The organism is Planctopirus sp. SH287, assembly GCF_056500625.1.
The window spans coordinates 5,264,495-5,379,837 of record NZ_CM151403.1 but is presented as its reverse complement, the minus strand read 5'-3'; the positions used below and the strand labels follow the sequence as shown (position 1 = coordinate 5,379,837).

Annotated in this window: 83 protein-coding genes and 1 pseudogene (2 of these 84 running past the window's edge); 41 read left to right on the top strand and 43 right to left on the bottom strand. The window is 54.4% G+C overall.

Features of this window, described 5'->3' with window-relative positions:
* Positions 1-594: the 3' portion of an NAD(P)H:quinone oxidoreductase gene (gene wrbA / locus SH287x_RS20020; protein WP_479516177.1), read on the top strand. Its footprint begins 6 nt before the window's first position; only the last 594 of its 600 coding nucleotides appear in the window; the start codon falls outside the window, past its left edge; the stop codon is at positions 592-594.
* Positions 595-902: 308 nt separating this feature from the next.
* On the opposite strand, the gene SH287x_RS20015 is transcribed toward wrbA, so the two are convergent.
* The 7 genes from SH287x_RS20015 to rpmF all read right to left on the bottom strand — a co-directional run bounded on the left by SH287x_RS20015 (position 903) and on the right by rpmF (position 7,796).
* Positions 903-2,225 carry a beta-ketoacyl-[acyl-carrier-protein] synthase family protein gene (locus SH287x_RS20015; protein ID WP_479516176.1) on the bottom strand — a complete coding sequence of 441 codons (1,323 nt, stop codon included), beginning with the start codon at positions 2,223-2,225 and terminating at the stop codon, positions 903-905.
* A gap of 173 nt (positions 2,226-2,398) precedes the next feature.
* The gene (locus tag SH287x_RS20010) at positions 2,399-2,965 is read right to left on the bottom strand and encodes a YMGG-like glycine zipper-containing protein (RefSeq protein WP_479516175.1); all 567 of its coding nucleotides are present in this window, start codon (positions 2,963-2,965) and stop codon (positions 2,399-2,401) included.
* A 388-nt stretch (positions 2,966-3,353) separates the two neighbouring features.
* A complete protein-coding gene (gene fabF / locus SH287x_RS20005) occupies positions 3,354-4,592 on the bottom strand; it encodes a beta-ketoacyl-ACP synthase II (protein WP_479516174.1) in 1,239 nt (412 codons plus the stop codon).
* A 3-nt stretch (positions 4,593-4,595) separates the two neighbouring features.
* Positions 4,596-4,832, bottom strand: a complete 237-nt coding sequence (gene acpP / locus SH287x_RS20000; protein ID WP_479516173.1) for an acyl carrier protein — start codon at positions 4,830-4,832, stop codon at positions 4,596-4,598.
* 318 nt (positions 4,833-5,150) lie between these two features.
* Positions 5,151-6,062: an ACP S-malonyltransferase gene (gene fabD / locus SH287x_RS19995; protein WP_479516172.1), complete on the bottom strand. Its 912-nt coding sequence runs from the start codon at positions 6,060-6,062 to the stop codon at positions 5,151-5,153.
* Between the two features lie 343 nt (positions 6,063-6,405).
* On the bottom strand, positions 6,406-7,428 hold the full coding sequence (plsX, locus tag SH287x_RS19990) for a phosphate acyltransferase PlsX (RefSeq protein WP_479516171.1): 1,023 nt from the start codon (positions 7,426-7,428) through the stop codon (positions 6,406-6,408).
* 179 nt (positions 7,429-7,607) lie between these two features.
* Positions 7,608-7,796, bottom strand: coding sequence for a 50S ribosomal protein L32 (rpmF, locus tag SH287x_RS19985; RefSeq protein ID WP_479516170.1), 189 nt, complete (start codon positions 7,794-7,796; stop codon positions 7,608-7,610).
* A gap of 363 nt (positions 7,797-8,159) precedes the next feature.
* Between rpmF and SH287x_RS19980 the strand changes: the two genes are divergently transcribed.
* The 4 genes from SH287x_RS19980 (at position 8,160) to SH287x_RS19965 (ending at position 14,330) form a co-directional block, all read left to right on the top strand.
* Entirely contained in the window at positions 8,160-12,425 is a 4,266-nt protein-coding gene (locus SH287x_RS19980) for a hydantoinase B/oxoprolinase family protein (protein WP_479516169.1), read from the top strand.
* A gap of 815 nt (positions 12,426-13,240) precedes the next feature.
* Complete coding sequence (locus tag SH287x_RS19975; RefSeq protein WP_479516168.1) at positions 13,241-13,651, top strand: reverse transcriptase domain-containing protein; 411 nt, start codon at positions 13,241-13,243, stop codon at positions 13,649-13,651.
* The gene (locus tag SH287x_RS19970; protein WP_479516167.1) at positions 13,639-14,019 is read left to right on the top strand and encodes a reverse transcriptase domain-containing protein; all 381 of its coding nucleotides are present in this window, start codon (positions 13,639-13,641) and stop codon (positions 14,017-14,019) included. The genes SH287x_RS19975 and SH287x_RS19970 overlap by 13 nt, the downstream gene beginning before the upstream one ends.
* Complete coding sequence (locus SH287x_RS19965; protein WP_479518745.1) at positions 13,959-14,330, top strand: group II intron maturase-specific domain-containing protein; 372 nt, start codon at positions 13,959-13,961, stop codon at positions 14,328-14,330. Before SH287x_RS19970 ends, SH287x_RS19965 begins: the two co-directional genes overlap by 61 nt.
* A gap of 274 nt (positions 14,331-14,604) precedes the next feature.
* Here SH287x_RS19965 and dxs read toward each other — a convergent pair whose 3' ends face one another.
* Both dxs and SH287x_RS19955 read right to left on the bottom strand, forming a co-directional pair.
* Positions 14,605-16,497 (bottom strand): 1-deoxy-D-xylulose-5-phosphate synthase, encoded by a 1,893-nt coding sequence (gene dxs, locus SH287x_RS19960; protein ID WP_479516166.1) that lies wholly within the window; start codon positions 16,495-16,497, stop codon positions 14,605-14,607.
* A 334-nt stretch (positions 16,498-16,831) separates the two neighbouring features.
* Positions 16,832-17,794 carry a polyprenyl synthetase family protein gene (locus SH287x_RS19955; RefSeq protein WP_479516165.1) on the bottom strand — a complete coding sequence of 321 codons (963 nt, stop codon included), beginning with the start codon at positions 17,792-17,794 and terminating at the stop codon, positions 16,832-16,834.
* Between the two features lie 306 nt (positions 17,795-18,100).
* On the opposite strand from SH287x_RS19955, the gene cysS reads away from it, so the two are divergent.
* The 6 genes from cysS to ppdK all read left to right on the top strand — a co-directional run bounded on the left by cysS (position 18,101) and on the right by ppdK (position 26,122).
* Entirely contained in the window at positions 18,101-19,654 is a 1,554-nt protein-coding gene (gene cysS, locus SH287x_RS19950; protein ID WP_479516164.1) for a cysteine--tRNA ligase, read from the top strand.
* Positions 19,655-19,678: 24 nt separating this feature from the next.
* The gene (locus SH287x_RS19945; protein ID WP_479516163.1) at positions 19,679-20,524 is read left to right on the top strand and encodes a DUF4058 family protein; all 846 of its coding nucleotides are present in this window, start codon (positions 19,679-19,681) and stop codon (positions 20,522-20,524) included.
* Between the two features lie 7 nt (positions 20,525-20,531).
* Entirely contained in the window at positions 20,532-21,038 is a 507-nt protein-coding gene (ruvC, locus tag SH287x_RS19940) for a crossover junction endodeoxyribonuclease RuvC (protein WP_479516162.1), read from the top strand.
* A gap of 59 nt (positions 21,039-21,097) precedes the next feature.
* Positions 21,098-21,721, top strand: a complete 624-nt coding sequence (gene ruvA, locus SH287x_RS19935; RefSeq protein WP_479516161.1) for a Holliday junction branch migration protein RuvA — start codon at positions 21,098-21,100, stop codon at positions 21,719-21,721.
* A gap of 202 nt (positions 21,722-21,923) precedes the next feature.
* Positions 21,924-23,171: an NAD(P)/FAD-dependent oxidoreductase gene (locus tag SH287x_RS19930; protein WP_479516160.1), complete on the top strand. Its 1,248-nt coding sequence runs from the start codon at positions 21,924-21,926 to the stop codon at positions 23,169-23,171.
* Between the two features lie 227 nt (positions 23,172-23,398).
* Entirely contained in the window at positions 23,399-26,122 is a 2,724-nt protein-coding gene (ppdK, locus tag SH287x_RS19925) for a pyruvate, phosphate dikinase (protein ID WP_479516159.1), read from the top strand.
* A gap of 188 nt (positions 26,123-26,310) precedes the next feature.
* On the opposite strand, the gene SH287x_RS19920 is transcribed toward ppdK, so the two are convergent.
* The 4 genes from SH287x_RS19920 to rfbD all read right to left on the bottom strand — a co-directional run bounded on the left by SH287x_RS19920 (position 26,311) and on the right by rfbD (position 31,969).
* Positions 26,311-26,604, bottom strand: coding sequence for a hypothetical protein (locus SH287x_RS19920; protein ID WP_479516158.1), 294 nt, complete (start codon positions 26,602-26,604; stop codon positions 26,311-26,313).
* A gap of 244 nt (positions 26,605-26,848) precedes the next feature.
* On the bottom strand, positions 26,849-29,449 hold the full coding sequence (locus SH287x_RS19915) for a hypothetical protein (protein ID WP_479516157.1): 2,601 nt from the start codon (positions 29,447-29,449) through the stop codon (positions 26,849-26,851).
* Between the two features lie 71 nt (positions 29,450-29,520).
* A complete protein-coding gene (locus SH287x_RS19910) occupies positions 29,521-30,771 on the bottom strand; it encodes a 3-keto-disaccharide hydrolase (protein ID WP_479516156.1) in 1,251 nt (416 codons plus the stop codon).
* Between the two features lie 304 nt (positions 30,772-31,075).
* Positions 31,076-31,969 (bottom strand): dTDP-4-dehydrorhamnose reductase, encoded by an 894-nt coding sequence (gene rfbD / locus SH287x_RS19905; RefSeq protein ID WP_479516155.1) that lies wholly within the window; start codon positions 31,967-31,969, stop codon positions 31,076-31,078.
* 276 nt (positions 31,970-32,245) lie between these two features.
* Here rfbD and SH287x_RS19900 point away from each other — a divergent pair, with 276 nt between their 5' ends.
* The gene (locus SH287x_RS19900) at positions 32,246-32,911 is read left to right on the top strand and encodes a Uma2 family endonuclease (RefSeq protein WP_479516154.1); all 666 of its coding nucleotides are present in this window, start codon (positions 32,246-32,248) and stop codon (positions 32,909-32,911) included.
* 181 nt (positions 32,912-33,092) lie between these two features.
* Here the strand turns inward: SH287x_RS19900 and rfbA are convergent, their stop codons facing one another.
* Positions 33,093-34,028, bottom strand: coding sequence for a glucose-1-phosphate thymidylyltransferase RfbA (gene rfbA, locus SH287x_RS19895; protein ID WP_479516152.1), 936 nt, complete (start codon positions 34,026-34,028; stop codon positions 33,093-33,095).
* 378 nt (positions 34,029-34,406) lie between these two features.
* Between rfbA and SH287x_RS19890 the strand changes: the two genes are divergently transcribed.
* The 6 genes and pseudogenes from SH287x_RS19890 to SH287x_RS19865 all read left to right on the top strand — a co-directional run bounded on the left by SH287x_RS19890 (position 34,407) and on the right by SH287x_RS19865 (position 40,063).
* Positions 34,407-36,143, top strand: a complete 1,737-nt coding sequence (locus SH287x_RS19890; protein ID WP_479516150.1) for an ABC transporter permease — start codon at positions 34,407-34,409, stop codon at positions 36,141-36,143.
* 158 nt (positions 36,144-36,301) lie between these two features.
* Positions 36,302-36,496, top strand: coding sequence for a transposase DNA-binding-containing protein (locus tag SH287x_RS19885; RefSeq protein WP_479516149.1), 195 nt, complete (start codon positions 36,302-36,304; stop codon positions 36,494-36,496).
* A gap of 136 nt (positions 36,497-36,632) precedes the next feature.
* Positions 36,633-37,694: an IS4 family transposase gene (locus tag SH287x_RS19880; RefSeq protein WP_479516148.1), complete on the top strand. Its 1,062-nt coding sequence runs from the start codon at positions 36,633-36,635 to the stop codon at positions 37,692-37,694.
* 158 nt (positions 37,695-37,852) lie between these two features.
* A complete protein-coding gene (locus SH287x_RS19875; RefSeq protein WP_479516147.1) occupies positions 37,853-38,194 on the top strand; it encodes a YciI family protein in 342 nt (113 codons plus the stop codon).
* Positions 38,195-38,369: 175 nt separating this feature from the next.
* Complete coding sequence (locus SH287x_RS19870) at positions 38,370-39,188, top strand: type IV toxin-antitoxin system AbiEi family antitoxin domain-containing protein (RefSeq protein ID WP_479516145.1); 819 nt, start codon at positions 38,370-38,372, stop codon at positions 39,186-39,188.
* Positions 39,185-40,063: pseudogene (locus SH287x_RS19865) on the top strand (nucleotidyl transferase AbiEii/AbiGii toxin family protein). The gene SH287x_RS19870 and the pseudogene SH287x_RS19865 overlap by 4 nt, the downstream one beginning before the upstream one ends.
* 221 nt (positions 40,064-40,284) lie before the next feature.
* Here SH287x_RS19865 and SH287x_RS19860 read toward each other — a convergent pair.
* The 4 genes from SH287x_RS19860 to SH287x_RS19845 form a co-directional block, all read right to left on the bottom strand.
* Positions 40,285-40,680 carry a VOC family protein gene (locus tag SH287x_RS19860; protein ID WP_479516144.1) on the bottom strand — a complete coding sequence of 132 codons (396 nt, stop codon included), beginning with the start codon at positions 40,678-40,680 and terminating at the stop codon, positions 40,285-40,287.
* On the bottom strand, positions 40,655-41,170 hold the full coding sequence (locus tag SH287x_RS19855; protein ID WP_479516142.1) for a helix-turn-helix domain-containing protein: 516 nt from the start codon (positions 41,168-41,170) through the stop codon (positions 40,655-40,657). The genes SH287x_RS19860 and SH287x_RS19855 overlap by 26 nt, the downstream gene beginning before the upstream one ends.
* 40 nt (positions 41,171-41,210) lie before the next feature.
* Entirely contained in the window at positions 41,211-41,612 is a 402-nt protein-coding gene (locus tag SH287x_RS19850) for a hypothetical protein (protein ID WP_479516141.1), read from the bottom strand.
* Between the two features lie 262 nt (positions 41,613-41,874).
* Positions 41,875-42,039 (bottom strand): hypothetical protein, encoded by a 165-nt coding sequence (locus tag SH287x_RS19845; protein WP_479516140.1) that lies wholly within the window; start codon positions 42,037-42,039, stop codon positions 41,875-41,877.
* 34 nt (positions 42,040-42,073) lie between these two features.
* Here SH287x_RS19845 and SH287x_RS19840 point away from each other — a divergent pair, with 34 nt between their 5' ends.
* The 3 genes from SH287x_RS19840 to SH287x_RS19830 all read left to right on the top strand — a co-directional run bounded on the left by SH287x_RS19840 (position 42,074) and on the right by SH287x_RS19830 (position 46,304).
* Positions 42,074-42,403: a hypothetical protein gene (locus tag SH287x_RS19840; protein ID WP_479516139.1), complete on the top strand. Its 330-nt coding sequence runs from the start codon at positions 42,074-42,076 to the stop codon at positions 42,401-42,403.
* Positions 42,404-43,221: 818 nt separating this feature from the next.
* Positions 43,222-44,415 carry a FliM/FliN family flagellar motor switch protein gene (locus SH287x_RS19835; protein ID WP_479516138.1) on the top strand — a complete coding sequence of 398 codons (1,194 nt, stop codon included), beginning with the start codon at positions 43,222-43,224 and terminating at the stop codon, positions 44,413-44,415.
* A gap of 269 nt (positions 44,416-44,684) precedes the next feature.
* On the top strand, positions 44,685-46,304 hold the full coding sequence (locus SH287x_RS19830; protein WP_479516137.1) for a serine/threonine-protein kinase: 1,620 nt from the start codon (positions 44,685-44,687) through the stop codon (positions 46,302-46,304).
* A 20-nt stretch (positions 46,305-46,324) separates the two neighbouring features.
* On the opposite strand, the gene SH287x_RS19825 is transcribed toward SH287x_RS19830, so the two are convergent.
* Positions 46,325-55,075: a hypothetical protein gene (locus SH287x_RS19825; protein ID WP_479516136.1), complete on the bottom strand. Its 8,751-nt coding sequence runs from the start codon at positions 55,073-55,075 to the stop codon at positions 46,325-46,327.
* A gap of 195 nt (positions 55,076-55,270) precedes the next feature.
* Positions 55,271-58,882, bottom strand: a complete 3,612-nt coding sequence (locus SH287x_RS19820) for a hypothetical protein (RefSeq protein ID WP_479516135.1) — start codon at positions 58,880-58,882, stop codon at positions 55,271-55,273.
* Positions 58,883-59,462: 580 nt separating this feature from the next.
* Here SH287x_RS19820 and SH287x_RS19815 point away from each other — a divergent pair.
* The 3 genes from SH287x_RS19815 to SH287x_RS19805 all read left to right on the top strand — a co-directional run bounded on the left by SH287x_RS19815 (position 59,463) and on the right by SH287x_RS19805 (position 63,327).
* Entirely contained in the window at positions 59,463-60,470 is a 1,008-nt protein-coding gene (locus SH287x_RS19815) for a DUF1559 domain-containing protein (protein ID WP_479516134.1), read from the top strand.
* Between the two features lie 385 nt (positions 60,471-60,855).
* A complete protein-coding gene (locus tag SH287x_RS19810; RefSeq protein WP_479516133.1) occupies positions 60,856-61,911 on the top strand; it encodes a DUF1559 domain-containing protein in 1,056 nt (351 codons plus the stop codon).
* Between the two features lie 300 nt (positions 61,912-62,211).
* Positions 62,212-63,327, top strand: coding sequence for a prenyltransferase/squalene oxidase repeat-containing protein (locus SH287x_RS19805; RefSeq protein WP_479516132.1), 1,116 nt, complete (start codon positions 62,212-62,214; stop codon positions 63,325-63,327).
* Positions 63,328-63,566: 239 nt separating this feature from the next.
* Here SH287x_RS19805 and SH287x_RS19800 read toward each other — a convergent pair whose 3' ends face one another.
* On the bottom strand, positions 63,567-64,226 hold the full coding sequence (locus tag SH287x_RS19800; protein ID WP_479516130.1) for an FHA domain-containing protein: 660 nt from the start codon (positions 64,224-64,226) through the stop codon (positions 63,567-63,569).
* A gap of 220 nt (positions 64,227-64,446) precedes the next feature.
* On the opposite strand from SH287x_RS19800, the gene SH287x_RS19795 reads away from it, so the two are divergent.
* The gene (locus tag SH287x_RS19795; protein ID WP_479516129.1) at positions 64,447-67,044 is read left to right on the top strand and encodes an FG-GAP repeat domain-containing protein; all 2,598 of its coding nucleotides are present in this window, start codon (positions 64,447-64,449) and stop codon (positions 67,042-67,044) included.
* A gap of 94 nt (positions 67,045-67,138) precedes the next feature.
* On the opposite strand, the gene SH287x_RS19790 is transcribed toward SH287x_RS19795, so the two are convergent.
* Together SH287x_RS19790 and SH287x_RS19785 are read right to left on the bottom strand one after the other, a co-directional pair.
* Entirely contained in the window at positions 67,139-70,219 is a 3,081-nt protein-coding gene (locus tag SH287x_RS19790) for a HEAT repeat domain-containing protein (protein WP_479516128.1), read from the bottom strand.
* A 287-nt stretch (positions 70,220-70,506) separates the two neighbouring features.
* Positions 70,507-71,298, bottom strand: coding sequence for an MBL fold metallo-hydrolase (locus SH287x_RS19785; protein WP_479516127.1), 792 nt, complete (start codon positions 71,296-71,298; stop codon positions 70,507-70,509).
* 528 nt (positions 71,299-71,826) lie between these two features.
* On the opposite strand from SH287x_RS19785, the gene SH287x_RS19780 reads away from it, so the two are divergent.
* From SH287x_RS19780 to SH287x_RS19755, 6 genes are all read left to right on the top strand, one after another.
* Positions 71,827-72,648, top strand: a complete 822-nt coding sequence (locus tag SH287x_RS19780; RefSeq protein ID WP_479516126.1) for an FHA domain-containing protein — start codon at positions 71,827-71,829, stop codon at positions 72,646-72,648.
* Between the two features lie 702 nt (positions 72,649-73,350).
* Entirely contained in the window at positions 73,351-75,966 is a 2,616-nt protein-coding gene (locus tag SH287x_RS19775) for an outer membrane protein assembly factor BamB family protein (protein WP_479516125.1), read from the top strand.
* A 170-nt stretch (positions 75,967-76,136) separates the two neighbouring features.
* Entirely contained in the window at positions 76,137-77,927 is a 1,791-nt protein-coding gene (locus SH287x_RS19770) for an outer membrane protein assembly factor BamB family protein (protein ID WP_479516123.1), read from the top strand.
* 172 nt (positions 77,928-78,099) lie between these two features.
* The gene (locus SH287x_RS19765) at positions 78,100-79,308 is read left to right on the top strand and encodes an iron-containing alcohol dehydrogenase (RefSeq protein WP_479516122.1); all 1,209 of its coding nucleotides are present in this window, start codon (positions 78,100-78,102) and stop codon (positions 79,306-79,308) included.
* On the top strand, positions 79,287-80,489 hold the full coding sequence (locus SH287x_RS19760; RefSeq protein ID WP_479516121.1) for an outer membrane protein assembly factor BamB family protein: 1,203 nt from the start codon (positions 79,287-79,289) through the stop codon (positions 80,487-80,489). Before SH287x_RS19765 ends, SH287x_RS19760 begins: the two co-directional genes overlap by 22 nt.
* Positions 80,490-80,635: 146 nt before the next feature.
* On the top strand, positions 80,636-81,973 hold the full coding sequence (locus SH287x_RS19755; protein WP_479516119.1) for a hypothetical protein: 1,338 nt from the start codon (positions 80,636-80,638) through the stop codon (positions 81,971-81,973).
* 50 nt (positions 81,974-82,023) lie between these two features.
* Here SH287x_RS19755 and SH287x_RS19750 read toward each other — a convergent pair whose 3' ends face one another.
* Together SH287x_RS19750 and SH287x_RS19745 are read right to left on the bottom strand one after the other, a co-directional pair.
* A complete protein-coding gene (locus SH287x_RS19750; RefSeq protein ID WP_479516118.1) occupies positions 82,024-83,505 on the bottom strand; it encodes a sulfatase family protein in 1,482 nt (493 codons plus the stop codon).
* A gap of 516 nt (positions 83,506-84,021) precedes the next feature.
* Positions 84,022-85,428 (bottom strand): Gfo/Idh/MocA family protein, encoded by a 1,407-nt coding sequence (locus tag SH287x_RS19745; protein ID WP_479516117.1) that lies wholly within the window; start codon positions 85,426-85,428, stop codon positions 84,022-84,024.
* A 275-nt stretch (positions 85,429-85,703) separates the two neighbouring features.
* On the opposite strand from SH287x_RS19745, the gene SH287x_RS19740 reads away from it, so the two are divergent.
* The 3 genes from SH287x_RS19740 (at position 85,704) to SH287x_RS19730 (ending at position 90,459) form a co-directional block, all read left to right on the top strand.
* Positions 85,704-86,126: a YybH family protein gene (locus SH287x_RS19740; RefSeq protein ID WP_479516116.1), complete on the top strand. Its 423-nt coding sequence runs from the start codon at positions 85,704-85,706 to the stop codon at positions 86,124-86,126.
* A 420-nt stretch (positions 86,127-86,546) separates the two neighbouring features.
* Positions 86,547-87,590, top strand: a complete 1,044-nt coding sequence (locus SH287x_RS19735) for a hypothetical protein (RefSeq protein ID WP_479516115.1) — start codon at positions 86,547-86,549, stop codon at positions 87,588-87,590.
* Positions 87,591-89,433: 1,843 nt separating this feature from the next.
* The gene (locus SH287x_RS19730) at positions 89,434-90,459 is read left to right on the top strand and encodes a sugar phosphate isomerase/epimerase family protein (RefSeq protein WP_479516114.1); all 1,026 of its coding nucleotides are present in this window, start codon (positions 89,434-89,436) and stop codon (positions 90,457-90,459) included.
* Between the two features lie 292 nt (positions 90,460-90,751).
* Here the strand turns inward: SH287x_RS19730 and SH287x_RS19725 are convergent, their stop codons facing one another.
* The 3 genes from SH287x_RS19725 to SH287x_RS19715 all read right to left on the bottom strand — a co-directional run bounded on the left by SH287x_RS19725 (position 90,752) and on the right by SH287x_RS19715 (position 94,669).
* On the bottom strand, positions 90,752-91,708 hold the full coding sequence (locus SH287x_RS19725) for an SDR family oxidoreductase (RefSeq protein WP_479518744.1): 957 nt from the start codon (positions 91,706-91,708) through the stop codon (positions 90,752-90,754).
* Between the two features lie 304 nt (positions 91,709-92,012).
* On the bottom strand, positions 92,013-93,818 hold the full coding sequence (locus SH287x_RS19720; protein WP_479516113.1) for an outer membrane protein assembly factor BamB family protein: 1,806 nt from the start codon (positions 93,816-93,818) through the stop codon (positions 92,013-92,015).
* Positions 93,819-93,943: 125 nt separating this feature from the next.
* Positions 93,944-94,669: a hypothetical protein gene (locus SH287x_RS19715; protein WP_479516112.1), complete on the bottom strand. Its 726-nt coding sequence runs from the start codon at positions 94,667-94,669 to the stop codon at positions 93,944-93,946.
* A 501-nt stretch (positions 94,670-95,170) separates the two neighbouring features.
* Here SH287x_RS19715 and SH287x_RS19710 point away from each other — a divergent pair.
* Both SH287x_RS19710 and SH287x_RS19705 read left to right on the top strand, forming a co-directional pair.
* Positions 95,171-95,986 (top strand): enoyl-ACP reductase FabI, encoded by an 816-nt coding sequence (locus tag SH287x_RS19710; RefSeq protein WP_479516111.1) that lies wholly within the window; start codon positions 95,171-95,173, stop codon positions 95,984-95,986.
* Between the two features lie 170 nt (positions 95,987-96,156).
* Positions 96,157-96,663 carry an NUDIX domain-containing protein gene (locus tag SH287x_RS19705; protein WP_479516110.1) on the top strand — a complete coding sequence of 169 codons (507 nt, stop codon included), beginning with the start codon at positions 96,157-96,159 and terminating at the stop codon, positions 96,661-96,663.
* A 16-nt stretch (positions 96,664-96,679) separates the two neighbouring features.
* Here the strand turns inward: SH287x_RS19705 and SH287x_RS19700 are convergent, their stop codons facing one another.
* The 6 genes from SH287x_RS19700 to fliN all read right to left on the bottom strand — a co-directional run bounded on the left by SH287x_RS19700 (position 96,680) and on the right by fliN (position 103,396).
* Positions 96,680-99,052, bottom strand: coding sequence for a peptidoglycan D,D-transpeptidase FtsI family protein (locus tag SH287x_RS19700; protein WP_479516109.1), 2,373 nt, complete (start codon positions 99,050-99,052; stop codon positions 96,680-96,682).
* 137 nt (positions 99,053-99,189) lie between these two features.
* The gene (locus tag SH287x_RS19695) at positions 99,190-100,182 is read right to left on the bottom strand and encodes a flagellar biosynthetic protein FliR (RefSeq protein WP_479516108.1); all 993 of its coding nucleotides are present in this window, start codon (positions 100,180-100,182) and stop codon (positions 99,190-99,192) included.
* Positions 100,183-100,242: 60 nt separating this feature from the next.
* Positions 100,243-100,518 carry a flagellar biosynthesis protein FliQ gene (gene fliQ / locus SH287x_RS19690; RefSeq protein ID WP_479516106.1) on the bottom strand — a complete coding sequence of 92 codons (276 nt, stop codon included), beginning with the start codon at positions 100,516-100,518 and terminating at the stop codon, positions 100,243-100,245.
* A 258-nt stretch (positions 100,519-100,776) separates the two neighbouring features.
* Positions 100,777-101,856: a flagellar type III secretion system pore protein FliP gene (gene fliP, locus SH287x_RS19685; RefSeq protein WP_479516104.1), complete on the bottom strand. Its 1,080-nt coding sequence runs from the start codon at positions 101,854-101,856 to the stop codon at positions 100,777-100,779.
* Positions 101,853-102,479, bottom strand: a complete 627-nt coding sequence (locus SH287x_RS19680) for a FliO/MopB family protein (RefSeq protein WP_479516103.1) — start codon at positions 102,477-102,479, stop codon at positions 101,853-101,855. The genes fliP and SH287x_RS19680 overlap by 4 nt, the downstream gene beginning before the upstream one ends.
* Before the next feature lie 329 nt (positions 102,480-102,808).
* A complete protein-coding gene (gene fliN / locus SH287x_RS19675) occupies positions 102,809-103,396 on the bottom strand; it encodes a flagellar motor switch protein FliN (RefSeq protein WP_479516102.1) in 588 nt (195 codons plus the stop codon).
* Positions 103,397-103,554: 158 nt separating this feature from the next.
* Here fliN and SH287x_RS19670 point away from each other — a divergent pair, with 158 nt between their 5' ends.
* Positions 103,555-104,133: a DUF4269 domain-containing protein gene (locus SH287x_RS19670; protein WP_479516101.1), complete on the top strand. Its 579-nt coding sequence runs from the start codon at positions 103,555-103,557 to the stop codon at positions 104,131-104,133.
* Positions 104,134-104,278: 145 nt separating this feature from the next.
* On the opposite strand, the gene nrdR is transcribed toward SH287x_RS19670, so the two are convergent.
* The 3 genes from nrdR to SH287x_RS19655 form a co-directional block, all read right to left on the bottom strand.
* Entirely contained in the window at positions 104,279-104,740 is a 462-nt protein-coding gene (gene nrdR / locus SH287x_RS19665) for a transcriptional regulator NrdR (protein WP_479518743.1), read from the bottom strand.
* 234 nt (positions 104,741-104,974) lie between these two features.
* Entirely contained in the window at positions 104,975-106,864 is a 1,890-nt protein-coding gene (locus tag SH287x_RS19660; RefSeq protein WP_479516100.1) for a polysaccharide biosynthesis protein, read from the bottom strand.
* A 323-nt stretch (positions 106,865-107,187) separates the two neighbouring features.
* Entirely contained in the window at positions 107,188-107,421 is a 234-nt protein-coding gene (locus tag SH287x_RS19655; protein WP_479516099.1) for a hypothetical protein, read from the bottom strand.
* Between the two features lie 403 nt (positions 107,422-107,824).
* Here SH287x_RS19655 and SH287x_RS19650 point away from each other — a divergent pair, with 403 nt between their 5' ends.
* Positions 107,825-108,163 carry a hypothetical protein gene (locus SH287x_RS19650; protein WP_479516098.1) on the top strand — a complete coding sequence of 113 codons (339 nt, stop codon included), beginning with the start codon at positions 107,825-107,827 and terminating at the stop codon, positions 108,161-108,163.
* Between the two features lie 237 nt (positions 108,164-108,400).
* On the opposite strand, the gene SH287x_RS19645 is transcribed toward SH287x_RS19650, so the two are convergent.
* On the bottom strand, positions 108,401-109,327 hold the full coding sequence (locus tag SH287x_RS19645) for an SHOCT domain-containing protein (protein ID WP_479516097.1): 927 nt from the start codon (positions 109,325-109,327) through the stop codon (positions 108,401-108,403).
* A gap of 437 nt (positions 109,328-109,764) precedes the next feature.
* Here SH287x_RS19645 and def point away from each other — a divergent pair, with 437 nt between their 5' ends.
* Entirely contained in the window at positions 109,765-110,355 is a 591-nt protein-coding gene (gene def / locus SH287x_RS19640) for a peptide deformylase (protein ID WP_479516096.1), read from the top strand.
* The gene (thiS, locus tag SH287x_RS19635; protein WP_479516095.1) at positions 110,343-110,642 is read left to right on the top strand and encodes a sulfur carrier protein ThiS; all 300 of its coding nucleotides are present in this window, start codon (positions 110,343-110,345) and stop codon (positions 110,640-110,642) included. The genes def and thiS overlap by 13 nt, the downstream gene beginning before the upstream one ends.
* A 359-nt stretch (positions 110,643-111,001) precedes the next feature.
* Here thiS and SH287x_RS19630 read toward each other — a convergent pair whose 3' ends face one another.
* From SH287x_RS19630 to SH287x_RS19620, 3 genes are all read right to left on the bottom strand, one after another.
* Positions 111,002-112,027 carry a DUF1559 domain-containing protein gene (locus SH287x_RS19630; protein WP_479516094.1) on the bottom strand — a complete coding sequence of 342 codons (1,026 nt, stop codon included), beginning with the start codon at positions 112,025-112,027 and terminating at the stop codon, positions 111,002-111,004.
* Positions 112,028-112,153: 126 nt separating this feature from the next.
* Entirely contained in the window at positions 112,154-112,591 is a 438-nt protein-coding gene (locus SH287x_RS19625; RefSeq protein WP_479516093.1) for a hypothetical protein, read from the bottom strand.
* 183 nt (positions 112,592-112,774) lie between these two features.
* Complete coding sequence (locus SH287x_RS19620) at positions 112,775-112,963, bottom strand: hypothetical protein (protein ID WP_479516092.1); 189 nt, start codon at positions 112,961-112,963, stop codon at positions 112,775-112,777.
* Here SH287x_RS19620 and ispH point away from each other — a divergent pair.
* Positions 112,962-113,903: a 4-hydroxy-3-methylbut-2-enyl diphosphate reductase gene (gene ispH, locus SH287x_RS19615; protein WP_479516091.1), complete on the top strand. Its 942-nt coding sequence runs from the start codon at positions 112,962-112,964 to the stop codon at positions 113,901-113,903. The two genes, SH287x_RS19620 and ispH, sit on opposite strands and share 2 nt — an antisense overlap.
* Positions 113,904-114,131: 228 nt before the next feature.
* Here ispH and SH287x_RS19610 read toward each other — a convergent pair whose 3' ends face one another.
* A complete protein-coding gene (locus SH287x_RS19610; RefSeq protein WP_479516090.1) occupies positions 114,132-114,830 on the bottom strand; it encodes an ankyrin repeat domain-containing protein in 699 nt (232 codons plus the stop codon).
* A gap of 128 nt (positions 114,831-114,958) precedes the next feature.
* Positions 114,959-115,343: the 3' end of a catalase gene (locus SH287x_RS19605; protein WP_479516089.1), read on the bottom strand. It continues 1,208 nt past the right edge of the window; the window shows 385 of its 1,593 coding nt (coding positions 1,209-1,593); its start codon lies beyond the right edge, outside the window; the stop codon is at positions 114,959-114,961.

Below are 115,343 nucleotides of genomic sequence, written 5' to 3'. Positions count from 1 at the left end.
AAGCTTCTGGTGCTTTATTACTCTTCTTACGGCCACATCGAAACCATGGCGGGTGCCATCGCTGAAGGTGCCTCAAAGGTTTCTGGCGTGGAAGTGATCGTCAAGCGTGTTCCCGAACTCATGCCCCCTGAGGCAGCAGCCCGCGCTGGTGTTAAGCTGGATCAGGCAGCCCCGATTGCTGATCCTAAAGAACTTGGCAATTACGACGGCATCATTTTTGGAACACCCACCCGATTTGGAAATATGGCCGCTCAGATGCGGAACTTTCTCGATCAGACCGGCGGCCTCTGGGTCAAAGGAGCTTTGGTCGGTAAGGTGGCCAGCGTCTTTGCCAGCACGGGAACTGGCGGTGGAAATGAATCGACCATTCTGACGTTCATCCCCACCTTGCTGCATCATGGCATGGTCTATGTCGGCCTTCCCTATGCCTGTCCTGAATTGACGGATATCAGCGAACTGAAAGGTGGCTCACCTTATGGGGCTGCCACCATCGCCGGTGCCGATGGCTCACGCCAGCCCAGCGCCAAAGAACTGGCCATGGCCCGCTATCAAGGCGAACATGTCGCCAGGATCACCGCCAAAATGACGGCATAAGTTGGCCCGAGAGCCTCTTTCTCTGGCGTTCACGCCCTTACGAGGCCCTTACGGGCTTCGTGGCGGCGTATGAGGCCAGTCGTTCAGCCACGAAGGGTCTTACGCCGCCAGAGCGCGGTGATTCTCGTTAGGTTGCAGGCAGGCGAAGCCGAGTCAATGTGTAGTGTCGGTAGATAATACGGATCCCAGGATTTAACGGCGCCTTGCGTGCCATGCTTGCGGCTCTGAGACAAGCATGCTCTTTGGTCTACTTCGGGATCAACGTCAAACGCAAATCCGGCATGCTCACTCAAAGCCGTGACAAAGCACTATTCGACTTCAACGATCACCACGGCTGCCTGTCCTTTTCGCGTCACATTCATTGACGCAAAGGTCTGGTTGGCGGGAACCACGCCAGCGGTCGTGACTACATTGACAGGGCATGCGGGATCGGGGGTTTCATAGTTCAGGGTTTGCGGAACAAATCCGCTACGAACTGCCGCCAGAGAGGTAATCAGTTCCACCATCCCCGAACCGGCTGAGGAATTCCCCAGGAAGCTCTTGGGAGCAGTGACCGGGATTTGCCTGTCGCCAAACACCGAGTTGATAGCACGGGCTTCCGCCGCATCGACATCCCCCACACCAGCGGCATGAGCGTTGTAATGACCGATGTCAGAAGCTTCCAGCTGTCCGTTACGGAAAGCGGCTTTCAAGGCGCCTTCAAAGGCATCCTGGTATCGGGGAAGACCGGCAACATCGACGCATGTGGCCGCCCCTGTCGCCAGAATTCTTCCTTGAATGACGGCACCCCGCGCTTCTGCATGCGCCCGGGTTTCCAGAATCAGCGTGCCAGCCCCTTCAGCGACCACAAAACCACTGCGATGAAGGTCGAACGGGCGGGATCGTTTTTCTGGCTCATCGGGCGAACTGGCCAGAATGGTTTTCAGTAACGCCAGATGCAGCGTCCGCATCGGATGCGAATAGGAACCGGTCGCACCGGTGATCATGATGTCGGCCGCTCCGCGCTGAAGAATGCGGACGGCTTCACCAATGACGACATTCCCCGAGGCTTCATCGAGAGTCAGCGAGTTGCTGGGGCCACGAGCATCAGCCGCAATGCTGATATGGCAGGCGGGCATATTGGGAAGGTAACGGAGCAGCCAGAGCGGCTCCATGCTGGCGATTCCCGCTTTCCCCCAGCCTTCGTAATCCAGATCTCCCGTTGCCGCCTGAGTCGCGACCGCCGATGGCCCGAGGATATCTGGTTCACTCAACATGAGATTCGCGCCAAACTCGACGCCCATGCGCTCATGATCGATCTGATTCAGATCCAGCTTGGAATTATTGAGCGCCATCAAAGCACTGGCGACCCCTAATTGAATATCACGGCACATCAGCTTGATGCTGCGGCGGACTTCTTTCAGGTAAATTTTCTTGGCAGAGTCATCATCAAAATCGTGGATTTCCCCAGTCGCGGAACCCGGGCTGGCAAAGCCGGGAAAGAGCCTTGTCTTGCTCACTCCCGAAGTGCCGGCTCTCAGTTGTTCCGTGAAGCGTTCCATCCCAATGCCAATGGGACTGAGAACACCCACGCCGGTAATGACAATGTCTTCTGCACTTTTACTTCTTAAGCCCATGGCGTGTTGTCTCATCTCCGTCTGTCAATTCCAGAGGCAATCCTTGTTACCCGTAAAAACGAGCCATCGCCCCTTCCGAGAAGCATTGCTGGCTTTTTCGGACAATTGAATCAGGAAAGAGAGTCGATTTGGATCACTTTTGCAAGCCAATCTCCCAATCAGCACTGACTCATCCGTCACCTTGCCAGTTATCGCCATAAGTTGTATCGCTGCATGGCTTGAATCACACGGTCAGAAACGCCCCGATTTCTCAGTTCAATGACACCTTCCGGGGGGAGCCGAAAACGGCCTCCACGATCGGCCAGGGTGCTGATGATCAGATCGTCGCTGATTCCGGAGTGAATCATTCGCAAAACATCCTGTTCAGTCATGGCACGCCCGTACATCATGCCAACGGCATGTTGATTGGCGGCGGCCTCCAACTGGACTTCACGAGCAAAGGCCACATCATCAGCATGGCCCATGGCGGCCCCCGCCGTTGTTCCAAGTGCAGTTCCGACCACCAAACCTGTCTTAGGGTTGCCAGTCGCAGCACCGACCAAAGTCCCGGCAATCGCACCAAAAGTGCCGCCAGCAACCGCTCCGTGCCGCGTCCCATTCATATGGGTACAGCCAGAAAACAGCACCATCAGCCCCAGGCCGAGAACCGTGAAGCAGAGCCTTAGGGAAATTGTGGAAAGATCGATTGTGGAGCAACAGGTTGAGGCCGAGGTCAACGCCGCACCAGACCAATAAGACGTCCGCGGAAAGTTCATCCATGAACCTTTCACAATGACGAGAGGAGAGCCGGATCGGACAGCGATCAACTCAGAAAGTGCTCTATATCTAATGTGCTCTGAATCTAACGAACCAATGGCCCGAAGGGTGGAGGTGGCAAGATGGCTGTGATTGAACTTAATCACTGACCAGTCAAGTCATTCCCACGAATTCTGTGTATCACGAATTCTGTGTCTTCAGTCTTGGCAAGACCGGAGACGAATCCATTCCTCGGGCAGACTTATTGAGCCATGTCAGATTCGAGATGTCGCCATCCCTGATCGCCCGGAAAATCTTGCCTAAAACGCCTGACAAAACCGGTTGCGCCTGTTGAAAAAGCCGAAGCTTCGCCAATTCTCACGGCATCAGAGGTTTTATCAGAGTTTTTTAGAGACGACCAAGAACCAGACAAGCGTTGTGGCCACCAAATCCGAAGCTGTTGGAAAGCATCTTGTCGACGCGCACATTCCGAGCAATATTCGGAACATAATCCAGTTTGCAGTCGGGATCCTGATTGTCCAGATTGATTGTCGGCGGAACAACACCGTGAATACAGCTCAGGACACCCACCACAAATTCGACACCACCGCTGGCTCCCAGAAGGTGCCCCAGTTGGCTCTTTGTGCTGGAAACGCAGACCGATTTCGCCTCTTCGCCGAAGACCGTCATGATGGCGTTGGACTCAGCTTTATCCCCCAGAGGAGTGCTTGTCCCGTGAGCGTTAATGTACTGAACCTGCCCGGGGTTGATCTTGGCATCTCGCAATGAGTTTGCCATCGCCCTGGCAGCGCCGGCCCCTTCAGGATCGGGGGCCGTCATATGGTTTCCATCGGAAGACATCCCGTAACCGAGGACTTCCGCCAGGATTTCAGCGCCACGAGCCTTCGCGTGTTCATACTCTTCCAGAACCGCAACACCGGCTCCTTCCGAGAGGACAAATCCATCGCGATCGCGATCAAATGGTCGACTGGCCGTTTCAGGAGAATCAAGCCGCGTCGAGAGTGCGCCCATCCGTGCAAAGCCGGAAAGCCCCATCGGCGTGATGGCTGCTTCACTGCCCCCAGCGATCATGACATCAGCCATGTCAGACTGGATCATGCGAAAGGCGTCACCTATCGCATTTGATGCCGATGCACAGGCAGTCGCCACGGCACTACTGGGGCCTTTCAGCCCGTAATAGACCGAAAGGTTACCACTGGCAGCGTTCACCATCAGCTTGGGAATCATGAACGGCGAGACACGAGAAGGGCCGCGATCAAAGAGCCGCGCGTGCTGCTCTTCAATTTCGTTCAGCCCCCCAATGCCACTGCCGACGATGACGCCGCAGCGATAGGGATCTGTATAGGATTTGAAATCGATCCCCGACTGACGAATCGCTTTATCGGCAGCCGCCATAGCGAACTGACAAAAGCGATCCAACCGCTTCATCTCCTTGGGATCAAAGTGGTCTTCAGCGTTGAAATCTTTGATTTCCCCGCCAAAGTTCACTTTGAACTCTGAAGGATCGAAACGTTCCAGTCGAGACACACCGCTCTTACCGCTGCAAAGATTGTCCCAGAATTCACTGAGCTCGCAGCCTAAGGCGGTGACGACCGACATCCCTGTCACGACGACACGTCTAGCCATCCGTCACTGCTTCTCTGAAATGTACTTAACTGCATCACCAACCGTTTTAATCTTCTCGTAATCTTCGTCGGGAATTTGGATACCAAATTCGTCTTCGAATTCCATTACGAGTTCAACGACATCCAAGGAGTCTGCTTTTAAATCATCGATAAACGAGCTTTCCAGCTTCACATCTTCTTTGGCGATGCTGAGTTGCTCGCTGACAATTGCGATTACTTTTTCTTCTACCGACGACGACACGCCATTCTCCTAAACCGCTTGAACTGTTAGACGCCTCTCGGCCTCATCCAAAACGGGAAACTGAACTTACCGTCCCGCGTAGGTGGCGAGAGCCTAACCGCTTTTCCACATCGTGTAAACCACAACAATCACCCGTTTTGCGAGATTCGCAAAGCGGCCTGATTTACCCTGTTTTCGGCAAATTGCGCCGCTAATGCAACCCTGAGAGCGACGCGACAGCATTCCCGGTTTTCTGCCAGGTTCACTTTCCCCGACATTTCTTAACGTTTCATTCGATTTTCAAGCTGATATCAAACGACTGTCGGGTTCTCTTACACCCTAAATCGTATCGTTGACAGTTTCACACGCGACTTTGCGATCAATTCGCTTTAGCAACCCCTTGAGAACTTTTCCTGGCCCGACTTCGTAAAACGAATCAACCCCATCGGCCAATAAATTTCTGATCGACTTTTCCCAAAGCACCGGTTCAGTCACTTGTTGAACCAGGAGTTTTCGCAATTCCGCTGGATCGTGATGTGCCGTGGCATCGACGTTGGACAGCACGGGGATCCGTGGTGATTTCAATGCAACGGACTCAAGCGCACCCGACAATTGCTCACAGGCCGAGGCCATGAGCGGCGTATGAAACGCGCCCGCCACAGCCAGAGGGATCGGACGTCCGCCGGCGGCTTCAATTCGTTCGGCCGCTTTTGCACAGGCGCTTTTATCACCCGACAGAACCGTGTTCCCTGGGCAAAGATAGTTGGCAATCCAGATTTGCCCCGCCTCGCGAGACTCCTCCACAACGGCTTCAACCTGCGGAAGCTCCAGAAGCAGGGCACTGACCATTCCCGAAGGAGACGCGTCGGCTGCGGCCTGCATGGCCTGACCACGAGCCGCGACAACTTTTAATCCTTCTTCAAAGGACATGGCCCCTGCGAAAACCAGGGCGGTGTATTCTCCAAGACTCAAGCCAGCGCTGGTCGCACAGGCATCAACCAGAGCAGGGTTTTCCACCTTGAGGGATTCCAGGGCGGCCAGGCTAGTCACAAACAATGCGGGCTGGCTGATCACCGTGCTATCCAGACGCTCTTGCGGGCCGCTTTGACAAATCGCCGCCAGATCATAGCCCAGAATTTCGCTCGCCTGATCAAAGAGTGCTTGTGCCGCAGGATACTTCTGTCGTAACCCGACACCCATCCCCAGATGTTGAGCACCCTGGCCCGGAAACAAAAATGCAACTTTCGCCAACGTTGGCCTGCCTTCCGTCTTGTGCGGTTTCCCTCTTAACAGTCGCGTTCTGGCGGCGTATAAACCCGGACTTTTCAGAACAAATGACGGTCATACGCCGCCACATTCACCCGGAAACGGGTCTATCGTGGCTGTGAGCCGGCATCGCTGGCTCAAAAGATCTTCCTGCAGGTTCGCAACTCGGCAGAAAAACTGCAAGTTACACGCCTTCCAACTTGAAATCGCGCGTTGAAGATCGCAAAAACAGCTCGCTTAAAGCCGCAAGCATGGCACATAGAGCGCTATTTACAGATCGCTATTTCCAGCGGCGAACGGATGGCGCTGACCGCGTAACACTCATGGATCAGGCTAAGCCCACCAACTGGGAATCAACTTCCAGTTCGTCGCAGATCTGAGCGTTAATCCCGCGAGACTGTAACTCGTAAGCCAATTTCAAGGCGTTATACATCGAGTGGCTGTTGCTTGATCCGTGGCAGATAATGCAATTGCCATCCACACCCAGGAGAGGTGCTCCACCGGATTCGTGGTAAACGTATTTCCGCTCTAACTGCTGCAGTGCCTCAATGGCTTTCGGCCGCTCTGTATCCAGGGCCGAAATGACAGCTTTTCCCACGGTCTTGAAGAGCATGTCAACCATCCCCTCACTCGACTTCAGGATGACATTGCCGACGAAACCTTCGCAGATCACAACGTCAGTTCGACCTTCATAAAGATCGCGTCCTTCGACGTTACCGACATAGTTATACTTCTGAATCGCTTTGCTTTTGGAATAAAGCTCTTGCGCATCGCGAACCAGATCGTTTCCTTTGCCGTCTTCACTACCAATATTCATCAGACCGACGGAAGGATGCTCAACTCCCAGCATGTTGCGGGCGTAAATGGCGCCAATGACACCATACTGCAAGAGGTGCTCAGGTCGCACCGCGGGATTGGCGCCCACATCCATCAGAATGCAGCGACCACGCATGGTCGGGAGCACAACGGCAATGCCAGGGCGGCGCACATTCTTCAGGAAAAGACGTGTTCTCAGCCCGGCGGCCACCACAGCACCGGTATGCCCGGCACTCACGACGGCGTCCACACTCTTCGCAGCCATTAATTGCCAGCAGACCGATAGCGAACAATTGGGCTTTTTGCGAAGCGCCTCTGTCGGCTTTTCGTCCATGCCCACGTAGCCATCCGCCGCATGCACCGTCAGGCGACGGCCAAACTCCGGGTGTGATTCAACCTGGCCAATCAAGAGAGGTGCGTCACCCACGAGCACCACTTCGAGGTCATGAATTGCCTCGACCGCCTTGATCGCTCCATCGACGTTGGGCTGAGGAAACACATCCCCACCCATCGCGTCCAATGCGACTTTCGCCACAGATTGATCCTTACCGGTTTGACCACATACAGTCAAAAATGGGATGTTAAGCCTCTAACTCACGTGGCACGCCTCAACGAGACCGTGCCACGTTTCATTTTAGGGCCGCTACAGTGCAACATCTTCCATTGCTGGGTGTTACAAGCTGATCATCGCCGCTCTTTCACGGCGAAAGTCAATTAGTCCTGAACTTCGGTGTCAGCAACCAGCGTTCGCCCCTGGTAGTAACCGCAGGTCGGGCAAACGACGTGGGTTGGCACTTGGGTGCTGCACTGGGGGCAGCTGGCCAATTGCAGTGGAGTCAGAAAATCGTGACTACGACGGCGACGCGAACGTCCCTTGGATTGCCGTCTTTTGGGAACTGCCATGACTCATTTCCGATCAACGTAAGATACAGTGCGGAAAACAGTTGCGCCTGAAACACTCCTGCATTTGCAAGATTTCGCGTAACTGTCGGCCCCGCCGGGATTTGTTTTGGAAGAGGAAATGGTATTCCTTTCGGGAAACAACTGTCAAGCAACGCCAGAATGGGGCATCATCACTGGCCTTGCGAACAGTTCTTATTGTGGGGCTGGGGAGTGGGGAATTCCCCTCCGCAAAGGGGACGTTTCAATGGCCAATCAAATCATCTCAGTGAATTGTGACATCTTCTCACGCAAGAACTTAAAGGAGACTGGTTATTACGAGTAACGAGCTGCCGTTGCCCGTATTGTCAAACCGTATCGTCCATCATGAATCACCAGACTGACCACCAGACATCCGACATCCCGCCGTCCCACCAATCGACCACCCCGCCAACGGATTCAACAGGTCATTGGAGGTTCTGGATCGATGTGGGAGGAACATTCGCTGACATCATTGCTCAATCGCCTTCGGGTGAGTTGCAGGCAAGAAAGTGCTTAAGCTCCGGATGTGTGAAAGGTTTCTGTGATCAAACCACTCCGGCCATGCATCAATGGCATGACAGCACGCTGGGAGACTTTCCAACAGGTTTCTTCACTCAATACACCTGCCTGTTTCATGACACTCAGGGGCGACCACAACAAGTCGTCATTGCACGTCACGAGAGAATCCCTGTCCCGTCCACTGCCTCTTCGGCCATGCCCCAGAACCCTCACGATCAATCGTCTGCACCGCCAGCTTATGTGGCCCGAATGACGGCTTGTTGCCCCGCGCCAAACGGATCAGCCAAAGCTGGCCCGCTGCCTCTTTCTGGAGAGACACAGGCTGGAGAGACACAGGAAATCATCATCCCCCCTGTCGGCACACCCTACGATCTGACAGCCTACGAAGAAGCCGCCTTTCTGGGAGTGCGCCAGATCCTGAATCTTTCCCTCGATCAGCCCATTCCTGAAATCTCGCTGACGCTGGGCACCACTCGCGGCACCAACGCTCTTTTAACCCGTTCCGGAGCCAAAACCGCACTTCTGACAACTCGGGGATTCGGTGATCTTCCCTTGATCGGATCTCAGGAGCGACCGCACCTCTTTTCGCTGCAAATCCACAAGCCAGCACCTCTGTTTACCACGGTTGTTGAGATCGACGAACGACTGACGGCTAATGGCGAAGTCTTGTTGCCGCCTGATGAAGCCAAAGTCACTTTGCAATTGAAAGAACTCCGAACTCAAGGCATTGAATCCGTCGCGATTTCGTTTCTGCATGCGTGGAAGTTTCCGCAACACGAACAGCTTGTCGCCAGAATCGCCCGCGAGACAGGTTTTCAGGAAGTCTGCACATCCCATGAAACGGCTGCCGTTCCGCGTCTGGTACCGCGAACGGAAACTACCGTTCTTGATGCATTTCTCACGCCCATTCTGCGGACATATCTGGACAGCCTGACGCAGCGCATCAACCGGGATCAGGTGCGGTTGATGACCAGTTCCGGAAAGCTGGTCAAAGCCAGCGAATTTCGAGGCAGCGACAGCGTTTTGAGTGGGCCAGCCGGTGGCGTGATCGGATTTGCCCGTGCGGCGGAAGCAGCGGGTTTTACAAAATCCATTGGCCTGGATATGGGCGGCACCAGCACCGACGTCGCCCACTATTCCGGGGAGTTCATGCACGAATTTGAAGGGATGAAAGCCGGGGTCAAGCTGGTGGGCGACCGACTGGCGATTGAAACTGTGGCGGCGGGAGGCGGAAGCCTTTGTGATGTCGCGGGACGCCAGTTGATCGTTGGCCCGCGCAGTGCCGGTGCTTCGCCTGGCCCGGCCTGTTATGGACAAGGTGGCCCGCTCACGATCACTGATTGCAATGTCTGGTTGGGGCGGATTGACGAAAGCCGCTTCCCGTTTCCGCTTGATCGAGCAGCGACCGAACGGCGTTTGAACGAAGTCTTCCAAAGGCTGCAAGAAGGATTGAATCTTTCAACAAACGACGTCTTGCCGATTCGTACCATGGAAGAACTCGCCGCAGGATTCCTCGAAATTGCCAATGCCACCATGGCACGGGCCATCCGCAAAATCTCCATCCAGAAGGGGCTGGTTCCTGAAGAGTATCTGCTGGTCGCTTTTGGCGGCGCCGCTGCTCAACATGCCTGTGGGATTGCACGCCTGCTGGAAATCCCGCGAATTCTCATCCACCCGCTGGCGGCTCTGCTTTGCGCCTACGGGTTGCGGCAAGCCGACCTCACCAAACGGGATGAGCGGCCCATTTATCGCAGCCTTGAGATCAAACCCACAACATCGATTGCCTCAAATGCTCTCAATAAAAACACCCACAATAAAAGAGTGGGAACAGGCTCCATATCGGCCAACGAGCTGGCCGATATGGTCTCCTCGCTCACGGAAGAACTGCGTCAACAGGTGGAAATGGAGCGGCGGCCCGAGCAAATCATGCAGCCCCCACGAACAACGATTGTGATTCGATATGCCGGTTCAGAATCATCACTGGAAGTCGACTGGCCCGCAGCCCCCTCGCAGGCTTCGAACGAACAGCTTTCGCACGCCTTCCGCCAATTGCACCAGCAGCGCTATGGATATGACCGAGCCGGGGCGACACTGGAAGTTGTAGCCGTTCGAGGCGAGGTTTCCGCTGGCGAACCTCGTCCTCCTGTTCCTGCCATGCCTCGATCAAAGAAGGCGGCGGCCTCTTCGGGAACATTGAAAATCTGGTTGAAAGGAAGCTGGCAAGACGCTCCCCGATACCTCCGCAGTGAACTCTCCCCAGGAGAGACGGTCACTGGCCCCGCGCTCATCTCGGATCCGACGACCACAACAGTCGTTGAGCCGGATTACACCGCGCAGCTTCTCCCAGGGGGAGAACTTTTGCTCTCTCGCTGCCCATTGGTTCCCTCAACAAATCACCATCATCATCCAGCAAACAACGGGAAGTTGTCTCCTGTGGAGATCGAAGTCTTCCATCAGCGACTGGCATCCATCGCTGATGAAATGGGAGTCAAACTCCAGCAGACTGCCCTTTCGGTCAACGTGAAAGAACGGCTCGATTACAGCTGTGCCATCTTCTCAAGCCAGGGGGAACTGGTGGTCAATGCCCCTCACGTTCCGGTGCATCTGGGAGCCATGAGTGAGTCGATCAAGTCGGTGTTAGCCGCTTATCCCGAGATGGAACCAGGTGATGTTTTCCTGACGAACGATCCCTTTGGCGGCGGTTCCCATCTGCCTGACCTCACCGTGATAACGCCGGTTTTCATCGACGAAACGCCACACAATCCACTCTCTCAAGAGGAAACAGAGTCGCGAAAACCCCGGCTGTGCGCCTTCACCGCCAATCGTGCTCATCATGCCGAGATTGGCGGAATCGTTCCGGGAAGTATGCCACCCTTTTCAAAGAGGCTGGCTGATGAAGGAGTCCTGCTCAAAAACCTGCGAATTGTCCATCGGGGCGCATTTGATGAAGCGGGCTTGCGTGAGAAACTGACCGCCCCGCCCTTCCCTTCACGGATGCCCAACCAGAATATCGCCGACCTTGTGGCACAGATGGCTTCAAACGCCCGTGGCATGGAACTGGTCAGCGAGTTTGTCCGCGAACAGTCGCTGGCCCGGTTCGAGAACTGTCTTGACCAGTTGAAGCAGATTGCCGCGACCAAGATCCGGCAAATGCTGGCCACCTTCCCTCCAGAGCCGCGCGAATTTATCGATCATCTCGATGATGGCTCCGTCATTCGCGTGACGTCTCGCATGATCAATGGTAGGGAAGATTCAGCCACCACTTCGACCCTCCGTTGCCAGCTCGATTTCACAGGAACATCACCTGTCCTTTCCAGCAACCTCAATGCCAACCGGGCGATTGTCACGTCTTGCGTAATGTATGTCATGCGGTCATTGCTCGAATGGCATGATGCGGAGCATTCCCACAATCAATTCCCGCTGAACAGTGGTGTGTTGGAACCTCTGGAATTGATCCTGCCCGAGTGTCTGTTGAACCCGCCCGCTCATTCTGATCCTCAAAACTGTGCGGCTGTCGTAGGCGGAAATGTCGAAACCTCTCAGCGGATTGTCGATGTCCTGCTGGGGTTGTTCGGAGTTGCAGCCGCCAGCCAGGGAACCATGAACAACCTGACGTTTGGCAATGCTCAGTTCGGTTATTACGAGACGATTTGCGGCGGTGTCGGCGCCACTTCGCGCGGCCCAGGCGCTGATGCCATCCATTCCCACATGACCAATACCCGACTCACCGATCCCGAGATTCTTGAACAGCGCTATCCGCTGAGAGTCCGACACTTCGGCATTCGTCAGAATTCCGGGGGCAAGGGACAGCATCGCGGAGGGCACGGCGTCATCCGCGAGATCGAGTTTTTGGAACCGCTATCACTCTCGATCCTTTCCGAGCGACGCGGCCCCTATCCACCGTATGGCCTTGCGGGAGGTGAAGCCGGAGCATGTGGAAAAAACCTCCTGACACGAGCAGAGACGGGCGAAACCATCGATCTGGGAGGCAAGGCTTCGGTCACCGTTCAACCGGGCGACACCATCACCATCCAAACCCCCGGCGGCGGCAGCTGGAATCCTCTTCCAGACAAGCATTCCCAAGAGAAATAGCACTCACCGGGTGGCACAGGTTGGTCGTCTTCGGGCTACCTGTGTGCTGTAGGCACAGGAGGGTGCGTTTGTGAGTGAGTTTGAACAGAAAGGTGCAAGTCCTTTTCAGGGAGACGTTCTCCGGCCTGTAGCCGACCGTAACTGCGTCATCGTGAGATGGGGTGGGGAGCAACGGAAGGCGAACTGCCAGTCCGCAACGCAAGTGAACTCGATTCGGCCGGTGTGTCTGGCGAGCCTGCCCTCTTAAGGTGAAGCCCAGACTCCAGTAATGGAGAAGCCGACGACGCTGATGGGTAACGTGTCAAAGCGATCGTCGAAGCACTCAGGTGATTGGAGACGGAATGGTGGGAAGTTCAGACTCATTAAGCAAAGAGACCTGTCCGGGTGACTGACCTGGGCAGGAGTCAGAGGAACCATAGTCGCGTTGAAGCCGGGTAATGCTGGGGGAGCGAAGGCCGGCGAGGCCGGTTTGTTTTTCCGCCAAATCTCTCGTTTGGTAATGCGTGAAAAGATCTCCCTCGCCGCTGCAACCGCCCGTGGCGGCAGGAAGATGAAAGGCGAGATGACCAGACGACAGGAAGCACCACCGGCGTCAGTGCCTCAGGCTCAACAAGCCGGAGCAGCAGTCGAACCACACCCGTTGTGGACGATTGCCAAACCTTGCGTCTGGACTACTCGCATGTTGACGACCCTCCTTGCGGGGGTGGAAGGACAGAAATGGTTCAGGCTCTATGACAAGGTGTTCGCGGAACGGAATCTGTTCGCTGCATATCAACAAGTGGCCAAGAACAAGGGCGCTCCCGGGTGTCGACCACGTGACCACAGAGGAGTTCGGACGGCAATTACCAGAAGCCATCTGGCAATTATCAGATACACTCCGGGACGGTACCTATCGACCTCAGGCAATTCGTCGCGTTCAGATACCCAAGCCAGGTACGAAAGAAACTCGCCCGTTAGGCATTCCTACGGTTCGGGATCGCATCGTACAGGCGGCAGTTGTGAATGTGATCGAACCCATCTTCGAACGTGACTTTGCGAAACACAGTTATGGATTTCGCCCGAAACGGAGCTGCAAAGACGCACTTCGACGAGTCGATCAATTGCTGAAAGCCGGATACGTCCACGTCGTGGATGCCGACCTCAAAGGCTATTTCGACTCGATTCCTCACGACAACCTGATGAAACGCCTTGAGGAGAAGGTCTCGGATGGCCGGTGCTGTCTCTGATCGCTTCCTTTCTGAAAGCGGGGATTCTGGATGCCACAACGGAATGGACACCGACCTCCGGCGCGCCGCAAGGCGCGGTCCTCAGTCCGCTGTTAAGTAATATCTATCTCGATCCGCTGGACCATCAAATGGTTCGAAACGGCTTTGAGATGGTTCGTTACGCAGATGATTTCGTGATCCTGTGCCGGACAGCCGACGAGGCGATCGTAGCACTGGAACAGGTGCAAACATGGGTCGCCAACAACGGCCTCACACTGCATCCCACCAAAACACGAACGTCGACGCGACCGCAGAAAGCTTTGCCTTTCTGGGCTATGAATTTCGGGGGGCACAACACGTCCCTCGCAAGAAAAGCCTCCAGAAACTGAAAGACACATTACGGCAGAAAACACGTCGAAACTCGGGAAAATCGCTGAAGAGCATTGTGACGGATGTGAACCGAACGCTCCATGGCTGGTTCAACTACTTCCAGCACAGCACGAGGCGATCAATCTACCGGGATCTGGACGGCTGGCTGCGAATGCGTTTGCGAACTCTGCTGCGTCGTCGCTTAGGCGGGCGGGGCCATGCGAATCACAAACGCGATAGTATCGCCTGGCCGATTAAGTTCTTCGCCAAACAAGGGCTGTTCAGTCTAACCACAGCCCATGCCTCGGCCTGTCAATCCTCACGAAGGTAAAACCATCAACCGGAGAGCCGGATGCGGGAAACCCGCTCGTCCGGTTCGGAGGGAGGGGGACTCAATCCAGTAAGATCTCCCTACCCCTATGGGTGTATCGCCCTGCCTCACTGAGTTGAACTTAAGATCCCTAATGATCCACAAGAGAGGTTTTCTGGCAACAAAACTCTTTTGCCTCCAACACACAGGTAGGTCGCTGACGACTAACCTGTGCTACCCAGCTGTAACCCGGCATGCGGCACCCTGTGCTTTGAACTTGAAGAGCCCTGGCAGATTAAGTGGTCACTTCTCTCCCGGCCATTTCCAGTGCCGTTGCGACAATTCCCGCAACATTCAAGCCACATTCGGCAAGCAATTCGTCGCGTTCGCCATGTTCGACAAAGCGGTCAGGCAGGGCGAGAATCTTCAGTCGATCACACGAGACCCCGCGTTGTGACGCCGCTTCCAACACAGCCGAACCAAAGCCACCGGCCAGCACATGCTCTTCGATGGTGATGACAAAGCCCTGCTCCAACACACCCAACAGGCATTCTTCATCAAGCGGCTTCGCAAAGCGGGCGTTGATAATCCCCACATCAAGGCCGTGTTCATTCCGGAGAATTTCAGTGGCTTTAACGCAACTGGCCAGCAGTGTGCCATAGGCGACCAGTGTTCCATCCAGCCCCTCACGAAGGATCTCCGCTTTCCCCAGTTCTACCGGAGTGATTGTGCGGGGAATGGTCTCAACATTGGCCTTGGGATAACGAATGGCGACCGGCCGATCGATCGACAAAGCCAGTTCCATCATCGGCTCGACATCGCTTTCATCGCCAGGCGCCATGCAAACCATGTGTGGAAAAATGCGGGTGTAAGAAATGTCATAGACGCCGTGATGCGTCGGCCCATCCGGCCCAGCGATCCCCGCGCGATCCATCGCAAAAACGACAGGCAGATTCTGAAGACAGACTTCCTGGAAGATATGGTCAAATGCCCGCTGCAGGAAGGTGCTATAGATATCAACGACAGGCCGCATGCCGGCCTTGGCCATGCCGCCAGCGAAGGCGACGGTATGGGCTTCACAAATGCCGGTATCAAAGAATCGTTCCGGAAAATCATGTCGGATGCGGCTGAGTTTGTTTCCTTCACACATGGCCGCTGTCAGCACGCAGACCTTGGGATTTTTCTCCATGGCCTGATAAAGCGAGTCGCTCATCGCGTTCGTATAGGCCCGACCCGATGATGACTTCATTTGCACGATCTGGCCGTAGATATCCCGCTGAAATGGCGGTGGTGCGTGGAAGGTGACGGGATCATCGCAAGCTGGACGGAAGCCGTTACCTTTGTTGGTGAAGACATGCAGGAGCACTGGCCCCTTCATCTTCTTGACCATCGCAAGATACTGCCGGAGGGTGGCCAGATCGTGGCCATCAATGGGGCCAATATACTTAAAGCCCATCTCTTCAAAGAGCATGCCCCCATGCAGCATCCCCTTGACGGCATCTTTGATCTGGGAAAGTGTCTGCTTGGCGCTTTCCCCCACCACAGGGACAGACTTCAAAAATCGTGAAATATCCCTCTTCAACCCATCATACATCGGTGCGCCGCGGGCTTTATCGAGATATTGAGCCAGGCCACCCACACGCGGACAGATCCCCATCTTGTTGTCGTTCAGAATGACCAGCATGTCTTTTTTGAGTTCAGCCGCGTTGTTCATCGCCTCGAAGACAACTCCCGAGGGAAGTGCCCCGTCGCCGATCACAGCAACCGATTTGCGGTCTTCTCCCTGAAGGTCATCGCCGGCTTTCAGACCGAGCACTGTCGATAGGCTTGAGCCGGCATGGCCCGTCATAAACAGGTCGTATTCGCTCTCCTGAGGGTTTGGAAAGCCCATCAATCCCCCACGCTGCCGGATGGTCGGGAATGACGCAAACCGCCCGGTAATCAGCTTGTGAGGATAGATCTGATGGCCCGTATCCCAGATCAGCCGATCGCGGGAAAAGTCGAACTCCAGATGAAGCGCAAGGCAAAGTTCCACCACGCCCAGATTGCTGGCGAAGTGCGCCGTCCGATCCGAAACGACGCCGCAGAGCGCCTCGCGAATCTCATCGGCAAGCTGAATCAACTGGGGAGGAGTCAGTCTCTCCAGATCTTTGGGAGAAGTGATCCGTGGAAGAAATTCCATCTGCATGATCGTTTTCCTGACCAGTCAGCTTGTGGCTCCCGAAGGAGTTTGGCTTGCTGAGAAAAAAGTCGATTCCATTCGTGATTTGCATCGAAATCCTGGTTTCATGTCAGCCACTGCCACTTTGATGATGCAGCAATCTTACCCATGAACCGCAGGAAAACTTCCTGGTTAACTCGTACATTGTCAAAGTATAAAATTCGGGTCTCTTCTGTTGCTAAGTCCGACAACGGAGGGCGTTACGGCGACATCAACTCTAAGACAAAGCCGTGACACGGCACCAGCCCGCCCGTCTCTCCCGAGGATCACCCCCGGAGTGTTGCCTGCTTTTTATTTGTCCTTAATGATCACGTTCGATGATGTACCGTGCCAGATGGCCCAGCCATTGGCCTCGCGGCCCGAACATTTCCAACTCTTCACACGCCTGTTTCACCAGATCCGCTGCCCGCTGCCGACTGGCCTCGATACCAAGAAAACCGGGATAAGTGGCCTTGCCGGCTTGGGCGTCTTTTTGTGTCTGTTTTCCCAGCTTTTCCGAAGTTCCCTCAACATCCAGCAAATCGTCGGCAATCTGAAACGCTAATCCGATCGCGAATCCATATCGGGAAAGTGCTTCCAATTGCTGCGCAGAGGCTCCTCCCAATCGGCCACCCATTGTCAAAGCACATGCCAGCAACCGCCCGGTTTTACGACGATGAATCTGTTCTAACTCTGACAACGTGGTGATGGGGATCGTTTCAGCTGCCAGATCAGCCGCCTGACCGCCAACCATGCCGCACCATCCTGCGGCAGATGCCAGATCAGCCACGCAGGCCAACGCCAGTTCTTTGTTGGGAATGTCAGTCGCCAGCACTTCAAAGGCCCGTGTCAGCAGGCCGTCACCTGCGAGAATCGCTGTGGCTTCGCCATAAACAATGTGGTTTGTGGGCCGCCCGCGACGCAAATCGTCGTCGTCCATGGCGGGCAGATCGTCGTGAATCAGCGAGTAACAGTGAATCATTTCCAGCGCCGCCGCCGCCGGCATTGCCTGATGAGGATCGGCTCCGCAGGCTTCACAAGCCAGCAGAACCAGCACGGGCCGCAAACGTTTACCACCACCTAAGGCACTGTAACGCATCGAATCAAACAGCGACTGCGGCACAGATCTGGTGACCTCTGGAGTCACTCCCAGAGCCGCATCCATCGCCACTTCAACCTGTTGACGTAAAGCATTCAGGTGCTGAGAAAAATCGACCGCCACGTCTTTCAAAGACGAATCCGTTGCAACAGACGATTGAGATGCATGAGCATGGGTCGCCGACATTTCGCATCCCTGCGGTACTGAATCATCAAATTGACATGAACAAATGGAGTGATTTGTTATGACAACGGGTTAAAATAAAACTTGCAAGTCCCTTTTCTGACAACAAGCTACAGCAAAATCACGGTGTTCGAAAGTCTCTGTTGTTCCCGTTTTTAAGCCGGCTCTGCTGAGAACCGATTTTATAAAGCCCACTTGGGAGATCGGCTGCTGTTCGCGCACAGTCCGTCGCGTGCTATTCTTCCGAAGCAGCCATGATTTCTGGCTTTACGGATTACGCCACCCCTCCATTCATCACGGATTGATGCAATGCCGCTCCGCGTCTACAGCACGCTCTCTCGTCAGAAGGAAACCTTCCAGACCGTCGAGCCAGGCAAGGTCAAAATGTACCTGTGCGGCCCCACGGTTTATAAGCCCGCCCACATCGGCCACATGGTCGGCCCCGTCATCTTTGATACGGTTAAACGTTATCTGGCTTATTCGGGCTATGATGTGACCTTCGTCGTGAACATCACTGACGTCGATGACAAGCTCATCAACAAAGCCAACGAAAAAGGGATGACGGTCGAAGCACTCGCCAAGCAGATGACCGACGACTATTTCGATAACCTCAAACTGATGGGTGTTGATTCCATCGATCATTTCCCCTACGCCACCAGCCATATCGGCGACATGCTCGACATGATCGGCAAGCTGGTTGAAAAGGGGTATGCCTATCCGCTCAATGGCGATGTCTACTTCCGCTGCACCAAAGACGAAGATTACGGCAAGCTGAGCCGCCGCAGTATCGAAGAAATGCTCACCGGCACCCGTGCTGAATCGCGGGATGGCAAGGAATCTCCCGCCGACTTCGCGCTGTGGAAGTCATCCAAGCCGGGTGAACCAGCGTGGGACAGCCCCTGGGGCCCCGGCCGTCCTGGTTGGCATATCGAATGCTCGGCCATGAGCAAGAAGATCCTCGGCGACTCCATCGATATCCACGGCGGTGGGCTTGACCTCATGTTCCCGCATCATGAGAACGAACTGGCTCAGAGTGAAAGCTGCACGGGCCATCCCTTCGCCCGGTACTGGATGCACAACGGATTGATGCAGGCCAGTGGTCAGGCCGGCAAGGTTGGCGGCCAACACGACAAGAAGGGCGATGTCGATTCTCAGATTGCCGGTAAGCTGGCGGGTTCCGCCGGGGCCGAATCGGTAAAGACCGCTGTTTTCGCTCATCATCACCCGGAAACCGTCCGCTTCTTCCTGCTCGCCACGCATTACCGCAGCCCCATTGATTTCAGCCTGGAACGCATCGCCGAAACGGGCAAGAGCCTCGAAGGATTCTTCCGGCTGTTCGACCTCTACGAGCGATTAACAAAGAACAATTTCTATTCCCTCAATGCGGCCACAAAACGCAGCGATTCCAAGCCATTAGCGGCCCATGCTCCCGATCAGGAAGCCATTACGGCTGAACTCAACGGGTTGAAAGATCGCTATCTCGATGCGATGGACGATGACTTCAATACTGGCGGGGCCGTGGGCGTTCTCTTTGAAATGCGCCGCGTGATCAATGGATTTATTTCGGAAAAGAAGCTCGAAACGGGGGCAGGTTCAGCAGCCGATCTCCAATTGCTGACCGACGCCATGACTCTCGTGAGAGAACTTGGCCTGCTGCTGGGTGTCTTCCGTGAACCACGGCAAAAGGAGACCTCCGCTGACGATGGACTGCTCGATGGACTCATGCAACTCATCATCCAGATCCGTGCCGACGCCCGGAAGTCCAAGAACTTTTCCGTCGCTGACCTGATCCGCAACAAACTGACAGAACTCAAGCTCACACTGGAGGATCGCCCCGATGGTACCCTCTGGCGCAAGGGTTAATCGACTGATCACGTGGAGTGACGCATGAAAAGCCTCTTCCCCGGCATGGATCCGCTCCTCGAATCATCGTGGAGCGACACCCATACCAGCTTATGCACCTATGCGAGGGATCAACTTCAAGCGAAGCTGCCGCACGAACTGCGCGCCCGTCTGGAAGAACGTGTTCAACTTTCACTTCCAGAGGACGAAGAGACAGGGCAAAAGCCTGTCATTCGGTTCATTCCCGATGTCTCCGTCTCAGAGTCTTCTCCTGCAAGATCGGGTGCGACAGCAGTTACAGATCCTCCTGCCCGTAAAGAAGCTGCGACCAGATCCCATGTGGTCTTCTTCGATCCTGTGACCAAGTCACGCCGCGTCTCCATCGTTGACAGGATTGCAGGCAAGCTCGTGACCACCATCGAGTTTCTCAGTCCTGCCAACAAAACCAGCACGGCCGGACGATTCCAGTTTCGTCAAAAGCAGCGGGAACTCCTTGATGCGGGTGTCAATCTAGTGGAAATCGATCTTGTTCGGGCAGGAAGTTGGGCCATGACTCCCGAAGAACAGTACCTCCCGGTGAAGCTTCGGAACCCATACCGAATTGTTGTCGTTCGGGCCGAATTACCCGACGAAGCCGAGTGCTATGAAGTCAAGCTTTCTGAACCACTCCCGATCATCGCGATCCCCCTCCGGCCCACGGATGAAGATGTCACTCTTGCCATTCAGCCACTCGTGAGTGAAGCCTTCGAGAAAGCCGCCTATACCGTGGCCGATTACGAACGGGCTTCTTTAGCCACATATACCGCCGAAGAAAACGCATGGGTACTCGGCCACTTAACAACAGCAGGGATCAATCGCTTACCTAGTAATTTTGATCCAAAAACCAGGTAGCACCTCTATGTTGGTCATTGGTGTCGATCCCGGTCTCAATACCACCGGCTACGCAGTTCTTAACTGCCATGGCCGATCAGTGACCTTGCGCGAAGCTGGTGTCATTCGTTCGACCAAAGGCTGCTCTCTTGCCACGAGAGTCGCCGAAATCGGTCGCGGCCTCCGCGAAGTCTTCATTGACTACACCTCTGCAGGACATGAACTCCACGCCATTGCTATTGAACAGGTCTTCTCACACACGTCGTTTCCCAAGACCGCCATCCTCATGGCCCATGCCCGCGGTGCTATCCTCTTTGCCGCAACGGAAGCCAACATCCCGATCGTCCATTACATGCCCCGGCAGGTGAAAAGCCTTCTCACCGGCAGCGGTAAAGCCAGCAAAGAACAAGTGCAGCGGGCCGTCCAGTTGGAATTGGGCCTGCCATCGATTTTGGAACCCAACGACGTGGCCGACGCCGCCGCCATCGCCATCTGCCACGCCTTCGCCACCCGCATCAGCAACCCGATCCCGTAGAATCCATGGAGCGATAGCGCAATGCACCACTCTTACCTACTCCCGATGAAAGGCCTCGCTTGATCACCCGCATCACAGGCAAGCTCGTCCGCCTCAGCGAAGATATCGTCCGCATAGAAATCGGCGCGTTTGAATACGAAGTTCTCGTCCCCGAATTCGTTCGTCGACAGCTCCAGCCAAAGCTGGGTGAGGTCGTGAGCCTTTGCACGCTGGACTATCTGGATGGCAATCCGCAACAGGGTCGTCTGGTTCCGCGGCTGGCTGGTTTTCTCAGTGAAACCGAAATGGAATTCTTCGAGATGATCTGCTCGGTGGATGGCATGGGGGTTAAGAAAACGCTCCGCGCCATGGTCCGCCCTGTGCGGGAAATCGCCGAAGCCATTGAAGAACAGAGCATTAAAGAACTGACACTTCTCCCGGGTGTCGGGCCTGCGATGGCCGAGCGGATTGTGGCGAAACTCCGCCGCAAAATGACCAAGTTCGCTCTTATGGTTGCCCGCGAAGTTCCGCGCGAAGCCGATGTTGATCGCAGCGTCCTGACCGAAGCTTATGAAGCTCTGATGGCTCTGGGTCATTCGTCGATCGAAGCGCGCGACAAGATTGATAAAGTCGCCAGCCAGAAGAAAAAATTCAAAGACGTCCAGGACGTCCTCACAGAAATCTACCTCCAGGGCCGCGGATAACCCGCCTTTCTGCCACTTGCGAACACGCACTAAGCTCTCTTTTTCAGGCAGAGATGGCATTGAAATCAAGTTTTCTCTTGTTGCCAACGCTGGCGGTCGACACAATAGCTGTTCAAACAAGTGTTGTGATCTAGCTCCTGGAAAGTTGATTCAGACACCACCAGCGGGCATATTTCCAAGCTCGTAACAAAGGATGCCATTCATGGTTACCGAAACAGATGTGATTGTCATGGGCGGTGGGCCTGCCGGGTCGACAGCAGCAACTCTCCTGGCGCAGGCCGGACATCGTGTGCTGTTGTTTGAGCGTGAGACTTTTCCCCGTTTTCATATTGGGGAATCTCTGATCCCCTGTACGTATGAAGTCTTTGCGCGGACGGGTCTGCTGGCTCGCTTGAAGGACAGTCAATTCGTCAAAAAATACAGCGTTCAGTTTGTCGGCAGCACAGGCAGAGTTTCTGCCCCGTTCTTCTTTACACAATACAAACCCGTCGAGTCTTCCCAGACATGGCAGGTTCGTCGCTCTGAATTTGATCTGATGTTGCTTGACCATGCCAAGGACTCGGGCGTTCAGGTTTTCGAGAATCACCGCGTTCTGGAGGCCCTCTTTGAAGGGGAACAATGCGTTGGCGTCCGGGTGAAAAACGAAGCCACCGGCGAAGAACGTACTGTCAAAGCCAGGGTCGTTGTTGATGGCACCGGGCAAAGCTCGGTGCTGATGGATCGGCTCAAATTGCGAGAGTGGGATAATGAACTCAAGAAGGCCGCCGTCTGGACATACTTCAAAAATGCCTGGCGAGATGAAGGGGAAAACGGCGGAGCCACTTCGGTCATTCAAGTGGAAGGGAAAAAGGGGTGGTTCTGGTATATCCCGCTCCACGACAACATCACCAGTGTCGGCGTGGTCGCCGATTACACCCATCTTTTCAAAAACCGCGATACCAAAGATCTGGGTGAACTCTACCAGCAGGAAGTCGATCGCTGTCCCGGCGTGAAAGTTCGTATCGAAGGGGCAGAGCGTTGCGATCAATTCCGTGCCGCCAAAGAATACTCTTACCGTGCGAAGCAAGCCGCCGGCCATGGATGGGTGCTGGTCGGTGATGCCTTCGGATTTCTTGACCCGCTTTACTCCTCGGGCGTGCTGCTGGCTGTGAAATCGGGATCATTGGCTGCTGACGCCGTGCATCAGGGACTGACTTCAGGAGACCTGACAGGCAAGACCTTAGGAGCCTGGGAAGGGGACTATGTTCTGGGGATGGAACGGATGCGCAAGCTGGTGCTGGCCTATTATAAGGGTCTAAGCTTCGGCAAGCTGATCACCAGATACCCGGAGACGAAGGACGATATCACCGACCTGCTGATGGGCGACCTCTTCCGTCCAGAGCTTGACGTGACGCTGGCCAAGGTGGAATCGATGCTCCAGGAAACCCCTGAACTTCCCGCAATGCGATAGGTCATGACTGGGGTTTTATGAGGGAATGAGGAAGGTTAAAGATTGCTGCAATTCGTCTGGAGGGTTGAAGTTCCGGCGGTTGGCTGCTAGGGTTCCGGTGTCGGAAAAGGCTCCTTTCACGGGGTTTTCGTGCGCAGAGACTGTCAAAAAGTCGTTGCGATTTGGGAATCATCGGCGGGCCGCATGGTTTGCAGCCGCTCTTTCGCTTTAGGGGTAGGGATTACGGTATGGCGACGAAGTACGTGTATTTCTTCGGTGATGGCAAGGCGGATGGTAACGCCAAGATGAAAAACGAGCTGGGTGGCAAGGGTGCCAACCTGGCTGAAATGACCAACATCGGGCTGCCCGTTCCTGCGGGTTTCACCATCAGCACCGAAGTCTGCACTTATTACTACGGCCACGAAAACACTTACCCGCCAGAACTCGAAGCCCAGGTCGATGCGGCGATGGTTCAGGTTGAAAAGGCCATGGGCAAGAAGTTCGGCGATACCACCGATCCTCTGCTCGTTTCCTGCCGTTCGGGTGCTCGGGAATCGATGCCCGGCATGATGGATACGGTCCTCAACATCGGCTTGAACGATGTAACTGTCGAAGCACTCACCAAGGCCTCTGGCAACGAGCGATTTGCCTGGGATAGCTACCGCCGCTTCGTGCAGATGTACGGCGACGTGGTCATGGGCCTCAAGCCAGAGAAGAAGACGGATATCGATCCGTTTGAAGACCTTCTCGAAAAGAAGAAGCATGCCGCTGGTGTGCATTTCGATAACGAACTGAGCGTCGCACAGTTGAAGGAACTCGTTGGCGAGTTCAAGGCAGCCATCAAGGCCAAGACCGGCCTGGATTTCCCCACCGATCCCAAGCAGCAGGTCTGGGGTGCTGTGGGCGCCGTGTTCAGCTCCTGGATGAACGACCGCGCGATTGTTTACCGCCGTACGTATGGTATTCCTCACGAATGGGGCACCGCTGTCAACGTCCAGGCAATGGTCTTCGGCAACCTGGGTGATGACTGCGCAACTGGCGTGGCTCTGACCCGCGACGGTGCCCTGGGAATTCCAGGCTACTGCGGTGATTACCTGATCAATGCTCAGGGTGAAGACGTGGTGGCTGGTATTCGTACCCCGCTGCGAATCGAAGAAACTCTGGCCAAGGATATGCCCAAGGCCTTTGAAGAACTCGATTCCATCGGCAAGATTCTGGAAGGTCACTACAAGGACGTTCAGGATATTGAGTTCACCGTTCAGAAGGGCAAGGTCTGGATGCTCCAGACTCGTAACGCCAAACGAACCGGTTTCGCCGCTGTTCGTATCGCTGTGGATCTCGTCGAAGAAGGCAAGATCACCGATAAGGAAGCTCTCTCACCAAAGCGTATTCCTGCTGACGATCTGAACCAGCTTCTCCAGCCTGTGTTCGATCTGGCCGGCAAGAAGGCGGCACAGGAAGGCGGCAAGCTCCTCACCAAGGGGATCAACGCTGGCCCCGGTGCAGCTTTCGGCCAGATCGTGTTCCACGCTGACGATGCAGAAGCCATTTACCTGAAGAATCCCAAGGCCGAACTGGTTCTGGTTCGTCGTGAAACGACTCCAGAAGACCTTCGCGGCATGAAGGTTGCTAAGGGCATTCTGACGGCTTTCGGCGGTGCCAGCTCTCACGCGGCTCTCGTCAGCCGCCAGATGGGCAAGGTCTGCGTGGTCGGTGCTTCCGAGCTGAACATCGATTACGAAAAGGCCACAATCGCCGTTGCTGGCAAGACGCTCAAAGAAGGCGATTTTATCTCGATCGATGGTTTCACCGGTGAAGTCTTTGAAGGCAAGGTTGATACCAAGCCCAGCGAAGTCATCCAGGTGCTCATCAGCAAAACGATGAAGCCGGAAGAGTCCGAAACTTATCAGCGATTTGCCAAGCTGATGACATGGGCCGATAAGTACCGCACTCTCAAGGTGCGTACCAATGCCGACGAGCCAAAGCAGGCCACGCAGGCAGTTTCGTTCGGTGCTGAAGGCATCGGCCTCTGCCGTACCGAGCACATGTTCTTCGACCATGTCGATGAATTCCGCGAAATGATCCTCGCTGGCGATCTGCCATCTCGTGAGAAGGCACTGGCCAAACTGCTGCCCTTCCAGCGAGAAGACTTCTATGGTCTGTTCAAGGCCATGAATGGTCTGCCAGTGACGATTCGTCTGCTGGATCCACCACTCCACGAGTTCCTGCCACACGATCACGCCTCACAGGCTGATCTGGCGGCGAAGATTGGCATTCCTGCTGATTACATCGCTCGTCGCGTGCATGAACTGCATGAGTCGAATCCGATGCTTGGTCACCGAGGTTGCCGCCTGGGGATTGTTTACCCGGAAATCACTGCCATGCAGGCTCGGGCCATCTTTGAAGCGGCTTGCCAGCTGAAGAAAGAAGGCCTGACTGTGATTCCTGAAGTGATGATCCCGCTTGTGGGTTACGTCGCTGAATTCAAGAATCAGGAGAAGGTCGTTCGCGAACAGGCTGAGAAGGTCTTCGCAGAAACTGGCGTCAGCGTCGAATACCTCGTCGGTACGATGGTTGAAGTGCCACGTGCCTGTGCGACAGCTGATCAGATTGCTGGCGCTGCTGAGTTCTTCAGCTTTGGTACCAACGACCTGACCCAGACCACTCTGGGCATCAGCCGCGATGATTACGGTGGTTTCATTAACCACTACAAGGAAAACGACATCGTCCCGAACGATCCGTTCCAGATGATCGATCAGGCTGGTGTTGGCACACTCATGAAGATGGGTGTTGAAAAGGGCCGCAGTGCTCGCCAGGGCCTGAAGATTGGTATCTGCGGCGAACACGGTGGCGAGCCATCGAGCGTCGTCTTCTGCCACAAGATTGGCCTGGACTACGTAAGCTGTAGCCCATACCGCGTGCCCATCGCCCGCCTCGCTGCTGCTCAGGCCGCTCTGGCCGACGCCAAGTAAACGGATCTGATTTATTGATACGACACCAAGCGACCGAGTTGCACGCATCTCGGTCGCTTGTGTGTTTTAGGGTCATTAATATTTCAAATTGAGATGCGTATCAGACATGCCTGCACTGAGCAGTAGCAGGCATGCTGCATGAATACCGGTGTTTGATGAAAAGTCTCACACCGGCCACTTCTTAACCGTTACCAGATCACCATACGTCGGTAGGCTGGCCGAACCCGGACGGAGTAACCACCAAGAATGGGCCGGCGGCGCGAATACACAACGTTCTTTGGTTGATAGACCACCATCGGCCCCTGAGAAACGCGGACTGGCCCCTGAGACACTGGCACCACGTAGCGAGGAGTCGGAGAGACTCTGACGGGATAATACCGGGGACTCACTCTGACTGGTCGATAGCTCCATTGAGCTTCTGCTGAAATCGCCATAGACGAAAACATCAGCATTGACAGAGCGAACACAGCGAAGGACTTCATCACAGACTCCATTGTTTTGATAAGGTACCCTGAGCAAATTGCATCTGGTGATACTCGCACTTATTGAATGCGTGTTCCCCAGATCTTCCCGAGGTGGACTATCTCTTGCGCGATTGCCATTGTCAATCAGTAGCGATTTGGCAAACTTTCCTGCCGCTGGTTGTCTTGTGAACAAGAGTTGGTGGGACACGACAAAAGCTGACAAAGAAGATCATCAAGATCTCTCACGCCCCGGAATTCATGCTCAACTTGCTGGCTTATCGCTTGCCAACTCTCGGACGAGTTGATGGAAACGTTCCTGAAGTTCCTGTGGTGCGGTCTTGATCTGTTGCCGATAGATAAGCTGCGTCGCGGTGAGCAGTTTTCGGGCCACTGGTCGGTCACCGCCCTGAACCAGAACACGCACGGTATCGGCTCTGAGATCGAGCCATTCCACAGAACCTTTCTCCAGTGTTTTCTCGGCGGCCTGAAGCCCCTTCACGACATTGGCCCGATCCGTTGGCGTGGAGTTGGTGCCAATGACTTCCAATAACTCCCGCCGACGTTCGGGCTGGCCGGCGACTTCTGACAATGTGGCAATCGCCCACTGAGTCGCCTTGGAGGAGTTCCCGCACAGCTTCCAGGCTTGAATCAAAACCGGCGTGGCCCGGCGTGATTCCTCGGGTGTCCATTGTGGTTGAAGTTGTTCCAGCCTGTCTGCAGTCTTCCGAATCAAGACGGATAATTGTGCCAGACGGGTCAAATCCTCTGTATCAGCCTGAAGCAGGAGTCCTTCCAGCAGATTGAGCGTTATCAGTGTGGAGGGGAGTTTCTCCGGTGTGATCAACTCTTCCGCTTTGGTCAATTGGCCTGTGCTTGCCAAAACCAAAATCCGGGTTGGTAATGCCAACTGAAGCAATCGTTGAACTGCTTCGGCGTCATCAAGCGCGTTACGGCCGGCTTCGGCCCATTGAAGATACTCTTCTGCTGCCTGAATCTGTGGGGGTTGCTGCCTGAGAGCCAGCCGGCTGGCTCGAAGTAATAATTCGATTTCGGCTTCTGGTAATGGGGAATTTTGAGGACGGCCAGCCACCAGTTGCGTGGCGTCTTTCCAGGTCTGGCTGACCTGTAAGGGATCTTTCTCTGGCTGTCTTTCCAGAATCTCCATCAGTCCCAGGCGAGCGACTGGCGCCAAAGAACTGGTTGCGGGAATTTTTTGGAACCATGCTTTTGCTTCGTTCCAGTTTTGTTTTTCAATCGCCTGATGCCCCAGTGATCGCATGGCTTCTTCACCCGCGCGCTCATTGGGAAATCGGGAGACGTTGGTCTTCAGCGCTTCCTGCCAGACTTGCTGATGCTCTGAGGTTGGCTCCTGACGGTAAATCTGTCCCAACGACCAGGCCCACATGGCGGCTGAAGGAGCCGTTTGCTTTGTCGATGGTTGGGAACTTGCCACCTCTTTGAAGATCCGGGCTGAGACATCGTATTCGGTGAGTTCGATGGCAATCGAGCCGGTAATAAATCCCAGTTCAGCCGCTGCGGAATGGCGATTTTCCGACCGAGCTTGCTGGAAGGCCTGTTGATACATCGCCAGCGCGTCGCTTTTTTTTCCTTCCAGATAGGCTGTTCGTGCTGCTTGCGAGAGTTTGGCCAGTTGCGGTCCCAGATCACGAACCAACGTGGCCTGATGCCACCAGCGATCGGCACGATCCCACCAGATGGGGCCCATTTGCTGCCGAATCCGCTCAAGTGTGATGGCGGCCTCAGCTTGAAGCTCACTGGCGAGGCCGGCATTCTTTTTCGTCGTGGCCAAGTCACTCGCTGCCACCAACGCTTCGAGTTGCATCAGCCAGAGAGGCCCGGTCAACGCCCCCGTTGTTTCACGGGATTGACGAATCAATTCCAGTGCCTGATCGTAATTTTGTGAGGCCATTGCCAACTCGACAAGGACTGTCACTCGTTGCTGTTCGGTCTGAGTTGTTGGCGCGGGCTTGAGGGCTGCCAGCATGGTTTCTGCCCGAGTGGCTTCACCACGTAACGCTGCCGCTGTTGCCAGTACCAGCCGTGACTCCCAGAGCAATTGATCAGAGATATTCTGCAATGCGAAATGACGAACCAGCCCTTCGGCTTCCAGAAGTTGATCAACACGTTCGGCAGTCTGGAGCGGGAAAAACCTGGCCGTCTCCAGATGCAAACGAGCCTGGCGAAGGGTCAGCAGCCCGTAAGTGACCTTGAGATCCGCCAGATTTGGTGGCTTGCCGAGTGTCGTCTCGGAGGTCGACCTGCCTGAAGAGGATGGGGGTGGCATTTTGATCGTAGCCTGCAATCGCTCTCGGGCTTCACGTAACGCCGCCGCCGCGAGCAGGAGTTGTCCTCTGGCATCACGAGCAACAGAAGCATCTTGCGAAACCACCTTGGCATCAGCGGCCAGCATCTCCGATTTTGTGGCCAGCAGGATGGCCTGCTGTGCCTGAATTAGTTGTTGCCACATGGGCGGGGGCGACATGCGCAACTGCTCGTCCAACAGCCGTCGGGCCTTCTCGATCAGTTCATCCCGCTCAGCCGGCATGACCCATTCGGCATGCTGTGCCAAAGTAGCCGCAAGTTCGACAGCCGTTCCCATGGAGGTGTCGATATTGCGTTGGGGGCGATTCAGTCGGCGTAAAAGAACTTCTTCTGCTGTTGAGAAAAGCCGACGTTCACGCAATCCCGCAAAATAGCGGGCGTCGGCATCTTCCCCCCTCACGGGAGAGAGCAGTCCAAAAGTCAGGCAGAGCGCGGCAACGCATGGGGAAACAAGAAGAAAACGCAATGCGCCCCCCGTCTGTGAGATCACGGGGCGTAACCACTGCTCCTTCCGATCCATACCTGACGATCCTTCCGGGGCCATCCCGACAATCCCCCATTTATTTTTTTTGGGGGGGCAACCCCTCTGACTTATTGAGCAGGCTTTGCGGCTGGCAGTTCGATCAGTTCCAGTTTGCGGATAGCGGATGTCGAGGTAAACGTACTGATCCCCAGTGGCTTTGATGGCGAAACTTCAATCCGGATAGAAAGTTTGACATCGGCCAATTCCTGCTCGATCACCTTCTCTTTATCAATCCAGGCGGTGATTTTGTCGTCCGTGACGCGCAGGCGGATGGTGTACCACTTGTTGTTGACCAGAGAATGGTGTGATCCCGTCTGGTTTTCGGAAGCATCCATTCCATCGATACTGGAAAGTCCGACCAGTCCACCACCCCATCCCCCAATGATTAAACTGCAAGGGTCGTTTTTGACGGGAAACGTCAGGCCGCAGAAGAAGTCACTTCCATCAACCCGCATGGCTTCGACGACGATCTCATAATTTGAAGTCGGTAGCTTACCGCCATCCCATGTGACTCCCGTCAGGGGTGACCCCACGCCCATCCGCAATTCGCCATTGACGACAGAGACTTCGCCTTCGCCGCCAAACTCGGTGGATTTCCAGTTCTTGAGCGTCTTGCCATCAAAAAGTTGCGTCACTTTCGGAGCGGGCTTGTCAGCCACTTTTTCGGCAGACTTCTCCGCTTCTGTCTGTTGAGGTTCATGGCAAATGCTGTCAGAAAAGTTCTGATGGAAAACGTCAAACAGTCCCAAGCTGTCTTCCAAAGGGCGATCGATGATCTCCGGCTCAATGAGTTCGGTCTCAATGGCTGTCGCACCGGTAGAAATTGACGGCGTCGTTGCTTCAATCGTGTTGGGGAAAGCGATGCTGGCAAAATCGGGAGCCACCGGAGGAGTAATCATGGTGTCGGTCGAACCGACGGACGCTGCTCGCAGTCCAGGAGCACCAGCGGTTGTGGCCAGCGAGACTGTTGCATTGGTGGAAATTTCACTGATCGTGCTGTTGTCAGCCACCCGCCTCTTGAGGGACATGCTCGGGGATGTCCGGGACAATTCTGCCGTCACACCAACATCGGCAATACTATCATCCTCGGCGACTCTGGCGGTTGAATTCCCGTTGCCGGAGAAATCTTCTGAAGAAGAATCGGTACTGGCCCCGGAATTGTTGGCTGCCGAATTATTGGCCGCAGGTAAAGGGGACAGGGGCTGGCAACCATTTCCGAAAACTGCCAAAGAGAGTCCGCCCGTCAGAAGGAGCGGTCGGACTGTCGACTGAAGCCACCATGACGGAGAAACCAGCAGCAGATTCATATCATGTGACATAGCGACCTGGCTCTTAATCAAGTGTGGGCAGGCTTCAGGGGTTTCGCAAGAAATCGCGGGCATTATACAGTATTGGCCGAGGAGATCGTCACACAAAGCATAACAATGTTCCCGTGATTTCCAGCGTCGAAAAATTGCGACCGCTTTCCATTGCCAGGATTTGCATTCGATTTCGCGTTTGACATGCAGTGAAGTCTTCTCTTCCTGGACTTTACAAATGGCTCAACACAACTGGCTCAACGCGAATTCATCACGATGGCAATTCACCAGACGATGGCAAAACCTGTTGTATGTGTCGCGGGCTTTATTCATTCAATAACACCAGGTGCTTCGCCAAGGCCGACTGCCAATCTTGCAGAGGTGCAATTCGCTTCGTGAAGCGAGAGGTGTCCAGCACACTGTAGCCAGGGCGATGAGCGGGAGCGTTGAATTCCGCTGTGGTGATCGATTCTACCCGTGTGGGCAAGCCTTTTAGGCGAAAGATCTCACGGGCAAAGCCGGCCCAGGTGGTCGCGCCGGTATTGGTCAGATGCCAGATTCGGTCGGTCGGACTTTGGTCATCAAAACTCAGAAAGTCTGGCGATGCAATGAGCGCCATGATCCCCTGAGCCACATCACGTGCGGAACTGGGCGTGCACCATTGATCATCCACCACTCTCAGGACTGGGCGCTGGCTCGCGAGCCTCAACATCGTTTGGACAAAGTTTCCTTTTCCCTGTGTGGGCTGCAACCCATATAGTCCACAAGTGCGAACAACATGGCCGCGCGGGCATTGCTTCAGCGTTGCCAATTCGCCATCACGTTTGCTTTGAGCATAGACCGATACCGGCACCGGGAGATCTGTTTCTTGCCAGGGAGTATCGCCCGGCTGCCCGAAGACATGATCAGTGCTGAGGTAAATCAATGGCCGGTTGTGCTCGCGGCACCAGTCGGCCACGTGGCCGGCTCCCTGGCTGTTAATTGCAAACGTGGAATCCACTTCTTGCTCAGCAGCATCCACGCGCGTCTGAGCCGCACAGTTGATTACGACATCAATCGGGCGGCTGCCGAGCTTCTTAAAGACATCCTCGCCCGAGGTAACATCCAGATCCTGTTTATTCAGCAGTTGCAATCGGGAACCTGACAGCGGTTCCAGTAACCGGCGGAACTCATGAGCAAGTTGCCCGCCCCCACCTAAAATGGCAATCGAAAGATCCATGAGCGGCTGCTCTTTCCTGGTTGTATCGTTCAATCAGCAAGAGAACGAGTGCATTGTCAAAGTTGAAAAGCAGGGTTGAACAGGTTGTTAAGTCCGACAACGGAGGACGTTGCGGCGACATCAACCCTAAGGCAAAGCCGTGACACGGCATGAGTTTGTCCCGATTGATTGAAGTGCAAGAAGTTTACGGCAGAATACAAGATCCAGAAAGCAGTGGCCTGCGCGACGCAAAGGCTGAACCACGATCGAAAATGCCGTCATTGTCGAAAGCGAGCCATGTCGACGCCCGATGAACCTTCTCAAGAGAGTCACCCTCGTCGCATGTCGATGCCGGGCTTTCGTCCAGTCGAAGCCCCCGCTGCCACATCTCAAGTTGTGAAAACGATGGCCGATTACCTGGCTTGCCTGCAAGAGGGGGATCGCTGGATTGAAATGGATGAAGGGACATTTCTTCGTCATGATCCGCCCGATGATGTTCATGGAAATATCGTGCGGAATCTGACTCAGGCGATTGCTCCTTTCTTGCGTCAGGGTGGGAAGTACATCCCCTGTTTCGAGTTGCCCCTCCTGCTGGATGCAGAGAAACCGACCATCCGCATCCCGGCTGTCAGTTTTTTTCCGGTCGCCAGAGGTTTCGGAATGATGGATGAACTGGTGACAGCGCAGGTTCCCACGCTGGTGGTCGAGATTGCGTCGTCGCGCTGGCGTCGGGAAGCGATGCCGTCCCGAGTCAAGGACTATCTCATGTGGGGCGTGCAGGCGGTCTGGGTGTTTGATCCCATTTCGCGGCATGTTCATCAGTTTGGAACCGGTGTCCCGCAAAAGATGATCAAAGAAACGGAAACGATGCTGGGCTATCCTTACTTTGAAGAACTCCAGGTGCTGGTCATCGATTTGTTTGCCGATCCGGATTGGCTGCACCCCGCCCGGCCAGCGCAGTGAGCAGTGAGCAGTGAGCAGTGAGCAGTGAGCAGTGAGCAGTGAGCAGTGAGCAGTGAGCAGTGAGCAGTGAGCAGTGAGCAGTGAGCAGTGAGCAGTGAGCAGTGAGCAGATTTTAGAACGTGAAGAAGAAAACTGTTGATATCGCTAAAGTTGATATCGCTAAAATAGGGTGCATCCGTCGTTACGCATCCGGCCCTTCTTCCGCCAGCCGCCTGAGGTAAGTGCCATAAGGGTGTTGCTTGCCAAATTCCTCCGCGAGATGAAGCAGTTCGTGCGTGGTGATCCACCCCATTCGCCAGACAATTTCCTCAATGCAGGCGATTTTCAAACCTTGCCGGGATTCGATGACGCTGACAAACGTGGAGGCTTCAATCAGGGATTCATGGGTGCCGGTATCGAGCCAGGCAATACCCCGCCCCAGCTTTTCAACCTGCAGGAGACCATCATTCAGATAGCTGCGGTTAAGGTCGGTGATTTCCAGTTCCCCACGAGGAGAAGGATTCAGTTGCCGTGCTCTGGCGGGTGCGGAACTGTCATAGAAATAGACGCCGGTGACAGCCCAGTGTGATGGCGGAACGGCGGGCTTTTCGACCAGATCAATGGCTTGCCCCAAGGCGTTCATTGTCACGACACCATAACGCTGAGGGTCGCTCACGTGATACGCAAAGACGGTTGCTCCTTGTGACTGCTGGCTGGCCTGCTGCAGAGATTGGCTCAATCGGTCGCCGTAAAAAATGTTGTCGCCAAGAACCAGACATGATGGCCGGCCAGCGATGAAATCTTCACCGATCAGCAATGCTTCAGCGATTCCTCGGGGAGCGGATTGAGTCGCGTATTGAATCGAAATCCCCCATTGCTCGCCGTTTCCCAGCAGTCGTTCAAAGAGGCTCAGGTCGTGCGGCGTGGTAATAATCAGAATGTCCCGAATGCCCGCCAGCAGATGGACGCTCAAGGAATAATAGATCATCGGCTTGTCATAGACAGGCAGTAGCTGCTTGCTGATCGCTTTGGTCGCGGGAGCCAGGCGGGTGCCAGCGCCTCCTGCCAGAAGCAATCCGACACGAGAGGTCGACGTGTCTTTTTGATCATTACTCAGTGAAAGAGATTGACCAGTCATCTGAAACTCTCGGGATCTGCGGAGAATTGAGTCGTTGAATTTGGCGTGATTGTCGTAGAGCGTAGGGGTGCGGACAAGAAAATAGGTCTGTTAAAAGGCCGCATTCATCGATTCCACATCGAGATGAGTTGGTGATGAGGTTCTTTTGGCCTTATAGTTTAAGAAAACTGCTTCAAAGAAAATCTGCTCAGGGAAAAACGGCGGGGAAAAGTTCCCTCGTTCCTGATCCGACCAGATTTTCACTTTTCAAAAACTCTAACAAAACCTCTGATGCCACAGGATCTGGAAAAGCATTTCACATTTCCAAACAAGCACAACCGGTTTTGTCAGGGCTTTTTATAATGTACTGACGATTGGCCTTTTCTGAGGACGATATCTGTGTTCGCTGGCCCTCTTGTCACGCGGGAATTGCTGACCTCTCCTCGTCAGTTGAAACATTTTGTCATTCGGGCCGGCTATCTCGGCGGGCTTTTTGTTTTGCTCTACACCGCGATTCAGGCCACTTTCGGTCTTCAGCAGGTGCGCAGCCTAGGCGAGCTTTCCCGCTTTGGTGTCCTGGCGTTTCAGATGATTTCGCTGGTGCAACTGACGCTGGTGATTTTCTTCAGTGTCCTCTTTTCAGCCGGCCGCGTTGCTCAGGAGAAAGATCGTCGGACGTTGCTGCTCTTGTTGATGACGGATCTGAAAAGCTTTGAACTTGTGGCGGGTAAGCTGGGAGCCAGCCTGTTATTGCTGGGGGTGCTGCTGGCGGCTTCTCTCCCTGTCCTATGCAGCCTGTTGTTACTGGGAGGAGTCTCGATTTCGCAGTTGATGCTCTCGTTAGTGCTCTGCCTGATGACGGGGCTGGCAGCCGGGGCCTGGGGAAATCTGGTCGCGTTCTGGCGGGAAAAGACTTTTCAGACACTGGCGATCAGCGTGCTGGGAATCGTGCTTTACCTGGGAACGGTGGAGTTGGGAAGTGCGTTGCTGTCGCTGGCTGGCATGTCAGGTTTGGCCGATTTCGTTTCTCTGATGAATCCCTATCGCGGACTGATCACGATTTTCCAGCCACTCACCCGTGAAGCCGCAGGCCAGAGCGCTGTGCAAGTGGCGTTAATCTCATCGGGCTTACAAGCGTTGCTGGCCAGTTTGCTGGTCATGACAACGACGCTTCGACTCCGCATCTGGAATCCCTCCCGCACCATGGGAGAAGCGGCCAAGTCGGAAGACGATCGCTCTTCGGCTCCAGCCCGTAAGCACCGGGAAATCTGGCACAATCCTGTGGTCTGGCGAGAAATCTGTACGCGGGCCTATGGTCGGAAAATTATCTTCATCAAGCTTGCCTATGTCGTGCTGGCCGCTTTGATGATCGGAGCCGCGCTCTATTCCACCGATCCCAATCGCAAACTGCTCGGAATGTTGCCACCAGCCGGTTTTGCGTTTGTCGGACTGGGTCTGGTCTCCATGCTTCTTGTGAATGCTCAAGCCGTGACGGCCTTTACGAGCGAACGGGATGCGGGAACTCTTGAACTGCTACTGGTCACGAATGTGACAGCGAAAGAGTTCATTCTGGGGAAACTGCTGGGAGTGCTTTACAACACGATGGAGTTGTTGATCATCCCCGTGGGGTTCCTGATCTGGTTATTGATTCAAGGGCAATTTGAAGTCCAGCATTTTATCTATCTGACAATCGGTCTGCTGGTGCTTTGCACCTTTTCAGCCATGCTGGGATTGCATTCCGGATTGACCTATCAGAGTTCCCGGACGGCTATCGCGAATAGCCTGGGAACCATTTTCTTCCTCTTCGTCGGCATCTTTATTTGTCTGATGCTGATCGTGCAGGCCAAGTCGTCGTTCTCACTGCAACTCCCCTGCTTCCTGGTCTTTATTCTGGGGGGAAGCATTGGTCTGTGGGTTTCTTTGACGCATCGCAATCCCTCACCCGCACTGACGCTGGCCGCGGGAATCCTTCCGTTTCTGACGTTCTATGCCATTACCAGTTTTCTGCTGGGGCAGACTCTAGGGGTGTGCCTGGCACTCTCGGCGGCGTATGGTTTCACCACGGTGGCCATGCTCATCCCTGCGATCAATAGCTTCGACATGGCTCTGGGACGCTCCACCTCTGAGCGAGGATAATACGCATTCCCTTTGAAATAACGCTCTGTGTGCCATGCTTGCGGCTTTGAGCTGTCGATTGCACACATCTTTCCTGAACTCCATCAGACGACGGCACGGGATTTGCGCCATGCCTGTTTACAGATTTTTATCTGTCAAATTGGCATGGAGTGCATATCATGAGCACGGAAGCAGTGACGATTACGGCAGAACTGGCAGGGATTCAGTTGGGAGATCAGCGAAGTCTTAAAGTTCTGGAAACGCTTGCCGCCAAGCCTCAAGCCAGTATTAACACCGCTTGTCAGGGCTGGGCGGAATCACAGGGAGCCTATCGTTTATTCAACGTCCGCAGGTTTCACCAGAAAAGATCTTAGCCCCGCATCTGGAGGCAACGCGCGAGCGGATGCGGCAGCTACCCGTTGTGCTGATTGTTCAAGATACCACTGAACTCGACTTTACGGCAGACCCTCCGCAAGACGTCCTCTCTCTCGATAGTGAACGCCGTTTTGATTGCGACGATCATACATCGCTCGCAGTGACGCCAGACCGTATCTGCCTGGGTGTCGTGGGTCAGGACTCTTCGATCGTGCACCGAAATCCCTCGGAAAACGGAAGAAACGAGCCTCTTTACCGATCGAAGAAAAGGAAGGCTATCGTTGGCTTAAGGGGTACTATTTAGCCTGTCAGTTAGCAAAAGAATGTCCCGACACGCGGATTGTGAGTGTGGCGGATAGCGAAGCGGATATCTATGAAATCTTCGTCGAAGGTCGAGAGTCAGAGCAGGTCGCCGACTTCCTGATTCGGGCCAAGGAAGATCGGGCCAGCCCTGAGCGGGATCGTGACGCCGGGCCTCGGGCCTACAAGAAAGTCTGGGATGAAGTGCGAGCTTCCCCACTCCGCCTGAAACAGACGATTGAACTGTCCCATACCCCGAAACGACAGGCTCGCGAGGCAAAACTGGAGATCCGTGCCAAGCAGGTGACTATCAAACCACCTCGTGCCAAGGCCGAGATGAAAGAAGTGGTTTACAACATTGTGATCGCCGAAGAGTTGCACCCGCCGGGTGATCAATCGGCGATCCAATGGCTACTCATCACAACCTTGCCAGTAGATACTGATGATCAGGTTCAGACGATCCTGGATTACTATTTAGCTCGCTGGACGATCGAAGTCTACTTTCGCGTGTTGAAGACGGGTTGCACTGTCGAGCAGATTCAACTGGAGACGATGCATCGGCTGAAGAACTGCCTGGCATTTTATAAGATTATCGCGTGGCGAGTTCTTTATACGACACACTATAGCAGAGAGTATCCAGAGTCGCCGTGTGATCTGCTGTTTTCCACCGATAAATGGCAATCGATCTGGCAGGTTGTCAAGAAGAAGTTGCCATCTAAAACCCCGCCCAGCCTGGGCGAGTTTGTCAGACTGCTGGCAGAGTTGGGCGGCTACAACAACCGGAAAAAAGACCCACCCCCAGGCCCGCAAGCCATCTGGGTGGGCTTAAGCCGGATGCTCGACTTCACCATCGCCTGGCAAGCCTTCCAGCAACTCCAGAAAAATAGTTGTGTGTAATAGACAGCGGCTTTTGGATAAGCATGTTTTTTCGATCGTCAACGCGCCATTTCAAGTTGCGATTCGTATAAGATGTTTCGCTTGCTAACGCTCTCCGACGCCGCTTAACGTGGGCGTGCGATACCATCAGTCTGGATCAAGATGCGCAGGAGTGAACGATGGCGAAATACTTGATCTCTTTCCCCGCATCGGCAATGGACGTCCCCGTCGAGGACATGGCCGAAGTCAGCGAGGCGTCACACGCCGTCATTCGAGAAGCGAAGGTCGCCGGTGTCTACGTGTTCGGTGGTGGGATCAATGCGGATACCGCGCCGCTGATGGTCGCGGCAGACGGCGCCGTCACGAATGAGACCTACCCGCAGACGAAGACGTTCGACGGCGGCTTCTGCGTCCTGGAACTTCCGTCGCGCGAAGCTGCCATCCACTGGGCAGCAAAGCTCGCCGCAGCCTGCCGCTGCTCGCAAGAACTCCGCGAATTCATGGACAACCCCGAGAGCTGACCGGCGAGATCGCCATTAGTCTGGAGGTCGCGAATTTGCCCACCCACTCGCTGCCCCTGATCGGCTTGTTTTCATCGGTTCCTGCGTCTTCCGGCACTAATCAGCGAGTCCCGGAATCCCCACTCATACTTGAAAAGCGTTGTGATTCACCGCTTTTCTGTTATGATTGGGGGGGATGAACAGCGTTCAAGGATTCGTCGATTCACAGCTTGCCCGGGGGCGGGGTTTCTTCACGAAACCAACCGCGATGGCTGAGCTTGGCCTATCGCCGGAGGCTCTGAAGGCGGCCATCGCCCGACTATCCCGTAAAGGCGGTCTCGTATCCCCGAGACGGGGATTTTACCTGATTCTGCGGCCTGAAGATCGGGTGCTCGGTGCTCCTGATCCCGCCCGATGGATTGATCCGTTGATGAAGTTTCTGGAAGTTGATTACCGCATCTCCCTACTTCGTGCGGCAGCGTTTCATGGAGCGTCTCATCAGGCCGCGATGGTCTTTCAGGTGATCGCATCACGACAACTTCCAGGCATTGAGATCGGACGCCAAAGAGTCGAGTTTCTGTTCCAGTCACCGAAAGCTTTCTCCCAGGCGAATCGCTCCGAGTGGCTGTCACAACTCAAGACGGATGCAGGGTTCGCCAGGGTTGCTGGCCTGGACTTGACCCTGCTCGACATTTGCCGCTATTTCCATCGGGCCGGTGGAATCAACGGAGCCGCGCAGGCTGTCAACGACCTGGGCCAGAAAGCCAACTCTCGCATTCTCGCCAAAGCCGCCAGCGTTTACGAGAACTCGGCAGTCCGGCGACTTGGCTACCTTCTGGAACGATTTGGGCATTCCCGGCAGGCCAATGCACTGCGGCCCTTTGCTAAAAAGGCCAAGTCTTTCAAGCCGCTCGATCCATCGGTCAAACCCATCGTTCCCGAACTGGCCGCGATGGAGGAACGAAACGCAGACTGGAAACTCCTCATTAATGTGCCGGTAGAGATTGACCAATGATCCCTTTGGCACATATCCAGCAATGGACTGCGCACGCTCCCTGGCCTGACCTGCGACAGGTGGAGCAGGATTTGATAATTTGCCGTGCGTTGTGTGATTTATTTAGCAGTGAGCAGCTACGGGGTAAAATTGCGTTCCGTGGTGGCACAGCGATCAACAAGCTGCTTTTTGATAAGCCGTTGCGGTATTCCGAAGACATCGATCTCGTGCAAACGCAACCAGAACCCATCAAGGAGACGGTAGGGGAGATACGCGACATTCTTTCCTGGCTTGGAAAGTGTAGCTATCAGGCCGCTACGCATTCCGTCCACCTGGCGTACAAGTTCACGCCGGAAACAGGCGACGGCAGCCCGCTCAAACTCAAGATTGAAATGAATACGCGGGAGCACCAGAGTCTTCTGGGCCTGAAAGCCTATCCGTTCGGAGTTGTGAGCGACTGGCATCAGGCGAAGGCCGAGATCATCTCGTTCGAGCCGTAGGAACTTTTCGGAACCAAACTGCGGGCGTTGCTCCAACGAAACAAAAACCGCGATCTGTTCGACCTCAACGAAGGGTTGCTCCAACTCGGGCTAGAACGCGATAAACTGCTTGCGTGCTTCCAGTACTATCTCGATCAGGAAGGCCATTCGATCAGCCGGGCGAACGCGGAAGAACGGATGCTCAAGAAACTCAATCAGAGCTTGACAGAAGACATCGCCCCCTTGCTTCCGGCTGGCGTAAGCTTCAACGACGATGCTGCCATTGCGGCATTTGGACGGGTTTGGGGCGAACTGATCGCTCGAATTCCGGGTGAATCATGGAAATCGTCGAAGGCCGTGATCGAAGCCATCCGCAAGGCAAAAATCCCAGCCTTACTCGACGGCATTTACGAATGATCCCCTTTGGCAGGTCACAGATCAGATACCGCCCTTCTGCGGAGTACGCGGACAGTAAACATCACCACAACGCAACTGCAATACCACTGCAACGTAGTTGGGGTAACAAGACGCCATTTGAACTTTTTCTGGCCGCTTGCAAAGGCTGGAATCATCTCACGACAAGCCTCGTTTTGGCGGCGTGAAGAGGCCCATTCACAGCCGTCTTTGCTGAGACCAATTCAGGTCTCTTTGTGAACGATCATCGGCTTCTCCATCAGAAGCACACAATGGCCATCAGGGTCGGTCACGGTTGCAGATCGGCCCCATTCAGCCGAATGCGGTTCTCGTTTAAGAGTGCCGCCATTCATCGTCGCTTCTTCCACGGCTTGGTCAACGCATGACACATGGAAGCCAAAAGTCATCGAGGAAGTCGCCTGCTGGCCTTTGCGATTTTGGCAGATTTCAAAAACGCAATCACCGTCGATGCTGGCGAAATGATCTCCGCAAGGCGGGTGAGAATGCCGTTCAAAGCGCAGCCCAAGCGATTTATAGAACGTGACGGACTTCTCGATATCCTTCGAGAAGATCACGAGCAGTCCCAAGCCTCGATTACTGAAATTTGATTTCTCGAACATCTCTGGTATCCGCAAAAACGGCTTGAATGAGAAGTTTGCCTCCCATTGCTTCAATGACTTGTCGCAAAGATGAGACCTTCACGTCTTTGCGACGCTCCAGCTTGGAATACGTTGCCTGCTTTACGCTGAGTTGTTCGGATAAAGCCTCTTGCGACATGCCCCGTTCATGCCGAATCTCAGAAATCTTCAATTGTCGTGGCTTTGTACTTCGTTGATCGAAGACGAGCGAAGCGACACGGTGGAAAGCTGCCTGCTCCGTTGCGTACCATTCATTTGGAGAGTCGAACAGTCCTTCACTCGCCGAGGAGTCATCATGGAAGGATGAAATCCCAAAGCCGTGTTCCTTCTTCCACTCGACGCCGACCTCGAACTCACCAACAAGCAGGTTCAAGAACTGGAAGCCATTCGGATCATCTGACTTCCGAGTTTCGATCTCGGCATCTGGGAATTGAGTTTTGAGGTCTTGGCTCAGTTGATCGACTGGTGACATTGGGGTGACTCCCATTTCGTATGCGCCCGTTACCGAAAAGCTAGAGATTGTCGTTGGCAAGTTTGGGACAGAATCCGTTGATATTTTGGCTATCCGAGCCAGCCTTTGAATAAAGAACTTCGATAGCTCCATTTCTGCGACGTTTTGACCGAATCTCGATGGCTCCATTCGCAGCGATGTACGTGATGTGCCTCAAGTTGTCGAAACGCTTCACTTCGCAGCCCTCGACGCTCGACATTCGATCCGATTGTGGAGGAAACATTCGATCCAAGGTCATCCATCGTTCTGGCTCGTTCGGTAGACCGCTCATCTCGTCCTCAACCTGATCGAGCGTCGAGCAGAGAAGCCGGTACGCCTCATCAAATGACGAAGCGGCCCCTGCTTCACCGAGTCGCCGAAAGAACTCAGCCAGCCGCTCTGCTTTCGACGGAGTTCCTTCCATTCGTTTAGTCTCCGAAGTCTTCCGTCTTGATCTTCGACCAGATGAATTATAGCCTTTAAAGAATAGTCAGTAAAGTGACTATCCTGACCTGTTTGCCTTCCCCATCAAATGGCCGTCAAATAAAACGCCAGCTTCTCAGTAATCCACAAGTGATTATCAGGATTGGCATTGCGATTTTTTCTCAACCGTTCGAAAAAGGCACCCTTCCTGTCAAAATGGCGTCAAAAATGCCCTTCGGCCAATAGAACCACGAAGCCATTGATTACTTGCGGTCAAACTCATTGAAATGTACGACCGTTTTTACCGAAGTGATCGAGATGAGGGTCTCGTTCAGCCCCGTGAAATCCTTGACCACCACAAAGCCCTGACCAATCTCCAAAACCACGTGAGATTGGGGCAGTTTTGAATCGCCGTCAATAACGGTCAACAGATACCTCTCGCCGGTCGCCAAGCTCACGAAGATGCGGCTCGACGATGAAATCGATCACCAGACCTACGCCGAGATGTTCCCCAAGCTGAAGGATGAAGCGGCTCGATTGCTGCTGCATCTGGAACGAAAGGCCCGCACCTGCCTCGAAATTTCGACCATTACAGTCAAAGCGTTTGATGTTTCGCAAGTCCTTCGGCAGAAGTGGGTTAGAGCAGATTACGCCGTGAAGCGTCGAATTCTCGAAATCCTCTGTTTGAACTGCCGCCTCGACGACATAAGTCTAGTCCCCACAATGAGAAAGCCCTTCGACGTTCTCGCCGAAGGGCTCATTTCTAAAAATAGTCGGAGTGGCGGGATTTGAACTTGTTGCCTGATGAGGGTGGCTTGGGCTTTGTTTCTTCTGAGGTTTTCTATGTCACGCTCAGAGCCTGGTCAGGTTGCCAGAAGGGTGGTTGAAGATGGGTTTGCTTGTGCTTTATCCCTGCACAGCAATCGCTTACACAAACGCGCCAGGCGTTTGTTCGCTGCCGGTTCTGGTGAACTCGGGATCCACCATCGGGGCGGGCTGTCGGTTGAGGCGGTGGAGGCGGTGGGGTTGTAATTCGTGAAAGATTGACGAGCAGCCAGTCGTGCTCACGACCAGCAAGCCTGCCATTGATAGCAAACAAAAAAATAATGATCGGCGGATCATGTTTTTCTCCATTCTGGCCGGCTCACAGACCACGCGGTGATCTCGATTGTTTCTCTGACATGAGCCGCTGACGGGAATTCATTGACGACCTGTCTCCATCGAATGACCTCATTCCCACAACCTGAAGTTGAGGTCAAGCGGTCTTCAGGTTGACAGTCAGGTCGCCATACAGAAAAAAGGGTGATGACTTCAATATTTCAAAACCAGAAACCGTATTCAGCAGATTTGGCCGATTTTTGAGCTGAAAACAGCCAAGGCGTGCTCTTTGCACGATGATTGAAACTATCGACTTTTCTGAATATGCGGATTAGTCAAAGTTAGGCAACTTCTTCGCCGATACTGAAAAGAAACGACGAGCAGTCAATTTCCAAACCGAGTCTGTGTGCACGTGTCTGTGGGGCATACAAATCACGCAATCGCAGGTTGGCTGCATATCGATCAATGGGCGGGAGATGTCTGCCTTATTGATCTCTTGAGGACGGGATGCCATGTCAGAACCTGAGGCAAATGAACCCGTCGATGAAACGCGCCCTCCTCAAGATGAAGGGGCGGCCCCTGTTGACAATGCTGATGGCACTGAGAATGTGGGTGATGAGATCGCCGCAACGTCGATTTCCAGCGAAATGGCTACGAAGGATTCACTTGTTAAGCCTTGGCTGGCCCATCTGGAAACACAACTCACCGCGATCAATCAAGCATTCCAGCGGGCCACTGGGCTGGAAACCACTTTTCGACTCAACAATCCGCCTTTGGATTGGCTGCCCCATCGCCTTTATTCAGAAGCGAATGAACCCGCCTGGCCGGTACTTGATGCTGCCGGACTTGTGGTGGAATTGGAATGGGAAGGACAACGGCTGCTGGCGCTGATTCCAGAATTGGTCGGCCTGCCCGGCTGGTATGCCACTCCTGATGCGACACAAGAAGCAAAATTGCAAACGCTGGCTCAGGAATGGGCCATTCTTCTGCTTCCTCCGACGATCGAAGTCAACACCTCGCGCACGGTGACAGTGGCTCGGCTGGGAACCTATCTCGATGCCATCCCCCAATTGCCCGAATCGTTAGCCAGTGCCGGAATCTCATTGCTGGAAGTGACTCAGCCCGTTGAAGGAAGCGACCTTGGTTCGTCAACCGCTGAACCGCCAGCGATCCTGCTGATCACCCCCTTGCCTTTGATGAAGCCAGCACCTCTCCCTGATCAGCCAGCGACTCCATTGGCTTCCGAGAGTGACCCGTCAGAGGACGACGCCTGGGAGGCGGCGGCAGCATCTCAGGCTCGCCCAATCTCTGCTGATGTGGAGTATTCGGTTCCTCAACTGGCCGATGAATCAGTGCGGACGACAAAGACCCCGACTGAAATCCCATCGCATTTCCCTGACAACCACCCGTTCACGGGAGGGGAACCAGCGATCAACAACTATTACATGTTGAAGCGACTCTCGGGAATTAAAGTCCAGCTCAGCGTTCGTCTGGCGGAAAAACGGGTTCCTCTATCGGCTCTGCTTCAACTGGGGCCGGGAGCACTTGTGACCTTTAACAAGCCCTGCGAAGACCTGCTGGATATTTACATCGGCAATCGTCAGTACGCACAGGGCGAAGCCGTCAAAATCGGCGAGCATTTCGGCGTGAAGATCAATCGCCTGGGGCCGCCACCTGAAAAACCCAGCAGCCTGATTCTCGATTGAAAAGCGGTCGCCAGAATGAGTTGTGTTGTTCTTGCCATGGCCGGCCGTTCGAGATTCCGTAAGGTGACGTGCTTCTGGTCAGTGACATCAGCCGCCTGTCTCGCGGAGATGAAAAATCTCGAAATCTGCGGTCGATCCCTCGAAGATTCTTTGGTGCCGGGTGAGAAACCTGAACATAATGCGCCCGTTTCTACTGCGGGCACTCAACGATTCGCATTAGAAAGGTCAATCCTGTCGCGTCGCTGAACTTCGTCAAGTGGGCTGATGTTATGAATGCTTTGAGCACTGGTGGTTCCGCGTCTGAAGGCACCTCTGGAGAGCCTGACAAGACATTGATCGGGACTGACGCCGGACTCCACGATCCCACAGGAACCGAGATTCCCTCCGCAACCGTGATCGATCAGGTGGCAAATTCGCCTGCTGTGACTGGTCATGCCAAGCCAAACGATCCTGCTTCAGGAAAGCCGGCTGGAAGCTCTCCCAAGCTGACTCAACTGGGCGACTTTCGATTGATCCGCAAGTTGGGCGAAGGAGGGATGGGCGAAGTCTTTCTCGCTCATCAGGATAGCCTCGACCGAAAGGCGGCTATCAAGGTTCTGTCCAGGAAGCTCTCGGGGAAAGAAGACTTCGTTAAACGCTTCTATCGTGAAGCCCGTTCGATGGCCAAAATTGACCATCCCAACGCCGTTCGGGTTTATGCCGTTGATCAGGATCATGGCGTCCATTTTGTGGCCATGGAATTCATTGACGGCAAGAGCATGCAGTCATGGATGGAAACGCTGGGCCGCCTGTCGATCGGTGATGCCATCCACGTCACCTTAAGATGTGCCGAGGCGATGCACCATGCCCATGCCATGAACATGGTGCATCGCGATATCAAGCCCGACAACATCATGCTCACCGCCAGAGGGCAGGTGAAAGTGGCTGACTTTGGCCTGGCCAAGGCCATGGATGACGAAGACAACTCTTTGACTCAAAGTGGAACGGGCTTGGGAACGCCCTATTACATGGCTCCTGAGCAAGCCCGTAACGCCAAGCATGTCGATGGTCGTTCTGATATCTATGCCCTGGGAGTCACGCTCTATCATTTCCTTACCGGAAAACTCCCCTTCGGCGGGAACACCACCATTGAACTGATCATGAATAAGGAGCAGGGAAAGTTTCCCCCCGCAAAAAAATCCAACCCTGAGATCCCGGAGAAGCTGGATCTGATCATCGATAAAATGATGGCCGCTTCGCCGGAACAACGATTCAAGAACTTTGAAGAAGTGATCCGGCACCTGTCCTCACTGGGGTTGGAGAATCGTTCGCTGAGCTTCATCGCTGGAAGTGATAAAGCGGTCAGTGCCGCGACAACCACCAGTGTGCACCAGCCAATGACCAACACCAAAGCCGTCCCAGTCGTCAGCCGCAGTTCTGCCGAAGACGCTCAGCATCAAAAGCTGGCGGCTCAGGGGGATCTGGTCTATGCCATTCAGTTTATTGATGCTCAGGGAAAGCCCAGTGCTGCCAAGATGACTGCGGCGGCGATTTTGAAGGGAATCAAAGCCGGGATCATTGATCAGAGAGCCAAGGTCAAGAAACCTGGTTCGTCATCGGTGCTTCCCATTGCCCAGCTCCCGGAATTTGAAAACGCCATTCAAGGGTTACTGGTCAAGCAGGAGGCGGATAAAAAAGGACGTGACATGCAGGCGATCTATGCCCAGATTGACCGCCAGCAGCAGTGGCGAAAATTCACCCGGAAAATACAGGCGATTTTCTCAGGCGCCCTGGGCTGGGTCAGTCTGCTGGTCTGGTTGGGACTGATTGCCGCTGCGGGCTATGGCATTTATCTCCTTTTGCCAACACTACGGGGCTATCTGCCCTTTCTCGAAAAGCTCCAGGGGTAGACATCACAAAAGCGTGATCATCAAGCTGCCGCAGTCGTATGCAGTGATTTACGGCGGAAGGCCAGCAGGACAAGTTGAACAACGCTGGCAGCAAACAACACCACTGCGATCACGGTTATCCATCCCGCAGGCAAAACGAGGATCGCTGCGGCAAAAATCACAACGAGCATCGCGGTGAGCAGAAGTTCCCACCCGTTTCCTGAAGCGGGGGAAAGCCTGGTCAGCACCCAGGCCACAACAACCAGACAAATCGCCAGCCAGCCCCAACTCCACAGCGAGGTACTGCGACCAGAAGGAACAACATCCAGAGCGAGACGGGCATCACCCCCTGCCTTTGAGAACAGGAATGTCCGGCCACCTGAAGGAAGCTCAGCTTCGACAGACAGTCCCTGTTGAGAAGTTCCGGCCGACAGCGCCTCGCGAGTTGCCACAAGCCCATTGCCCCCTGCAACCTGACGTCCAAAATGAGGATCTGCTGCACCACCACTTCTCAAGCCAACTCCCCTACCGCCGCCCAGACCACCGTTCTCACCACCTCCATTAGCGGCAACACCATCTGACGCCAATCCCAAATTCCAGGGGGATATGACACCTGGCCCAGGCCCATCAACCATGGGGCCGGGGCGCCCTGAAAGCATTTGAGCAGGAGGTTTGACCATCGCTCCCCCCACAATAAGATCTCCCTGACGAAACGACAGGTCGTTTTGTGTTGCTCGTTCCTGTGTTCCAAAGCTTTTTTGGGGAAGGTTGAGGCCTTGTGAACGTCGGTTCTGAAGCTCTGCTTCATTGAGGGACTTTGTTGCGATGAATCCCTCAACCCCATTCTGATCAGACTGCCGTTTGGATCGAGACACTTCAGAAAGTGCTTCCAGTTGTTGATCGTTAAACGCCTGATATTGCCGGCGAGCATCAAACTCCTGGGCCACCTGTTGCTTGAGCTTCCCGTTTTCCTTACGTGAGGCTCCCCCTTTGAACTCCGAGGTGGGAACGAGAGCGAATCCGAACGATTCGACGGTCTGCTGGTTTCCACTTCTCGTCGAAGATCGATTCTCGGCGATAATCTGCAGAGCATTGTTACGTGCTTCAAGAACGCCCTCACTATCCTGATCAAACCACTCCTGAGCACCATTCGCCCGGGAGAGCGGATCGGAAGGGGTGGAATACCGGGTCACTTTATCGTCGAACTTGCGTTGCAACTGTTCCAGTTGAACGCGTGTTGTATTCAACGTTGACTGGTATTCATCCACCGCGGCATCGTCTTTGCCGAGGTATCGCCCCCGATAGTTTTCACCATCGGTCAAGACCGACTTCAAAAAGGCCCCATTGGCCAGTGATTGAGCCTGAAGCTGAAGGTTGGCGGAATTGTTGGCGACAGAGATCAGATCGCTCAATTCCTGCAAACGGGCCTGTTGCAAAGTCAGTTCGGATTGAACCTCTGTGGCAGAATTGAGATTGTTCCGATTCGTATCCGCCAATCCCGTCGCCGACAGATCTTCGGGCATGTGGACAGCCCAACGGGTGCGTGCCACGGGAATTCCCAGTAACTCATCCAGTTCCGGCCCGACCACTTGCGGAGCAGGAATATCCACCTGAGTGGCCCGCCATCCGCGCAGTGCGGGTAATCGTCGGGAAAGCCTCCCTGAAATCGTGACCGTGACCGTCAGCGACAGATCGGCGGCACTCGTACGGGGGAGAGCAATCAGTTGGAATTTCTGATCACCTTGTGAAGTTTCAACAGCACGGGAAGGCATTCCATTCACCAGCACGCTCAGCAGACGTGATTCTGGAGGAAAGGTGAGTGCCAGAAACTGGCGGGAACGATTCTTGAGCAAATACGCCACTCGCGTCCGATAAGTCCCGTCTCGCGCCACGATGGTTGTCAGGTCAGCCAGATTGACACTCGCCGCCGCCAGACGGGTTTGAGACAGTAACTGAGCATTCCAGATCAACGATGTTCCCGGAGTTTTCACCCGCAGGAACTCCGCCGCTCTGGCAAGTAAATCTTCGCCAACCTTCAGGCGGACATCATCACGAGTGACCGCCTCGGCTTGCTCAGGCTCTGTCCGTGTGAGCAAACTGCGCGAAGGATTCAGTAACAAAACAAAGTGAGATTGAGAAATCGCGGCGGGTGGAGTTTTCCCAGCTTCGACAGGTTTCCCCTGGATCAAGGGTTCAAATCGTAAGCCGGGGGATAACACGATCGACTTGGTAAATTCGGTCGTTGCTGTGCCAGAAAGTGACAGGCTGCCTTGGGCTGGCGTACGGAGCGAGATCGTCCAGACCGGACGACCATCGGCCCCCTTCGATGTCGCGACGGCTCGAATTTCCGGCCCCTGAAACTCCAGCTTCCCCGCAAATTCCGGGCTGGCGGAGACGGCCAGTGTCTCGACCGGCGCCAGGCCGATCTGCCAGTTCAGCAACAGAGAATGCGCAATGGAACCATCTGTCACACTGACCACACTCAAGGACTGACCAGAGATCTGCGGCTCCCATCGGGTCACGTTGAGCAGAATCGGCTCGTTGGTGCGGGCATCCGACACAAACGCCAATTGAGGAGGCTGCTTGTCTTTAAGGTTCAATAATCCCGGCTTGAGAGCCGCGACATCAATCGATCGCCACGTGCGGGGATCAACAAAACGTGCCATCAGATTGGGGGTCGTCCAGACAGCCAATTGCGAACTCAACCGCTCAACATTCAACACTTCGGGAAGATCCAGCGGGAGCGACTCTGTTCCAGCATTCCCTTCGTTGGTGGAAAGACTCACCACTGTCCCTGCGAGAACAATTTCTACCTGTCCCTCACGCGGGGTTCGCCATTCGATTGTCAGGCGCTTTTCACCATCGACGGTGGTTTCAAACCAGTCACTGAGTTCGGCACTTTCGACGCGTAACGTCTGCCAGTGGGCTGGCAAACGGAATGTCATTGTGGCGCGTGGTGACCCCGAGATCTGCGCCACCAGACGTGTGGTCTGCTGCTGACGATTCATGAGCAGCAGCACGCCATGCTGCGCTTCTGCCGTTACTCGCGAAAGCTGACGCTGAACGCGCAGATCCAAACCAAACGGACGAGCCGAAAAACGGTAAGCCAACTGAGGATTCCCACTCAACCGGCTGACAGGAACGTTGCCTGTAAACCGAGAGACATCGATCTGTGTCAGCAGGCTGACACTCTCCACGCGGACATTGAGTTGCCGCGCGGCGAAGATCCCTAATGTTCCTGTTTCATGGGTGACTCCCAACGGAATGAGTTGAGGCGTCGATAGCGAAGTGACCTCCTCAGAAATGGAGAGATCCCGGTATCCGTCAACAGTCAGTTTTGTGGTGTCACTGACGTTTCGCCTCAGGAAGACTTTTAACTTTCTTGCAGGATCTTCCCCGGTCAGTTCCCAGCTTCCCACATCTGGCCCCGAGACGGATTGAATTTTGAACGCGGGAGGAACTTTCATTTCCAGTTCAATGACACTTCCTTGTCGCACGAGGTATTCCAGCCCTGTGCTGACTTTCAGTCCCGTGTCATCCAGCGTGACGGCTGTCAGCGAATTCAACGTAATGGTGCGATTGGCGACATTCTGATCACCTTCCGGTTGCCAGGCCATGGCAACTTCCTTCAAGCCCGACAAGGAGAGATCCACCGTACGGGTCTGGTTGTCACGAGGTGGTGACAGGCGGAAGCCGGTCGTCGCACCATTGAGCCGAATGGCCAGCCCTTCGCGGGGCAATGTCCACATCAACCGCCCGCCAATCAGGGGATCAAGCTGGAATTGAAATTGACCGGCTGCGGGAGATGAGGCCCGATCGATGATGGCTTCCAGATCAAGAATCATCGGGCCTTTTTTGCTGATGACAATGTGAGTTTGTCCGTTTTGTTGAACCAGCGGAGCGATGGCATCTCCCAGTTTGGCCTGTTCCCAGGTGACACCTCTGATGGGAAGAGACTGTAGCCATTGCTCGTCAGTGTAAGAGAGAATCACCAGCCGTGCTTTGAGACGGACGTTGTGCGTCCAGGGACTTTTCTCTCCGGGAGGTTGATCGGCAGGAGCCTCCGGTTTTGCCACCAGATCCACTGCAAGCAGCACATCAGCCAAGCCCCCTTGAGTGGGCGCCTGAGCGGATGGCCGCTGTTCAGGATGAGCCTTGAGATAAAGCTCGAGATACTTTTCAGCCGGGATAAAAACCTGATTGCTTTCCGCCAGGGCGGCGGCATCGGGAACACTGCTGGAGTCCAGAGGAATCACCGTCTGCTCAACCCGTGAACCTGGCGGCTGAGGGAAAATTGCTCGACCAGCCGCCGGTGGAACCGATGTTCCTTGAACGGAAGCGGGTTGATCCTGTGCCTGAGTGACTCCCCACCCGAGGCGAGTTTCACCGCCACCAAGCAGTTCACAGGCGAGGAAGAATAAGGCCAGCGGAACCGCACGTCGTGGCAGGTGGCGACAACAGCAGGACAACGCGCAGTCACAGAGCGAAAAGAGCAGCACGCCCAGCCAGATCATCCCGGCGGCTGTGATCGCGAGAAACATTCCATCCAGCCAGAGTTGTCCGTTCGCGGAAATCAGCCCGGTTAATCCAATCACCAACGGCAGCCCCACGCCCACAATCATCAGTTTTGTCCGGGTCTTGATCGAACGGAAAAACCAGGCCATGAGTGCTCCCATACAGAAGATCCAGCGTCCCCACATCCAGGTTCGTTGCTGATCGATGTAGCCCAATTGAAGCGACGCGGGCCGATCGCTGTGGACTCTGGAATCTGTGGTTTCAGAGCCAATGGTTCCCGAATCGATGGTTCCAGAATCAGTGCCGATATAACGAAACTCCTTGGAACGCATCCCCGCAGGTGTCTGCCAATCCATCGCCAGTGACAAGCGGGCTTTCCCGGCTTGTCGATCCGCCAACAGAACCTTTTGTTCTGCCAGAATCTCTCGTTCTTCACCGGCGATGATGGGATCGGCGGGTTGATCGAAACCTGATTGTGGTTGGCCCGCAACCGGCGCATCGCCACTCTGTGATTTTCTGTCACGCGCATCGGAGAGATGATCCATGGCCTTCTCAGCGGGAACAGCCAATGAAGGAGTCGGTATAGTGGGAGCTGTCGCAGCCATCGGAGCGGCAGGAGGGGGTGAGAATACAAAATGATTCCCTTCACTGAGTTTCTTACCCTGCTCGATGAGAATTTCCTCCGGGATTTCCCCTTTTGAGAGCCGCCTCAGCGATCTCGGAGTGGCTGCTTTCGCGGTGGACTCGCCGCTGTTCTCAAAACCTGCTTTTGATTGTGGCATCGAGATCATTCCCTGAGGAGCGGGCGAGGCCAGCGGACGTGATGGTTGACGACCAGCGGTTTCTGATGTTGAGAATGCGACGTCAAAATCCCCGACGGAGGAACCGACAGAACTCACCGACACGTTTCTTTGAACACGAGGCATGAGGAGCCAGGGGACGACACACACCAGTAACAAAAGCCCCGTCAGCAGAATGCCGCTCCCTCCCGCATATCCCCAGAAGCCGGCATTTCGATGAACCGAGCAAGCCAGCACGGTCACCAGAAGTGTCACGCCTGCGAGCAACAACAGAGGGATCACCCGTCCCCAGCTTGGCTGCTGAAAGAGATGTTTCCACTTCACCAGTCCCCCCGGTTGATCCAGAGGAGTCGTGGCTTCAAGCAAGCCGGCTTGCCTGACCAGCAGCAGATTTTCGGGATAATGAACCGTCCATGACTGTTCCAGAATTTCTACCGCTTCCACAGTGCTGCTGGGAGTCACCACGCTGAGAGCAGGGATCTGCCCTTTGAAATCTCCGCCGCGTTCCAGGCTGGTGGGATGGGTAGCGGCTGCCGGAGAATCAGCCGTTGGGGCACCTGTTTCATAATAAATCTTGACCACACAGTCTGCCGTCACTGCTGACCGCGTGACATTGACCGGAAGAGGGACAAGAAAGCCATGTTCAGCACGCCGGGCTTCCACAGCCTGACCATCGACAGCGACCGCCCAGAGTCGCCCGTCAGGAGGCAGCTGAATCTTCAGATTTTGAACGTTCGCAGCACGCAGAAAGTACGTAGCCTGATGCTGTGAAGCTCCATTGCGTGGCAAATGGGAATCAATTTGAAGGAGACGGCAGATTGCGCTGGGTAAGCCGACCCGTTCAAAACGCTGCTCGCCCACAACGACCTTGGCTCCTTCGGACAACGTTTCATAGAGAGCCACTAAACGTTCACGAGGCTGCCACCTTGAAGCGGGGAGATCCAGCACATCGGCTTCTTTCAAAGACGCCCCGTCAGCACTGTTCGCTGTGATCGTTAATTTTTGTTCGGAACCCGCTTCTAAAGCAATAAAGCCGCTGTGCAATTGAGAATCGACCACTCGCAACTCGGGGACTTCAAACGTTTCTGAGTCTGGCCGGGGTTGCTCGATGGTGGCAAAGAGATTCAACAGGCCCCGAGCGCGTTCTTCAAATCGAATCAACCAGAGTTGACGTCCTTGAATCACCGGGCCGGCCTTCTGTTCGACGATTCGTCGACCTGCTCCGCTCATGTCAAAACGCAGGTTCGTCCCTGTGCTTTCCGGCAAGGTCAGCATGAGTTGACGAATCCCGCCTCCACGCACATCGATGGTGACTGAAACGAACGCCGTCATCGATTGTTGATCCAGTCGCCAACCGGTAAGCCCTTGAGTGCTCCAGCGGGAAGGGCGGCGAGAGATCGTCAGCGTCCCTTTCCAGTTGCTGACCTGTGATTGAAGCCGGAGCCGCTCGTCATCCGCTTTGAGAGGCACCAGATCGGCCCCTGTCAAGTTGTTAATGGCGACATCCTGATCATCCTCGGCTCGCACCACCAGCGCGGTTTCGGTCAGTGTGGATTCGGGAATCGGAAGAGACGGCAACACGAGGGAGACCGGGGCATTTTCTTCGACGGGCCAACCTTCCACCAGTTGCCGGGCGGTAAAGCGAATGGATCGTCTTTCTCCGGGAGTCACTGGTCGATCCAGTGCAATCCGGATGCGATTGACTCCCGCTTCACCGGGAAGAGTCTGCCACGTCAGGTTGGCACCTTCCGCCGTACTGGCCGAAATCAATGACCACTCGGCGGGGAGATCAAACTCCAGATCAAACAGGGAAACAAAACGGGTTTCCACGATCACACTTGTCGATAACTCGATCCCTCGGGTTGAAACTTCCAGCACCATGGCAATGGCGGTACTGAGTTCGCGGGCCTTGGGTTCTGTCAGAAAACTCAGATCAAAATCTTCCCGCCAGATCTCGTATTGTAAAGAGGTTTGTGTCGCACCAGAGTTGGGCGGCACGGGAGTATTGGCCAGATGAGAAGCTTCGGGAATGATGCTTTCGCTGCGGCGCACGCCGACATCGGAGACCACTCGCAATCGCACTTCAGCGGGATGCCGGACGATCAGCTTCCCTACATGATTGGTCACTCCCTGAATCTTCAGGGGAGGGACTTGCCAGGCTTCATTTTTCGACTGAGGCATCACCCCGCGAATTGAAATCGAGCGCTGGCCTTCAAAGGGCTGTGAAAACTGGAGTGACATTTTTGTCCGGCCGGGAATCTCGGGGTCATCGGACAACGTCCAGGCTTCCAATCCTGTGGCTTCGATCGCTGCAATTTCCAGAGGGGCAGGGACCGAAAGTTCCAGACGATCAATCGCCCGGCCAAAGACCTGTAAGCTGGTGACCGTCTGCCAGGTGACTTCTCCCGGGCTGCTGACCACTCCATAAGCGGTGCTGGCAAAGACCATGGCATCGCTCACTTTGGTTTCGGCCCGCTCGGTCATTCGGAGTTGAAATTTCCCCTGCCCACCGAAGGGGAGGCGATATTCATTGGCTTCAGACAACGGTTGACGCCGCTCTTGAATGACCCCCGAGGAGACCAGTTGTTTTTTAGGAGGCAGGGTTAACGTGAATTCTCCCGCGGGAACGGCTGGCAGTGTGAAGGCTGCTACCTGATCACTTCCCGCCGCCACAATCGGCGTGGTTAATGTGAGTTCTAACGAATGCGTCCCCACTCCTTCCGTCAGCAGTTTCAGTCCACCGGGTGTGGGAGGTACGATTTTTTTGGACTGTTGAAGTGGAGCACCCGGCGATCCATTGGCTGGGCCGGGGTTCGTGCCAGCAGGAAACCCGGTAACCTGAGGAATATTGGCAGAACGCTCAGTCATGCGTGTTGTATTGAGGGGAACAGGAGCAGACGACTCCCGATAAAGTAATGCCGGCTGGCCATTCAATCGTGCCGACTCAATGGAGAGTCGCTCTAAATCGGCCAGACTCCATTCCGCCCAGCCTGCGGTCAGTTGTTCTAACTCCATCTTCAACTGAATCGTCAGAATATAGCCATCCAAAGTGGCAGCAGCCGTTCCCCGAGTGATGACCTGTCCAAGAGGTGGTGCGACTGAGGGTGAATTTTTGGCGGCCTCTTTGACCAGTTGTTCATAGGCTTCACGAGTCAGCAGCACGCCCCGCTTCTGCGATTCCAGCACCGCCTGCAGATCAGCAATCGGCACAAAGACCTGACGCTGAACCACGGGAGTCTTCACGTTTTCTGACATCACTTCTTGTGCAGCGGCGAGAGATCCCGCAGGAGAGATCAGCAAAGACCCGCACAGCCAGAAGAATAAGAGAAGAACAAGCCCACGCAACGTCGGCAAAAGCATCCACGTGCGCGTCATGGTCTCTGACAACCAGACAGCGGCTCTACTCCCTCGAATGGAGAGAGGTCTGAATGCCTGGCAGGGGGATGAATCAACCGGGTGGAGAGATTCGACCGGCATGGTATGTATTCCTGACAGCTGATATCGGCAGCGTTGTTGCAGTAAGTATTCGGTATCGCAGCGGAATCGGAATTGGCCGTGACGACGGAAATGGCGATGAAAATTTTCCCGGATCTGTCTGAAAGCTGGCCGGGTGATGCCTGATCATTTTCAGGGAGTCAGCATCCCGGCCAACCGATTGAGGACAATCCCAAGTTAAGAATTGTTGCCTGGCTTCTCATGATCTTGCGGCTCGTCAGGAGACCCGCTGTCAGGCGGTAACAACGGACGATCTGGCTCGATAGCCGGATGGATTGTTGAAGAAGCTTCATGAGGAGTGGCTTCTTCTGAACCAGCCACTGTCGCAATCGTGGCAGCACTTCCCACCATGATGGGAGTCACAGTGGCAGGAGGTGGTGTGGGAGTCAGAGGATCCTGCGAAGGCAATTCCGGCGGAACAGATTGAGAGCGATTGCAATTCACGATTTCCGCAATCAACCAGATCATGATCATCACCACCAGACCATAAAACGCAGCCGCTGAAACATGCAGCACCAGATCGGCGTCAGCCAGGGCACAGGCGGCGGCAATGGTGGCAGCGAGAAGCAGCACTGTCAGTTTATTTTCCAGAGGCGTTCGTCTCAGAACCAGTGCGACCACAATCAAAGCCGCTGTGGCAATCCAGGCATAGAACGGGAGCCGCCACCAGACGACAGAGATTTCGCTGGCAGTCCCCAGTTTGCTGTAAAGTGTCCCACGACCTTCACGCGGAAAATCGAACATGCCGCTGGCTGGCTGCCCGATCCAATCGTCCAGCGGTTGCATCGCCAATGGTGCGGGCCGACGGGCGAGAACGAGATCAGAGAATTTGCGGCGCGATTCAAGTGTGTAGCCACTGGGGGAACCGACCAGCGAGTATTCTTCGGGAACCCAGATCGCCAGTTTCAATTGCTGAGTCACAATTCCTGTGGCTTCGGTTCCTCCCCAGACGGGAAGACGCAGGAGAAGCCGCCCACCGTTGCTTCCAAAAGGCCGGGGGGAAAGCGGCAGCCGGAAGAGAATGGTCACCGGGAATGGTTCATCCGCTGCCGTAGCACGAGCGACGTTCAAAAAGCAGGTTGTGTAAGGCCCTTTTTCTGACGCGCCAGGTGTCTTTTCCAGTGCCACAGGCCGGTCGCCAATCGCTGCTCCCAGGGGCTGAGCATCACCGGGAAGATCGATTCGCAACCGCTGGCGTTCGCTGCTCTTTACGGCATACCGGGCACGGTAGGTCGAGACACCGGACTTATCAACAACGACCTCGATCAGTCCCCGGGAAATCACCGTCTGCACGACACCCTGGACATCGAGCTTGTTACTGCGAATGGTCATTTCCACCGGCTGACGGAAATAGCGGAAAGCCGTAAATCCTTCAGCGACTGGTGTTGAAAGCTCACGCGTATCGAGTGTTTCCACATCTCCACCCGCGGCACTGGCATCAACGGCCAACGCGCGATCTTTTGTCACAGCCACTTCACCCACAACACGGGTGATCGCGACAGTCGCCAGCGGAACGGGTTCTGCGGCAACTTCTTCACTCTCGTCATCCGGCTTGCCTGTGGCTTTGGCGCGACTCCCCGGAGCCGGTGAATCAATAACCCTCACCAACCCGAAACTGGCCCGTTCTTCGGCTGTCCCTCCCGCTTGAGGCGACACATCAAACGAGACATTAAAAGCCTGTGACCCTGACACTTCCCGTTGAAGCACCACTGTCCATGTCACCCAACCATCCACTGCCGCGTCATCACGAGTTTTCTGCTTGATTGCCGTTTCACTCGCTGAGCTGATTTGAACACTTCCTGCGACACTTTCAGGAACCTGAAAACGGAATGTTGACAACCCGGCATATTCCACCAGAAATTTGACCGTTGATTCGTTGCGAATCTGTCCTTGCCGGACATCAAGCCGCGTGAAAACATTGGCAGTCAGGCGGGTTGGTTTGCGGATCGTTGAGACAGGAATGACCACCGGTCGCTGCTGGTACTGCCAGGCGGAAACGAGACGGGCCAATCCATTTTGAGTTGCCGGAACGCTGGAATCAGGCTGAGCCGAGACAACCTTCTCGATATCCGTAATGACTTCAATGGCTTCGGGGGCCAGGATGGAAACCTGGCCGTTTTCCACTTCCGCCGATTGTGGTGCCAGCAATGGAATCGCTCGGGGTGTCCCGCCATCCTGCCAGGGAACAAAGCCGGTGACTGTCACCGAAAGATTCCCCAGACGCTTCTCGGTGAACTGCACGACCAGTTCTTGAGTCGCTTCATTGACATCGAACTGCTTCATGCCATTAGTCGAGACGTTTTCGACCGTGAAGCCTTCGGGCAAGCCCAGCCGAATTTCAAAGAGACCGGCTCGCTCGATGGTATAATCCAGCTTGGCCACCAGACGTAATTGTTCATCACGGAAAGTGAGTTGGGACTGCTGTTGAATGGTGAGCCTTGGCTCGACGGGGCGGGCACGCAATTCGAGATCAAAATCGGGTGAGAAATACCGGAAATACGTGGCTCCCGGATGACGCAACGAGGTGGCGATACTGGCCTCGTCGGTGCGTTGTAATCCTCGCTGGGTTTCGACCGTCAGATTCGTTTCCGGGCCGCTGTAGAGGGCCAGTTGACCGCTTTCCCGCAGAACGCCCAGTGCATGAATCCCGCGTGCTTCTTCTCCGGACAGACCCGCCACATGGAAATTTTCCACAGGCACGCTTCGTTCGGTATGAACCTGAATGGTGGCAGGACGATCAACACGACCCAGCAGCGAAACGGTAATGATCTGCTGTTTTCCTTCCGTGGAAAGCTTCCATTCACGGAGCCGCACATCAGAGGTGACATCCAGCACGCGATGGTCAGTGGGCACCACAATCTTCAAGGATTCAAGCTGACCACGCAAAACCTCATATTTCAATTGGGCGTGTGTATGCACAAGCCCATCCTGAACCTGCACGCTGGTCAGGTTTGTTACGCTGGTCAACAACTCCATATCGGGGCGAGTCCCCACGCGAGGATGCCAGTTGACTTTCAGAGAATCAGTAGCCCCCAGATTGGCTCTGAGACGAGTTTCTTTGGCCCCTGGTGCACCGGCCAATGATTCAATGGCCGTGGCTGGCGTGAACTCCACCATCTGATCAGCTTCGGGGATCGTCAGTTCCAGACTGGCAATGCCTGCGGTCGGCAACTGCAAATCAAACCGTCGACCATCTGGCGAAACCGTGATCCGTGTCACCAGTTCCAGATTGACAACATGCTCTCCCGCTTCTGGCAACAGAAGTGCCAGCTTCCCTTTTCCCAACCCTTGCAGGAGCACCTTGTTGGTGCTGGAAGAGACTTTTCCGATGGCGGCATCGCCAAACGAAATCGGCAAGACGGCCCATCCCGGATTCAACGAAAGAACTTTGAGCTGGGCATCCAGACGAACAGTCTCTTTTTCAACCTTGGCGGTATACCGGGCTTCTGACACCACGGCTGCCACGGGTGGGGTTTCACCGGGCTTTAATCGTTGCTGATTCGCACGGTTCCAAAGGTCGAGATATTCATACAGCGGTAACGCGACAGTGGCATCATTCTTCCCCCAAACCTGCTTGAGGTTCTGGTAAGGGATATAGATCCAGCGCTGCATCAGAGGATCAGCGACCTTGCCATCCGGAGCCAGTGCATTGGCGGGGGGAGATCCTTCTTGTGCCATGACCCGACCGCTGGAAGGTCTGGTTCCCGGAATACGCCCTCCCTGATCCGACGGCTTGCCTGCCATAAAAGCGGCGACCATCAATAACAGTATGGAAAACGGCTGTCGCATGGTTGACTTTCTGCGATGAGGCAAACCCCATCAAATGGTTCGCCACCTGATGATAAGGCTCAAGCGTGATCGGCTGCTGAAACTCTGGGATAGCTGGGTTGCTCGTAACGATTGGCGCAAATATAGCGACTGAACGCTGCGCGTAACATAGCTGAAATGGACGGCTGTGAATCGCCTCTCAAATTTCTGGCAAGAGGTGAAGCTGGCTTTTTAGAACCGAGTTACGACGAAGAACTCATCAAGAAAAGGAGACCGCCGTCGGGGACAAGACAAACAAGGTGGTAGAAGCACCTGCCTCATGGTCAATAACACTTGGGACAATAGGGCGACGCCTCTCACGTTTGATGACAGATTCCACTCCGTGTCGTTCTGAAAAGACGGGGTCGCCCTGGTAAGACGGGAATGCCTCACAAAACTCTCCGCAAAAATGACCCCGGAAGCCGGATTTGTTCAAGAATTGTGTAAAGACATCGCAGCTTCCTGGGGGGGCAATGATGGCACTGAAATTGCGTTCAAGAATCTGCATGCATGGCGACCACACGGCGTCATCCTTCACTTCATCTGGGAATCGGGCCGCTGTATGAGCAAAACAGAGACGAATCATTGCGAACTCAAAAGAGGGTTTACACTCATTGAATTACTGGTAGTCATTGCCATTATCGCCATTCTGATCGCTCTGCTTCTCCCCGCCGTCCAACAGGCAAGAGAAGCCGCCCGGCGGACACAATGCAAAAACAATCTCAAGCAATTCGGGTTGGCGGTGCACAACTACGCAGATGTCTTTGGGCAGGTTCCCCCTGCGGCCACTTTCATTCCGGGGTCAGGCGTGGGGTCATGGTCAGTACACGGCCGGATTCTGCCCTATCTGGATCAAGGGAATCTGTTCAATCAGATCGACCTTTCCAGGGCATGGTCTGGGCAAATGGCGATTGATGGCTTGCGCATCCCGTCCTATGTCTGTCCCAGTGACCCTCGGGCCGGTGTCACCCGCACTGATACTTCACCTAAGCTCTGCCCCACGACATATGGAGTAAATTATGGGACATGGCAGGTCTATGATCCGAACACCGGCAAAGGAGGAGACGGGATGTTCGCCCCCAATGCCAGAATCACCTTTGCTGCGAATAGCGATGGCACCAGCAATACACTCATGGCCTCTGAAGTGAAGGCATGGACTCCTTACCATCGCAATACCACGCCGACTGTCACCACGATTCCTTCTTATCCAAGCACCGTTGAAGCCTATATGACGGCAACAGGTGGCAATCAGAAGGATACAGAGCATACCGAATGGGCCAATGGCCAAGTCCACCATTCGGGGTTCACAGCCACGTTCAACCCTAACGCCAAGGTCAAATGCATCGTCAATAGTGTCGATGCAACGGACTGCGATTGGACAAGCATGCAAGACGGGACATCAGCAACCGTTATCACCTACGCAGCCATAACCTCTCGCAGTTTTCATACAGGAATTGTGAACAGCGTGCTGATGGATGGCGGTGTGAAAACCATCAGTGAAAACATCGACAATGTCCTCTGGCGAAATCTCAGCACTCGCGCAGGCGGTGAAACGATCGGGGAGTTTTAGCAACTGGAAGCCACATGACTTCTGGCTCATCATTTGTCTCTCCTCTCAACACAGATCTCAGTCACTGAAGTTCTCAGTCACTAATATCCTAAAGAAACATCACTCTTTTGAATGTGTGGCGAGTTAACGCCAGTCGATTCCCAGAACAACAAAGTGTCTCATCGCGCGACATCTCGTTGTTTTTTGCGACAAACACATACTTTGCAAGGCAGCTATCAAAAACTGAAAAAGCCTTAAGAAACAAAGAGAAAACGAGAACAGAAGTTCATTTTCTACAGTGGTATCGAAACTGCTAAGGCAAATAACGAACTCGTTATCTCGCGTCGTTTGCGATGAATATTTGTCGTTGAACGTCCGGGTTGCCCCTCTGTTGAAAGTGTCCTCCATGCCGATTCCCGCCAATCACCGCCGAGTGAATAGCCACCGGAATGCCTTCACGTTAATCGAGTTACTGGTGGTCATCGCCATTATTGCGATTCTGATAGCCTTGCTGCTCCCCGCCGTTCAGCAGGCCCGGGAAGCGGCCCGCAGGACACAGTGCAAAAATCACCTCAAGCAACTGGGGCTGGCCGTCCATAACTATGTCAGCAGTATGAACGTGCTCCCTCCCAGTGCCTGTATTGATTTGTCAGTCTCTTCAACAGGAAACAACGGCTCATGGTCGGTGCATGGAAGGCTGCTCCCATTCCTTGATCAGGCCACCCTGTTTAACAAGGTGAATCTGACGCAGGGTTGGGACTTTCAGATGGTGTTGGATGGTCTGAAAGTGCCTGTTTATTCCTGCCCGAGCGATCCCAAGTCAGACCAGATTCGCAATCCTGGCCCCAGTGGCGGCCAGCCTCGACCGAATCTTTACCCAACGACTTACGGGTTCAACTACGGAACATGGTTTATCTATAACCCGGAAGATAACAGCGGCGGCAACGGGGCGTTCTTTCCCAATGCCAAACTCAGCATGGCGGCTTTCACAGATGGAACCAGCAACACGCTGTTGGCCTCAGAAGTGAAAGCCTGGACGGCCTATAATCGCAATGGCGGGACACCCACAGCCACTCCCCCTTCAACCGCCACAGAAGCGGCCAACTATGTCGCACAGGGGACCGATTTCAAAACTGACACCGGCCATACCGAATGGACTGATGGTCGCGTCCACCATGCCGGATTCACCACCTGTTTGAATCCCAACACCAATGTGCCTTATGCAAGCGGCGGCATCACCTACGACGCAGACTACAACTCCTGGCAGGAAGGGCGCGATGGCAATGCTGGCTCGCCGACCTATGCTGTCATTGTTTCAAGAAGCTGGCATGAAGGGATCGTCAATGCGGCCATGATGGATGGGTCTGTTCGTACGGTCAGCGAAAACATTGACAATCGCATCTGGCGGGCCTTGGGCACGCGAACCGCTGCCACTGGGGAACCGATTGTGGGGGATTTCTAAAGGACATGGAAACGGGATCATCGGGAATCGATATGACTGTGGTCACTTGAGTTCACTGGCCATGATCCCAGGTCATTCAGACGGCACAGCATTCGCACTCGACCAGTGCCGTGTCACGGCTTTATCTTGAGGTTTCATGCGTAGTCACGTCCTCCGATGTCGGACTTGACAACCTGTTCAACCCCGCTTTTAAGCTTTGGCAATGCACTAGGAAAAGTCCTCTGTCACTGTAGACTGAGTTGCAGGCAGACACGACCCACGTTCCCGCCTTGATTCCTGCTCAACTTCGGAGATTGCCCCATGCTGTTCTGCTCCGCCCGTACGACTTACCTGATGCTGGCCGTTGTGATGGCTGGCTTTTGTCTCACCGTGGCAGAGACGGCCACAGCCGCCACACCAGACGAAGTTGCGGCTTCGCGACAAAAAGCCATTGCCTATCTAAAGACGGCTCAGGCCGCTGATGGAAGCTGGACGACGAACCAATCGCCGGGCATTTCGGGATTGGTGGTTTACTCGGCCCTGAGTGCGGGGGCTTCTGTTGATGATCCGATGGTCGCCAAAGGTCTCAAATTTCTGGAGACTTTTGTGCAGCCGGACGGCGGGATTTATACCCCCAAGGCGCATCATGGAAACTATGAGACCGCCATTTCTCTGCTGGCGTTTTCAGCGGCAAATCAGGAGGGACGTTACAACGATCTCATCAAGAAAGCCGAAGGCTACATTCGCGGTGTGCAGTGGGATAAGTCAGAGAAAATTGACCCATCCGATGTCCGTTGGGGAGGTGCTGGCTATGGTCGTACCAACGATCGTCCCGATCTTTCCAACACCGCTTTTTTTCTGGATGCCCTGCAAGCCGCTGGTGCCAAGTCGGATGACCCTGCGGTTCAGAGTGCCCTGGTCTTTCTCTCCCGTTGCCAGAATCTCGAATCGGAGCACAACACCACGCCAGCCGCTGCTAAAGTCAACGATGGTGGTTTCTATTACACGCCAGCGCTGGGTGGGCAGTCACAGGCTGGCACCACTCCTGACGGTGGTCTCCGTTCTTATGGCAGTATGACGTATGCCGGTCTGAAGAGCATGATTTACGCCGGGCTTACCAAAGATGACCCTCGTGTGAAAGCCGCTTCGGAATGGATTCGCAAGTTCTATTCGGTCAATGAAAATCCCGGCCTGGGCGATCAGGGTTTGTATTATTATGGCCAGGCGTTCGCCAAAGCGTTGAATGCGCTGGGCGAAGAAACAATCGTCGATGCTCAGGGGAAATCACACCACTGGCGTGAAGAATTGGGAACAGCCCTGATTGCTCGCCAGCAATCTAATGGAAGCTGGGTCAATAAAAACGCCCGCTGGATGGAAGGCGATCCCAATCTGGCAACGGCTTACAGCCTCATCGCCCTGAAGTACACCCAAAAGTAGAACATGGGGCTGCCTGAAAAACTCACTGTGGGCCTGTCTGGGATGGCTCCCTCCCGCGTGCGGGAGAGGGCCAGGGTGAGGGTCTGATTTCTCCTCCGTGTTTCTCATCGCAAGAGGCATCCTCTTATCGGGAACCATGCGTCCCCCCTCATCCGGCCTGCGGCCACCTTCTCCCTCAGGGAGAAGGATTTGAGAGATCCCTCAACCAAAGAAGGACATGAGAGTTTCCGGTTAGCCTCTCAGAGATCGTCATGCCCGGCTAATTTGCGGAGAATCTCCGCCAGGGCGGCTTCCAGTTCAACCAGTCGCTCTCGCTGATCCCAGGGGATTTCCAGTTGTCTTGCGCCTGTGGCTGCTGTCCGGCCCTCACTGGCGTTTTGCAGCACTCCTCCAAGTTCATCATGGATCCAGGCGATCATGTCGGTCATCTGGACGCGTTGCAAACCGCGAAGTTCAATCGGGAGTTCCGGACGCCCATGAGGGAACATCCGCTTTCGTCCCAATTCAAAGTCCGTCGCGATGGAAAACTCCAGATCGCTGGAATCATCTGCATCGGAAAGACCAATCCGCGTTTCGGGAGCTGACTGCAGACCTGTCGCCAGAGTCACCGCTGGCGGGGGGACTTCGCCATAGAGCAGGACGCACCGCCCCACCATGATCAAGTCACCCGGTTGCAGGACGTGCATTTGAATCGGCCGTCCGTTGACCCGAGTCCCATTCGTGCTATCCAGGTCGGTCAGAATCACTCGCCCGGAGTCTTCCTGCAGCTTGCAATGAAACCGGCTGATTCGATCGTCATTCAGTTGAATGGCATTTTCGTCTTCACGGCCCATGGTGCATGGCAGAGTCAGGCGTGCATGCACCGCCCCCCTCTCCAATCCCTCAAGCACACGAATCATGACTTCCATAATGCACCGGAACACAAGTTTATCGCTTCATTTGAGGCTATGAACATGGCGTGAAGGCGTCAAGCTGGCAGGGGTACTGCGGTGCAATTAGGTCAAAAATCAGGCTCTCTCCTGAAAACGTAAGAAATTCTCCAGTCGCCGCTTCTTGCCGTCCCCTACCGCTGGATTGTACAACCCATAGTGATCATTTTTCTGCAGAGGGATATTGCCCATGAATCACCAGATGTTCTTTCCAAGCGGCCAGCTTTCACGTCCTGAACAAAGCTCGCGTCGATTTCATCAGACGCTGCCGGGCCAATGGATGCGCTATTTGTTCATTGGCTGCCTGGCCATGGGATGGCTCTCTGGATTGACCGCGAGAACCACCGTGGCTCAGGATCACGAGCCTGAAAATCGTCTGGCGGCCTATTATGGCTTCAACGCCCTTGAAGTGGTGAAGCTCGAGAGCCGCTCGAAGTTTCTGGTCGCTGCTGACCTGAACCATGATGGCCTGATTGATTTAATGGCTGTCGATAATAGTCACAATCGCATTGACCTGCTGATCCAGCAGGCGGCCCCCGTCACAGATGATTCAAATTCACGAGACGCTAATCGTGTGAACCAGAGTTCGTTATATCGGCATGTGAAACTCCCGGTTGACCACGAGATTCTTTCCCTGGCTGCGGGGGACTTTGATAAAGATGGTCGCACGGATATTGCCTATTTGGGATCACCTGACCAATTGGTGGTTCTCTACCAACCTGAAAAAGGGCCGTGGACAAAAAAAGTCACACAACGCATTCCAGAAATGAACACCTCGGCGTGGTCGCTGGCGGCTGGTGATATCAATCAGGATGGCAAAGATGATCTGGTGGTTCTGGGAGAACGGGAGACCTCGTTGTTTACCCAATTGGCGTCAGGCACGCTGGCTCCTCCCCAGAAATTGCTCAATACCTCAGAACGTCTGGGACTGGTGCAGATTGCTGATTTGAATGGCGACGGTTTGCCCGATCTGGCTTACCTTGCTGGCGAAGGAACCGACCGCAAGCTTTGTGTTCGGTTTGGACGAGGCAATCGGACGCTGGGGCCGGAATCGGTGTTCGATCTGGAACGCCCTCGTTCAGTCACGTTGGCGAATATCGATGGCCAACCCGGAAGTGAAATCATCACAATTGATTCTCGCAACGGTCGGGTGAGGCTATCGAAGATCGAGATGGAAGCTCGCAAGTCGGGTGAGCTTCGTGAACGACTGGTTCAATTTGGTTTTGGGCCGAATGGTTCTGCCAAAGATCGTTCTGTCGCTGTGGGTGATATTGATCAGGATGGACTGACGGACATTGTCGTGTCTGATGGCAATACCTCGCGATTGCTGCTCTTTCGGCAGGATGCGCGATTTGGACTTGATCTTGGAACGGGCTGGCCTTCGCTCAAAGGGGCTGATCAGCTTCGTCTGGCCAATCTCGATGGCGTTCCCGGCCTTGAAATCGTTGTCCAGAGTGTTGACGAAAAGTCTTTAGGAGTGACATCGTTCCGGAACGACCGCATCCCTTTTCCTGAACTGATGACGATTGACGCTGAACCTGTGGCGATAGAAACCTCGGATCTGGATGGCAACGGAACCGTCGAACTTCTGGTACTGGAAGCCTCCAAAGGGGCACGCGATAACTCCTGCAAGCTACGAGCCTGGTCTTATGATGGCTCCAAGTACATCCCGTTCAAGTTTGGTGATCAGGAGAGCTATACCGTGGCTCTCAAAGGTCGTCCGGAATCGATGGTGGCGGGGGATCTGACGGGGAATCACCGGTCAGAGTTACTGGTCTTCCAGGGGGCCGGAAAACCTCCTGTTGTCCTCGGTTTTGGTGAAGACGGCCGCGTGACTGAAATCACTTCGACTGGCCCATTAGGCCCGGGGATGAGCGGAGCCACCGGCACTTCTATCGCAGAGTTTGGCGGAGCGAAAGGACTGCTCGTCACGCAGGACAACCTCGTTCGCTTTGTGACTTATAGCCCCGAAAAAGGCTGGCAGATCGTCATGCAGTACACCGCACCAGAATCCAACGCCCGGTTGGTGGGGGGAACCACGCTGGAACTGGACGGTAACCCTGATCCTGAAGTGGTGCTGTTTGATGCCGGCCTGAAAAAGCTGCGAGTTTTTCGCCAGGCTCCCGAAGGTCTGGTTCCCTGGAAAGAGATTGATATGAACAACTTCCCTTTCCTCCAGTTTGGTACGGGCGACTTCAACGGTGACCACGTTCAGGATCTGCTCGTGGTGGGAACGGATCGCATGGCGATTCTTTATAGTGGCGGGTTATCGCCCAAGCTGGTGGAATTGAGTCAGTTTGAAATGACTCAGGAGAAAACCTATCCCTCGGATATCATTGTCGGCGACTTCAACGACGACGGCTGGATGGATCTCGCGGTGATCGATACGCGCAGCCAATACTTGCAGCTCGTGCAATATCGTCCGGCCACAGGTTTGGAAGCTGCCTTGAGCTTCCGCGTCTTTGAACAGAAATCGTTCGACGATGACGAAGGCGGAAGTGGTGAACCACGGGAAGGTGTTGCAGCCGATGTGACGGGTGACGGACGAACCGACCTGATTCTGCTGGCAAAAGACCGATTGCTGATCTACCCGCAGGATGCCATTTCAGGGGAAACCGGTGCGGTAAAGTCCGGTGCTCAGGCGGAAAAAACAGACTCTGCAAAATCCGCCAACCCAGGAAATTCGGTTTCCCGAGCAACAGCCAGCCCAAATACGCCAAGGACTCAACCACCAGTTGCCACAGAACGTCGACCAACTATCATCGTTCCGCCAAAAGCCGGGCCATAGAACCAGCGCTGCTGGCAGGATAGTCACTGGCAGATAGTCACAGCCAGGATGGTCACTGGCTGGGAAAGCTCGCTGAGCAGCAGGAAAAGAACTCTTATTGTGTCCGTTTCCTGCTGCTGAGCCACTTGGCCCATGCTTCCTTCTTCATATTGCGTGTGGGAGGAGTCAAACCCTCTGGCCATGAGGGCTGCTCATCCATGGGCACCAGCACTTCCAGCGTGCGGAGAATCTCGTGACTGACGCTGTCCGCGTTCTCTGTCCAGCATTGCTCAATGAGTGGTTCGACAAACCTCGGATTGCGAGTCTCTCGGATCAGTTCCATCGCTCTTAACCGGACGCGAGGGTTGTCGTGAAGCGAGCGTCTCAATAACTCGGCAACGGCCTGATCGTCCCGCAATTGTCCGAGCGTCACCAGCGTGGTCTCGACCAGTTCGTTATCGGTGGATTGCAAGAGCGGTCGCAAGGCGCCGACGCGGGAACCATCACCCACAGGCAGACCTTCAATCAACTGCGGATTCCCACACGCACCAGCCGCGCGAATGGCTGACAGCCGGACGGGTCGGTCAGTGTCTTCGATCACGGGGGCGAGCCACAGCCCCCTCTCAATTGAAGGATGTTTCAGGACATAACGACACCCCGACAGTCGAATGTCAGGCCAACGATGATGAATCGCCAGTTGTGCAATTGTGGCCGCTTCATCGCCAGAATCCTGATCAACGGCCCACATCACTTCCTGCCAGACCTGTTGATCCTGCTCTTGCGACATCGTTTCTGACAAGAGTTTGAAAGCAATAAGACTTAACGATTGTGTTGCGGCCAACTGCCTCAGGGACATGGCTCGCTTGCGTCGCTGTGTGACATCGGTGGGATTCATTTCAAGAATGAAGCGAACACCTTCATCCTGAGAAGCAAACAGATCACGCGCCAAGATCGAAAATTCTGCCGCTGGAAGCTTAAGCATGGCTTCAACGACATAAGGCTGGCTGGTGGGAAAACCCAGTGTCAGTATTTCCAGGCGATCAGCCCGCTCAGCGCTATCAGGAGGCAATTTGAGAATGCTGGCCAACTCGATCCCCACATCATGGGCTGACCAGCGGCTGGTACTTAACTGTGAAGCCGGGCCTTCTCTCGAGGAAAAACTGTCTGCATGACTGGTCAGCAAGATCGTTTCGGACAATCCCTGAAGACGAGCCAGTTCTTTGACTGCGACCTGTCGTTCCAATCGGGAACCATGTGTGGGAAAAACAGGAGTAAAACCCAGGTGATTTGAGAGTGAAATTAAGGCCACTTCGCGCGCAGGCCCCGCACCATCTGCCAGTAATTCCATGAGTAGTGGTGATGCCAGCGACAAAGGCCAGTCAGCCAACAGTCCGGCCAATTCGACCTGAACATCCAGACTGCGATCATGGATCAGTCCCCGTAGCAAGGCGGCATGCTGAGGTGATGGCTGCGTGCGGAACTGGCGAACCACCGCCGCTCGCACACGCGGAGGATAAGGTTGAAGGGAAGGGGGATTCAGCAGAATCGCCAGTCGTTCAGGATGCTTGGCCGACAACGCCACAGCAGCCAGAGTCTGATGCGTTTCATTGGTGGACTGAAGAAATCGATCTAGGGCAGCGGTTGCTTCCGACGTTTCTGTAAACCCCAGATTGAGAATCGCATCGTCGGAGACCCGCATGTCAGCATCTTGAGTCTGTGCCAGTGCCACAGCCCCTCCCTGTTCATGTTTCACGACGACTAACCATCGTCCCAGGAGGCGGCGAATCATCGGGTCACGATCAAATCGTGCCGGCATTAACCCTTCTGGCCAATCATCAGGCTGGAATGTTGCGGCCACCTGTTGAATCTCGACAGAGGACTTGCCCCACGTTCGTGAAAGTTCCTGCATTGTGGCATGAATCAGGCAAGCTTCCATCGCTCCCCGGCGGAGTGCCACCTCGGACTGTGACTCCTGTAATGTAGCTGCTAACCCCGGCAACCGATCAGGAAGGACGCGAACAGCAGTTGCCCGCCAGAGCGTTGTGCGAACTTCCGTTGATAACGTGTCATCGAGAAGCAATTCGCCAGCGGGGGTCAGCCGAGTTTCCGGGTCGCCGGGTAGTTCCAGCAATAACCGGCACCACGCTTCTGCCGCTGCAGCACGCAAGAGTGGCGACATGGTGACTTTCTCGCCTTTGATCAACACCGAGCCTTCGCGCACGATTTCACCCAGAGGAAGTTGCAATTCCCCGGCTTGACCCGGCTGATGTGATGCCAGGATCACGGCGGCATTGACACCGGCAAGTTCTTTCCCAGCCAGCAAAGAACGAATGGCCTCAAGGCTGGCCTTCCGCTCTGAAGATGTCAGCCGGAATGCTGACGGTTTGACTGCCCCTGTGGATGTTTGAGAAAGATTGGCCTCTGCTGAAGGCTCTTGACTGCTGGCATTTGCGGCTGTGTCGCTGGATTCAGCAGGTGTTTCCATTGCCTGGATCTCTGCGGGATCAGTCGATTCCTGACGTAATGTCAGTGACCGGACATCGGCAATTGGGGGGCGAGATTTTTTTCCGGGAGAGGGGCGATGGGTCGCAGTATCGGTTGGGCGCAGCACATAGCGATATCGCGACGGCCATAACAAGGAGGGGCTGATTCCTGCTTGTGGTGGAGTTGCCAGCAATTGCCAACTGATCTGGGTGACGGCCAGCTCATCTAAGGCTGGTTGCCAGGCATCTTTGCCGAAAAGATTGCGGTAATGCGCCATCAGCGGCGATGTCACTGGCGCATTGGCCTGAGGATCGGCCTGAGCCGTTTGAGTGATCGCCTCAGGCTTCTCATCCGCTGGCTTCGATTTTTCACCCGGTTGATCTTTGCCGTCGGAGTTCGCCGCTGAGGACTTATCGGCTGAAGGTTTATCCTCTGAGGTCTTGTCGGCTGGGTTCGAGGTTGCGGTTGACGAACTGGCAGCAGGAAACAGCCCTTCCATCAAACTGGGGGCTTCGAGGACTTTGCAGCCGGGTAAGCTGATGAGTGTTAGCAGACCCACCAGAGCCGCTTGCCACTTGAAATCACGTAATTCAGAAAGTGGTAAGGAACGCCTCAGCAAGCGACCCAGGTTGATCCGTGCACGAGTAGACTCCAGACTCGATTTGAGTCTGGAGACATCACGCGCGATCAATTCAACTGGCCCGCCATCCATGGCATGGCTCCTTCAAACGTTCTGTTTCATCCAGGCTTTTCTTCTGGAGGGAACCAGCCAGAAGTCTATGCTTTTCCCTGACTTCAGGTGAATAGCAACGTCTTGCTTCCCATCGTGGGAACATCACCTCATCGGGTGAGACGTGATTCATTGCGAGGAACCACTCACTCCCAGAAAAAATAATCCGGCGAACGCGGGGTTCACCGGATTGTTTGCATCAAGTTCGGAGAGATAGCGAGCTTGGGCGGTTTTTCTCTCTGTGTATGAATTCATCTCCCCGAGGAGATTCAGGCCTTCGTGGGATCGAATCCGTGAATTAATTCTTCTTCCCATTCCTGAAGCAACGGCCAGCCAGTGGCACAGGTGCCGAAATCGGCCAGATTCAGGTAAGACGTCAGGCGATCGATGGTTTTCTGAATTTGGGCGGGCTGCTTCCGGAAAACAGGGCCGTGGCTGGGGAGCAACCACTCAACATGGGAATCCCGAATCCGCTCCAGCGACTTGATGAACTCCACCAGATCTGAACCATGGTGAGCATCGATATTGCCCACACCCCCATCACGGTAAATGTTATCGCCCGAAAAGAGATAAGGCCCCATTTCAAAAGCGAGCTGACCAGTGGCATGTCCGGGAGTACTCCAGACTTTGAGCTTCAATCCACCGACTTCCAGCACATCCCCTTCGTCAATTGAGGCATCGACAGGAATCGGGCCGAGGTCAATCGAAATGCCCTGAGCACTGATTTCTGCGTAAGTCTCAATACGGTCGCCCGCTTCCATCAGCTTTCTTGCATGAGGATGAGCCACCAGTTTGGCATGCGGCAGGAGTTCTTTCGCCCGCTTCATGCCTTGAATGTGATCAACATCGGCATGTGTGCAGATCAGATACCGGCATTGTGAGAGCGCGAAATCCATCTGACGAATGGCATCGACAATTTCGTCTGTGCTGTCTTCAAAACCAATATCAATGAGCGACCATTCTCCCTGGTCATGCACTACATAAACCGAGCAGCCCATTCGCTGCCGGAACTGGTAATTCATTTCAATGATGTTTGGGAAAAGTTCACGACGGGCCAGCATGGATCACCTGATCTTCAATAACGGTCAAGGCGAGCGATCGCCTCGTTTTGGCTTTGCCCGATTCTAGGCAGGTTTTCTCTGAAGTCGAAGTCTGTGAGCGATGAACTTTTGCCTTGCGGCCAATTTGAGACTCAGTCTCTCACCAATCGCCACCATAACAAATTTTCAGGCAGCATGCGTGAAGTGGCGCGGCGAAGTGTCACGGCGTTGATCCAGGGCTTATTCACCGTCGCTTCTTCGGAGTCTCCTTACCAGATCATTGTGAAGATTTTGAAAAAACAACCCTGAGGGAAAGACTTCACTGAGGAATGGTTTAAGCCGGAAAGTTTCGCAGTACCTCCCAATTGGAACGAAATCAGCGAGCCAGGCTCCGTGAAATCCTGCTTAATCTGCAAGGTACCCTGTGGGGGCGTCGTTTTCGGCAGAATCCACCGCAAGAGTCTGGAGTTTGTCACAGGTCAACGTGGAGAGGGTATGTCCTGATGGCCGATTTGAGTTGATAGCTCAGGTCGTGTCAGGGTTGTTTTGATGAAAACAATTTCACAGCGGCCTCATTTCCAGGCACCAACAGGACGTTGGAGTTTCATTATGAATTCCCTGCTACAAAACCTGTTGGCCAAGCCTCTGCAAGAACCTGTTCGTGTTGAGAAAATCACACTCAGTTCTGGAATTCTTGAACAGGAAATCACAGAGGATGAGTTTCTCATTGGCCGGGCTGAGGCCTGTGATCTTGTGATCCATGACTCTTCTGTTGCGGATTTCGCTGCGGTCATCCGCTTGCAGGAGGGAGCCGCCTGGATTGAATCCACAGAGTTCACTGGCTCGGTCATGATTGGCGGCCGCCCTTATAAAAGATTAGCGCTGCGGGATGGTGACCGGCTTCAGTTTGGCCGTGAAACCTGGTTGATCACACTTCAGACCAATTATCAGTTGGCACAGCAATCTGGTGATGCCAGTTTCCTGAATGACGCGTTTTTGGAAAATGAGATCCGGGAATTGTTTGAAGAGATGAACTGGAACACTCCCGGCGACCAACAGCCTGCCGGCCCAGCCAGGCAAATTCTCCCGGGCACAATTCCTCATCTGGAGACGGGTTTGCAAGCACTGCTGCAAGCCGCTTTACAAACCCAGGTGGAGACCCGCCTGGATACTGACAGCCAATCGGCTGCTGGGGATGAGCGATCAGAGCATCTGGCCTTTCCCACCTCAGAAGAACATCACCTTAATGACGAGCGTTATCAGGATCTCGACGATCGGACGCGCGAAGCTCAGCTGGAATTGGAAACGCGGATTGAACAACTGCTCAATCATCTGAGCGACAGCACAGCCGCTCTGCGTGTTTCCGCTTAATGCTCCTCTTGTTCGCATAAGCCAGCCAAGCCCATTTTCTCCAAAGTCCCCGGCGCTACCCATGAGGCGTCGGGGACTTTGTTATTCAGCCTGCTCAGTTGGCTGTATTCAGTGGGCCGGTAAAAGTGGGCCAGTAGTCAGTGGGCCTGCATCTGGAATGGATTTCGGCAAAAGCTGAAGGGATTGTCAGCAATTGGATCGCCTTATCTTTGGCCATGGGCAAGCTTTTGGCCAGGTGATTGTTGTTAAAAGAATTGCCAAAGAGATCTGTTTTTCGGCGATCCTGTGAACTTGCAACTTGCCCGCTTCCGGGTGTTTGGCTATCGTCAAATTGTCAGTTGTGAAAACAATTGTTGATGCTGGTAGACAGGACGATCACTTTTACGGCCTGAAATCATTCCAAAAAATTGATCGCCACCGTACGGTGAACTTCCCACTCAAGCTGGCTTTTTCGCGTAAATCACTTTCGTAGAGTCAATCAGATATGGCATCTGCGGCTGATCGTTTGTGTTTCAATGAAGATTGAAGGCTCGATTGGCTAACATCTCGAAACTGTCGAGGTGTTCCGCAGATAATCAAAAGGGATACAGACCATTGGTTTCTCGCATGCCCCACTCTGACGCTAACTCAACTGTCATGTCACCTGCCTGGCCTGCACGGGGTTTTCGACCCCTGTCAGCGAAATCCATGCTCCGGTGGGCGATGACCATCCTGCCCCTTGTTCTCAGTCCGGCCCTGCTCAGTCCGGCTTTCCTGTGGGCAGATGATGAGCCAAAGGCTGATTCTCCTCCTCCTGGGGCCATCGCTCCTTCGTCTGCGATTGTTCACAGTCCCGTTGGCGCCATTCGTGCTGGAGACTGGCCACATTGGCGTGGGCCGGAGATGAATGGGATTTCCCGAGCGAAAAACCTTCCTGCCACCTGGTCGCCGGATGGTGAAAACGTTCTCTGGAAGAATGAGGAACTCGCCGGGCGATCCACTCCGATTGTCATGAACGGGAAGCTCTACACCCTCGTGCGGCACAAGCCGGCCACGCTGGAAGAAGCGGAGAAAGTCATTTGTGTTGATGCCGCCACTGGCAAGAAAGTCTGGGAAAACGTCTTCAATGTTTTTGAATCCGATGTTCCCGATACCCGTGTTGGCTGGTCGAGCGTTGTCGGCGATCCTCGTACGGGGCGTGTGTTTGCTTTGGGTGTTTGCGGCCTGTTTCAGGCGATTGATGCAGAAACCGGCAAGACACTCTGGCAGCGTTCACTGACCGAAGAATACGGCATGTTAACGACCTACGGGGGACGCACCAATTTCCCTGTCGTGTTCGAGCACCTCGTCATCATCGGTGGTGTTCTGATTAACTGGGGAGAACACGCCCAACCTGCCCATCGACTGTTGGCATTCGATCAGCGGAATGGAGAACTCGTCTGGCTGATTTCCACCAAACTTCGGCCCGAAGACACCACTTACAGCGCCCCCGTGTTTTCCACGATCGACGGACAGGCACAAGTCGTGATCGGTGCGGGCGATGGCAGCATGTATGGCTTCCAGCCCCGGACAGGAAAAAAGCTCTGGAACTATGACGTCTCCATCCGTGGGATCAATACCACACCAGTGATTGTGGGCAATACAGTCATTGCCGGTCATAGTGATGAAAACCTGGACGACACCAAAATGGGTGCCCTGTTTGCCATCAATGCGGCAAAAACAGGGGATCTCACCAAGGCCGGTGAACTCTGGCGCAATAAAGAACAATACATTGGCAAATGTGCCCCCATGGTCATTGGAGATCGTGTTTACGCCATCGATGACGGCGGTATTTTCTTTGTTGTCGACCTGAAGACCGGCAAGCTGATTGGCAAGCAGAAGATTGGCACGATGGCCCGGGCCAGTGCCGTTTATGGTGATGGAAAAATCTATGCCGTCGATGCGACAGGTCGATGGTTCACCTTTGAGCCTGATGAAGCTAAAGGCCTCAAAAAGGTTCATGCCATGCGGTTGGATGCCGAAGTGAATGCCTCGCCCATTATTGCTGATGGTCGCCTCTATGTGACGACAGACACCACGATGTATTGCGTTGGCAGTGCGAACCCAGAGGTCACCTATGACCCTATTCCCCCTGTTGCAGTAGAAACTCCCGTAAAAGATGATGACAAGCCTGCACAGGCTACGATCATTCCGGCAGAAGTCTTGATGAAGCCGGGACAGAAAGTTGCCTTTCAGGTTCTGCTTTACAACGCCAACGGCCAATATCTGCGGCCAGCCAAAGAAGAAGAAATTGCCTTCACTGTGGCGGGGCCAGGAGTGATTGATCCTGATGGCGAATACAGCGTGACTTCGGATGTTGGCAACACCGCGTCTGTCGTGACGGCCAAGATCGGAGAGATTGCCAGCAGTGCCCGAATTCGTGTCATTCCCGACGCCCCGTTTGAATTGACCTTCTCGGATGGTGTGGTGCCTGTGACGGGCATGGGGATGCGGTATCGCCATATTGGTCTCGATTATGACCTGTGGCGCAAGCTCTATAGCGAAAACGTGCTGGCCGCCAAATGCTATGTCTTTTTGAGCACTCAGTTCACCAATCTGGGGCGTGATCAACTCAAAATTGACGATGTGAATCCTGCTCAGCCCTGGACGAATATGCGGCGGTACCTCGGCTTATTGGAAGAGTTGACCACGCAGGAACTCTCTCAGGCCAAACTCGATCCGGCGCTCGACATTCTGAAGCGAGAAGGAATTCTGGCCAGCGCGAAATGGGTCGGAACCCCTGAAACGGGCGCGACTCTCGTTGTGGCTAAGGGGCCACGAAAAGTGGATGGGAATGGCGTGCTCTGCAAGATCACCACGATTCCTAAGGGGACTCGCAGCCAGGGATGGATTGGTCGCCCCGAGATGTCCAACTATTCCATTCAGGCCGATTTGGTCTCTGCTCCTTTGGAAACAGGTGCCGGTTCAGATCCCAATGCCCGCATGCCAGATATTGGCATCATGAATCAGCGGTATCGTGTGGAGCTGATGGGCGCCAGTCAGCAGATCAAGGCTTACTCATGGTATCCTCATGATCAGAAGGTGCACACGGTTCCTTTCCCCTGGACGGCAGATACCTGGTACACGATGAAAATGGAAGTTGATACCGTCGAACAGAACGGTTCCCCCGCTTCAAAAATTCGCGGCAAAGTCTGGAAGAAAGACGATCCCGAACCAGAAGCCTGGACCATCGAATGGATTGACCAACCTGCGAATTTTCACGGAAGCCCAGGCCTTTTTGGCAATGCAAAAGACACGGAAATCTTCTTTGATAACGTGAAAGTGCTCCCACGGAGCTAGTGGTACGACCACTCTGTTCTGACAGGTTGTTGAGCTTGTCCGCAGGCTCGCTGGCCTGCTCATGACCCACTGCTTAACCTGTCAAATCAGAATTGAAGCTCCACTAGTGCTGACTTGCCGAATTCATTTTGCTTCTCACGGCTTTGCCGCTTGTCTCAGGAATCTGAAGAATGACACGTTTCGGAATGACTTTCCCTCTGCTTGAACCAACACGTCTTCTCAATCACCGGGCGAAACCTCTTGCCTGGGCGATGGCGTTGGTGATCTCCGCAGCCTCTGCCCTTCCGGTCAGTGCTGCGGAACCCTCGGCGACCAAATTCGACCCGACCGCCGCGGCAATGAAGGAAATTGCCACACGGAAGGTCAACAAAAAGGACTGGCATCAGTGGGGAGGGAGCACTTACCGCAACAACACCCCGGACGGCACCAATATTCCGACCGAGTGGGATATCGAATCCGGTGAAAACATTCTCTGGGCCTCGCCACTGGGTTCACAGACCTATGGCAACCCGGTGATTGCCAATGGGAAGGTTTATGTCGGCACCAATAATGGTTCCGGCTACATCAAGCGTTATCCCAAGAACGTCGATCTCGGGGCACTTCTCTGCTTTGACGAAAAGACCGGGAAGTTTTTGTGGCAGCACAGCAATCCGAAACTTCCCACAGGTCGAGTCCATGACTGGCCGCTCCAGGGAGTGTGTGCTGCGGTGTATGCGGAAGCGGATCGCGTCTGGTATGTCTCCAATCGGGGAGAAGTGCTTTGCCTGGACGCAGAAGGTTTCCATGATGGCGAGAACGATGGGCCATTTACTTCAGAACCCAACCAGAATAAAGACGAAGCCGACATTGTCTGGCGTGTTGATCTGATGGGGCAACTGGGGGTTTCTCAGCACAATATGTGCAACTGTTCGATCACAGCCGTCGATGGCGTGCTGTTTGTGAATACTTCTAACGGTGTGGATGAGTCGCACATCAACCTTCCGGCTCCCAATGCTCCCAGCTTTATCGCGATGGATCAGGCCACGGGTAAAGTTCTGTGGACAGACGACAGCCCCGGGGACAACATTCTCCATGGCCAATGGTCAAGTCCCTGCCACTTTGTCCTGAACGATCAGGCTCAAGTGGTCTTTGGCGGCGGGGATGGCTGGGTCTACAGTTTTGATCCCAAGGGGGATGGCAACGGGAAATCCAAGCTCCTCTGGAAGTTCGACGCCAACCCCAAAGAATCACTCTATCTGCTGGGCGGGCGCGCCACACGCAATCATATCATCGCCACCCCCGTTTATTATGACGGGGCGATCTATGTCGGTGTGGGAGAAGATCCCGAGCACGGCGAAGGGCAAGGACATCTTTACTGCCTTGATCCGAACAAACGTGGTGATGTCAGTCCAACCCTGGCATTTGACAAAGAAGGCCAGCCGCTGGCTCCCCGGCGATTGCAGGCGGTTGATTCCAAAAAGGGCGAAGTCGAGAAACCAAACCCGAACTCTGCTGTCATCTGGCATTACAGTCAGATCGACAAAAATGGCAACAAGAAATTTGACTTTGAAGAGACCATGCACCGGACATGCGGAACGGTGGCGATCAAGGATGACCTGCTGTTCATCGCCGACTTTAGCGGGTTGTTTCATTGTCTGGATGCCAAGAAAGTCGATGCCGATGGTAATCCTGTCGTCTATTGGGTTCACGACATGTTTGCCGCGTCGTGGGGTTCCCCTCTGATTGTTGAAGGCCGCGTTTATATTGGTGACGAAGATGGCGACATCTCGATTTTCAAGCTCTCCAAGGAAATGGATCTGATTGGCGAAGTGAATATGGGTAACGCGGTTTATTCGACGCCTGTCGTGGCTGGCGATGTTCTTTTCATTGCCAACAAATCGACCTTGTTCGCCATTAAAGAAGGCGCCAAACTTGAAGGGGGTGTCAAAGAGACACCTCGCAATGATGAAGTCGCCGACTGATTTTTGTAAAGACGTCGTTCAGGTTTGGGGATTGTGTCCGATTTAGGAATCTGGTGCATTGTCATGCACCCTACAGACGACAGGCTTGTCCATGATAAGCCCAGAGACCTTCGATCGAGTGCGATCCCTCCGGGGCCACCCCACCTGAGACAAGCAGGGAAACCATTCCGGAATGATGCACGACGCTCTCTCCCAGGATCTTCTGGAACCATTTGACTACAACCCGCTGACACGTGTGGTGTATGGGCCGGGATCTATTGGCCAGCTGGGAGCCTTTTGCCGGGAATATGGGGCCTCGCGTGTGGTTCTTTTCACCGATCCGGGAATTCTGGCCACAGGTCATATTGCACGCTGCCTTGAGAGCCTGAGCACGGCAGGCATCGAAACAACGCTATTCAGTGATGTTCAGCCCAACCCTTCGACCGATGACGTTGAAGCAGGGGTCAAAGTGGCGCAAGACGCCAGAGCCGATTTTCTGGTGGCCGTTGGTGGCGGTAGCAGTATCGACTGTGCCAAGGGTGTCAACTTCGTGCTCACCAGCGGCGGCTCAATGAAGGATTACTGGGGAATTGGCAAAGCCAAAGGCCCGATGCTCCCTTTGATCGTGGCGCCCACAACGGCTGGAACAGGAAGTGAGGCTCAGTCTTTTGCGCTGATTTCTGATGCTGTCAGCCATGTGAAAATGGCCTGTGGCGATAAGCGTGCTTCTTGCCGGGTGGCGATTCTTGACCCGGAACTGGCCATCAGTATGCCACGTAGCGTGACAGCGGCCACCGGGATCGATGCCCTCAGCCATGCCATTGAATCCCATGTGACCAAAAAACGGAACAGTGTGTCTCAATCGTTCAGCCGGCGGGCCTTTCGTCTGCTGGCTCAGGCTTTACCAGTGGTCTTTGAAAAGCCTGACCATCTTTCTGCCCGTGGTGCCACGTTGCTGGGCGCTCACTGGGCGGGAGCCGCCATTGAGAACTCCATGCTGGGGGCCACCCATGCGCTTTCCAATCCCCTCACCGCCACATTCGGTACCACGCACGGTGTGGCGATTGGGGTGTTGCTTCCTCATGTGATTGGCTTCAATTCGTTGGTGGTCAATGCTCTTTATGCCGAATTGGTTGAGTCTCTTCCTCAAGACATACTGGGCCGTTTGAAGGCGTCGTTGGGGTCATCGCCCGATGCCGGCATGGTTCTGAAAAGCTATGTCGCTCAGCTTGTCAAACAGTCTGGTCAACCGGGTTCTCTGGAAGAATTGGGCGTTTCTTACGGCCAACTTCCCGAATTGGCCCAGGCTGCTGCTGCACAATGGACAGGAACGTTCAACCCCCGGCCAGTAGACGCCGCGAGTCTCGAGGATCTCTATCGATGCGCCTACGCTGCCGAATAGTGTCTTGCCTGGCATTTCTGTTTGTCGGACTGTGGCTGTGTGGCAACTCCTCTACTCACGCTGAGGAGGAAAAGCCACCGACTGATCAAGCTTCGGTCGATATCGCGGGTGATGACTGGCCCAGCTATCGTCAGAACCTTCAACAGACGGGTGTGGCCACAGGCACTCTTCCCGAAAAGCTGGAATTGCTGTGGGAGGTGAATCTTGGGGATCAGATTGAAGCGACGTGTGCGATCTCTCATGGTCATGTCTACGCCCCTTCGCTCTCGGGGCAGATCACCTGTCTGGATCTTAAGACGGGACAGAAAAAATGGGCTTATCAGTCGGTCGATGAGGTTCCTGCCAACAGCTTTGCTCCGGGATTTAAGGCTCCGGTCACTGTGCATGCGGGGGTCGTTTATGCTGGTGATGAAGATGGCCTGATGCACGCCATTGATGCGGGCACCGGCAAAAAGAAATGGATCTACAAGAGCAATGGCGAGATTTACAGCGGGGCGGTTGTCATCAAGGATCGTCTCTTGTTTGGCTCTTATGACAATGCCCTGCATTGTGTGAAGCTGGAAGATGGTTCCCCCTTATGGAAGTTTGAAACAGACGGCTACGTCCATTGCACTCCGGGCATTGCAGAGAACTCGGCTTTCATCGCGGGTTGTGACGAGCATCTGCGGCGGATTGATATCCAGACGGGTAAAGAAGTGAGCAGCCTCCCTTTGGCCACTTACCTCATTGCATCACCCGCACTTCGGGGAGATGTGCTTTATGTCGGCACTTATGCCAGTGAAGTGGTTGCGGTGAACTGGCGGGAATTAAAAGTGGCCTGGCGATACAGGCCCAGCGACAAGGAATTCCCCTTCCACTCGTCAGCCGCTCTGGGAGAAAAAATTCTGGTGATTGGCGGACGCGACAAGCAGGTTCATGGCATTGATATCGCCACGGGAAAAGGACTTTGGAGAACGCCCACTCGCGCGAGGGTCGATAGCAGCCCGGCGATTGTCGACCGCCGGGTCTTTGTTGGTTCAGATGATGGCAACCTCTATCAACTGGCGGTGGAAACCGGTGAGATTGAATGGAAGTTTAATTTGGGGAAATCCATTCACGCCGGCCCTGCCATTGCTGAAGGCTGCCTTGTTGTGGGTTCCGCTTCTTCGGACGGTCGCCTTTGCTGCTTTGGGAAAAAGTAGCCGCGATTGATCTCTTTCACGATGATGTGAGTATTTTACGGGACGGGTGTATTGCGATGCGATTTTTTCATCCGGCCTGATTTTGTCACGGAATTACGGCTTTGAATTTCACCCGGTTGTCACATCCAAAGTCCGTCAAGATTGGCATGCCCCTGTCGCACGCAATGCGAGGCTGGTTGATCATCCTTGGCTGCTTCATGAGTGCCTCGCCTGTTGAAGCTCAGTTCGATCTGGAACGTCCGCCGATCAACTACGAGACGACTCCCGTTGATGATCCTGCCACGCAACTGCAATCCCGACTGGAAGAGAAGAAAGCCGTGCTTTCCTACTCTCCCGAGCACGGTTATCTGAAGAGTTTGCTCGATCAGTTGGAAATCCCTATCTCTTCACAAGTTCTGGTCTATTCCAAAACCAGTCTGCAAACGTCAAGGATCTCTCCACGAACGCCGCGAGCGATCTATTTTAACGATGAGTCGTATGTCGGCTGGATTCCGCGCGGGGATCTGCTGGAAATCATGTCGACCGATCCTCAGCAGGGTCAGGTGTTTTACACGCTTGCGCAGGAAGAACTTGAGTCCGCCCTGCTTCAACGAGATCAGGGAAACTGTCTTGTCTGCCATGCCAGTTCAAGAACGCAAGGTGTGCCGGGTGTGCTGGCGCGGTCGGTTGTGCCAACTCGCTCAGGCCAGCCCGACTTTGCCGCAGGGACGTACAACACCGATCAATCCAGCCCTTTTGAAAAGCGCTGGGGTGGTTGGTATGTCAGCGGCACGCATGGCGATTTGCGACATATGGGAAATGTCACGTTGCCGGGCAAATCACGGCAGGAGACGCTGGATCACGAAGCAGGCGCCAATCTCACGGATCTGTCAGACCGGTTTTCTGTGGACAAGTATTTGTCACCTCACAGCGACATTGTGGCACTTCTGGTTTTGAATCATCAGGGGCCGCTTCACAATGCGATCACTCAGGCCAACTACGACGCCCGCATGGCTCAATCTACTGATCAGGCGATGAATGAGGCTCTCCAGCGTCCGGCAGATTTTCAGAGCGAAACTACCCAGCGCCGCACGGTCACTTATGGGGATAAAGTCCTGAAGACGATGCTTTTTTCCGATGAGTTTCCGCTGACTTCGCCCGTGGAGGGGGCGTCTCGATTTGCAGCCGAGTTTCAGGCGCGTGGCCCACGCGACAGTAAAGGGCGCTCTCTGCGCGACTTTGATTTGAAAACACGGATCTTCAAATATCCTTGCAGCTATCTGATCTATTCGGCTTCTTTTGATCAGCTTCCCACGTCTGTCCGAACTTATGTGATCCGCCGGTTGCATGCCATTCTGACCAATGCCGATCAGAGCGAGGACTATGCCCATTTATCAACAACCGATCGACGTGCGATTCTCGAAATTCTGACGGAAACCAAGCCAGAACTTTGGGATGTGTTGAAAGGAGAAAATCCCTCTCCTCTGAATGTCACTCTCCCGTAAGACGACGAAAATTCAGCGTTCTGAACAGCAGTGTTGTGGAGCGAAAATCGTCACTTGTTCTGGGAAGAATCCGTTTTGTTTGCAGGATCGCTCCAGATGCCGGGCGGACGAAGGCCGGCCCCTTTGCGTCCTTTCAAGCCATCACCCAGATCGGCACGAGCCTCTTCGGCATACGCCTCTAATTGTTTGACAACTTCTGGATGCTGGTCTGCAACGTTGTTGGTTTCGCCAATATCGTTCGCAAGATTGTACAGGGCCAGTTCTTTGAATGGTCGATTGACGAGCTGGCCGCGTTTTCCATCCTGACCGCGGACAGCGGGATGGACATAGCTGTGCGGAAAGACCAGCTTCCAGTCGCCGGAGCGAATCGCGATCAGATTCTGGCCATAATAAAACCACATCGCCTGATGGGGTTGTGCCTGAGACTTGCCACTTAAGAGGGGCCAGACGTCCACTCCATCAATCTTGTGAGCAGGGAGGGGCGCGTCAAGCAGACCGGCAAAGGTGGGGAATAGATCATACGCAGCGAAGGGGATGTCGGTTGTTGTTCCTTCAGGAATGTGTCCTGGCCAACTGGCAATGAAAGGCACTCTGGCACCCCCATCCCACATGGTTCCCTTCCCTTCGCGGAGTGGCCCAGTGCTCCCTGCATGATTTCCAAACAATAGCCACGGGCCATTATCTGAAGTGAAAATCACCAGCGTTTTTTCCGTGAGCTGGTGCTTCGCTAGCGTTTTGCGAATCTCGCCCACTGACCAGTCAATTTCTCCAATGACATCACGGTAGCGTTGGCTGACATCGCCGCTGTTGCGTTCGTCACTGACAAAGATCGGAGTATGCGGCATGGGGTGTGGCAGGCAGACAAAGAACGGCTTCCCGGCATGTCGCTCAATAAAATTGATGGCGTTGTGAGTGAAGTCCGTAGTGAACCGTGTTTGATCGGTGTCGTAACCCAGCACTTCTGCAGGAGCTGTTCCCTGCTGTTTCAACAGTGGAAGGGGAGGAAACTTCCCGTTCGGATTTTTCGACCACATATCGTTGGAATAAGGGATGCCCAGGTATTCATCAAATCCATGCAGGCCCGGCATGAATTGGGGATGATGGCCCAGGTGCCACTTACCGAAGATCGCCGTTGCATATCCCTTCGACCGAAACAGTTCTCCCAACGTGGTTTCGTTCTCATGAATGCCATTTTTGGAAAAATGAGATAAGGCGCCCAGAATGCCAATGCGGTTCGGCAGGCAACCTGTCAGCAGCGAGGCACGGGATGCCGAACAAACGGCTTGGGCCACATAATACGAAGTGGCTTTGATCCCCTCTTTTGCCAGTTGATCGATATTCGGTGTCTTGCAGATGGGTGCGTTAAAGCATCCCAGGTCGGCATAGCCCAGATCATCGCAATAGATCAACACAACGTTAGGAGCCGCCGTTTTTGCTGTGGAAGCCAGACGTGAATCCACGACATTGACGGTTTGTCGATCCTGACTCATGGCTTGTGAGACATTCAAAGCCCACAAACTTAACAAGACCATGAAACATCGCTGTGTGTTTGCTAAATCCAACATAACATCCTCGCAGGTCTGATCTGTCTCTTACGCACATCTCTTTATTCAGTCATTGCCATTCCGCCCAGGGTCAGGGCTGATCAGCCAGCCGTGTTTCCAAAGCCAATACCAATCCTCTCATCCCCTTGCGGGGTTTGGGCCTATCGGCCGGGACGTTGGCTAAAGATTCGCGGCCCCGTTGTGTCCGCTCCCTTATTGCCACTTGCGGAGTTTGGGGCGGCGTATGAGGTCGGTTGTTCATCCACATTTGGGGCTTACGCCGCCAGATAGCAGTTGTTATTGGAGTTGATTGATTGACTCCTCTCCCATTCCGATGGGAGAGGCTGGGTGAGGGCGAGCCGAAGCTGAAGTAGCGATCATTACATTTGCGATGCGAATAGATACCCTGCCACGTGTATTACACCGGGAACGTCGATTGGGAAATCCCTCACCCGGCACTTCGTGCCACCCTCTCCCGCCTGCGCGGGCGAGGGTTTCCACTTGCTAGAACTTAGACAGACTCTCAAACCCGGGGGCATATTGACTACGTCCCCAGAGTGCTGCAATCTCGGGGCTGGTCTTCCAGAGTTTTTCTGTACTGGGGGAGGGACTGCCGGCTGCTGGAACTTTGCTGGCATGCAGTGTCTTTCCCAGACGCCAGGAGATATTGCCCAGATGACACAGAAGCGTGCTTCGTTGGCCCACTTCAATCTCTGAATTCAACTTGGCATTTCCACGGATGGCTTCAATGAAGTTCTGGAAGTGACTCAGGTCGCCTCCTTCGCCCGAGTTTTTGGCAATCTCGGCTCCCTCCATGTTGTAAACCTTATAGCCAGCGGCCTCGATGGAGAGGGAACCATTTTCGCCGTAAAACTCGACGAAAGGGAGCTTGTCCGGGCGGCGGGCGTGAGCACTGCTGCCTTCCCACAGAATGCCATGCGTTCCATAATCGAATAGGCAGCCGCCGGTGTCCGGAGTCTGTTGCGTTGCCCCCAAATGGTAATGACCTCCGACGTAACTGACGGTTTTGAGATGCGATTCTCCGAATCCCCAGAGGGCCAGATCGAGTGCGTGAACACCGTTGTTTCCCAGTTCCCCGTTGCCATAATCCCAGAACCAGTGCCACTGGTAATGCACGAGATTGTTGACATATTCACGCCTCTTCACCGGCCCCTGCCAGAGATCAAAATTGAGGCCAGCGGGAACCTCGGCGGGTGTCTGCGGGCCAACGGGCTTGCGCAAATTGTTGTACCAGCAGCGGGCATAAGTCAGTCGACCGATCGCGCCTTCATGCAGGCGGGCAATCCCTTCCTGAATGGCGGGCCAACTGCGTCGCTGGTTTCCCATCTGCACGAGCCGTTGATGCTTGCGAGCGGCTTCCACCATCCATATGGCTTCTTGTGGATCATGACTCCCCGGCTTTTCTACATATACATGTTTGCCGGCGGCACAAGCGAGTATCGTCGCGGGCGCCTGCCAGAAATTGGGAGCTGCGATGATCAACGCATCGACTGATGAGTCATCGAGGATTTTGCGAAAGTCGCTGGTGATTTGCGGCGGTGAACGACGTTCAGACGACGCAGCCAACTGGCGCTCGATGACTTTCATTGCGCTGGTCACGCGTTTTTCATCCACGTCACAGACCCAGGCCAGTTCGACGCCCGGCGACGCCAGAGCTGACTGGACATGAGCCATGCCACGTCCCAGTCCCATCACTCCGACACGCACCGTTTCTGCAACAACAGGAACGTTCTCCTTCAATGGAACGCTATCTGGTGCCTGTGCCCGTGCTTCGCGAGAATTCTGGCCCATTGTGGACAGGAGGGCGGCTGTCGACAGGCTGGCTGTGGTGGTGAGAAAATCTCGTCGTGGAGAGCCGGAGGGAACGTCATGAGGTGGGAATGTGGTCATCAGCAGGCTCCTCGTGAATACCACGCAGCGCATCAGTTGTTATGAGCATCAGGTCATTGAGTTTCTTTTCAGAAAGGGTGGCCGACGGATCAGTGTGAAGCAAGACGGAATCTTCCGTTCTATGGACAACCTTTTGAAAATCCCTTGTAGCTCAGTCTCGACCAGTGGCATCATGAACATGCCTTGTGACGGGAATCCGGGATCAGTTTTTGCCACAACACATCGGATTGTTCCGGCTGAGTCATGCCAACCCTTTATCAATAGAAAAAAATTGCATGCACCAGGATGAACTCTCGATACGCACCTTGCAGTTCGACTGGCTGGAGGCAACCGCCACGGGCAATGTGGAACGGCTATCGTCTCTCATGACAGAGGATGTCGTCTTTCTCACGCCGGGGCGTGCCCCTTTTGGTAAAGCGGAGTTCCTTGCCGCTTGTGAACAGAATCGGCAGCAGATGCAGATCGATGCCACTGCTCAACTGGAAGAGCTGGTCATCTCGGGTGATGTGGCATACAGCCGCAGTCAATTGGCGGTTAAAGTCACGCCTCTTGATGGCCAAGCGGCCTTGCAGCTTGCAGGTTATGCGATGACCGTCTTTCGTCGACAAAAGGATGGTTCATGGCGATTGGCGCGCGATGCTAATCTGTTATCACCCGTCAATACCACAAAGCTTACGGCCACGAATAATCAACCATAAAATCCGGTTGTCGCATGACAGGGAACTTCTGATGACAGGCAGGAGAATTGGGGCGTTTACAAAAATCTGAAACCCTCGTTTGTCCCGACCGGGTGTTGTGGTTAGACTCCTCGCCTTGCACGGAAGCGCCGTGGGCCACGGCTGGCCATTTTATCTTTTTCTGCCAGTCACTCGCGAACTCATCCGCTTCAAAATTTTTGCTATCAATGAGTGTGGCGAAATTCTTTTGATGTCATCATTTCTGTGGTGGCGATGGATAGGAACGTATTACAACCACTTGGATGCATTGGTGGTCTCACCGCTTTGTCATGGCTGATTTTTGAGGTTGTTTTCAGGCTCGTTGGTCGGCTTTCAGTCCATGGCTGATGAATCTGTCAGTTCAGATTGACGCTTTCTCCTTTTGATCCCTGGGACTCTCTCATGCCGCTGGTGTGGGCTGTTGAAACGGGCCTGATCACATTCGATTCCGTGGTCGATTTTGCTCAGCGGCAAAGAGGTCGAACCTATTTTGAACCTTGCCAGCCACCAGTGATTAAAGTTTCGCAAGAACGCCTTTCTGAGGCGGTTAATCGCTGGAACTCTCGCCTCCCCTGGACTCTCGAAGAGGCTCCCGCGGGGATTGATCAATGGCACAAAGCTCAACCCTTTGCATCACAATCATTGCCTGACCGTTGGATGCGTATTCCCCCCGTCACTGATGACGCGCTTCGTCAATTCGCCGATGAACTTCACCACAATATCGGTTTGTCGGGAACGTTGGGGGTCGTCATTGATCATTACAGTCAGGGACTGTTGCTACAGAACGTCTGGAGTGAAACCAGTGGGCAGTCGCCGATTCCCGTGGCCATTCAATTGCGACTGAGTGAAGAAGCCGCTGGGATTCAGAGGGGACATGATCTTGTGAATCTGGCGCGTGGCCTTCAACGACTTTCCGGATTGCATGTGGCAGCCCTGTGGGCCGATTTTCGCTGGGTCCCTGCCGAAGAGATTGCGACTGCCTGCGAGTTGCTTGACGTTGGCCAGAAGCTTGTGGAAGAGGTTTGCGAAGGCTCTCTGCCTGTTGTATGGCATCGCCCTCCCGCTCATGACCAGCAACGACTGTGCGAAGACTCTGCCAGCAACACGCGTCTCATGCTCTCACTGCCCTTTGAGGATTGGTGGCGAGAAATTCTTCTTCAGTCACCATCTCCATTGCTGCTGTTGCAAGGGGCTGTGATCGGTCGACCGACGTTAAACGCTGTTGTTGTCAACGTCGGCCTCCGGCATCTGCGAGAGGTGACTGGAATCGCGCCAGCGCTGGCTGGGGAGGCGACTTCAATCGCCTCAGAACAGAGAGGCTGGCAACTTTTACAGGATCCGCACGGTCTCTGTCGGAAATGGCTGGAGGATGTCTCTCTCTGGGAGATTACTCCAGAAGCCGACGACCTTCGGATTGGAATGGCAGCCTGCGTCATCCCTGAATAATGCCTGGCGACTGAGACCGAACAGCCCCCCCCTCGCGGGGTTTGGGCCTATCGGCCGGGACTCGTACTAAAGATTCGCGGCCCCGTTGTGGCCGCTTTCCTTATTGTCTCTTGCGAGGTTTGGGGTGGCCTATGAAGGTCGGTCGTTCATCCACATACGGGGCTTACGCCGCCAGCCCCTTGCGGGGTTTGGGGCGGCGTATTAGGTCAGTTGTTGATCCACGAATGGGTCTTACGCCGCCAGATAGCGGTTGTGAGGTTAATGGATTTGCTCCTCTCCCATTCCGATGGGAGAGGCTGGGTGAGGGCGAGCCGAAGCTCAGGAAGCGATCATTGTGTCTGCTGTGCGAATAGGCATTCCAGGCACATTTCTCTATCGAAAACACCCACTGGAAAATCCCTCACCCAGCACTGCAGCCCCTTGCGGGGTTTGGGGCGGCGTATGAAGGTCGGTTATTTATCCACGTATGGGGCTTACGCCGCCAGAGGGCAGGCTTGCGGGTGAGGGGGGATTTGACTATCCGTGTTTCAGATAGATATAGATATCTCTTCTTCGATGACGATGTGCCCCCTTTCACCGAGAGTCACGCGTTTCCCCCTCATCCGGCCTGCGGCCACCTTCTCCCTCAGGGAGAAGGGTTGGGGAGTTTCCTGACGGTTGCTCAATTTCTCGTTTTTGGCGCAACAAGGGATGATAGGTTAAAGGAGCTTTGCTGGGCGCGCCTCGTAAGCTGGTACTTTGTGCCAGACTGCGATCTGGAAGAAGCTCCTTCATTTGCGGCTGATCAGGGCCGCGTTGTGCCGGTGTTGTCGCAAGACAGTGTCGGTTTGAGAGGCCTGTGGCGCTCTCATCTCGAATTCGAGAGCTTGATCTGGTGTTCGGCCAATCGGCCAAAAACTGCTTCTGACAAGGGATTCATCCTCTGTCAGCAGGCAGGGTTTTGAAAGATAGGCCATTTCCTGTCAGTCGCTGTTTCTATTGATCACAATCAGAACAACCGATTGACAGAGAAAACAAACCCGGTGGGCCAGGTGCTCAAGACCGCGGGCAGGGCTGACGTGTGACTTCACGTCGGCAACTCTCTGCGTGTCCCTGATCGGTCGTGGATTTTTCTCGTGAACCTTTAAACGGCCCGGTGGTTGCTGGTGACAGTGGCTGCCGGGTTTGTTTTTTGGGAAGTTGAGAGCTGATATTGGCAGGGACGGGTGCATTGGCATGCACTCTGTTTTTTCACCTCAACTCATCATGTGGGTTCCGGTTTCAGCGATTCGCTTGAAAAACAGTCAGAAAAGGATGCTGATCCCTATAACTTTAGCCGAGGCGGACTACTACGTTGCTGGGTCACCCACGAACCGGCAGGCGGGAGCCTGCCCTACGTTGCTGTTTGCAAGACGAAAACACCAATGTCCGTCGCTGACGCTTCCGGCTCGTTATGCCGTATGAGGTGATGTAAGAGTTATTTCTCGTTCGTCCCGCAGGGTGGCGCAGGTAGCCCGTTTCCAGCGACCTGTGTGCTGGAAGAACAAGAGGCTGATGGCCGATAAAAACAAGGCCTGCCGCTCTTCCACCCCGCGTCCGTTGTTCGACTTGTGGCCAGGGCGTTGAAAACCTTCAGTAGCCGAATCGGCAGGCGGGAGCCTGCCCTACGTTGCTACTACATCGCTGGCAACAAACCTCTTTTGCCTACGGCACACAGGTAGGTCGCAGACGACCAACCTGTGCTACCCAGCGCGTCAGCAGCGAGACTATCAAATACGAGACGACTGAGACAGAACAGGGTTGCAATTCTGTGGTGAGAAACATCATTTTATAAGCGTTGGTTTTCTCCCTGGAGCTTCTGGTCATGAATTTTGAGTCAACGCAAAAAAACAAGCTTCATGATGATTCTCTCGTTCCCCGTTCGCTGTCACGAAGAGCGTGTCTGGCGCAGTCGGTGGTCACTGCGGCGGCTGCCTGGGGAATGTTGGGTTCTCGCTCAGCTTCAGCCCAGGGTGTCGACTGGAACGAGACCACACCCGCCAAGCCCGCGGCTCGAACGCAGCCCATTGGAGTCTCGACCTACTCGTTCTGGCAATTTAAGCCCGACCAAAAGCTCTCGATTGAAGAGTGCATCGAGAAGTCTTCGGCCTATGGTTTTGATGGCGTAGAAATTCTGCATCGGCAGATGACGGATGAAACACCGACTGGCATCCGATCCATTAAACGGTGTGCACTCAAGGAAGGGATGCCGCTGATTGGGTTGTCTACGCATCAGACGTTTGTTTCTCCCAAGCGGGAAGTCCGGGAAAAGAACATTGCCCACACAATTCATTGCCTTCAACTGGCGCATGATTTGGGCATCCCGACAATTCGTGTGAATACCGGCACATGGGGAACAAGCAAGAACTTCGATGACCTGATGGCTCATCGCGGTATTGAACCCGTTCTTCCGGGGTCTACCGAAGACGAAGGATTCCAGTGGGTGAACGATTCATTCGCTCAATGCGCAGTTGAAGCTGAGAAACTCGGCGTGGTGATGGGATTGGAAAATCACTGGGGATTAGGACGAACGGCAGTTGGTGTTCTGCGTGTGATTCAGGCTGTCAATTCCCCCTGGCTTCAGGCGACTGTGGATACCGGGAATTTTCTTGATGATCAGTACTCGCAGTTTGAGGCTTTGATGCCTCACGCTGTCCTGGTTCAAGCAAAAACTTATTATGGGGGCGGGAACTGGTATACACTGGATCTGGACTACAAGAAATATGCCGCGTTAATGCGAGCAGCGAATTATCGCGGGTATCTCTCGCTGGAGTTTGAAGGAAAAGCACCCGCCGCTACCGCGATTCCCAAAAGTCTGGAAATGTTGCGGGCGGCTTTTGCCAACTCTTAGCGACTGTCCGAGAATACTCCCCCTCATCCGGCCTGCGGCCACCTTCTCTCTCAAGGGAGCATTAGTCTCTACACATCTCAAAAACCCCAAAATAATACGATAAAACACGAAGCGTAGAGGGACATCACCTGAAACCCAGCTATCCTGTTTTGCCTATTCTGTGAATCTAACGATCTCTTTGAGGACGTTTTTCTACTTTTTCAGAGGATGTTTTTTCCAGTTCAATCTTGATTCCGAGATGTGTAGAGACCAATGCTCAAGGGAGAAGGATTTGAGCCTTCCCAGACAGGCTCTAAACCAAGAATGTGTTGGAAACCTGTCTGCCAGCCATGATGGATGGGAAGGCGACACCCGTGAGAGTTTCGGAGACATCCCAGAGTCTTGCAGCAAGTCTCTTGTCGGCAGCCGGCGCAGGAACTTTTGCCAAAGCCGGGCCACCTCGGGTTTCGCCAAGATGTCTGGAGCCGTAATAAGCTCCTGGCATTGCCTCCGCAGACGTGGCGGCAAAGAGTGTTGGTAACGCGCCTTGTGGTGCCGGCTGAAACAGGAACCACAATAAACTACGGGCCATGCCAATCGTGCTCCATTTCCCCGGGGCGTTGTGAAGCAGGTCAGTGCGTGACACACCCGGGTGAGCAGCCATGCTGGTAACGCCCCATTCCCCGGCTTCACTGCGTCGTTGTAACTCCAGGGCAAACATGATGCAGGCGAGCTTTGATTGACTGTAGACCTTCATGGGGTGGTAGTTGTGATGGGCCTGAAGATCATCAAAATCGATCATGCCATTTCTTGCCGCAATGCTTGAGACGGTCACGACACGAGGATTCTTCCCTTTTTGCAGTAGAGGCAATAGTTGCGCCGTCAACGCAAAGTGACCAAGGTAGTTGGTGCCAAGTTGCAGTTCAAAACCATCCATCGTCAGAAGCCGTTTTGGTGGCACCATGACACCGGCATTATTAATGAGCAAATCGAGATGATCTCTCTGGTCATGCAGGCGTGAAGCAAAGTTTGCGATCGACTCAAGGCTTGCCAGATCGAGTGGCTCAAAACGGACGGTCGCTGAGGGAATTTCGCTGAGGATTCTGGATACCGCATGCTGCCCTTTTTCCGAATTGCGGCCTGCGATAATGACCTCGGCACCAGCCCTTGCCAGTGCCAGGGCATCTTCAAACCCGATACCTCCCGTGCCGGTGATGACGGCCGAACGGCCATGTTGCGTTGGGATATCGCGAGCCGTCCATTGACTCATGTGATTCATGACCTTCTCCTGCGATGGTTGTTGATGAGTCGAGACATTCTCGAATCGATTGTTGAAGCATCACGATAAATCCTTCTCTCTGAGGGAGAAGGTGGCCGGAGGCCGGGTGAAGGGGCGAATGTTGCCAGTGGTTCGCTGGTGATGCATCAGACCCTCACCCCAGCCCTCTCCCGCAAGCGGGCGAGGGAGCTTTCACGGATCGACTCTGAGACGATTCGCCATTTGAAATGGTGCATTGATCATCATGAAGTCATGATGCTTGCTCAGAGCCGCAAGCATGGCACGCATGCCGGTTTTACTTGCCTGCTGTCGTGAGGCCTGTGGCTGTTTCAGAGTGATTATTTGAATCCAGAGCAAGCTCATAACAGGCTGCCATCTCGGCATTGCGAAGGTAAAGTCGGGAACCAATGAGGACGGGATGGTTCCATGTTTTTCCTTCAATGGCCGGGACTTTGGCGAGTTCGACAGACTTCTGAGGATCAGCTTTCAACAGCACGATCTCGCCGGTATCACTGGTGACGAGGAGTTGCCCTTCATCGGGCAAGAGCAGCACTTGACCACTTCCGTAGCGACCACGCTTCCAGAGACGCTTGCCAGTTTCCAGAGAAACACAGGTGAAAATGTTGCCATCGAACCCGTAGAGGTTCCCTTGATATTCCACGAAGTCGTTGAAGTCGGCTTTGAGTTCGCGGGATGTCCAATCCTCAGTGATCATCCAGTTGGAATCGACTTTCTGGACGGTGATCTTGCGCGTGCCGTTCCCCAGGCTGGTTGTGAAGAGAATCGAGTTTCCAGAAACCAACGGTTGCAAGGCGCGATAGTTCTCGACCGGCCACGGATGGTTCCAGAGGATGTGACCATCTGCCACATCAAGAAACTGGAGTCCGGCGTTGGTACTCATCAATAGCCCTGACACCTCATCGAACTTTGCCAGTTGAGCAGAACTGTAACTGTGATCTCCCGAGGGAGCCGACCAGGCCAGTTCACCGTCAATCGCGCGATAAGCCAACACGCCTTTGTCACCCTCTCCACCGGCATACACAACCACCAGTCCTTGTGTCACCAGGGGTGAAGAGGCATAACCCCACATGGGTGGCTTACGGCCGGCATCTTTTTGTAAATCTCGCGTCCAACGTTTGATCCCTGTGAAAGGATCGAGCGCGACCAGCACTCCGTTGGCTCCCAATGCGAACAGTCCTTCATCGGCGATTGTGGGAGTGCCACGCGGGCCGGCCCCGGCTGTCGCTTCCCAGAACCGGCTGGGATAGGCACTGACCCACAGGACATCGCCCGTAGTGGCATCGAGACAGACGACAGCTTCGTCGTCGCCGCGTTGTTCCTGGGTGAAGAGCCGATTCCCAGCCACAGAAAATGACGACCATCCCGGGCCGATCGGCTTCTTCCAGATCGATTTCGGGGGAGTCTGCACCCAGTCAGTATTCAACACAATGCCCGGTTGTCGACCATCCCGCTGCGGCCCCCGAAAAGCGGGCCATTCCGCAGAAGCAACGGTAATCGTCTCTGTAAATGCAGGTGTCAGGGCAGGAACAGACGCGGCGGGAGTGGTGGCGATGGTTTGCAGGAACCTTTCTTCGGCTGTCTGCTCCCAGCGCCAGGAGAGTTGCGGCACGAATGCACCGGTCGATCCGGAAGTTTGCAGAAGATCCCAGTAGCCGACCGTCAGCGCCGTCGCGATCAGTGATAGGGGAAGGCGTAACGATGGACGTGAAGCCAGGAGACAAAGCGTGACCGCGAAGGCTGCAAAGCCGTAAGGAACTACGAACATGATGGCTCTCATCCCGGTCAGTGTGGGATGGAGGAGGAGGATCGAGATCACGATCAATGCGATCGCTCCCGCCGCGCCAACAATTCGTTCACGTCTGGTGGCCCGACTGAAAGCCAGCCACCAGACCAGGATCAAAAGACTGACTAACGCTGGCCCGAAAAAACAGGTCATGATCAACAGAATCGACGACGATTCGGCCAATGTCAGACTCATCCGCAACAGCAACATGGCAACAACCAGCATGGCCGCTGGCCACCAGCGCAGCGAGGTCTTCATGAGAGGAGGCTGAGCAGGAATCGCTGATTGTGATGTCATCGTATTTTCTCAATGATCAATGCCGGTTCATTTCACGTGAGTTGCGAAGCATGAAAGCGTCTGGAAAATTCCTGCCATTGGCGGACGTGACAATTTCTGCTGCCACCATCACGAGTTGCGATGCGTCACTTCGTGGTCTCAGCAGCCCGGCGGTACACGACCCGCCCGGAAAAATCTTTCCAGTTCCCCGCAGTCCCTGTCTTGGCCACCGTTCTTCCGCGATACTCCACCAGCGTCTTGCTCTGATCGTCGAAGACGAAATATCCTGGCTCACCCAGTGTGCGAAAAATCGGGTTTGAAGGTTCCATTCTGATTTCGGTGAAAGCCCGCCCCGACTGTGACCAGCCCTTCTCTTTCGACAACTTGAAGCCCAGAGCCTGATGACGGGCAGGAATTGGCATCGTGAACTCAACAGCCTTGCCCGCCTGAAGTTCATTCCATTTTGAAATGATGAAGTCAGGAATCGCAGGGGCCGCGACCATCTCCCCTGTGTCCTTTTCCGTGCTCTGCTTCGTCTTGCCGCCCGATGTGTGAGAGTAGGTCACTTTGCCGTGATTCATTTCGGCGGTTGAGGTCTCTCCTAACTGATGCTGGTCAAACTTCACTGTCACCAGCTTTCCGGATTCGTAAGCCGCTTCTATGGAAGTGGCAAGCTGCCCGTTCTGATCGGTGTAACGGTCAAAATAAACGCGGCCGCGCTCCGTTTCCTTCACTCCCCGCTCGACCATGAAAACCGGGGCTTGGCCTCCTTTGGCCGGAAAAGCCTCGCCTCGCAAGACAGGCTCTCCACCCAGAGCGACCAAAGCACATCCTAAAGACATTATCGACAGAATGCTGAATGTCAGACGCATGAAGACTCCCTTGACTGCGTGTATCCCAAACGCATGACGACCTGCCGGAACAGGCACGCAGGTCGCGCTCATCACTTTCCTGTCACGAACCTGCCGTACTGACAAAATAAGTCAATACGTCAGGATGATTGACGTTCTGTCGTATTTCGTCAATAAGAATTTTGAGGCATTCGGCGAAATGACGCTGCTTTGGCTCCGAAGCGTTTCCGGACACCAAGAGTCGTTCACTCCCCAATTCATCCCGTTGCGTCATGCGGATCACGCAAAGTGATGTCCCGGCAGGATCACCGTGTGAATTTCCAAAGAGGAGCCATGGCGCTCAGGAAAAGCCGGGAGATGCGGTTGTGGTTGCTGGTTGATTCAATGGCCGATATGTTCAGGGACATTGTGGTCGGGCTTTAACCCCATTTTCTTTTGGAAGTTGGGGTGACCAGCCGGATCTCGTTCAGGATCATGATGGAAACTCCCTGAAAATCAGGGATCGGCGGAAGGATATCGACGATGGGCTTGCTCACAGGCAAAAAGGGTGTGATTCTCGGTTTGGTCAACGATTACTCCATCGCCTGGGGAATCACCGAAAAGCTGCACGCTGAAGGGGCCGAACTGGCCTTCACCTTCTTGCCCGACAAAGATCCGGCAAATCCCAAGATGGAACGCCGGGTTCGCAAGCTGGTGGATCCGCTCGGTGCCAAGCATGTCATCCCCTGCGATGTTCAGAACGACGCAGATCTGGATAAGGCTTTCGCTGCCATTCACGAAGGAATGGGCCAGATTGATTTTGTCGTTCATTCGATTGCTTATGCACCGATTGACGACCTGAAGGGTGATGTCCATGCTTGCAGCCGCGAAGGCTTCAAGATGTCCATGGATATCAGCGTCTACAGCCTGCTGGCCGTCGTGCACCGTGCCCAGAAGATCATGAACGATGGCGGCAGCATCATCACTCTGACCTACCTGGGCGGTGAAAAAGTGATCCCGGGCTATAACGTCATGGGTCTGTGCAAGTCGGCTCTGGAATCAGCCGTCGAGTACCTGGCTGCCGAACTTGGTCAACGCAAAATCCGCGTCAACGCCATCAGTGCCGGCCCCATCCGCACCCTCAGTTCGTCCGCCGTCAAGGGGATCGATCTGATGCTGGCCATGTACGACACCATGTCGCCCATGCGCCAGAACGTTACCGCAGAAGATGTCGGCAAGTCAGCCGTTTATCTCCTCAGCGATATGTCAACCGGCGTCACCGGCGAGACACTCCACGTTGATTCAGGATACCACATCATGGGTGCACCTCCCCTCGACGCCTTCCCCTCCAAATCCTAACCCCCTTGCGGGGTTTGCCCCTCGCGGGGTTTGGGCCTATCGGCCGGGACGTGGGCTAAAGATCCGCAGGCTCGTTGGCCTGCTTCCCCTTGCGGGGCTTGGGGCGGCGTAGGGAGTCAGTCGTTTATTCACGAATGGGTCTTACGCCGCCAGGATGTTTTTTTCTTGGGATGTTCTTCGGGGATGTTGAACAGGCTTCTGCCTATCAAAAAGCCATGGGCAGGCGGGAGCCTGACTCTAACACTTCTAAAGAACTGATTATGGGTGTTCGCTGGAAGCGAATTGGTGTGGCGATTGTGGTTGTCGATGGCCACATTATTGTTGGTGAACGTCAGCCGGGGCAGTCGTTCGCGGGGTTGGCCGAGTTTCCCGGCGGTAAGGTTGAAGCGGGAGAAGATTTTTCATCCGCCGCCTGCCGGGAATGTCTCGAAGAGACGGGACTGGCAGTGCATCCTTTAGAGCAACTTGATGTGTGGGAACACTCGAAAGTTGTTGAAGATGGTCTGACAGAGACATTTCGCATCGAGTTCTGGAAATGTCAACCTGGCATGGAAACAACGCCAGAGACAACTCTGGAAGGGGCTTTTCGTTGGGTGCCACTGACGGACTTGCCCAAGCTCAAGTTCCCTTCAGCAAATGTCCGCATCCTTTCGATGCTTGTTGCCCGCAACGCATGAAACAGAGTCTGTCCGGTCATTGAAGCGGTGCCGGTAAGACTTCGGAATATTGGGCCAGTGTACCTGTTGTCACGAGTCCCAGTTTCAGCATCTCGCGGACGACTTCGCGAGCGATGGGGCCGGCCTGTTTTCCGCCGCTCCCTCCATGCTCCAGCACCACGGTCATCGCGTACCGGGGTTGTTTTGCGGGGACATATCCCGCGAACCAGGCATGGTCGGGCAGTCCTCCGCCAGCTTCTGCCGTTCCTGTTTTCCCGGCGATTTCAACCTCCTTGAGTCTGACCGTCTTATAGGCAGTTCCCTTGGGGTCATTCACCACCCGAAACATTCCCTCCTGAACAGTGGCGAGAGTCTGCGGTCGCAGGCGGTGTGGCGTTCCTCTGGCCGTTTGAACCAGAGACTGATCAGATGATGCCGATTCGGAATTCATCAGTTCCGTATCGACCAGTAATGGTGAGAAGTTTGATTTCAGCCTGGGGGTGATCAACTCTCCTCCATTGGCAATGGCCGCCATGAACCGGCACATTTGAATGGGCGTGACTTGCAGGCGTGATTGACCAATGGCCAGGCCCAGGGTTTCGCCGGGATACCAGGGCCGAGCTTTGGTGGCAGTGTCGGGAGTCGGCAGGAGTCCGGTCTGCTCGAAAGGAAGATCGATCCCGCTCAATTGACCAAACCCGAACTGCCGGGCCGTTTCCACAAGAGGAGTCGGGCCGGTCATGCGGGCGAGTTGAAAGAAGTAGACATTGCATGACTGGCACAGTGCGTCACTCAAAGTGGTTTCACCATGCCCAACGCCATAATGACGGAAAATCAGGCAACGATCACGGTGCGGTTGATCGAGATAGCCCACGCAGTCGATCGACGCGCCGGCCTTCATGCCAGCTTCCAGGCCGGCAATCGCCGAAAGGGGTTTGAATGTCGAGCCAGGTGCAATCGCCATGCGTGTGACGCGTTGAAAGAAGGGACGCCGTACATCGCTGGAGAGCCTCTCCCATTCTTCGGGTGTCGGCGAAGTCAGCAGATTGGCGTCGTATCCCGGAGCGCTGGCAGCAGCGATGACCTGCCCCGTACGAACATCGATCACGACAATGCTTCCTCCAGTAGGTGCCTGGTTTTTGGAGGTTGATGGGGTGGGGTTTACCTCTTCATTGGCATTCTCAGTTTTGTTCGCAGAAATCCCCATCGAGGCTTTTTCTGAGGTCGCGGCTGCTCCTGAAAGAGCGTCATTCAGCAGGGCTTCGGCAGACTTTTGAACAGCGACATCGAGCGAGAGATACAGATCCGTCCCGTGACGTGCCTGTCTGATGATCTGCTCATCAACAATGTTCCCATTGCGATCTTTTGTAATTTTTTTGAGGCCGCGCAGTCCGTGCAATTGCGCGTCATAGGAAAGCTCCAGTCCGCTGCGTCCGATCCGGTCACCCGTGCGGTAATCGAGAGGATCGCCCTCAGGCCAGCGTTCTTTTCGTTGGAGGGTTTCTTCTTCTCTCAAGGGCGTGCGGACACCCAGAAGATGGGCTGCCACGGTTTTTGCGGGATAAACCCGATGGGTCAGGACTCGCACTTCCAATCCGGGATATTGCTCCGGATGGGCACGAATAACTGAGGCCGCTTCTTCGTTGATTTTGGCGACCAGAGGATGGCTCTCCAACTCTTCGGCCAGCACAAACGGCTCATCCGACTTGCGGGCAGGGGGAGTTGTGAGTTCACGATGGAACTGTTTCCAAAGTCCATCAAGCTGGAATGTGACGGCAGCCAAATAACCTGTTGGCGTGGCATCGAATGCTGTTTTTGTCAGTTTCAGAGGGTCGTTTGCGGGAGGCGAGATCTCAAGCTTCTGAGTCTGCAGATCCAGAATGTGGGCGCGCATCCGCTCGATTCGTGATTGAATTTCCTGCCGCTGGCTGGAAAGGTCCTCTGCAGAAATTTGCAGCAGCGAAGAGAGTCGTTGCCACATTTCGGCCCGTTCGTGCAGCAATCGTGCTGACTGTGAGGCGACCATTGATGTCTCGCGGCGTTGCCGGCGAGAGAGCCGCTGATAGGCCTGCCGCTTCAACCATTCAGGATGGGGTGGTTCTTCCAGCCAGCGATAATCGGCCCGCAGTTCATAGGTTTCGGCATCGATCGCCAGCGGTGCTCCGTCAGCGGCCAGAATCCGTCCATCGCGAGCAGGGATATCGACAGTCCTGGTGGTGGTCGCTTCAAAGACCTGAGTGAACTGCGGTTGATGGAAAATCTGCAACTGAATCAGGCGGTAAGCGACAACGGCCAATGGAATCAAAAACAGGCAAGTGATGACCTTCAATCGCGTGGCAGGATGATCCAGCCAGCCGCGAGGCGGGCCGCTGTCAGCATCGTGAAAGCAGGAATGAGGGGCATTGAACATGGGGTTGTTGTCAGTTGCCAGTTGTTGGTTGGGAAGAGTCGTTTATCCTCTTTGATTGTGGGCATGCCAGTGTGGTTTTTTGCTTTTGTCTGACTTCGCTGTTGTTCTTCCGCACTGGCCCGGTCACAACAGATGACTTAGCTGCCCATGAGTGGTGGATCGCCGGGCGCGGGGAGTTCTAATCCTTGTCTCAAGGTTTGCAAAGTTTCATTCAACGTATTGGAAACCAGAGTCGCTGGCCCGCTGAATAAGGTGACAAGCAACAGCAGGCTGACCATGGCTTTCAACGAGAAACCGACGGCCTGAATGTTAATCTGCGGCACGGTATGACTCAGAAATCCAATGGCTGCATCCACCAGGCACATGACCAGCATGATGGGAGCAGCAAATCGAATGGCGAGCGAGAAGGACGCTTGCATCAAATGGTTGAGCATTTCCACACTGGCCGGCTCCCAGAACGCTCGTCCGACAGGGATGGTTTGAAAACTCTCCACCAGTGTTTTCAGCATCACCAGATGTCCGCCGATCGGCTCGAGTACCAGAAAGATCACTGTTCCCAGCCAGAACAGCAGTTGGCCGGTTTGCGAAGCGTTTGTCTTCAAGTCGGGGTTGAAAACTTCTCCTAAACCGAAGCCGCCCTGCTGATCGATGATCTGTCCCGCCATCTGCAATCCCGACAGGATGATCTGAATTCCCAAGCCCAGAAACAGGCCAATCACCAGCTCTCCCAGCAGAAGCAGCACTAATGCTCCCAGGCTGGAAGGAGCCGAGGGCCAGGCGGTGTATTCGTCCTGAGTCAAATGAACCGGCGGATGTTGGCTCTCGGAATCATCGGGGTGATTTTCAAAGCGAGCCGCAAGAGCAGGGGAGATCTCATCGCCTGACAGAACTTCATTCTGATCGGCATCCCTCAGGGCGAAGCCCCGTTCGGTCTGAATGGCAATGGTCGGTGTGATCAATAATGCCAGTACGAAAATCAGAATCGCCCGCACATTCATCGGTACAGAAGTGCTTCCCAGCAGTGGGCCGACCAGTGCCAGGCCCGAAAGCCTGACCAGCACTAACAGAAAAATCTGAAAGTGAGCGATGGCAGCCAGCATGACGGCCTGAGGCCAGAGGGAAGAAAACATAGTGATCTGATTTGTTGGAAGTTGGTGGTTGGTGGCTGAAAGGGCGCGATGGGTGAGGTTCTATTCGCTCGACAATCGGTCGGGGATGCTTGTGTAAAGGTCGTAGGCGTAACTGTCCATCAGATTCATTGACCACGGCAGTGTGAGCAGAGCGACCAGAACCATGATCACCAGCTTGGGAACAAAGCTCAGTGTCTGTTCCTGCAACTGCGTGACGGCCTGCGCAAGACTGATCACCAGGCCCACCAGCATGGCAGACATCAGGCTGGGAAGGCAGATCATCAGTGTGATGACGACCGCGTTCCGACAGAGTTCAACGGCAGTGTCTGGGGTCATAACGAGAAGGGACTGTTTTCTGGTTGGAAAGAGCCATCAGGCGGCTCCCTCGCCCATTCCGATGGGAGAGGGTGGGGGTGAGGGCGGATTCAAATCTATTGTGTGATCAATCCATGAGAGGCCTTATTACAAATCGCCCGGCATCCCTGGGGAATATGGTTTGGCTCGCGATATCGATCGGAAAGATCCTCACCCGGCCTTGCGGCCACCCTCTCCCGAAAGACCGGGCGAGGGTTGATTTCTGGCTTCTCCGCCTTCTTATCCTGAAGGGCGGACGCTTTCGAGCAGCATGCCCACAGTGAGGAACCAGCCATCGATCATGACGAACAGCAGCAACTTGAACGGGAGTGAGATCAGGACAGGAGGAAGCATCATCATCCCCATGCTGATCAGAATGGATGAGATGACCATATCGATGATCAAAAAGGGAAGGTAAATCTGAAAAGCAATCAGAAAACTGACCTTCAATTCGCTGAGCATATAAGCGGGCAACAAGGCCACGAGAGGCACGTCTTCGTAAGTTTCTGGTTCCTGCCAGGTGCTTCGCGCGGGGCTGTCTTCCGCCGGTCGCAGGAAATCGATGAACATCCAGACGGAGTCGCTGCTGCCAGTGCGATCGATCTGTTCTGCCATGAATTTGCGAATCGGAGCGACCGTTCGGTTGAAGGCCGTCCATTCATCGATCAGAGGCTCGCCGGGCCGAGGAGAAGTATAGGGCCGCACTCCCGCTTCATAGGCTTCCGTCCAGACCGGAGCCATCACAAGAAACGTGAGAAAAAGGCAGATGGAGGTGATGACCTGATTGGGTGGCAACTGCTGGGTTCCCAGCGCTTGCCGCAATAATCCCAGCACGATCACAAACCGGATGAAGCAGGTGGTCATCATGAGGATGCTGGGTGCCAGTGTGAGCACTGTCAGCAGGAACATGATTTTGAGTGTATTTGAAAGCCCGCTGCGTGATGTCAAATTTGAAGCATCCAGCCCGGCCGGTAACAGGGGGGCAGCAAGTCCCATGGGTGTGAGACCCGGTACGGAGGTCTGACCACCAAAATTGGCAGTGGCCGGCTGACTCGGTGAATTCGTGGGGAAACTGCCAAACGCATCAGTCAATCCTGTCTGATGTGTCTCTCCCGCAGGAACCGCCCGGTCAGAACGGATCACACCGGGGCTGTTCTCACGCAGCACGGCCTGAGCGAACACGGCTTGAGCGAAGACTCCCCAGACGATGGCCATGCCCAGCAGAAGAAACGCCTGTCTCTGCCACCCCATGCCATAGGGCTGTGGCAAAGAGAAGAGCATCCAGTGCCGCACATGCTGGCCAATTGTGAGCAAATTCATGAGCGGGCCTTTCGCTCAAAGAACTGCTGGAAACTTTTGACGGTGGAAGACTCTGCGAAACTGGATCGGCAGGCACCGACCAGCACATCGACTTCAATGGGATCGTTGATTTCGCTGAGTGTGCGTGCTCCATCCGGCCCGATTCCCAGAACCAGCACGCGCGTGCCGATGCGGACAAGCTGCAATGAAACGCGGGGTTCCAGAGGACGTCGTCCCAGAACCTGAACGGCAGATTCCGGCAGCGGTTGGACAGTGCCGGGGATGTGTCGCTTCAGCCAGGGAAGCGTGATCATGGCCATGATCAGAACTGCCGCCAGTGCGCCGACCGTCCACCATAAAGATCCTGAAGACGCGGTTCGCTGTGAGTTGCTGGTCGTCGACCGGCTTGCACCTCGTGCGGGAAGTGACTTGCCTGACTCTGAACCGGTTGAGGCGGGAGTCAGGCCCTCTTGAATACCGGGTCGGAAGCTGGCTGGTTCTACGGATTGACTGCCAGTGCTGTTGCTATTGATGCTGTTGCGCTGATTGACAACAGGGATGCCTCGTGATGGCTGCGTCTCTTGAGCTGATGACTCACTTGTCAGAGAGAAACAGCCCATCAGAAACAGGGTCAACCAAACCACAAACCATCGGCCATTCTGCCTGGAAAAATCGCTGGCACCGACAAGATGCGGTCGCGAAAATCTCGTGGTTCTTTCAACTTGAAAAGCAGAGCTAAACAGGTTGTCAAGTCCGACAACGGAGGACGTGACTACTGCATTGTCAAAGTATAAAATTCGGGTCTCTTCTGTTGTTAAGTCCGACAACGGAGGACGTTGCGGCGACATCAACCCTAGGACAAAGCCGTGACACGGCACTACGCATGAAACCCCAGGATAAAGCCGTGACACGGCTTTTGTTACCTGATGATGGGAAATCGTGGTGAGCCGCATGGCCTCTCCTGAATCGAGGGTCAGCCATCCTGAGTCAAAATTTCTGCAATTCGCACGCAGAAATTGTCGTTAAGCACCAGCACTTCACCGCGAGCGAGCAACTTACCATTGACGAGAATATCGACCGGGTCGCCCGCGAGTTTATCCAAAGGCACCACGGCTCCTTCACGAAGCTGCATCACTTCATCAATGAGCAGTTCGGTTCGTCCCAGCTCGATGCGAATATCCAGCTCGACATCCTGCAAAGCATCCAGCGGAAAAATGGGACTGGAGGTTTTTTGACTTTGAGGGGGGCCAAACTCTTCAAACTGAAATGGCAGTGGCGATTCACCAGGGATGGTTCCGCGAGTCGAACGATCCGGCAGATCGGCCGCCATGGCAGCCGCCAGTTGTTGCTCAGCCTGGCGAAGTGTTCGTTCAGCAGGCGCTCCCCGGCTGGAACCATGATCTGGCGTTCGTGAGCCGAAACCCGCTGATCCGGCATTGCCAGCCAGAGGGGATCCGAACAATTCACCACCGGGTGCTCCTCCCACACTTTCCCCGCGAGCCGCTTGCATCAGGGCTTCAATTTCTTCGGGGCTGAGGAGATCACCCATATCGCCAGACACGATGTTTGAACTTCCTTTTCACGAACGGTTCTCACCACCATGATTTCATTGAGATAATGAAGTGATGGCGATGAGTCATCAGTCGGCAGTCTTTGCCGGTTTTTCTCAAGAGGTGGTGTAATCGGGAATGGAAAACGGGTCAATGTGAGGTTTCGGGCATGGAGAAACTGAGATTTGCTTTGTGTGAACCCCTGTTTTTGAACGCGAATCCCCGGCAACGGGCCGCCGAACAGGTTCTTCTTTCGCTGGGAGTGGCTGACGTTCTGGCCGAATTCACTCCTGTGCTGGCAGGGACAATCCCTCTGGAAATCGACGTTCCCGGCAGCGATCTGGATGTTCTCTGTTACGCCACTGATTTATTGATATTTGAGCAACGTGCCGCTCTGCTCAGTCCGCAACTGGAGGGATACCGTTCACGTCTTCGGACGATCCAGGGGCATGTGTCGTTTGTGGCCAATGGACGGTATGGTGAATTTGAGATTGAGATTTTCGCCCAGAATGTCCCTGTTTCTGACCAATGGGGCTATCGTCATCTGCTGGTGGAAGAGGCTCTGTTGCGGGTCGGTGGCCCGGCGCTGGGGGACGATATCCGTTCGCTGAAAGCCCGGGGAATCAAAACGGAACCGGCGTTTGCCCAGGTGCTGGGACTGAAAGGTGATCCCTACGTGGCCTTGCTGGAACTGGAACACTGGAGTCAGGAACAGCTGCAGGAACTCGTCGAAAGACGCAATTCCTGATCAATAAAACAATGACTCTCACTGACAAAAAGTCACAGCGAGGACGGGACTATCTCACTTGGAAAGCGGTTTCAACAGATTGCCAAGTCTGACAACAGAGAACGTGGCGGCGGATTGAACTTCAAAACAAAGCCGTGGTGCGGCACTATCGTTTTTTCTCGCCGCGAAGAATGGGCTGGAGTTCTTCGACGAAGTCGTTGACGTCTTTGAACTCGCGATAAACCGAAGCAAAGCGGACAAACGCGACGTGATCGAGTGTTCGTAACTGCTCCATCACCCGCTCGCCGATTTCCCGGGAAGGGACTTCACGATCAAAGTTTTCGTAGAGTTCCCGCTCAATCACCGAGATGATTTCTTCAATCCGTTGCGGTGAGATCGGGCGTTTATAGCAGGCTTTTTCCAGGCCGGCCACAATTTTGTCGCGATCGAAGGGGACACGGGAGCCATCCTTCTTGATCACGCGAATGGGCGATTCTTCAATCGTTTCGTAGGTTGTAAACCGGCGTGCGCAGCCTAAGCACTCGCGACGGCGACGGATCATATAATCCTGGCTCGTTCGCGAGTCGATGACTTTCGTTTCGCTATGTCTGCAGAATGGACACATCATGGTGAGTGGTTTCGCATCCCGGTGGATCGCTTCCCGGCCTATCCTGTGGCTGGAAGCGATGTATTCGTCCTGAGCGCCCCGCTGCACCTCTTTCCCCAGCATGAGGCTACCGCCCGCCAGCGATGTTGCCTAGTGCCGTGATGTCGCTTTATTTTGAGGTTCGATGCGATGTCACGTCTTCTGCCGTGTGACATCGCAACGGATTCAACCTCAATCTTGAATGATGACGCGGCACTAAGCGGCCTTCTTAAGAGGCGGCGCAATGGTTTCGGGAAGAGGCTGGCCTTCATCGATGGCTACGAACTGAGCCGTAATGTCCCGGAGCGTTTCAGCGGATGCTGTGCGGGACAACGCGAGAGACGATTGCAGGCGCGCCAGCGACTCTTTGACTAACCGGGTGGAGATCGGTGCCCGATGCGCCAGGAAGATTTTATCGTGGATCTTTTCGGCACTCACTTCGGATTCATAAAAGAGTTCTTCATAGAGCTTTTCGCCAGGGCGCAGGCCTTTGAAGACAATGTCGATGTCATCGGGGTATTTGAGACCAGAGAGATAGATCATATCGCGGGCGAGGTCGAGAATCTTAACAGGGTCGCCCATGTCGAGAATCATCACGCCGCCGGTGGTGCCAATAGCTCCTGCCTGCAGCACCAACTGTACGGCTTCAGGGATCGTCATGAAGAAACGCACCATGTCGGGATGCGTGACCGTGATGGGGCCGCCCTCTTCGATCTGCTGGCGAAAAGTGGGAACAACGCTGCCAGCCGAGTTCAGCACGTTGCCGAAGCGGACGGTCATAAACTGCGTCTTGGACTTCTGCGAAGTGGCCTGAAGGTATTTCTCGGCGAACAGCTTCGTCGATCCCATGATATTCGTGGGGCGAACCGCCTTGTCGGTCGAGATGAGCACAAATCGCTCGACATTAAACTCGTCGGCAGTATCAACCAGAGTTTTCGTACCAAAGACGTTATTACGGATGGCTTCCTGCGGATTCGATTCCATCAGGGGAACGTGCTTGTAGGCCGCTGCGTGGAAAACAAGTTGCGGGCGATGATCCGAGAAGACTTGCGCCAAGGCATCAGCGTCACGGATATCGGCGATTTCATAGACCAGGCGTGTGCCGCCTGTGGTGGTGGTGAGAAGTTCCTGCTCCATCGTGAAAATGCCAAACTCGGACTGATCGAGCAGCACCAGAGTTTCTGGCCCCAATGCCAGGATTTGACGACAGAGTTCCGAGCCAATACTTCCCGCAGCCCCGGTCACAAGGACACGATGGCCTGAGATATACTTTCGCATGCCGTCCATATCCAGTTTTGTCGGATCACGGCGGAGCAGATCAGAGATGGTGACTTCGCGGGTGGCCAGCCGATAACGTCCGTTGACGATTTCATCAACGGCAGGAATGACATGTGCCAACAGACCGGCATCATGGCATTGAATGAGTAATTCCCGCACGACGCGGCCGGAAGTTGAGGACGGGATCAGCAGCAGTTCGGCTCGAACCCTGGTCGCGACGGTTGCCAGATCGACCTGACCACTGAAGACCTGAGCTTCGCCAATGATTCCCGATTGTGCGTGACCTTCGGGGTCGATAAACGCGCAAATCCGGTATTCGGATTGACTGCTCTTAATGGCTCGTAGAATCGCGACCGAGTTGACATCGGCTCCATAAATGATGGCCCGACGGGTGGGGATTTCGGAGATGCCACCTAACTTGCGATGAATCCGCGGATGGACAGATTCGCAGTAGCCGCGAATGACCGAGCGCAGACCTGCAATCGCCAGCACGGTGAGCATCAGATCGATCAGTACGATTGAACGGGGAATGGTTCCCCCAGATGGGAGAAAGGCATTCATGGCCAACATCAGTATCGCGGCGAAGAAGGCGTCACCCGTGATGTAAACCACATCAATGAGCGAGGTGTAGCGGTGCTTTCGTCGCCATTGTTGAGTCAGCAGATTGACGAGACATTTGACGGCGATCACCAGAGGAATGGTGCGCATTAACGTCTGCCAGGCACTCGTTTCAATTTCAAAATCAAAACGGAGAGAAAACGCCAACACATAGGTTAGCGCATAAATTGCCAGGTAAACAGGGGGGATGATGTACTGACGAAATGGCATTTGGCGGTTTCCTCACGATGTCCGGTGAAGTTCACCGGCGAGCATCCTGCTTTGGTCGTGGGGGTTGATTCGGGAAATATCCGCTGGACATTCTTCCTGAACGTCCAGCGATGAGCCTCGTTAAGTAATGAATGATGAACAGCCTGTCGAGAGCGGTCTTCGGCAATTGCCGACGAATTTCTTGACAAAACATGCTGTCGGAATGTGGCGACATGACAGTGCGACAAGTGTCGCAAACAATCACCCCGTCATTACTTATGTTGGAAATCGTTCTGGGGAATTTGCCGACGCCTCTTTGACCGAGAATTGACGCTCACGATGTTTCAGAGGTTGGCTTCCTGTATCGGAAATGCCACTGAACGAAATTCCGTTCTGACCTGAGGGGGAACCTGCTTATTGGGCACCAACTGCTGCTCTCGCCATTCCTGATAGAGAGTCTCAATAATCTCTTCCCACTGCCTGTTTTCTTGCAGGTTTTGCTTGAGTTGAAGCAGTAAAGGCCGCAGCGCTTCTGTCTCCGCGTGTTGAGCGTTCCTGCGGAAAATCAAAGGCTTCATAGCTTACCTTCCGACTCGTTTTGGTGAAGACGAATCGGGAATTCAGTGAGTCTGTGGAGAAAGTGGTGGCTACATATTGTATCGGCAGTGAAAATGCGCAGCTTGAAGCGGATTGGAAGTGTACGTAATCCATAACCTACAGGAAGAATAGCGGGGTGAGCGTTCGGAAGTTGCTGCCGTCAAAACACCGGAGGAGTATTCAGTTTGATTTCAACAGAATCAATGTGAGCGAATCCTAAAAATGGAGGATTCGGCAATAACTGCTGAAAATAAAAGGTGTTATGGAAAACTTCTTCAGCTATGAAGCTTTGGCCCGGCCGTTGCGATTCACTTTGGCATCTCTGATCCAGAGGAAATGGATGACAGAGGTGTTTCAATGAATATTGAGAAACGGAGACGGGAAATGAAGACATTTCTGAGTATCGCGGCAGTTGGAATTGTGGCGTTGGGCCTGGCAACCGGAAGCACCGCCGAGGCGGGGCCACCTGTGCATACCGTCGGCCACCACCATGGCGGGTATCCCTCCGGTGGCCCCCATTATGGAAGAGGATCGAACAAGTCGCTCTCGATTTCCATCGGTGGCGGCGGGTTTGGTGTGGGATACAACCGAGGTTATCCCGGCCCGATCTATGGCGGTCCGGTTTATCGCCCTTATCCTCCGGTCTATCGACCAGTCCCTGTGTATCCCGTGGCACCAGTCTACCCTGCACCACGCCCCTGGTATCCCGGTTGCGGTTGGTAATCGAGTAGGTCAGTCGACGCGACAGGCTTTGATGTCACAGGGATCAGCCCCAGATCCCCCAAGGCCGAATCCCTGGTGCCATCACTCATTTCCCAGAGAGTTCGCGAATGACCTGAGACTGATCACATGTCCGCAAAAGGCTTCGAGAGCACTCCTCGAAGCCTTTTGATTTCACATGAAGCTTACCGGCCTGAAGCGGCTAACATCGCATCTCTCGGGAGCCAGGCATGGCTGGTATTATAAGCGGGAGAGCAATTCGGACTTCTTCGTCGCGTATTCGTCCTGGGTGATCATCCCCTTCTGCTGCAAACCTGCAAGACGCTCGATCTTTGCGAAAATGTCGGCTTCCTGATCACTCGTGACGCTGGAACCATTCCCGCTAGGATTTGAGTTAGAATTTGAGTTGGAATTGGGCACAAACGAGGGCGGGTTGTGGAACGGGGCCGGTTGGTTCTGCTGCTGGTTTTGCTGTGCAGAGTTCTGGGGCGGCTGTCCGTTGACGGAGACAACCGGGAGCGTTGCCACATCGATGGTGCCGTACTGGCTGGTCAGTGTCAGCGAGCCACCGGATCCCTGCTGTTGCGAGACGCCGCCAATCTGATTGTCGAGCGTGTCGTAAACCGTCACTCGCCCGCCGATATCGACAGCCAGCCGCCGGGAGTTCGAGAAGTAGGCATAGCGAATGTTGTTCTGGCCGCCGCTGCCATTGGGGCTGCCGAGTTCCGCCGGCCACCATGACCCCGACGAGTTTCCGAAAGAGCCGGGAACAAACAAACTGACATTGCCGTTGCCCTGCTGCTGGCCGTTTTGCCACTGACCTGAACCACCCTGCGACTGGGATTGACCGCCAAAGTTCTGAAACGCGGGTCGGGGAGCCGGTGGAGGCGTGGGGACAAAAGGCTGCTGCTGAAGGAGTTGCGACAGTTCGCTACACAGGCCGTCGACCTTGTTCTTGAGGCCATGATTGAACATGTCCCCGACCATTGTCATCCCGCCCTGCATCCACTGGCCGCCGCCGCCGAGTTCGGAATGAAAGAATTGGGCCATGGTTCCGCCGCCATTGGAGACCGCCTGAAGCATCGTCATGACAGCGTCCGTGCTGACGTTATAACGCTGTGAAAGTTCCAGAACTTTCTGCCAACCCTGATCGGTAAGACGCTGCATAATGAAACTCCCACGGCCCGTTAATAATGCGTGCTGACTGTCGTCCTCCCGAATGATGCGGCGACCAATCAACCCACAGTACCAGTAATCCAGGGGAATAAGTAGTGCCGTGTTACAGCGTCGCCTCGAAGATCCCTACGCGGCAACAGCCTCCATTGTGGAAATTCACCACTTGTTAACATCCGTTGGCAACGTGAAAGGTGGCTCATGACTGAGACGCATTCCCATTGGATATAGCGTTCTGTGTCCCATGCTTGCATTTTCTGGCACCAGTTGCTGGCTGGCGACATCTGGCGAAATTTTCGCTGGAAATGCGTAGGAATTGTTCCGCGCTTCGATTCCTGGCTTACTCCGATTACAATCCCCAGTTGCAATCACGGTTTCGTTCGAGTCGTGTCGTTCGGGATGAGAAGACGTCTTAGACGGGTGAATGGTTCATGGCTTTGGAAATCGTCAAATATGGGCATCCCGCCCTGCGGCATCAATCGGCTCCGGTTCAGGAGATCAACTCGGAATTGCGCAAGGCGGTTTCCGAGATGTTTGAATTGATGTACGCCGCGAATGGCGTGGGATTGGCGGCTAATCAGGTCGCAATTCCCTTACGGTTTTTTGTCTTGAATCTGACGGGTGATGCGGCTGAAAAAGACGAAGAACTGGTTTTCATTAACCCCGAAATCCTCAATCGCAAAGGAACGTGCGAAGGGGAAGAGGGCTGCCTCAGTTTTCCCGGACTTTACGCTCCCGTGAAGCGCGCCGGCGAAGTATTGATTGAAGCCTTTGACCTCGAAGGGCGTTGCTTCGAGTTCAAACTATCGGCCAGAGAAGATGATCTCGCCGTCCGGGCGGTGCAGCATGAGAATGATCATCTGGATGGAGTGCTGTTTATCGATCGTCTGGCAGAGAGTGTGAAGCGAGAAAAGCAGTCCGCGATTGACGAATATCAACGTCAATTTGTGGCTCGTCAGGCGGCTGGTGAAGTGGAGTCGACCGAGGCTCTCAAGCAAAGGCTGGTTTCATGGCCGAAATAGAGGCAAACGACGACCCCACACAGACGACCCCGGTACAGATGATTCCCTCACAGACGATCCCAGCACAGACGATCCCAGCACAGACGATTACCGTCCAGATTAATGGTCAGCCACGCGAGATCCCCGCAGCCACGACCTTGACTGCTTTGGTCAGCCTCCTGCAACTGGAGCCAAGGTATCTGGCGATTGAGCTGAATGGTCAGGTGATTTCCCGAAAAATCCATGCGACCACCCTGCTCTCTCCCGGCGATCTTCTGGAGGTTGTGACGCTGGTCGGGGGCGGTTAGTCCCTTCCGCTTCAACGCGTTGCTCGAGCATGGCACAAAAGGCATCAATCCTGAGTGCATAGTCAAAGTATAAAATTCGGGTCTCTTCTGTTGTTAAGTCCGACAACGGAGGACGTTGCGGCGACATCATCCCGAAGACAAAGCCGTGACACGGCACTGAGTATGTCCCCACCGATCTGGCGGCGTAAGACCCATCCGTTTATCAACAACTGACTTCATACGCCGCCCCAAACCCCGCAAGGGGCTGGCAGCGTAAGACCCAATCGTGGATCAATAACTGACTCTCATACGCCACCCCAAACTGCTCAAGGGTGGAGCAAGCATGTCACACACGGCGCCGTTAAATCATGGCATCCGGGTTAGAACTCGCCCATGACGTTTCCGTCGGCGCGCTGGCCGAGGTTACGCCAGATATCGCGGTTGATGTTGTCGCTGACGAAACGAACAGCACCGTCGCACAGCAGAACATGCACACCGCCAGTGTGTTTACTTCGGGATCCCGCGTTGATGTAAACGTCAAAGCGTTCGCAATCTTCGCTGTTGAAATTCGGAGTGGTGTTGGTAGTGTAAGCCCAAGTGGAAGTGTTACCCCAGATCCAGGAGTAGCCACGGCGAGCACGGACTGTTCCTGGCTGACTACAATCTATTACGTCTGTACCAGTCATTTCCTTAATGTCATGTCCAGCAATAATTTCAGCAACGCCCATGGTGTTCGATGTGCCATCAGTAATCCGTGAAAATCGGCAGTGGCTATTCGGAGCAAAGACTCCAGGTTCGGTGCCATTATTGAGTACCATGCGTGACCATTCGCCGTTTCCGGCAATCTGGCTGCCATGACCGGAAGTGGATGTCGCGACGACTCCCCCGTTGCCATGCAGGCGATAATGGTTTCCTCCAATACAGGCGGCGTAGCTCGTGGGAGCATGATCCGCATGAAGGGTTGTGCGGATAATAATATCACTTGGGCATCTGTAGGCAGGCATGTTCGTATTCCGCACATTGTTGGGATCGAAGGAGCCGCTACCTCGACGACTGAAATCAACTTTGGCGAACAGCGGGGCCTGATCGATCTGGGGCAGGATTCTGGCCATCCACGTCGTGCGGTTGGAATCGTTAGGCAAGGTGACTGATCCACGGTCTTCAAACAGGCAGCCGATGGGCAGGCAGTTGTAGATATCGTGGTAGTTATGAAGGGCCAGACCCATTTGCTTCAGATTATTCCGGCAACCGGTTCGGCGAGCCGACTCCCGCGCCTGCTGCACGGCTGGCAAGAGCAACGCAATCAGAATGGCGATGATCGCAATCACCACCAGCAGCTCGATCAGAGTAAAGGCGGATCGATGTCGTAACATCTGCGGTGAATGGGAGGACGAACGTGGAAACATGGCAATCCCTCAGTAATCAATGATCAGGAAAAGTCAGTACGGAAAATAGAGATAGGACTTAGCAGCAATCGGAGAAACAGATTTAATGGCTGACGTGATTTATCAGGAAGAGTGCATGACGAAAAGCTATTTGGTCAGTTCAAACGTGAACTCGTTGGTTCCCTTTTGCACTGTTTTTGTCAGTTCCGTGCTGGTGTTGTAACGGGGCGGAATCACCTGGGCCTGCTGGGCTTCCATGACACCATCGGGATTTTTGACTTGCTTGCCGGTGGCCTGGATGGACGTGATCTCGACTTTATTATTCCCAACCACCACACCCTGCCGGTTAGTCGAGGCAGTGGATGAATTGAATTCGCCGTCTTTGATGGGAATCTGCACCGGGGCGCCCGTGGTTCCGACTTCAGGCACAAACAGAATCAATCCCGACTCCAGCGGCTGACCATTAAAAGTGACTTTCCCTTTCACAACCGCTCGATCAATGCCATCGCCGCCACATCCGCTCAGAGACACCAGCAGGCCGCTGGCCAGAAACAAAACACCCAAACCACCGCGAATAGACCACATAATGACGCCCGTTGAGTACCAATCAAGAATATCAGAAGATTAAGAATACGTTATCCTGCCCCAGTCGGCTTAGCCAGATCATATCGACAGATTAGCATGAGAACATCAATTGTTAGCCCCTCTTTTTTGAATATCAACAAAAGTACACGTACTGAAGAGGGCTGACACGGAAGTCCGACCGTTTCAACGGCAACTTCCTTGCTTCTTTTTGGGAGATCTCTCGCCACTGCGCTGTCTGACGTTCGGGAAAGTCTGTTTTCCGGGAAGCAGAGCGAAAATCCCGAGTTGAGAGACGACAGCCCATTTCTTGTTATGATTCTTCTGTGTGAACAAAGTGACTTCTGGCGCACCGCCTTCAGGGACAGATCGCATGCGAATCCTTCTGGCAAATCCTCGTGGTTTCTGCGCCGGCGTGAACATGGCCATCGAATGCCTCGATGAAGTGATCCGGATGTTCGGCCCGAACGTCTTTGTCTACCATGAGATCGTCCACAATAAGTATGTGGTGGATCGGTTCACGCGCCAGGGGGTGACCTTCGTCAACACGATTGATGAAGTCCCGGAAGGATCGATCCTCCTTTACAGCGCGCATGGCGTCTCTCCAGTCATTCGTCAGGCGGCACGCGAGCGGAAGCTGCAAACCATCGACGCCACGTGCCCTCTGGTGACCAAAGTTCATTTGGAAGCCATTAAGTATGCACGTGAAAAATTCAACATCATTCTGATCGGCCATGAAGGACACGACGAGGTGATCGGCACGATGGGTGAGGCGCCTCAGAGCATCACGCTGGTCGAGACCGACGACGATGTGGCCAAGCTTTCCTTCACACAGGAAGACCCACTGGTTTACCTGACCCAGACCACGCTCTCGGTGGAAGAAGCCAGCCGCGTGATTTCAGCGCTTAAACGCCGTTACCCGGGGATCAAATCACCGCCGAAAGAAGATATCTGTTACGCCACCACCAATCGACAGGAAGCGGTTGCCCAATTGGCCGTAGAAGCTGATCTGGTGATTGTGCTGGGGAGCCAGAACAGTTCCAACAGTCGGCGCCTCATGGAACTGGGCGCCAACGGCGGCAAGCCTTCCTACCTCGTCGACGGCTCGAATGAACTCAAGCCCGAGTGGTTTGAAGGAGTTGAGTGCGTTCTGATCACTGCCGGTGCCAGCGCGCCTGAAGTGGTCGTACAGGATTGCATCGAATATCTGCGCACGCACTATGGCGCTGTGGTAGATGAACGCACCATTCGTGAAGAGCACGTCTCCTTCCCGCTCCCCAAAGAATTGCGAGCCATGCAACTCCAGCGCAATTAGACCCTATCCAAAAACTCCCTCTCCCGCCTGCGGGAGAGGGCCGGGGTGAGGGGCATTTAACTATCCGTGTTTCAGATAGCTATCGATCACACTTCATCGATGACAACATACTTCCGTTCACAGAGAGTCACACGTCCCCCTCATCCGGCCTACGGCCACCTTCTCGCTCAGGGAGAAGGATTAAAACTCCCTCTCCCGCCTGCGGGAGAGGGCCGGGGTGAGGGGTATTTAGTCTTCCGCTTTTTCAAGTGACTCTTCCACATCCGTTAACTTATCCCCTGCAAACTGATCCAGCCAGGCGACCACATCGGTGGCGCCTTGAATGCGTGCCAGCGAACGTGGGGTGTTGCCCAGATGATCCTGTGCCGTTGGTTTTGCCCCTCGCTCGACCAGAATTTTAGCGGCTTCCAGTTTTCCAGAAAGCGCGGCGAACATCAGCGGTGTCTGCCCGACTCCATTAGTCCGGTTGGGGTCAGCACCACGATTAATCAATTGCCTGATCAGCTCGCTTTCTCCCTTGAAAGCTGCTGCTGAGAGAGCCGTCAAACCCATACGGGTTTTGGCTTCCAGGTCGATGTCATGATGGGCCAACAATTCGTGGGCCACGCGAGAACTGCCGTTATAGACCGCGACGGAAAGCAGTGTGTCGCCGCGAGAATTCCGGACATTCGGCGTGAATCCTTCACACAGAAACTCCCGCACAGTTTCCACATCGTCTTCCCGCGAGGCTTGAAAGACCATTTCCACCAGTTGAGCCTGCTGGGCTTCATCCAGCAAGACCCCCTGTTGAGAAACCAGCGCGGTTTTCTCGGGCATGGGGAACGACCATTCAAAGGCCGCCCATCCGGCCAACCCGACCAATATAGTAAAGACGGTTAAAGTCATGGCCGCACGGGACAGCCAGCGGAGCATTCGGTGACGAAGCATGCTCGCCTCACGTTTTATAGATATGTATTAAGTAGGGTGCACGGAGCGCAAGCGGAATGCACCAATTGAGCGGGAAATGTAAAGACTGGCGCATTCCGCTTTACTCCATGCACCTTACTAATCACTAACTATTTATCAGGCATTGCCCCGCTTTTAACGGCTTCGGATCTTGCCTTAACACTGTTAATGTCGACATTAACCGCCTTCGCCAGTCGAGTGCCATATTCAGCATCCGCCAGATAGAAATGCGTGACCATCTGGAGCTTGACTCGTTCGTCTTTCACCTTGCCCAAATCACCCGCGAGATTAGAAATCAGGTTGGTTTGCTGTTCGGGAGTGAACGATCGGTAAAGTTCACCGGCCTGTTGAAAGTTGAGCGTCTTTTCAATCGCACGCTGCTGCACAGAACCTTCTAATTTAGCCTGGCTATACTTGAACTCGGCGTTATCAACAGGCGATCCGGCTTTGATGCTAGGCTGATAGTTGACATCCGAAGTCGTGACACCAAAATTC

Coding starts and splice junctions, on each gene's coding strand:
- SH287x_RS20015 (WP_479516176.1), bottom strand. CDS start 2,225: ATGAGACAACACGCCATGGGCTTAAGAAGTAAAAGTGCAGAAGACATT.
- SH287x_RS20010 (WP_479516175.1), bottom strand. CDS start 2,965: ATGAACTTTCCGCGGACGTCTTATTGGTCTGGTGCGGCGTTGACCTCG.
- fabF (WP_479516174.1), bottom strand. CDS start 4,592: ATGGCTAGACGTGTCGTCGTGACAGGGATGTCGGTCGTCACCGCCTTA.
- rpmF (WP_479516170.1), bottom strand. CDS start 7,796: ATGGCAGTTCCCAAAAGACGGCAATCCAAGGGACGTTCGCGTCGCCGT.
- SH287x_RS19980 (WP_479516169.1), top strand. CDS start 8,160: ATGAATCACCAGACTGACCACCAGACATCCGACATCCCGCCGTCCCAC.
- dxs (WP_479516166.1), bottom strand. CDS start 16,497: ATGCAGATGGAATTTCTTCCACGGATCACTTCTCCCAAAGATCTGGAG.
- SH287x_RS19955 (WP_479516165.1), bottom strand. CDS start 17,794: ATGTCGGCGACCCATGCTCATGCATCTCAATCGTCTGTTGCAACGGAT.
- cysS (WP_479516164.1), top strand. CDS start 18,101: ATGCCGCTCCGCGTCTACAGCACGCTCTCTCGTCAGAAGGAAACCTTC.
- SH287x_RS19945 (WP_479516163.1), top strand. CDS start 19,679: ATGAAAAGCCTCTTCCCCGGCATGGATCCGCTCCTCGAATCATCGTGG.
- ruvC (WP_479516162.1), top strand. CDS start 20,532: ATGTTGGTCATTGGTGTCGATCCCGGTCTCAATACCACCGGCTACGCA.
- SH287x_RS19930 (WP_479516160.1), top strand. CDS start 21,924: ATGGTTACCGAAACAGATGTGATTGTCATGGGCGGTGGGCCTGCCGGG.
- ppdK (WP_479516159.1), top strand. CDS start 23,399: ATGGCGACGAAGTACGTGTATTTCTTCGGTGATGGCAAGGCGGATGGT.
- SH287x_RS19920 (WP_479516158.1), bottom strand. CDS start 26,604: ATGAAGTCCTTCGCTGTGTTCGCTCTGTCAATGCTGATGTTTTCGTCT.
- SH287x_RS19915 (WP_479516157.1), bottom strand. CDS start 29,449: ATGGATCGGAAGGAGCAGTGGTTACGCCCCGTGATCTCACAGACGGGG.
- SH287x_RS19910 (WP_479516156.1), bottom strand. CDS start 30,771: ATGTCACATGATATGAATCTGCTGCTGGTTTCTCCGTCATGGTGGCTT.
- rfbD (WP_479516155.1), bottom strand. CDS start 31,969: ATGGATCTTTCGATTGCCATTTTAGGTGGGGGCGGGCAACTTGCTCAT.
- SH287x_RS19900 (WP_479516154.1), top strand. CDS start 32,246: ATGTCGACGCCCGATGAACCTTCTCAAGAGAGTCACCCTCGTCGCATG.
- rfbA (WP_479516152.1), bottom strand. CDS start 34,028: ATGACTGGTCAATCTCTTTCACTGAGTAATGATCAAAAAGACACGTCG.
- SH287x_RS19885 (WP_479516149.1), top strand. CDS start 36,302: ATGAGCACGGAAGCAGTGACGATTACGGCAGAACTGGCAGGGATTCAG.
- SH287x_RS19875 (WP_479516147.1), top strand. CDS start 37,853: ATGGCGAAATACTTGATCTCTTTCCCCGCATCGGCAATGGACGTCCCC.
- SH287x_RS19870 (WP_479516145.1), top strand. CDS start 38,370: ATGAACAGCGTTCAAGGATTCGTCGATTCACAGCTTGCCCGGGGGCGG.
- SH287x_RS19860 (WP_479516144.1), bottom strand. CDS start 40,680: ATGTTCGAGAAATCAAATTTCAGTAATCGAGGCTTGGGACTGCTCGTG.
- SH287x_RS19855 (WP_479516142.1), bottom strand. CDS start 41,170: ATGTCACCAGTCGATCAACTGAGCCAAGACCTCAAAACTCAATTCCCA.
- SH287x_RS19850 (WP_479516141.1), bottom strand. CDS start 41,612: ATGGAAGGAACTCCGTCGAAAGCAGAGCGGCTGGCTGAGTTCTTTCGG.
- SH287x_RS19840 (WP_479516139.1), top strand. CDS start 42,074: ATGCGGCTCGACGATGAAATCGATCACCAGACCTACGCCGAGATGTTC.
- SH287x_RS19835 (WP_479516138.1), top strand. CDS start 43,222: ATGTCAGAACCTGAGGCAAATGAACCCGTCGATGAAACGCGCCCTCCT.
- SH287x_RS19830 (WP_479516137.1), top strand. CDS start 44,685: ATGAATGCTTTGAGCACTGGTGGTTCCGCGTCTGAAGGCACCTCTGGA.
- SH287x_RS19825 (WP_479516136.1), bottom strand. CDS start 55,075: ATGCCGGTCGAATCTCTCCACCCGGTTGATTCATCCCCCTGCCAGGCA.
- SH287x_RS19820 (WP_479516135.1), bottom strand. CDS start 58,882: ATGCGACAGCCGTTTTCCATACTGTTATTGATGGTCGCCGCTTTTATG.
- SH287x_RS19815 (WP_479516134.1), top strand. CDS start 59,463: ATGAGCAAAACAGAGACGAATCATTGCGAACTCAAAAGAGGGTTTACA.
- SH287x_RS19810 (WP_479516133.1), top strand. CDS start 60,856: ATGCCGATTCCCGCCAATCACCGCCGAGTGAATAGCCACCGGAATGCC.
- SH287x_RS19805 (WP_479516132.1), top strand. CDS start 62,212: ATGCTGTTCTGCTCCGCCCGTACGACTTACCTGATGCTGGCCGTTGTG.
- SH287x_RS19800 (WP_479516130.1), bottom strand. CDS start 64,226: ATGATTCGTGTGCTTGAGGGATTGGAGAGGGGGGCGGTGCATGCACGC.
- SH287x_RS19795 (WP_479516129.1), top strand. CDS start 64,447: ATGAATCACCAGATGTTCTTTCCAAGCGGCCAGCTTTCACGTCCTGAA.
- SH287x_RS19790 (WP_479516128.1), bottom strand. CDS start 70,219: ATGGATGGCGGGCCAGTTGAATTGATCGCGCGTGATGTCTCCAGACTC.
- SH287x_RS19785 (WP_479516127.1), bottom strand. CDS start 71,298: ATGCTGGCCCGTCGTGAACTTTTCCCAAACATCATTGAAATGAATTAC.
- SH287x_RS19780 (WP_479516126.1), top strand. CDS start 71,827: ATGAAAACAATTTCACAGCGGCCTCATTTCCAGGCACCAACAGGACGT.
- SH287x_RS19775 (WP_479516125.1), top strand. CDS start 73,351: ATGACCATCCTGCCCCTTGTTCTCAGTCCGGCCCTGCTCAGTCCGGCT.
- SH287x_RS19770 (WP_479516123.1), top strand. CDS start 76,137: ATGACACGTTTCGGAATGACTTTCCCTCTGCTTGAACCAACACGTCTT.
- SH287x_RS19765 (WP_479516122.1), top strand. CDS start 78,100: ATGATGCACGACGCTCTCTCCCAGGATCTTCTGGAACCATTTGACTAC.
- SH287x_RS19760 (WP_479516121.1), top strand. CDS start 79,287: ATGCGCCTACGCTGCCGAATAGTGTCTTGCCTGGCATTTCTGTTTGTC.
- SH287x_RS19755 (WP_479516119.1), top strand. CDS start 80,636: ATGCCCCTGTCGCACGCAATGCGAGGCTGGTTGATCATCCTTGGCTGC.
- SH287x_RS19750 (WP_479516118.1), bottom strand. CDS start 83,505: ATGGTCTTGTTAAGTTTGTGGGCTTTGAATGTCTCACAAGCCATGAGT.
- SH287x_RS19745 (WP_479516117.1), bottom strand. CDS start 85,428: ATGACCACATTCCCACCTCATGACGTTCCCTCCGGCTCTCCACGACGA.
- SH287x_RS19740 (WP_479516116.1), top strand. CDS start 85,704: ATGCACCAGGATGAACTCTCGATACGCACCTTGCAGTTCGACTGGCTG.
- SH287x_RS19735 (WP_479516115.1), top strand. CDS start 86,547: ATGCCGCTGGTGTGGGCTGTTGAAACGGGCCTGATCACATTCGATTCC.
- SH287x_RS19730 (WP_479516114.1), top strand. CDS start 89,434: ATGAATTTTGAGTCAACGCAAAAAAACAAGCTTCATGATGATTCTCTC.
- SH287x_RS19725 (WP_479518744.1), bottom strand. CDS start 91,708: ATGAGTCAATGGACGGCTCGCGATATCCCAACGCAACATGGCCGTTCG.
- SH287x_RS19720 (WP_479516113.1), bottom strand. CDS start 93,818: ATGACATCACAATCAGCGATTCCTGCTCAGCCTCCTCTCATGAAGACC.
- SH287x_RS19715 (WP_479516112.1), bottom strand. CDS start 94,669: ATGCGTCTGACATTCAGCATTCTGTCGATAATGTCTTTAGGATGTGCT.
- SH287x_RS19710 (WP_479516111.1), top strand. CDS start 95,171: ATGGGCTTGCTCACAGGCAAAAAGGGTGTGATTCTCGGTTTGGTCAAC.
- SH287x_RS19705 (WP_479516110.1), top strand. CDS start 96,157: ATGTTCTTCGGGGATGTTGAACAGGCTTCTGCCTATCAAAAAGCCATG.
- SH287x_RS19700 (WP_479516109.1), bottom strand. CDS start 99,052: ATGTTCAATGCCCCTCATTCCTGCTTTCACGATGCTGACAGCGGCCCG.
- SH287x_RS19695 (WP_479516108.1), bottom strand. CDS start 100,182: ATGTTTTCTTCCCTCTGGCCTCAGGCCGTCATGCTGGCTGCCATCGCT.
- fliQ (WP_479516106.1), bottom strand. CDS start 100,518: ATGACCCCAGACACTGCCGTTGAACTCTGTCGGAACGCGGTCGTCATC.
- fliP (WP_479516104.1), bottom strand. CDS start 101,856: ATGAATTTGCTCACAATTGGCCAGCATGTGCGGCACTGGATGCTCTTC.
- SH287x_RS19670 (WP_479516101.1), top strand. CDS start 103,555: ATGGAGAAACTGAGATTTGCTTTGTGTGAACCCCTGTTTTTGAACGCG.
- nrdR (WP_479518743.1), bottom strand. CDS start 104,740: ATGATGTGTCCATTCTGCAGACATAGCGAAACGAAAGTCATCGACTCG.
- SH287x_RS19660 (WP_479516100.1), bottom strand. CDS start 106,864: ATGCCATTTCGTCAGTACATCATCCCCCCTGTTTACCTGGCAATTTAT.
- SH287x_RS19655 (WP_479516099.1), bottom strand. CDS start 107,421: ATGAAGCCTTTGATTTTCCGCAGGAACGCTCAACACGCGGAGACAGAA.
- SH287x_RS19650 (WP_479516098.1), top strand. CDS start 107,825: ATGAAGACATTTCTGAGTATCGCGGCAGTTGGAATTGTGGCGTTGGGC.
- SH287x_RS19645 (WP_479516097.1), bottom strand. CDS start 109,327: ATGCAGCGTCTTACCGATCAGGGTTGGCAGAAAGTTCTGGAACTTTCA.
- def (WP_479516096.1), top strand. CDS start 109,765: ATGGCTTTGGAAATCGTCAAATATGGGCATCCCGCCCTGCGGCATCAA.
- thiS (WP_479516095.1), top strand. CDS start 110,343: ATGGCCGAAATAGAGGCAAACGACGACCCCACACAGACGACCCCGGTA.
- SH287x_RS19630 (WP_479516094.1), bottom strand. CDS start 112,027: ATGTTTCCACGTTCGTCCTCCCATTCACCGCAGATGTTACGACATCGA.
- SH287x_RS19625 (WP_479516093.1), bottom strand. CDS start 112,591: ATGTGGTCTATTCGCGGTGGTTTGGGTGTTTTGTTTCTGGCCAGCGGC.
- ispH (WP_479516091.1), top strand. CDS start 112,962: ATGCGAATCCTTCTGGCAAATCCTCGTGGTTTCTGCGCCGGCGTGAAC.
- SH287x_RS19620 (WP_479516092.1), bottom strand. CDS start 112,963: ATGCGATCTGTCCCTGAAGGCGGTGCGCCAGAAGTCACTTTGTTCACA.
- SH287x_RS19610 (WP_479516090.1), bottom strand. CDS start 114,830: ATGCTTCGTCACCGAATGCTCCGCTGGCTGTCCCGTGCGGCCATGACT.